This is a genomic window from Paraburkholderia lebeckiae (genome assembly GCF_050436225.1).
GTDB lineage: Bacteria > Pseudomonadota > Gammaproteobacteria > Burkholderiales > Burkholderiaceae > Paraburkholderia > Paraburkholderia tuberum.
On sequence record NZ_JBNDLU010000001.1, the window covers coordinates 2501 to 117843 of the forward strand.

A 115343-nucleotide genomic window follows, 5' to 3' on the forward strand; every position below is an offset into this window, starting at 1 on the left:
TCACAGGCGATGAAGGACGCGGTAGCCTGCGAAAAGCTCCGGGGAGCTGGCAAACGAGCATTGATCCGGAGATGTCCGAATGGGGAAACCCACTCCTAATGGAGTATCCGCAGCTGAATCCATAGGCTGCGTGAGGCGAACGCGGTGAACTGAAACATCTAAGTAACCGCAGGAAAAGAAATCAACCGAGATTCCCAGAGTAGTGGCGAGCGAAATGGGATCAGCCGGTACACGTTATCTGTATTGTTAGTCGAACGCTCTGGAAAGTGCGGCCATAGCAGGTGATAGCCCTGTAGACGAAAACAGCATGGAAGAACTGGGTGTACGAGAAGTAGGGCGGGACACGTGAAATCCTGTCTGAAGATGGGGGGACCATCCTCCAAGGCTAAATACTCGTGATCGACCGATAGTGAACCAGTACCGTGAGGGAAAGGCGAAAAGAACCCCGGGAGGGGAGTGAAACAGATCCTGAAACCGCATGCATACAAACAGTCGGAGCCTCTGCGAAGGGGTGACGGCGTACCTTTTGTATAATGGGTCAGCGACTTACATTCAGTGGCGAGCTTAACCGATTAGGGCAGGCGTAGCGAAAGCGAGTCCGAACAGGGCGTCCAGTCGCTGGGTGTAGACCCGAAACCAGGTGATCTATCCATGGCCAGGTTGAAGGCACGGTAACACGTGCTGGAGGACCGAACCCACTAACGTTGAAAAGTTAGGGGATGAGCTGTGGATAGGGGTGAAAGGCTAAACAAACCTGGAAATAGCTGGTTCTCTCCGAAAACTATTTAGGTAGTGCCTCGTGTATCACCTTCGGGGGTAGAGCACTGTCATGGTTGTGGGGTCCATTGCGGATTACTACGCCATAGCAAACTCCGAATACCGAAGAGTGCAATCACGGGAGACAGACATCGGGTGCTAACGTCCGGTGTCAAGAGGGAAACAACCCAGACCGCCAGCTAAGGTCCCCAAATATGGCTAAGTGGGAAACGAAGTGGGAAGGCTAAAACAGTCAGGAGGTTGGCTTAGAAGCAGCCATCCTTTAAAGAAAGCGTAATAGCTCACTGATCGAGTCGTCCTGCGCGGAAGATGTAACGGGGCTAAGCCATATACCGAAGCTGCGGATGCACAGTAATGTGCATGGTAGGAGAGCGTTCCGTAAGCCTGCGAAGGTGCACTGGAAAGTGTGCTGGAGGTATCGGAAGTGCGAATGCTGACATGAGTAGCGATAAAGGGGGTGAAAGGCCCCCTCGCCGTAAGCCCAAGGTTTCCTACGCAACGTTCATCGGCGTAGGGTGAGTCGGCCCCTAAGGCGAGGCAGAAATGCGTAGCTGATGGGAAGCAGATTAATATTTCTGCACCATTGTGAAATGCGATGGGGGGACGGATCGCGGAAGGTTGTCCGGGTGTTGGAAGTCCCGGTCCTTGCATTGGAGAAGGCGCTTTGGCAAATCCGGGCGCGTAATTCAAGGGTGCGAGGCGAGCCACTTCGGTGGCGAAGCAACTGGAAGGGGTTCCAGGAAAAGCCTCTAAGCTTCAGTTTCACAGTGACCGTACCGCAAACCGACACAGGTGGGCGAGATGAGTATTCTAAGGCGCTTGAGAGAACTCGGGAGAAGGAACTCGGCAAATTGGTACCGTAACTTCGGGATAAGGTACGCCCTGGTAGCCTGACTGGCCTGCGCCAGAAGGGTGAAGGGGTTGCAATAAACTGGTGGCTGCGACTGTTTAATAAAAACACAGCACTCTGCAAACACGAAAGTGGACGTATAGGGTGTGACGCCTGCCCGGTGCCGGAAGATTAAATGATGGGGTGCAAGCTCCTGATTGAAGTCCCGGTAAACGGCGGCCGTAACTATAACGGTCCTAAGGTAGCGAAATTCCTTGTCGGGTAAGTTCCGACCTGCACGAATGGCGTAACGATGGCCACACTGTCTCCTCCCGAGACTCAGCGAAGTTGAAGTGTTTGTGATGATGCAATCTCCCCGCGGCTAGACGGAAAGACCCCATGAACCTTTACTGTAGCTTTGCATTGGACTTTGAACCGGTCTGTGTAGGATAGGTGGGAGGCTATGAAGCGTGGACGCCAGTCTGCGTGGAGCCGTCCTTGAAATACCACCCTGATCTGTTTGAGGTTCTAACCTTGGCCCGTGATCCGGGTCGGGGACCGTGCATGGTAGGCAGTTTGACTGGGGCGGTCTCCTCCCAAAGTGTAACGGAGGAGTACGAAGGTACGCTAGGTACGGTCGGAAATCGTGCTGATAGTGCAATGGCATAAGCGTGCTTGACTGTGAGACTGACAAGTCGAACAGGTGCGAAAGCAGGTCATAGTGATCCGGTGGTTCTGTATGGAAGGGCCATCGCTCAACGGATAAAAGGTACTCTGGGGATAACAGGCTGATACCGCCCAAGAGTTCATATCGACGGCGGTGTTTGGCACCTCGATGTCGGCTCATCTCATCCTGGGGCTGTAGCCGGTCCCAAGGGTATGGCTGTTCGCCATTTAAAGAGGTACGTGAGCTGGGTTTAAAACGTCGTGAGACAGTTTGGTCCCTATCTGCCGTGGGCGCTGGATATTTGAAGGGGGCTGCTCCTAGTACGAGAGGACCGGAGTGGACGAACCTCTGGTGTACCGGTTGTCACGCCAGTGGCATCGCCGGGTAGCTATGTTCGGAAGAGATAACCGCTGAAAGCATCTAAGCGGGAAACTCGCCTTAAGATGAGATATCCCCGGGGCTTCGAGCCCCTTGAAGGGTCGTTCAAGACCAGGACGTTGATAGGTCAGGTGTGCACGTACAGTAATGTACTGAGCTAACTGATACTAATTGCCCGTAAGGCTTGATCCTATAACAGGTGTGTCTCGACCCGCGTTAGTGCTTCAGCACTTGCGCGGGTCCGATCCCCGAAGGGGATTGGTGTGAACTCCCGCGGGAGCTAACAGAAACGCACGGTTGGGATTCAGTGTTGTGCCAGAAACAACACAACCCCCACACGAATCCTTTACGCTTCTTCCCGATTGGCTGTGGCGCAACCGGTTGACTCCAACCCCTGCGACGCAGCAACCCGTCATGCCTGATGACCATAGCGAGTCGGTCCCACCCCTTCCCATCCCGAACAGGACCGTGAAACGACTCCACGCCGATGATAGTGCGGATTGCCCGTGTGAAAGTAGGTAATCGTCAGGCTCCCCCCCAGGTCAGAAACCCCACCCGCCGCGGTGGGGTTTTTGCGTTTACGCGGCCGTCTTTGCGCGCCTCACTACTTTCCGATCCGCAACGCATCCGCGTAACCCGTCGACTTCCGACACGGTCGTCTAAAATCCGTGTCCTTCTGGCTCAGCCGGTCAGCACCTCCTCCAAGCACACTAAGCCCGCTTACGCGCCGGCGCTCGATCGGATCCCCCTGCGATAAAGCGGTCGAGTCTTTCGCTGGCCTCCGTAATCGCCCAAAGCGGAGCGCGATGCAGCTGCCGATCGTAGCTCGTTGCGATCGATGCAAAGAGCGCGAATCCCGCTTCGTCCAGCTTCCATTCGTTGCGTTCCCGACCTGCGTCGAACACCATCGCCGAGGCGCGGTCCGCGGCGTGGAGCTCTTCGTGGCTCATCGAGCCAAAGCCGGCATCAGCGAGGTAGCTGGTCAACAGCATGATCTGCGTGACCGTCTGCGCATCGCTCTTCGTACCGAAGCCGCGGCGCAGTGCGTCGAGCGACAGATGAACTCGCAACGCGAGATCGTCGGCGATCTGGCGCGCGATGGGCAACAGCATGGCTTTGGCATGCCGCGCGCGGGCGGCGCCAGTGTTGCGGAAAGGAATTGGTTGTGCCATGAAGATCCGAGGGGTTTGCCTGAGCACCTGCAATAACGGCGCGCTTCGCAAAAGGTTGAGCCTTCATTGCGTTTTAGCCGCTTCCTTCGACGAAAACGTTTGCTGGCGGCCACTTGCGCGCAGATTGCCGGCACGTCGCGGCGTCCGTCGTCGAGCGAATTGGAACCTACATCGCCCGCGAAGCGCCGTGCACTCCCCACGAATCCAGCGGCTTTGCTTCCTATGCTTGCCCACGGAAAGGCGTCGCCGCATTGCCACCTCGCGCGCGTCCGGCCATCTGCCTCGGCGAAACCTCTCTATCATGACGATTGGAGCAACGCCGGCCAGCAAGCCGGAACGGAGCAAGTCCCGCCGGCAAGCGCCATCCAGCTGTCTTCGACCCGAGGATGCATCGATGCAGACTCATTCATCCAACGTTGTCTCGACGCCCGCCGATTTGCGGATCGACGGCGCGCGGCTGTGGGACAGTCACATGCAGCTCGCGCGGATCGGCGCGACCGACAAACGCGGTGTCTGCCGTCTAGCACTGACCGAACTCGTCCGTGAGGCACGCGATCAGTTCATCGCGTGGACGAAGGAGATCGGCCGCACGGTGCCGGTCGACGCGATCGGCAATATTTTCGCGGGGAGGACGGGGCTGCATGACGATCTGCCGCACAAAATGACGGGCAGCCATCTCGACACGCAGCCGACCGGCGGCAAATTCGACGGCAATTATGGTGTAGTGGCAGGGCTGGAGGTGCCGCGCCTGCTGGCCGAGGCCAACGTGCAGACCATCGCGCCGCTCGAGGTTGCCATGTGGACCAACGAGGAGGGCTCGCGATTCTTGCCGGTGATGATGGGCTCCGGCGTGTTCGCCGGCGCATTCACGCTCGAGCACGCGCTAGCGGCGATCGGCTATGCCGGCGAGCATCGCAAGTCGCACGCTGTCGGCGCATATTTCGAGGTGCATATCGAACAGGGGGCCATGCTCGAAGCGCACGACAAGGTCATCGGCGTCGTGCAGGGCGCGCTCGGGCTACGCTGGTACGACCTGACCGTGCACGGCATGGAAGCGCACACGGGGCCGATGGCGCTGCGCGGCGACGCGCTGCTCGTCGCCGCGGATCCGATCCATGCGTTGAACCGTATCGCGCTCGATCACGCGCCGCATGGCCGTAGCGCGGTCGGCTGGCTCGACGTGCATCCAGACTCGCGCAACGTCATTGCGGGCCGCGTGAAATTCAGCGTCGACCTGCGCGCAGCCGATGACGCATCGCTCACTGTCATGGACCTCGCATGGCGTGCAGCGTGCGCGCAGGCGGGTAACAATGGGGGCAACGCCGCCACCAACGCCACCGCCAACAGCGCGAGCAGCAGCTTGGACGCCCCCATCACCATCGACATCGAGCAGGTCGTCTACTTCCCGTCGCAGCCATTCGCCGCGCAATGGGTCGCCGAGGTCAGGCAGAGCGCGGAGCGGCTCGGTGTATCGTCGATGAACGCGATCAGCGGCGCGGGCCAGGACGCCGCCTATCTCGCGCGCGTCGCACCCAGCGCGATGATCTTCGTTCCCTGCAAGGACGGCATTAGCCACAACGAAATCGAGGACGCGCGCGCCGATCATCTGGAAGCCGGCTGCAATGTGCTGCTGCAGGTGATGCCGAGCGCGGCGTCGAGAACGGGGAGCATGCGCGCATGAAGATCCTGATCGCACGAATGAACCACGAGACCAACACGTTCTCGCCAGTAGAGACCCCGCTGGCCGCATTCGGCCGCAACGGTCCGAGCTACGGCCGCGCCGCATTCGACGAAAACAAGGGCATGCAAACCGCGATGGCCGCGTTCATCGACGCCGCCGAGCGCGTGCATGCCGAAATCGTGACGCCGATCTCCGCCATGGCGAATCCGAGCGGACCGGTCGACGCCGCCGCCTACGATGCGATCTGCGACGCGATCGTGGCAGCCGCGACGGGCTGCGACGCGGTGATGCTCGATCTGCACGGCGCGATGGTCGCCGAGAACTCGACCGACGGTGAAGGCGATCTGCTCGGGCGCGTGCGTGCGTCGCTGCCGCACGCGCCGATCGCGGTCGCGCTCGATCTGCATGGCAACGTCACGCAAAAAATGATCGACAACGCCGACGTCATCGTCAGCTTCAAGACCTATCCGCACGTCGATATGTACGAGACCGGCGCACATGCGGCGCGCTTGCTGTTCGACATGATCGAGGGCCACGCGAAGCCGGTGATCGCGTGGCGTCAGCCGCCGCTGCTCACGCACACGCTGCGCAGCGCGAGCGTTGACGGCGCGATGAAACGCGCGCTCGATGCCGCGCGCGCCGCCGAGGCCGACGGCATGCTCGCGGTGTCGGTGCTGGCGGGCTTCTCGCTCGCCGATATCGAAGCGCCATGCATTAGCGTCGTCGTCGTGGGCAATGGCGAGCGCGCGGATGCGGAGGCGGTCGCCGAGCGCATCGCGCGGCAGATCTGGGACGAGCGTGACGATTTCGTCTATCGCAGCGCGCCACTTGCCGAATCGGTCGCGCGGGCGGCATCGCTGGCACGCGCCGCCGATAAACCGGTGCTGATGCTCGATCACGGCGACAACTGCATGTCGGGCGGCACGTGCGACACGATGGATTTGCTCGAGGAAGCGTTGAGGCAGGGCCTCGAAGGCATCGTCAGCGGGCCGTTGTGCGATCCGCAGGCGGTCGCGGCCCTGGCGGCCTCGGGTGTCGGTAGCACGGTCACGCTCGCGATCGGCAACAAGCTCACAAACGATGCATTGCCCTCGCGTTCGCCGCTTGCCCTGACCGGCGTCGTGCGTGCGCTGACCGACGGCGAATACGTGATCAGCGGCCCAACCTACACCGGCCAGCGCGCGTACATGGGGCGCGCGGCAGTGCTCGACACCGGCACGGTGAAACTCGTCGTGACTGAACGAACGCATGAGCCGTGGGATCTCGGCGTGTTCGAGAGCGTCGGCATCGATCCGCGCCGCGCGCGTTTTCTGCTGCTCAAATCACGCATGTATTGCCGGCCGGTTTTCGTGCCGATCGCGGAGGCACTCGTCGAATGCGATAGCCGCGGCGTCACGAGTTCGGACTATGGTCTGTTCAGCTTCGAGCACGTGAAGCGGCCGGTTTATCCATTGGACCCTCACACCGAATGGACCGCGACGAACTGATCAACATGCATGCGTTTCGATAGATCGCGGCAAGGGCTTGTGCAGTCCGCATGGAGTCTCTATAATTCGCGCCTCTAAAGGCTCGTAGCTCAGTTGGTTAGAGCACCACCTTGACATGGTGGGGGTCGTTGGTTCGAATCCAATCGAGCCTACCAACGCATCTGTGACGTAGACGAAAGCGGTTCCGCTTTCGTCTACGGTCCTGTCAAATCGATCCAGTCGTTCCCTCAGTTTCGCCGTTCGGCATCACGTCCCCTTCGTTGTTGTTGTTGTCCGCTCGAGGCTCGTGCACGTTCACGCGCGCGCTCTCGCCGTTGCGTCGTCGTTCGACAATGCGCGGTACAGTTAGACCTTCCGCTTTCGCCGCCGACCCGACTGCCGTTCCCATCGCATCGTCGATCATGCGATGCCGGCAGCATCCAACGGAGCTGACGCAATGAAGAAGCTCATCAACGATGTGTCCACCGTGGTCCCCGATATGCTCGACGGGCTCATCGCGCTCAATCCCCAGCTCTCTCTGTTGCAAGGCGGCACAATCGTCTTGCGCGCCGATGCCCAGGCCGTGGCCGCGCGCGGCGAGGTCGCGCTGATCTCGGGCGGCGGCTCGGGCCACGAGCCCGCGCACGGCGGCTATGTGGGCCACGGCATGCTGAGCGCGGCGGTGGCCGGCGAGGTCTTCACCTCGCCCTCCACCGACGCCGTGCTCGACGCGATACGCGCGGTGGCCGGCCCCGCGGGCGCGTTGCTGATCGTCAAGAACTACACGGGCGATCGCTTCAACTTCGGCCTCGCGGCCGAAATCGCGCGCGCCGAGGGCATCCTCGTTGAGATGATGATCGTCGCCGACGACGTCGCGCTGAGCGCGAGCGGCGATCACGCGGGCCGTCGCGGACTCGCGGGCACAGTGTTGGTTCACAAGATCGCGGGTGCGGCGGCCGCGTGGGGTTTGCCGTTGGCCGAGGTCGCGCGGCTCGCTCGAGAAGCGGCCGCGTCGATCGGCACGATGGGCGTCGCGCTGACGCCGTGCACGGTGCCGGCCGCGGGCAAGCCGGGCTTCGCGCTGGGCGATGGCGAAATCGAATGGGGCCTCGGCATTCATGGCGAACCCGGCGTGGCCCGCGGCGCGCTGGAGCCGGCCGACGCGATCGTCGGCAAGCCGCTTGCAAAGATCGTCGACGATCTCGCGTTGCAGGCGGGCGAGCGCGTCGCGCTGCTCGTCAACAATCTGGGTGGCACGCCGCCGAGCGAACTCAACGTGGTGGCTGGTGCCGCGCTGCGCGAGCTTGCCGGGCGCGGCATCGAAGTCGCGCGCGCGTGGGCCGGCACGTTCCTGAGCGCGCTCGAAATGGCCGGCGTCTCGCTGACGCTGCTGCGTATCGATGACGAACGGCTGAGCCTGCTCGACGCCGCCTCACAGACGAGCGCATGGCCTGCGTTGAGCGGCCGCGTCGCGCAGGTCGCGGTGCGTGCGGCGCCACCCGCGCCGCAAAGCGCGAGCGGCGCGACGCTCGCGCGTGACGCGACGCTGCGGCGCGCGATCGAAGCGGTCTGCGAGTGCCTGCTGGCAGCCGAGCCGACATTGACCGAAATGGACCAGCGCGTCGGCGACGGCGACCTCGGCATCAGCCTCGCGCGCGGCGCACGCGCGGTGCAGCTCGAACTCGATTCCTACGCGTCCGCAACCACCCCGGGCGCGGTATTGCGCGGCATGTCGGCGACGCTGCGGCGCGTGGTGGGTGGCACGTCGGGTCCGCTATACGCGGTGATGCTGCTGCGCGCGGCGGCCGCGCTCGAACAGTCGGGCGGGACCACCGCACGGCAATGGGCGACGGCGTTCAGCGCCGGTGTCGATGGGTTGATGGAACTGGGGGGCGCGAGGCCGGGCGATCGGACGATGGTCGATGCGCTGAGGCCCGCAGCCGACGCGTTGCACGACGCACTCGCTCGGGGAGCGTCGACGGATGCCGCATTGCAAGCCGCCGTCGCTGCGGCAAGCGTTGGCACGTCTCGTACCGCGTCGATGCATCCGCGGCGCGGACGTTCGAGCTATGTCGGCGAGCGCGCACTCGGTCATGTGGACCCGGGCGCGCACGCGGTCGCGTTGTGGCTCGCGGCGATTCGCGACGCGCTTCCCGGTTAGGCGCAGGCGGACGCGAACGTTACGGCGAACGCAAGGGACGAGCGCACTTTCACAAGCAGGGAAAAACTACGCCGCCGTCACGGCCGCAGCAGATCGAGCCCCGCGAACACCACGACGCCGCTCAGCGCGATCAGCGCCACCGAGTGCTGTCCAACGTACAGCAGCCCGGCAGCGGACCAACACGTGACAGCGAATGCGGCAATACGTTTCATGCTTCCTTCTTCTACGACTCGAACTCAAAAACCGACTCAGAAGCCCAGCGTAACGGCCAGCAATCCACTGACGACACCGCACACCGCCACTGCACAGGCCACCACCGTCAGCACGCGCCGCGGAAACGACCGCGCGAGCATCGCGAGCGACGGCACGCTGACGAGCGGCAGCGTCATCAGCAGCGCGCCGGCGGGGCCGGCGGCCATGCCGAACGACAGCATAGCCTGAATGATCGGCACCTCACCCGCGGTCGGAATCACGAACAGCGTGCCGGCGATCGACAGCGCGATGATCCACAGCAGGCTGTTGTCGACGTCCGGGCCGATGTGCGGAAACAGCCACGCGCGCGCCGCGCCGAGAATCAGCACGAGCGCGATGTATTCCGGCACGAGCCGCAGCGTCATGCGCCCCAGAATCGTGATCCAGCGCGAGAACGCGGTGCCTGGATCGTCGGCGCTGACCAGTTGCGCGACGGCCTCTCGCGACGCTTGCGCTTCCTGCGGCGTGACCATGCGGTTCACGACGTAGCCAAGGCCGAACACCATCACGATGCCGAGCGCGAGGCGCAGGCCCATCCACTGCCAGCCGAGCACGAAGCCCATGAAGATCAGCGTAGCGGGATTCAGTGCGGTATTACCGAGCCAAAAAGCAATCGCCGCGCCCGGCGCCGCTTCACGCGCGCGCAGGCCCGCGACGACCGGCGCCGCGCAGCAGGTGCACATCATGCCCGGCAATGACATCAGGCCGCCTTTGACGACGCTGTTGAAGTCGGCACGGCCGAGCGCGCGCGCGACCCATTGCGGCGGAATCAGCGCCTGTACCGCGGAGCCGAGCAGCAGGCCGAGCACCATCGCCTGCCAGATTGCCTTGCCGTAAGCGAGCGCGAAGTCGATCGCGGCCTGCCATGAGGCCGCTGGCGCGCTCGCGGACGTGCCCATCAGGATCGACTTGCCGATCGAATGCTGGCTCGCGGCGACGAACGCGCGGTTGTAGTACGGAAACCACTTCACATAGAAGAGGCCGACGACGGCGATCAGCAGGAACACGATCCAGCCAAGCGTGACGCGGGGTTGCCGAAGGGTTGATTGCATGATGGTTGTTGAATGTCGTTGTGGATCAACCGACGACTAGCGTGCGGGTATCGAGCTGCGCGAGCAGCATTTTCGCCTGCTCGACGATGTCGGCGTCGTTCGGGCGGAAATCGAGTTGCAGCGCGTTGGGCAACTGCTCGAAATGCTGGCCGCTGCTGCGCGCGTATGCGGGATCGTAGTGCCGTTCGATCAGTTCGCGCGCGAGCTCGGCGCGCCGGTTCTCGTCGACGAGCCGCAGCCAGCCCGTGACCCGCTCGCGGCTGTGCAGACCGATCAACCGTTCCAACTGTCCCTTGAAGTAATCGGGATGCTCGAACAGATGCGCGTAATCCTGCAACAGGAACGCCGCGCGGTCCTCGCTGCTCGAGCGCACCTCGACGCACGCGCCGCGATGAAACGTTTCGAGCAGCGCAAGCGGCAGCGTGACGGAGCCGATGCGCCGGCTTTCCGCCTCGACGAACACCGGCCGGTTCACGTCGAAGTCGCGCAGCTCGGTGACGAGCAGCGTGTCGAAACGCCTTTGCGACGGCTGCGCCACGCCCGTGTACGCGCCGAGCAGCGAGCCGCGATGCGAGGCGAGCGCCTCGAGGTCGAGCGTCTGCGCGCCGGCCTCGTGCAGCGCCGACAGCAGCCGCGTCTTGCCGCTGCCGGTCGGGCCCACGAGTGTGATATAGCTGAAACGGCGCGGCAGGGTTTCGAGCCTCTCCAGCGTGGCGCGCCGGTAGCTCTTGTAGCCGCCGTCGAGTTGCCGCGCCGACCAGCCGATCATGTTGAACAGCGTCGTGACCGAGCCCGAACGCTTGCCGCCGCGCCAGCAGTAGATCAGCGGGCGCCAGTTGCGCGGCCGGTCGGCGAACGTGGTTTCCAGATGATGCGCGATGTTGCGCGCAACTAACGCCGCGCCGAGCCGCGTGCCCTCGAACGGCGACACCTGCTTGTAGGTCGTGCCGACCAGCACGCGTTCCTCGTTGCTCAGCACTGGCGCGTTGGTCGCGCCCGGAATATGGTCTTCCTCGAACTCGAGCGGAGTGCGAACGTCGACGATTTCATCGAAATCGCCGGCTTTGTCGAGGCTGACTAGAAGACTTTTCAAGGGAGTAGGGACAAAACGGACCGCGGGAAGACCGAAATTATCGCATGGGCGGCCCGTTCGGGTCGGTTATGCGTCCTTCCCGGGGGCTCCAGTGACGTCCTTCAGCCGCCTACCTCAGATGACTTCGACCCGCGCTTCCCCGCTCACCAGCTCGCCGATCACCCGTGCGTCGGCAAAGCCATCGGCGCGGAACAGCGCGAGCACTTCGTCGACCGCTTCGGGCGCGCACGACACCAGCAGCCCGCCCGACGTCTGCGGATCGGTCAACAACGCGCGGGCGGCGCACGGCAAGGTGGCGGGCAGCACCACGTCGTGACCGTAGGCATCCCAGTTGCGGCCCGATGCGCCGGTGAAAATGCCTGCTTGCGCGAGGCTCGCGACGTTCGGCAGCCACGGCAGGTCCGCGTAGCGCACGCGCGCGGTCAGCTTCGAGCCGCGCGCGAGTTCCAGCGTGTGGCCGAGCAGGCCGAAGCCGGTGATGTCGGTCAGCGCATGCACGCCGTCGAGCCGCGCCAGCTCGGCGCCCGGCCGGTTCAGCTTGGTGGTCGCGCCGATCATTGCCGCGTAGCCGGCCTCGTCGAGCCGGTCTTTCTTCAGTGCCGCGGACAGAATCCCGACGCCGAGTGGCTTGCCGAGGATCAGTACGTCTCCGGCCTGGCCGCCCGCGTTGCGCTTGACGCGCTTCGGATCGACGATGCCCAGCGCGACGAGGCCGTAAATCGGCTCGACCGAATCGATCGAATGGCCGCCCGCGACCGGGATGCCTGCTTCCGCGCAGACCGATTCGCCGCCTTTCAGCACGGCCGCGATCACGTCGTGCGGCAGCACGTTGATCGGCATGCCGACGATCGCGAGCGCCATGATCGGCTTGCCGCCCATCGCGTAGACGTCGGAGATCGCGTTGGTCGCGGCGATGCGGCCGAAGTCGAATGGATCGTCGACGATCGGCATGAAGAAATCGGTGGTCGCGACGATCGCCTGGTCTTCGTTGAGCTTGTAGACGGCGGCGTCGTCGGCGGTGTCGTTGCCGACCAGCAGGTCGGGGAAGAATGGCAGCGGCGCGCTGCGCTTGAGCAGATCGGCGAGCAGGCCGGGCGCGATCTTGCAGCCGCAGCCGCCGCCGTGCGACAGGCTCGTCAGGCGGGGCGACTGGCTTGCTTGGACTTGGGTCATGGGGGCGAGAGTGGGGTTCGTCGAATGACCGCATTATGAGGGTTGTTTTCACACTGTGCAGCGTCGGCACGGGCGCAAACCGGCTCTATGCCGAACCCGTTTCGAACCCGTTTAGCCCAGCGATAAACAGCCGCGTAAAAAATACTAATGTCGAAGGAAATGCAAACGGCATGTACGCGCGAGGAAATGAATTCTTTACGCTACAACGCAATTCCGCGGCGCCGCGCGAATTGATGCGCGTCGACAATTATCAGGCCCGTTATCGCGATTCCAGGACCTCATTTATTGCTGCCCGCGCCGGTCCCATACAGGCCATTGTCAAATCCGCCAGCCCCTTCGGGTTTTTGTCCTTGACCGGCGGTTTTGCCGCGCGCGTTACCTTGCCCGCTGTCTTTCGACTGAGGTTTTTGCGATTCATGAACCGCCGAAGCAGCCGGTTCGGGCGTCGAACCCATCGCGGACGAGCGGCTTTCCATTCGCGAAGAGCCGCGCGGCTGGGGAATCTGCGCGAAGCTGGGCAGGCTCGAGGCCAACAGCGCGGCGCCGACGAGCGCCAGCGAGGCCGCGCCGCGTGCCGCGCGACAGGAGAAAGTCGGGTAGTCCATAGGAGCGCAATAATCTGCCGATCAGGTCAATGGGAGCCACTATTCGCGGATACAGCATGAACGGTGCCCAGCGGCGGGAATAAATCGTGCAAGCAGGGTGCCACCCTTCATCCAAGTGAGTTTCGCATGTCCCCTTTAGCCCGGTGGCGAAGGCACTACGATCTCGCTGCATGTCGCGAAACGGCATCTATAATCAATTTTGTCCCCAAAAGAGCCGAGGCCATGCAATGACGCAAATGACTCGGCGACAATTCCTGAAGGTCTCTGCCACGACACTTGCCGGATCGAGCCTGGCCCTGATGGGCTTCTCGCCGACACCCGCGCTGGCCGAAGTCCGTCAGTACAAATTGTCGCGTGCGACTGAAACCCGCAACACCTGCCCGTACTGTTCGGTGGGCTGCGGCATCCTGATGTACGGTCTTGGCGACGAGGCCAAGAATGTGAAGACGAGCATCTTCCACATCGAGGGCGACCCCGACCATCCGGTCAATCGCGGCACGCTGTGCCCGAAGGGCGCGAGCCTGATCGACTTCATCCATAGCCCGAGCCGTCTGCGCTATCCCGAGTACCGCGCGGCCGGGTCGAACGAGTGGAAGCGCATCTCGTGGGAAGACGCGCTAGACCGCATCGCGAAGCTGATGAAGGAAGACCGCGACGCGAACTTCGTCGAGACGACCGCGGACGGCAAGAAGGTCAACCGCTGGCTGACTACCGGCATGCTCGCGGCATCGGCCGGCAGCAACGAGGTGGGTTATCTGACGCACAAGACTGTTCGCAGTCTTGGCATGCTCGGATTCGACAATCAGGCGCGTGTCTGACATGGCCCGACGGTGGCAGGTCTTGCCCCGACGTTTGGCCGTGGAGCGATGACGAACCATTGGGTCGACATCAGAAACGCGGACGTGATTCTCGTGATGGGCGGCAATGCGGCCGAGGCACACCCATGCGGTTTCAAATGGGTCACCGAAGCCAAGGCGCACCGCAAGGCGCGCCTGATCGTGATCGACCCGCGCTTTACGCGTACGGCGTCGGTCGCGGACTACTTCGTGCAGATCCGCACCGGTACGGACATTGCGTTCCTCGGCGGAGTGATCAATTACCTGCTGACGAACGACAAGATCCAGCACGAATACGTGAAGAACTACACGGACATGCCGTTCATCGTGCGTGAGGATTTCGCGTTCAAGGACGGCCTGTTTTCCGGCTACCACGCCGACACGCGCAGCTACGACAAGACCTCGTGGGACTACGAGCGCGGCGACGACGGCTTCGCCAAGGTCGACCCGACGCTGCAGGACCCGCGCTGCGTCTATCAGCTGATGAAGCAGCACTACTCGCGCTACACGCCCGAGCAGGTCGAGAAAATCTGCGGCGTGCCGAAGGAGAAGTTCCAGCACGTGTGTGAGATGCTCGCGTCGACGTCGGTGCCGAACCGCGCGGCCACGATCATGTACGCGCTCGGCTGGACGCATCACTCGATCGGCTCGCAGATGATCCGCACCGGCGCGATGGTGCAGCTGCTGCTCGGCAACATCGGCATCGCGGGCGGCGGCATGAACGCGCTGCGCGGCCATTCGAACATCCAGGGCCTGACGGATCTCGGCCTGATGTCGAACCTGCTGCCGGGCTACATGACGCTGCCCATGGAAGCGGAGCAGGACTTCGACGCCTACATCGCGAAGCGCGCCACGCAGCCGCTGCGGCCGAACCAGCTGAGCTACTGGCGCAACTATCGCGCGTTCCACGTGAGCTTCATGAAATCGTGGTGGGGTGACAAGGCGACCGCCGACAACAATTTCGCTTTCGACTATCTGCCGAAGCTCGATAAGTCCTACGACCTGCTGCAGGTCTTTGAGCTGATGAATCAGGGCAAAATGACCGGCTACCTCGCGCAGGGCTTCAACCCGCTTGCCGCCGCGCCGTTCAAGGCGAAGAACGGCGCGGCGCTGGCCAAGCTGAAGTGGCTCGTGATCATGGATCCGCTCGCGACCGAAACGTCGGAGTTCTGGAAGAACCACGGCCCGTTCAACGACGTCGACAGCGGCTCGATCCAGACCGAGGTGTTTCGTCTGCCGACCACCTGCTTCGCCGAGGAACGCGGCTCGCTCGTTAGTTCGAGCCGGGTGCTGCAGTGGCACTGGCAGGGCGCGGACGGCCCCGGCGAAGCGAAGAGCGACCTCGACATCATGGCGGGGCTGTGGCTGCGTATTCGCGACGCTTATCGCAAGGACGGCGGCAAGTATCCCGATCCGATCCTGAACATGAGCTGGCCGTATGCGAACCCGGAAAGCCCGACGCCCGAAGAACTCGCGATGGAATACAACGGCAAGGCGCTCGCGGACGTCACCGATCCGAAGGACACGACCAAGGTGCTCGCGAAGAAGGGCGAGCAGCTCGCGAGTTTCGCGCTGCTGCGCGACGACGGCTCGACCTCGAGCGGCTGCTGGATCTTCTGCGGCGCGTGGACCCAGGCGGGCAACCAGATGGGCCGCCGCGACAACTCGGACCCGACCGGCATCGGCAACACGCTGAACTGGGCCTGGGCATGGCCGGTGAACCGGCGAGTTCTGTACAACCGCGCATCGTGCGACCTCAGCGGCAAGCCGTTCGATCCGACGCGCAAGCTGATCGCGTGGAACGGCAGCAAGTGGTCGGGCGCCGACATTCCGGACTTCAAGGTCGACGAGCCGCCCGAAAACGGCATGAATCCGTTCATCATGAATCCGGAAGGGGTCGCTCGGTTCTTCGCGCGCGAGAATATGGTGGAAGGGCCATTCCCCGAGCACTACGAGCCGTTCGAAACGCCACTCGGCTACAACCCGCTGCATCCGGACAACAAGTTGGCCGTCAGCAATCCGGCGGCGCGCGTGTTCCCGGACGACAAGGCCACCTTCGGCTCACACGAGAACTTCCCGCACACGGCAACCACTTATCGTCTGACCGAGCATTTCCACTACTGGACCAAACACGCGCATCTGAACGCGATCATCCAGCCCGAGCAATTCGTCGAGATCGGCGACGACCTCGCGAAGGAGATCGGCGTGGTGGCCGGCGACCGGGTCAAGGTGAGCTCGAACCGTGGGCATATGGTTGCCGTTGCAGTCGTGACGAAGCGGATCAAACCGCTGATGATCGAAGGCAAGAAGGTGCAGACCGTCGGGCTGCCGCTGCATTGGGGCTTCATGGGAGTTGCAAGGCCGGGCTATCTAATCAATACGCTGACGCCCCCGGTGGGCGACGGGAATTCGCAGACACCGGAATTCAAGTCGTTCCTCGTCAAGGTCGAAAAGGCATAAGGAAAAGAGATGGCACTGCAATCACTGGACATCAGACGCGTTTCGGCCACCACCAGGCAGCCGCCGGTGATTCGCGAGCCGGCCACGGGCACGGTCGCGAAGCTCATCGACGTGTCGAAGTGCATCGGCTGCAAGGCGTGTCAGACGGCCTGCATGGAGTGGAACGATCTGCGCGATGAGATCGGCGTGAACGTGGGCGTCTACGACAACCCGCCCGACCTCACCGAGAATTCGTGGACCGTCATGCGGTTTGCCGAGTACGAGAATTCCGCCGGCGATATCGAATGGCTGATCCGCAAGGACGGCTGCATGCACTGCGAGGACCCGGGCTGCCTGAAGGCCTGTCCGGCGCCGGGCGCGATCGTGCAGTACACGAACGGCATCGTGGATTTCCACCAGGAGAACTGCATCGGCTGCGGCTTCTGCATCGCCGGCTGCCCGTTCGACATCCCGCGTATGTCGCAGAAGGATCGCCGCGTGTACAAGTGCACGCTGTGTTCGGATCGTGTGGCGGTCGGCCAGGAACCGGCCTGCGTGAAGACCTGCCCGACCGGCGCGATCATGTTCGGCACCAAGGAGGACATGAAGCAGCAGGCCGAGGACCGCATCGTCGATCTGAAGGAGCGCGGTTTTCAGAACGCTGGCCTGTATAACCCGGACAAGGTCGGCGGCACCCATGTGATGTACGTGTTGCACCACGCCGACCGGCCGTCGCTGTATCACGGCCTGCCCGACGATCCGCGCATCAGTCCGCTGGTGTCCTTATGGAAGGGCATAGCCAAGCCGATCGGCCTCGCCATTATGGGGATCGCCGCACTCGCGGGCTTCTTCCACTACACGCGCGTCGGTCCGAACGAGGTGTCTGAAGCCGACGAAGCCGCCGCCGTCAAGGAAGCCGAGGAAGCACGCCGTTCGCGGGAGGATACGCAATGAACCGCTCTGAGGACACCGACTTCACGGACGTGAAGGGCAATCGCCTGATCGTGCGCTATACGCCGAACGAGCGCACGAATCATTGGATCACCGCGATCTGTTTCATCCTGCTTGCGCTGTCCGGTCTCGCGATGTTCCATCCGTCGATGGCGTTTCTGTACGCGGTACTCGGCGGCGGGCAGTGGACGCGGATTCTGCACCCGTTCATTGGCTGCGTGATGTTCATCTCGTTCCTGATTCTTGCGTTGCGCTTCTGGCATCACAACTATCTGGACCAGGCGGATATCCAGTGGATGAAGCAGATCGGCGACGTGCTGAACAATCGCGAGGAACGCCTGCCCGCAATCGGCAGGTACAACGCCGGGCAGAAGCTGCTGTTCTTCGTGATGGTGATCTGTATGCTGCTGCTGTTGCTGAGCGGCATCGTGATCTGGCGGCGCTACTTTTCGTTCTATTTCCCGATTGGTGTGATCCGGCTCTCGGCGCTCGTACATGCATTTGTGGCGTTTTTGCTGATCGTCGGCATCATCGTGCATATCTATGCGGCGCTTTGGGTCAAGGGCTCCGTGGGTGCGATGACACGTGGCACCGTCACGTATGGCTGGGCGCGCAAGCACCATCCGAACTGGTTCAGGGAAATCATCGGCAAGTAAATACGCTCCATGGACTCTGCTCCGATGCGGACTCTAATGCACTGGACGCAGCGCCCCTCGCACCGGGCCGCCGCGCCTCGTCGATGACGGGCGGCGGCCCTTCAGTTTTCAGAGGTCGATATCTTGACTCAACGCATTCTCGAAGCCGCCGACATCGAGTCGCTCGATCCCTCGGCAATACCCCGCATCCGCATGCCCGAGCGGCTCGCGGTGTTCGCGCCGCGCGCCGCGCGCCTGCGTCAGCTCGCCTCGCGCGGCAATCCGATCGCCGGCTACCTGCGGCTGATGGCGGCGCTCGCCGATGCGCAGCAGGCGGTGCTCGCGCACTTCAAGGCCCAGCCACCGAGCCCGGAGCTGATCGCGAGCGCGCAGCAGTATTCGATGCCGCTGATTCCGGCGCTGTCCGGCGCGCGCGATCCGGCGTGGCGCGACGTGCTGCTACAACTGCTCGACAAGGTCGAAGCGGCGGGTCAGTTGACGCCGCCGCTCGTGGCGTTGTTCGCGCGCCTGCGCTCGCTCGACGTCGCCGCGCTCGAAGCGCAGGCCGACGCGATCTTCGCGCAGCGCTTCGCCGACGTCGAGCCGGCGAGCGCGCCGTTCATCATGGCCGCGCTGCAGGTCGTATGGACCGACCTCGCCGCCGACATCGACAAGCGCGCCGTACCGTACCTCGACACACCGGGCCTGTGCCCGGTCTGCGGCTCGCATCCGGTGGCGAGCACGCTGCGCATCGGCGGCGCGTACGACAACTATCGCTATCTGCAATGCGGATTGTGCGCGACCGAATGGCATATGGTCCGTAGCAAATGCTCGAACTGCGATTCGACGAAGGGCATCGCGTACCAGGTAGCCGGCTCGCCCGACGCCGACGCAGCCGCGCGCGAGGCCGAATCGAAAAACGCCGCGCTGAAGGCGGAGTCGTGCGACGAATGCCATACTTACCGCAAGATCGGCATCCAGGCGAAGGACTACGAGTTCGATCCATTCGCGGACGACCTCGCGAGCCTCACGCTCGATCTGCTGATGGGCGCGGAAGGTTACCGGCGCGCGTCGCCGCATCCATGGCTGTGGCCGGAGCAGACGGCCGGCGCGGCCGAAAAGGAGGGCGACGACTAGGCCTGACGGCGACCTGACCGGACCCAAGTTCAAAACGACAAAGGATTGCTCGTGAGCGATGTGAGCAGCTCGGCATTGCGCGCGCTGATGGCACGCGTGCCGTCGGTGGACAAGGTATTGGCGTCGGAAGAATTCGTGCCGCTCATCGGCGCATACGGCCGCACCCAGGTACTCAACGCACTGCGCGACGCGCTCGATGCGTGGCGCATCAGCGCGCAATCGGGCGATGCGGCGGCCACCCCGGCGGTGAGCGCGCTCGATACCGCGCAGCTGCATGCGACGGTCGCCGCGGCGCTGCTCGCGCGTAACGCGTCGCGGCTGCGCAGCGTGTTCAATCTGACCGGCACCGTATTGCACACGAACCTCGGCCGCGCGCTGCTGCCCAATGAGTCGGTGCGCGCGGTGATGAGCGCGCTCACGCAACCGGCCAACCTCGAGTTCGATCTCGCCACCGGCACGCGGGGCGACCGCGACGATCTGATCGACGATCTGATCTGCGAGCTGACCGGCGCCGAAGCGGCGACCATCGTCAACAACAACGCCGCCGCGGTGCTGCTCACGCTGTCCGCGCTCGCGGCGAAGAAGGAGGTGGTGGTGTCGCGCGGCGAACTCGTCGAAATCGGCGGCGCGTTTCGCATTCCCGACATCATGAGCCGCGCGGGCGCGAAGCTGCGCGAAGTCGGCACGACGAACCGCACCCATCTGAAGGACTATGAACAGGCGATCAACGCGCGTACCGCGCTGCTGATGAAAGTCCACGCGAGCAACTATGCGATCAGTGGCTTCACGAAGGAAGTCGGCATCGAAGAGATCGCGCCGCTCGCGCACGCGCGCGGGCTTGCAGTCGCCGTCGATCTCGGCAGCGGCACGCTCGTCGATCTCGCCGAATGGGGCTTGCCGCGCGAGCCGACGGTGCGCGAGACCGTCGCGGCCGGCGCCGATCTGGTCACGTTCAGCGGCGACAAGCTGCTCGGCGGCCCGCAGGCCGGCTTGATCGTCGGGCGGCGCGATCTGATCGCGAAGATCAAGAAGCATCCGCTGAAGCGCGCACTGCGGGTCGGCAAGCTGACACTCGCGGCGTTGGAGCCTGTGCTCCAGCTGTATCGCGCGCCGGAGAAGTTGACGGAGCGGCTGACCACGCTACGGCTCCTCACGCGGCCCGCCGAAGATATTCACGGCGCCGCGCAGCGCGTGTTACCGGCGCTACAGCAGGCGATCGACGCGCGCTACACCGTGGCCGCGGAGCCGATGTTCAGCCAGATCGGCAGCGGCGCCTTGCCCGTCGACGTGCTGCCGAGCTATGGCCTCGTCATCAGGATGACCGACGGCAAGCGCGGCGGCCGTCATCTGCTCGCGCTCGAAAAGCAGTTGCGCGAGATGGCGCGGCCGGTGCTCGGCCGGATCGCGGACGACGCGTTGCGGCTCGATCTGCGCTGCCTCGAAGCCGCCGACGAAGCACAATTGATCGCACAGCTGATCGCGCAACCGAAAAGCAACTGAAGGACGGGAACGCATGATCGTCGGTACTGCTGGGCATATCGACCACGGCAAAACGAGCCTCGTGAAGGCACTCACCGGCGTCGACACGGACCGGCTCAAGGAAGAAAAAGCGCGCGGCATTTCGATCGAGCTCGGCTACGCGTACGTACCGCTCGACAACGGCGACGTGCTCGGTCTGATCGACGTGCCGGGCCACGAAAAGCTCGTGCATACGATGACCGCGGGCGCGAGCGGCATCGACTTCGCGCTGCTCGTAATCGCCGCCGATGACGGCGTGATGCCGCAAACGCGCGAACATCTGGCGATCGTCGAACTGCTCGGCATCCGGCGCGGCGCAATCGCGTTGACGAAAGTGGATCGCGTCGACGACGAGCGGCTGCGCGAAGTGCGCGATGAAGTGAGCGCGTTCGTCGCTGGCAGCGTGCTGCGCGACGCGCCGATATTCGATACCTGCGCGACGCGCGCGGGCGATGCGGGCGTCGCCGCGCTGAACGCGCATCTGCGCGAGCAGGCCGCCGCATGGCGCATGAAGCGCGACGACGGCCTGTTCCGCCTCGCCGTCGATCGCGTGTTCACGCTCGCGGGGCAGGGCACGATCGTCACCGGGACCGTGGTGGCGGGCAGCGTGAGCGTCGGCGACACGATGCTGCTCGCGCCGAAAAACGAACCGGTGCGCGTGCGCAGCATCCACGCGCAGAATCGCGCCGCCGAAACCGGTCGCGCCGGCCAGCGTTGCGCGCTGAATCTGGCGGGCATCGAGAAGAGTGCGATCGAGCGCGGCGACTGGATCGTCGATCCGCGACTGTCGCAAGCGAGCGAGCGCATCGACGTCGCGTTGACGCTGCTCGCCGACGCGCCGCACGCGCTCGAACATTGGGAGCCGTTGCACGTGCATCTCGGCACGCAGCATCAGGTTGCGCATGTCGCGCTGCTCGAAGGCGACACGCTCGCGCCCGGTCAGCGCGCGCGCGTGCAACTCGTGTTCGAGCGGCCGCTGTGCGCGGTGCCGGGCGATCGCTTCGTCGTGCGTAACGCTCAGGCCAATCGCACGGTGGGCGGCGGGCACGTGCTCGATGCGTTCGCTCCGGCGCGCAAGCGGCGCTCGCCGGAGCGCTTCGGCTGGCTCGACGCGATGCAGTCGCTGCTCGACACCGGCTCACTCGACGCGCTGTTCGCGCGCGCACCTCACGGATTGTCGCGGGCGTTGCTGGAGCGCCTCACGGGGATGCCGGCGGCGGCGCTCGCGTTGCCCGCCCCGACACGCACGATCGAGTTACCGGGCCATGACGCGCTGCTGGTCGCGGACGCGACATGGCACACGCTCGAGGGGCGCCTGACGAGTGCGCTCGCGCAATACCACGAGCGCTCGCCCGACGAACTCGGCCCGGACGTGTCGCGCTTGCGGCGCATCGCGGCGCCACTGGTCGACGACGCGCTGTGGCGCGCGCTGGTCGACGATGCGGCGGCGCGTGGCGAGCTCGTCAGACGCGGACCGTGGCTGCATTTGCCCGGCCACGCCGCGACGCTCGACGCCGCCGATCAGGCGCTTGCCGCGACGCTGCTGCCCGAGATCGAGGCGGGGCGTTTCGATCCGCCGTGGGTGCGCGAGCTCGCGAACGCGCACGGTGTGCCGGAGGAGCGCGTGCGTCAGTTGCTGCGCAAGCTCGCGCGTCAGGGCGAGTTGTTCCAGGTGGTGCACGACCTGTTCTATCACCAGAAGGTGATTCGCGAACTTGCGTCGATCGCGGCGGCGGAGGCGCACAAGAACGGCGGCACCGTGGCGGCCGCGCCGTTTCGCGACGCGACCGGGCTCGGCCGAAAACGCGCGATCCAGCTTTTGGAGTTCTTCGACCGGGTTGGGTATACTCGCTTTCACCGTGGCCTGCACCTCGTGCGCACGGATAGCCGCTGGCTCGATCTGCCTTGACCTGGCTGGCGGTCTGTTTTTATCGGGCTCGCGTCATTCAATCACCGTAGGAAGGCATTCGTATCCGGTGGTGCGGCTGGGCTTCAAACCCAGTTGAGGGCGTCAGACGCTCTCAGGTCGGTTCGACTCCGGCTGCCTTCCGCCAGTCAAGGCTTCCCGGGCATTCAGCAGAGTGTGGAAGAAACCATATAACTTCCGTTTGGAAGCTTTATGGTGAATTTTGCGCCGCAAGTTGTAACACGCAACGTCGGCGGCAAAAAGGCGCCGGCGCGGTGCGCTTAACAGTACGAGTGTGGCTTGGTGCCTCTTCTGAGTGCACCGTTAAACTGCTTACGGACTGTTTTTTCTGACGCCGCAGCGACGGGAACTCCGTCCGACGAGTGGTTGTCGTCTGTCTTCAGGAGCGGGCAGGTTGCTCTCCGCGAAGGCTTCCCTGCTATGCCTCCGGCACTACGAGGATGCCTTGGAGAGCGCGAAGCTGTGCCTGCCGGATGCATGTACGGTCTGCGGGTTTGTCCACACCCAGACCGTGTGATTGTGCGAATCTGAGCAGCTTATCGATGGCGGGGCGCTCGCCACCCGAAATCATGCGTGTCGCTTCATGAAAAATGGCGTTATCAAGCCGGCTTCTCCGTTCTTCGCGAGCGCCTTCGATAGCCTCTTTACGTTTAGCTTTGGTGTTTTTCGTTACGTGGCGACATAGGTTCGGAAAGTGGGCGTACGCCTGGGTGGGCTGTAGATGTATTGCCTCCAAGGCGGACGTAAGGCTATTAAAGTCGACTATCGATCTCGCGGTGAAAAGGCGTTTCTTCGTCCATCTAGCCATCCGAAATTGATCTGCTGCTAACTTCGGCTAACTCACAAAGTGTGGTGTTCGCCGCTGCGGTTTCGAAGCGACACGGAGTGTGTGTCTTTCAAGTCGTCCGTAATCGGCTACGCGTCGAATGGACATCCACTAACTAGACGGTGTTAGGAACTTCCGGTCAAAACCTGGTAGGCAGTATGACTTCCTGCGGGACAGAGGCTGGCCTGCCGCAACGGAATCAAACGCGGGTTAGCATTGCTGTCAGAGCCGCACGGTGCGGACGTGCCGCACCCGGCGATTTCCGACGCGGAGGCCAGCATGGAGCACGATAGCACTCTTTACGTGGGTCTTGATGTTCATGAGGATTCGATCACGGTCGCCTATGCGATTGGTTCGGGCGAGGTTGAACTGCTCGGCAAGATCGGTACTACGCAGGCCGACGTGGAACGGTTGTGCAAGAGACTGCAATCTAAAGCGCGATGCGTCAGCATCGTCTACGAAGCCGGTCCGTGCGGATATGGGCTTTACCGGCAGCTTGTCCAGAAAGAATTCCAGTGCATGGTCTGCGCGCCCTCGCTGATTCCCCGCAAGCCAGGTGAGCACATCAAGACTGACAGACGTGATGCCGTCAAGCTCGTCCGATCGCTGCGTGCCGGCGACCTGTCGGCCGTATACGTCCCCAGCATCGACGATGAAGCATTCCGGGATCTGGCCCGCGCATGGGTGATTGCCAAGGACGACCTCAAGCGTGCACGGCAACGGGTAAAAGCCTTTCTGCTGTCGCACGGCGTGCGCTACACCGGCTCTGCCGGCTGGGGGCCGGCGCACCGACGCTGGCTGAGCGCATACAGCTTCGACAGTGCGTGGCAGCAGTTTGCGTTTGAAGAGCTACGTCGCGCGATCGAAGACCGGCTCGCCCAATGTGACCGGCTGGAGTCCGCGCTGCGTGAGGCAGTCGTCAACTGGCGCTTCTATCCCGCCGTCCTGGGCCTGCAGGCAATGCGCGGTGTCCAGTTCACCACGGCAGTGGGCATGCTCGCCGAGCTGGGCGATCTCTCACGCTTCGTGCACCCACGCCAGTTGATGGCGTGGCTCGGGGTGACGCCGTCCGAGCACTCATCGGGCGGCAAGCGTCGTCAGGGCAGCATCACTAAAAGCGGCAACAGTTATGCAAGAAAGCTGCTAGTTGAAGCCGCATGGAGCTATCGCCACCCTGCGCGTGTGAGCCCCGATATTCAGCGTCGTCACGAAGGTCTGCCTAAACCGATTGTAGATCGAGCCTGGGACGCACAGGTGCGCTTGTGCCGACGCTATCGCAAACTCGTCGCGCGCGGCAAGCAGAAGAATATCGCCGTAGTCGCAGTTGCCCGTGAACTCAGCGGATTCATCTGGGACATCTGCCGGCTCTCCTTGTCGCTGGCCATACCGCGCGAGACACAGATGCCGTGATGTACAGCAATGCCCTGCGTCTGCATCCACCGTAACGACACGTGCAGGAGTTTCCTGAAGGCGGCGTAGCCCGGCACACGAGTAACCCGCGACCAGGGTAGGCAACGGATCTCATCCGAATTGCGGTGGTAGGTAGCGGAAGGCTCATTGGGCGGACATCTGTAATGCGGTAGCCAATCCGCGGATATCAGCTTGATCCACCGTCGAGACTTACTGCTACGTCGCCCTCAGGAAATTCAAACATCGAAAACACAGAACCGATCATATTGACACGAGAAGTCATATCACTCTGGAGGGATGACAAGAGAGAAACGTAAAGCCTACCCGACAGACGTGTCAGACGAAGAATGGAGCTTCGTAGCAGCGTATCTGACGTTGATGGATGAGAGTGCACCACAGCGTAAATACGAGTTGCGCGAGATGTTCAATGCGTTGCACTGGATGGCTCGCGCTGGGCTGCGTGGCGAATGCTGCCGACCAACTTTCCGCCGCGGGAACTCGTGTACCAGCAGACGCAACGATGACTGGCGGCCGGCTGTTTCGAGTGCATGGTGAGTGATCTTCGTTCGATCATCCATGTCGCGCAGGGGCGGCAGGGGCAGCCCAGCGCGGTGATCCTTGACGGCCGTACGATGCAATCGACATGTGACAGCGGTCCAGGCGCAGGATATGACGGCTACAAGCGCAAGCGTGACAGCAAGGTGCATATGGCGGTCGACACGCTGGGTCAGTTGCTCGCCGTACACGTGACACCGGCCAACGAGCAGGAGCGCGCGCAGGTGGCAGACCTGGCGCGCCAGGTCCAGCAGGTAACGGGGCGCACGGTCAAGGTGGCCTTTGCCGATCAGGGATACACGGGTAAAGAGCCAGCGCAGGCAGCACTGGACGAAGACATTGAACTGCAGGTGATCAAACTCGAGGAGACGAAAAAGGGCTTTGTACTGCTGCCCCGGCGATGGGTGGTCGAGCGCAGCTTCGGACGGCTCAACCGCTTTCGACGCCTCGCTCGTGACTACGAACGCTTGCCCGAAACACTCGCAGGTCTGCATTTTGTCGTCTTCGCCATGCTTATGCTTGTCCATGCAATCCCAGTACTTCGAAGTTCCTAACACCGTCTAGGCGCGACTACCGTCGCACTTGACTGTAGTCGCGCTTTACAGCGCACGGCGTGTTCAGTGGTACGCCAGAGCCTCAGCCGGCCAATCTAGTAATCGCTGCTCGGCTGCCCGCTTGCTCACGCAGACGAAACTTCTGGATCTTCCCGGTAGCGGTCTTGGGCAATTCGCCGAAGATCACGCGACGCGGGCATTTGAAATGCGCCAGTCGCTCCCGACAGAACAAAATTACATCCTCCTCCGTTATGTCGGAGGCATCCGGCTTCAGCTCGATAAACGCACAAGGAGTCTCGCCCCATTTGTCATCGGGCTGCGCGACCACGGCCGCGTTGAGGACGCCCTGCATGCGGTAGATGACCTCCTCCACTTCGACAGACGAAATGTTCTCCCCACCGGAGATGATCACGTCCTTGGAGCGGTCTGTGATCTGGATATAGCCGTCAGGATGAACGACGGCCAGATCTCCAGTATGGAACCAGCCGCTGGCGAAAGCCTTTGCGGTTGCGTCGGGATTCTTAAGATATCCCATCATCACCGTATTCCCCCGAACCATGACCTCACCGCAGGACTTGCTGTCGGCCGACACCGTCTCGAGCGTCTCAGGATCGGCGACCGACATTTTTTCGAACGCTGCCGCACGTACGCCTTGCCGCGCTTTCAATTTCCCTTGCTGCTCCGGCGGCAACGCATCCCACTCGTCATGCCATGCACAGCTGATCGGAGTGCCGGAAATCTCAGTAATCCCAAAGACGTGGTCGACATCGAAACCCATCGCGCCAACGGCCTCGAGAACAGCGGCTGGCGCCGGCGAGCCGGCTGTCAGGACCCGCACCCGACGCGGCAGCGGCTGCCGTTCTGAATGAGGCATGCTTGCGAGGCCTGACAGGACGATCGGCGCCGCACAAAAGTGATCTACACCATGTCTGACGATGGCGGAAAGAACATTGGCAGCATTGACCTTGCGCAGGCATACATGTGTTCCGGCGGCGGCAGTAATCGCCCATGTGAAGCACCAGCCATTCGCATGGAACATGGGAAGCGTCCACAAATAAACCGGCGCGCGCGGGAGCGGCCAGTTTGTCATCTGCAACAGGCTCATCAGATAGGTGCCGCGGTGGCTGGGAACGACGCCCTTCGGATCCCCGGTGGTGCCCGACGTGTAATTCAGGGCAATGGGCGTCCACTCGTCGACCGGGTGGCGACCGGCAAATGCCGGATCGCCGCTCGCCAGCAGCGACTCATAATCAGTTTCCCCGATGGCGGGGTTGTCAGGCGCTTCGTGATCGTTGATGTCGATCACGCGCGGCGGATTGGAAACCGACTGCAACGCTTTCTCGACCAGCGGAGCAAATTCGCGATCTACCAGCAGGAGCTTGCATTCGCCGTGGCGCAGAATGAATGCGACACCGTCAGCATCGAGGCGGCAATTGACGGCGTTGAGCACGGCACCGGACAGCGGCACGCCAAAGTGAGCCTCAAGCATGGCCGGGGTGTTCGGCGCGATGATCGACACGGTGTCGCCCGATTCGATCCCCGACTGAACGAGCGCCGACGCGAGGCGATAGCAACGCTCGCGGGTTTCGGCCCACGTCTGGCGGAAGTCGCCATGAATGATCGCGGCCCGATCCGGATAGACATCGGCGGTTCGATCGAGGAAGGTCAATGGCGTCAATGGAACATGGTTTGCTGCGTTCTTCTCAAGTCCTTGAGAGTAGGCCGTTGCACTCATGACTTTGTCTCCGTTCATTCTTCGTAGAAAGTAGTGAAATCGCCGACTGGGCTGCGCTCCGTGACGAGCGAGTTCTCGATGCAACTGGGATCCGCATAACCCAGGCTCATCCCGCAGACCAACATGTGATTGTCGGGAATGGACAGTTCGTTGGCGATGACACGGTGGAACTTGTTGAAAGCCGCCTGCGGGCAGGTGTCGAGGCCTCGCGCCCGGGCAGCGATCATGACGCTTTGCAGGAACATGCCGGTGTCCAGCAGACTTCCTTCACGCATGATCCGGTCAACCGTGAAAAACAGGCCTACGGGCGCATCAAAGAAGCTGTAGTTGCGGCCGTGCTGGACGTGCATCCGCTCCTTGTCCCCCTTCTGGATGCCCAGCAGGCCGTACAGATTCCAACCGACCTTGCGCCGGCGGTCCACATACGGCGCGATCCATTCGCGCGGGTAGTAATCGTAGGGCCCTTCCAGGTCTGAACTTCGTGCAGGATCATCATTGATCTCGTTGATGGCGGCAGACAGGCGGGACTTCATCGTGCCTGTCACCACATGCACATGCCAGGGCTGGATGTTGACGCCGGTTGCGCTGAAGCGCGCAACGTTGAGGATGGACTCGACTTCCTCGGGGGGAACCGGTATGGGCAGGAAAGCACGGACGCTGCGCCGGGTGACGAGTGCCCAATCGACGGCTCGACTCACGTCGGCAAACGAGCTGAAAGGAGGAGGAGATAGACGGTCCATTTTTTTCGGCATGTTGAAAATTTGCTGCGACCTCGACTTGGTGTTTTTTCGGGTGGAGAGTCCGTAACACCCGCGCTCTTCACACGAACGAACCTCGACCATGAAGCCGCGTATGGTAGAGACCTCAGCGCCCTGCACTACCCTGAACTACGGCAACAGGGGCGATTGCCAGCCGTAGCTGCCGATAAGCTGCTTTGCAGTCAGCGCCACAAGAATTCCGCCAATGGAATATCCCGCGAACACCAGCGTCACCAATCGTGTGCGCAGGGCGTTCGGCGAAAATTCTCCCATCTGTGCGGTGACAATTGGCAAGACCCCGCCAATGCCCAGACCAGCGATGAATCGCGTCATGCTGAAAGCGATGGGATCGCTGGTCAATCCAGCCGCTGCGGTGAAAAGACTGAACAGCGCCACGCAAACACAGATCATCATTGGTCGGCCGAAACGGTCAGCCAGCGTGCCAAGAAAAATGGCCCCGAGCATCACGCCAAAAAGCGCCGATCCGGCCATGACGCCAGCCCTGGTAGCGTCGATGCCCATGTCCTTCATGATTGATGGCAACGCTGCGCCCACGACGGCAAGATCGTAGCCGTCGAGTATCAGCATCAACAGACACCAGAACAGGACCAGGGTGTGAAAGCCATTGAATCTTGCCTCACCCGCGAGCGAGTGCACATCTATCTGGTTCATCTTGTCTCCTTTGGTTTATCGTCGTGGGCGAGGTCCACGCCAGTTCCAACAGCGCCCTCAATGGGGCGGCCTTGTCGCGACTCGATTGGCCGTTGGTCTGTGCTGTAGCCAGTTTCAGCGGGACAAGGCCGGCAGTCCATGTCCATCAACTTCAACTTGCATGAGGTCGCCGAACACCCGCGTTTGCCGGCATTGCGGCACTGCCGGCAGCTACTGGCGCGCTACTGGACGAATCGCTTTCCGGTTTAGAGAAATGTAGTGTCGGACCGGCTGGAACCACGGTCAGGCGGTCGCGCCGGTGCGCGCCGAGCCTCGGTCGAGCAGCTGGGCTGACGGACGGCTGCTGTGCAGGGATGAGTTCTCCGGGTATGAAATTCGCCCGTCAGTTCGCCGATACCGGCACGGAGCGATTGCGTCATGACCCATTCGGTAGTATCGGATGCGAGACGTGGATGAAGGGGGCCTTTGTGCCCAGTATTGGAGCGGTTACCGGGTCTCTAGCCCTGGTCTCAGGACGGACTGGAAGATGACGGCGAGCGGATCGGATAATTTGCCCTTCAGCGCCCCGATCACGACAATACGCCATGGAGGGCTCTCAGGCATATCTTCGGCCGAGGCCATTGCGCCGAATCACAAAACAGACCTTCGCATGGCTGCCAGTGAGTCACCGCGCGATCGCCGAGGAAGCGAACGTGGAGGTAGAAAGCGGCGCATATGCGGCGCCTGAGTCAGATACTCATCAAATCGACCGAAAATTACTAACTCTTCCCGGCAAGGGTTGCTCAGTCGCCTGCCTTACGTCGAGCGAGCCTCTGACGGGCGCTTTAACTCACCATACTTCACGCATTCAGTCGTAGCCTGTGTCGCCCTGAACGACCTGAGGCCTTAATTGTGGTCTGCCACCCTTACCGCAGAGGGTCGGGCGGCTTCGACCAACACCTCGAGTTGAGTAGGGCCGCGTGGCGGGCGGCCCCGGTCACTGGGGCCGCGAGCGGGATGTCCTGCGCTTCGGTGACGACGTGGCGCATTGCACTGGGTCGGAGCTTATGCGCCCAATCGCGGTAGCGTTGGCAGAACTGGGCGTAACGGTACTCGCCAGACACTGCGGACGGGCGCGCGCTGCCACCGAACTAGTTCGAGCATATGAAGCTAGTTGCAACATTCTGATCGCCGCCGACATATTTTGGCCACTGTGGATATTCGCACAATGGTCGGGTACGTCCAGCGGCTGGCGGAGCGAGGTCGGTGATCGTCAGGTTGTGGGGCTCGACGCCTTTGGTGACCCAATTGTCCAACACCGTCAGACCATCGTATGAACCGTTGAACTGTCCGCCGCCACCGTGAGCCGCGCCCGGCACCAAGTAAAATTTCAGAAATTGATCAAGCGGCCCCTGCCCGAACCTGGATACCAGACGGTTATAGTAGTCAGTTGACAGTTGCGCTGGAATGAACTGGTCAGCTTGTCCGTGTTGGAGAATGATCTTGCCACCGCGACTTTGGAATTGAGTCAAGTCAGTGCTCGTGCTATCCATGAGCGCGCTCACCGCCTGGACGCGCGCGGCTAGCGGTCCCGGGCTGGTAGGGTCGAAATTGAGAATGCTCGAGCCAGGATCGCGAGCGACCGCAAATCGGAGCATGTCGTTTGAGAACGTGTAATAAAACGCGCTTTTTCCGAGAACCCCGGGTTCGATTGTCGCATCGGTGGCGGACGCGCCCCAAGCCAACGGGTTTGACCAAAAGTCCGCACCGGCGAATGCGTTGTATGCTGGAAAGGTTTGAATTCCGTTCGCCAGAGAAAAGCTAAAGTTAAGCGGTGTCCCAGCGGTGGCCATTGTATTGATTTGCGCGTCGGACAGGCACGTGTCACCGGTGTCGACTCCGCCGGGGCAGCGAATCAGCGTTGGATCGAACACGCACGCTGAAGGGTTGCTAATTATGCCGTCAGCCACGCCATCCAAAGCATCACATTTGATCATGACCGCTGCGAGAAGTGCGTTGCCTTTAGCAGGGGGGACGTATCCTCCGGGCGCTAGGAGAGATTTCGAAATTCTCCCCATTTGCAGCCATAGTCCTGTAATTCCCGAGGCGGGAAATGTCGAGATGATACCGTCGTAGTCTTGTGGGAATCGCTGCGCCGCCATCAGCGCTTGTCGTCCGCCGCTCGATCCACCAATAAAATAACTGTGCACGAGGGCCGAGCCATAACGTTTCTTTGCGATGTACGCTGCAAAATCATGCGTCTTCTTAATGTGGTCGCCTCCGTAATTAGCGAGCGCCTCATCGTTTTCTGCGAATGAGCCATCGAAGAGGGTTCCCTCATGCCCACTGTCGCTCCCTAGAGTCACGTAACCTCTGCGCAACGGCGTTGTGACGCCTGCTGGCTCTGCGCCGGCTGCGAAACCATCGAGCGGGGAGCCCTCAGTAGCGGGGATCGTGCCGTCAAAACCCCCGCCACCAAAGTGAACAGATTTACCATTGAAGTTAGTCGGAAGGTCAACCTCGGCATGAATATCGGGCGCGTTGAAATCCACCGGATGAATACTTCCGAGTACTTTGCAATACTCACCATTTGTATTACGAGGATCTGTATCGGCAACGAGCGTGGCGGATACGACAGTGGCACCGGTTGTCGGTAATCCGATAGAGGAGGCGGGAACCGTCATGCCAGCCAACGCACTACACATCGCAGCCGACGTCTGCGCCGCAGCGACGTTTGCCGGCGCGGAGTCATGGCCGCCGCAGCCGGATATGGCAATAGTTGATGCCGCTAACAAAGCACGCGCAATTGCCGAGCTTCGGCCGCTTGTTAACCGATTTCTCATTCTGGTCTCCGTATATTTATTGCCGCCATACTGACTTTCTGATTCCGAGCAGTCTTTGCTCTCCTGTGCTGCTATTCTCGTGAGGTGTTAATCCGGAACTGGCCACCATATGCCTGGGCGGCCTCAAATCTGAAGTGCAACACCTATCTCGTATAAGGTGTTGCGATGCACGAAAGAACTCAGTACCAGCAACTTCAACCTGAAGAGCGTCTGACCATTGCAAGCCTGCATCTGCAGGGTTCGAGTATCCGGGCCATGGCCCGGATACTCGGGCGCTCGCCGGCCACCGTTAGCCGGGAACTGACGCGAAACAGCTCTCCCGCTGGCTACGCGTCCGTGTCGGCTGAAGCACTCAGTGCCGCACGCCGCAGCGCGGGTCGCCATCCCACAAAGCTTTGCCTGCAAAGCGTCTGCTGGCGTATCGTTCTCACCCTGCTCGAGTGGAAATGGTCACCCCAGCAGATATCGGGCACACTCAAGCGTATGTATCCGACCGACCCGACCCAACAGGTTTCGCACGAAACCATCTACACGGCCATCTATGCCCAGCCGCGCGGCGAACTGCGCCGTCAGCTCATTGCGTGCTTGCGCCATGGCCACAGCACGCGCATGCCGCGTACACGGGGCACAGACCGGCGCGGACAGATTCCTGACATGGTCAGTATTCATGTGCGGCCGCCCGAAATCGAAGACCGACTGCTGCCTGGGCACTGGGAAGGCGACTTCATCAAGGGTGCCGGCAACCAGTCCTCGGTAGGCGTGCTGGTCGAACGGACCAGCCGGCTGGTGCTGCTTGCCAAGATGGAAGACGCCACCGCCGCTTCAGCGCTGGCGGGCTTCTCCGCCAAACTCAATTCGATTGTCGCGCCATTACGGCAGAGCTTCACCTACGACCAGGGCAAAGAAATGTCGCGCCATAAAGAGCTCACCGCCGCAACCGGCGTGAAGGTGTACTTCTGCGACCCCCACAGTCCCTGGCAACGCGGCACTTGCGAAAACACCAACGGGCTACTGCGCCAGTATCTGCCCAAAAGCGCAGACCTTTCGGTCTACAGTCAGGACGAACTTGACGCTATCGCCGACAGTCTGAACAGCCGACCTCGCGCGACTCATGCCTTCCATTCGCCATTCGAGGTCTTCGCCGCGACCCTTGCCTCGGCAAGTCAACCTCAAGGCTCTAAACATTAAACCCGCTGTTGCGCTTCACTCTTGAAACCGCCCTGGAATTTCGGGCACGCTTCGCTTCTCCTACAGCAGCGATCAAGTGCGTGGCCGTCACGGGATAAAGTCCGGGTACTGCCTGCAACCGGGCGCGACACTCCTCTTCCTTTGCCAAAGGCGATTGCAGTGTCAGCCTGGTTGGAGCCTCAATCCATGTCCGTCGACATCAGTTTGAATGAGGTCTGTGGACAGGCGGCTCTTTCCTCGCTTCGACGGTCTTTGCTCCCCCGGCTCAACCGATCGCGGTTGTGATAAAGCAGGCCCCTCGATCGCGTACCCGAACCGTACGACGTAGAGGAACGGCTGTCGGAGTAGCTTCAGGGTAGGGGCGGCTCAGACGATCTCAATTGCCAGGGCCGTGGCCTCGCCTCCGCCGATGCACACGGTTGCCACGCCGCGCCTGGCACCGCGCTGGCGAAGTGCGGCCAGCAGCGTCACGACAAGACGTGCGCCGGTAGCGCCGATCGGGTGACCCAGCGCGCAGGCCCCGCCATGCACATTCACTCGCTCGTGCGGCAGCGACAGCTCGCGCATCGCCGCCATGACCACCACGGCGAAGGCCTCATTGATCTCCCACAGGTCGACATCGTCAACCTGCCACCCCACCTTGGTGAGCAGCTTCTGGATCGCACCCACGGGCGCAGTAGTGAACCAGGCGGGCTCCTGTGAGTGGGTGGCATGCGCATGGATAACGGCCAGCGTTGATAAGCCACGCTCGCGTGCGGTGGACTGGCGCATCAGCACCAACGCCGCTGCACCATCGGAGATCGAACTGGAGTTCGCTGCCGTGACGGTGCCGTCCTTGCCGAAGGCGGGCTTGAGGGTGGGGATCTTGTCCAGTTGCGCCTTCGCTGGCGCCGCGTCCTCGTCGAAGAATTTCTCGCCGTTGCGGCCCGGCACGGCCACCGGCGTGATTTCCCACCGGAACAGGCCGTCGCGCTGCGCCTGCTGCGCGCGCAGCGTGGAGGTGGCAGCATAGGCGTCTTGCTCCTCACGGCTGAAACCGAAATGGCGCGCACAGTCCTCGGCGAACGTGCCCATCAGGCGGCCATCGGAGGCGGAGCCGTAGTGGTCCTCCAGCCCGTCGAAGAACATGTGGTCCAGCACCAGGCCGTGCCCCAGGCGCTGGCCCGAACGGGCCTTGGGCAACAGGTACGGCGCGTTGCTCATGGATTCCATGCCGCCGGCCACCATCACGCGTTGACTCCCGGTCAACAGCAGATCGTGCGCCAGCATCGTGGCTTTCATGCCCGAGCCGCACACCTTATTGATCGTGGTGCAGCCCGCCGAATGCGGCAACCCGGCCCCCAGCGCCGCTTGACGTGCGGGCGCCTGGCCCAGGCCGGCGGGCAGCACGCAGCCCATCAGCATCTCGTCTACGGCCTCAGGCTGCAGCCCGGCCCGATGCACTGCGGCACGGATCGCGTTGGCACCCAGCTGCGGCGCTGTCAGCGAGGCGAAGTCGCCCTGGAAGCCACCCAGCGGCGTGCGTGCGGCACCGACGATAACGACGGGGTCATTGGAAGTCGAAGAGGTAGGCATGCGAGTCTCCATTCGCCGCTCCATGGCGGCGTTGCAAGGGGTGAACAAAGGTTTCGTCGCGGAGGAATTCAGTTGACCACATTCGGGCCCGGCGACTCAGGCCGACCGCAGCAAGCGGCAGCAGGCATCATGATGAGTGCGCCGGACACTGGGTCACTTGGCTGCCATGCGGATGGCGCCATCAAGGCGAATCACCTCGCCGTTGAGGTAGGCGTTTTCGAGGATGTGCTGCACAAGGCCCGCGAACTCGTCAGGCCGTCCGAGCCGCGCGGGAAAGGGGACCATCTTCCCGAGCGCATCCTGTACCTCCGTGGGCATGCCTTTGAGCATGGGCGTCTCCATGATCCCAGGCGCGATGGCGACCACGCGAATGCCATGGCGTGCCAACTCACGCGCGATAGGCAACGTCATCGCGACCACCCCGCCTTTGGACGCTGCGTAGCCCGCTTGCCCGATCTGGCCATCGAAGGCAGCGACTGACGCGGTGTTAATGATGACCCCGCGCTCGCCATCGGAGTCGGGCATGTTCTCGGCCATGCAGGCCGCACCCAGCCGCACCATGTTGAAGGCGCCGATCAAGTTGATATTAACGGTGCGCGCGAAACTCTCCAGCCGGTGCGGGCCTTCGCGGCCAAGCACTTTCTCGGCGGGCGCCACGCCGGCGCAATTGATGAGACCATGCAGCGTGCCGTAGGTGTCGCGAAACGCGGCCAACGCACTCTCCGCGCTGGCCGCGTCGGATATATCAGCCTTGGCGAAGTGGGCATTGGGGCCCAGTTCCGCCGCTAGCGCGGTACCGGCGTCCTCATTCAGGTCTACGAGCAGCACGCGGGCACCACCCGCCACCAGGCGGCGCGCCGTCGCCGCGCCGAGCCCTGAGCCGCCGCCAGTGACGACGAAACCTTTATCTTGAATCTGCATTTCTGTCTCCTGAGTGATGGCCCCGACGCGCGAGGCACCGCAGCGGTCATCGTGGCCAGCACGAGTTTTGAACTTGTGGGTGTGCCCTGAAGCGTTATCTGACGTGACCGGCACGCTGCCGCGCAGGCTGCTGCCGACAAGCTAGGTTCTCGACCACCTACAGGCTGGTCATCGTAAGCGGCACGCTGAGATACTTCCATGCCCACAGACTTCTTCACGCATGAGCCTTTCGGACATATCGAACGGGTCGCCCATCTGCTTAACAGTGCTCGTCGGCTGATAACTACCGGTGGCCGGCGGTCTCACGTTTCAATTGGGCCTCGCAGCGATTAACATCGGTGCATCTTTGTAGGCCGGACCTGACTATGAATGACACTCGAGACAAGGGCACAACTTCCATCGGCCTGGTGCGTGAAGCGATTCTTGTCGCTACGCAACGTAATCTGGATGTGGCGGCCGCGCTGCAGCACGCCGGTATCGCGGCAGAATTGTTGAATGCTCCGAGAGCACGCGTGCCCGCATTAGCTTTTTCGCGCCTGTGGACGGCTCTGGCCGACTTGATGGACGACGAGTTTTTCGGTCTGGATAGCCACCCACTGCGCCGGGGCAGTTACGCTCTGATGTGCCACGCAGTTCTGCATGCTGCAGACCTGGGACACGCGCTGCGTCGCATGCTGAAGTTTCTGCGCGCGGTTCTCGACGACATCCATGGGGAGCTACGCTGTGAGGGCGAGCATGCACTGATCCTCCTGCATGATGATGGGCCGACGCGCCGCCTCTTTGCCTACGGGACGTGGTTCATCCTCGTGCACGGCTTAGCGTGTTGGCTGGCACGCAGACGGATTCCGTTGATCGAGATGAGATTTCGCGCTTCCGCGCCGATGGATGACAGCGACTACCGCATGCGCTTCTGCGAGGAGGTGACGTTCTCCGCAGACGAGACCCTGATCCGGTTCGATCGCAGTTTCCTCGACCTCAAACTGACGGAGACGGAAACGAGTCTGCGCGCATTCCTGGAGAATGCACCAGCGAACATCCTGGTGAAATACCGCAACGAATCCAGCACTACTGCCCTGATAAGGCGCCGCTTGCGAAACCAGATCCCCGACGACTGGCCTGACCTCGACACGCTATCGCAGTTACTGAATCAGTCCTCGGCCACGCTGCAGCGCCGCCTGCTGGCCGAGGGGACCAACTACCGGCAACTGAAGGACGAATTGCGCCGTGACATCGCTATCGACCTGTTTTCGACCAGTTCTCTCACGGTCGCGGAGGTCGCTGCACGGACTGGATTTCAGGAGACCAGCGCATTTCACAGGGCCTTCAGGAAGTGGACTGGGGCCAGCCCCGGAATGTACCGCCATGGCAGGGCGACCTCTTCAAGCTCAGGAGGAAGCGCTGCTTGACCGAATGTCCCAACAGTTGCGGCTCATGCTGCAGATGATGCGATGAGTGCGAGCACCGCTTCATATTCGGCGCTTGCGTACTGGCTTGCCCGGATGCCCTTCTAAGTGTCAAGCAGCACGCCGCGCACGGGCCGGCGGCGAAACCATGCCATCGTCAGCGCATCGGTCACGGAGCTCTGCCGTCATGTGCTTACCGCGGATGCGTACGCGAGAACCGAGCTACATCACGCCTGTTGTCGTGCGTCGCGAGCAATTGTCAGCCATGCCTTCGTCAGCGAGGCAATAGGCAATGAAATACATCGTGCTGTTCCACATGTGAATACCGGCCTGCGAGGGCTGGCCGGGGATAGGGTCGTGGCAGCCTGCAATGTTCTGTGCAGCTCCGACTGACCCAACTCCCCAACCATCGCCAACCGCCACAGGTATTGGGCTGGACCGGTCAGTGGCCGGCCAGCGCCACCGACGTCGTCACCGCGTTCGTATCACGCGATGACGCGCCGGCGATCAATTGATACGCTCCGCCGTTCAGTTTCCAGGCGTGCTTCGTCACGTCCCAAGTCGACAGCAGTTTTGCGGACACGGAGACGCTCACCTGTTGCGACTGTCCGGGCTGCAACGTAACTTTCTGCCAGCCCACGAGCCGTTTCGGCGGCTCGCCGAGCCCAACGGGCAGCGTTGCATAGACCTGGGCCGTTTCCGCGCCGGCGCGGGCGCCGGTGTTCTGGACCGTGAAGGTTACGGTCACGTCACCGGCGCCATCGGTGCTCGCGCTGATGCCCGAGTAGCGGAACGTCGTGTAGGACAGGCCGAAGCCAAATGGGAAGAGCGGCTGGATCTGCTTTGCGTCATACCAGCGATAGCCCATCATCAGCCCCTCGCTATAGTTGACGGTCAGGTTGGTGGCCGAGATCGCCGGTTGGGGCAGATCGGCATCCTGCTGTGGGAAGGTGATCGGCAGCTTGCCCGACGGGTTCACGGTACCGAACAGCAGGTCGGCGATTGCCTGGCCGCCCTGCACCCCCGGGTACCATGACTCAAGCACCGCGTTCACGTTGCCAAGCCACGGCATCAGCACCGGACTGCCGTTCTCCAGCACCACAACCACGCGCTTCGCTTTTGCCGCGACCGCAGTGATCAGCGCGTTCTGGTCATAGCTCTGGTTGTACGGATCCACCACGTTGTTGGGCAGGCTCAGGCTCTGTAGATCGAACCCTTCACCTTCCCACTGAGTGGCGAACACGATCGCGACGTCAGCCTGTGCAGCGGCGCTTGCCGCGGCGTTTGCGTCTGTGCCGTCAAGGTAGGTCACGCTTGCGTTCGCTGCCTGTGCCTTGATCGCCGCAAGCGGCGAAGACTTGTACCAGGTCGCACAGCCGCCGAAAATAAGGCTTGCAGGCTGCTGGCACCCAGACACCGCATTGCCGTTGATCGCGGGCGTCCCGCCCGAGCCAGCGCCCGATAGCACACCCGTATCCGCATGCCCACCGATCACGACAATCGACGACAGGCTCGCCCCACTCAGCGGCAGGACCGGCTGCTGCGCGCCGGACGGCGCGGCGTTCTTCAGCAGCACCGCCGACTGCTGCGCGACCTGCAGCGCGAAGGCGTTACCCGCCGCCTGATCGATCGTGCCGCCCGACGTGGGCGGGGAATCAAAGACTCCATACCGGATCATCGTGCGCAGCTTGCGCTGCACCATGTCGTTCAGGCGCGCCATCGGCACGCTGCCCGCCGTGACCGCGGCCTTTAGCGCTGAGCTGAAGTACGAGGTGAAAGTAATGCCAGGAAGACTGCCAGCCGCACTGCCGAGGTCGCCGGGTTCTTCCTCATCGAGCCCGGCCAGCGCAGCGGCCACCGTGCTGTGATTTGCGGCCCAGTCGGACTGCACGACTCCCTTGAAGTCCCACTCGTTCTTTAGCACCGTCGTGAGCAGATACGGGTTCTCGCATGCATAGATGCCGTTCACCTGGTTAAACGAACACATCACGTTACCCGGCTGCCCCTGCGTCACGCCGATCTCGAAAGCGAGCAACTCGGTTTCGCGCATCGTCCGCTCGTCGACCACCGAGTTGCTGGTGAAGCGGTTCGTCTCCTGATCGTTCATCGCGTAATGCTTGATGGTCGCAATGACTTTCTGCGACTGCGTGCCGGTTGTGCGTGCCGCGCTCATCGTGCCTGTCAGGACCGGATCTTCGCCCATGTATTCGAACGTCCGGCCATCACGCGGTTCGCGCGCCAGGTTGACCCCCCCGCCGAGGCCTTCGCCATAACCCAGTACGCGCAACTCGGTCGCGATTCGTGCACCATAGGCGTTGGCGAGCTGCGGATCCCAGCTCGCCGCGAGCGCAACGGGCGCCGGCAACGCCGTCGCACCAACGTTCGCAATGTTCACCCCACCGGCCGAGTCCGCCATCGCGAGCCCAGGAATCCCGAGTCTGGGAACGCCCGGAATGTATCCAGCACCATCCACCCCTGGCGGAAAAGGTCCTCCGAGGCCGAAAACCGGAAAGCCAGTGCCGTGCACCAATTGGACCTTTTCGTCGGTGGTCATCTGGGCGACGAGTGCGGCGGCCCGCTGGTCGGCGACCGTGTCAGGATCAGTTGGCGCGTTGATGTCGTCGCCGCTGCCGCATGCAGCGATCATAAGGGCGACAGCGCACGCGACTGCCGTCGCGACGCAGGGGAAAAGCAGCCTCTTCTTCATTGTCGTCTCACTCCAGTTTATGTCTGATACCGACTACGAAATATATGGCCTGCATCCGTCCGGTCTTTTTCTCAATCGACACGACAGTTCACCCGCTGGCCGGCCGGATCATCCGGTCACGGCAGGATCGATTCAAACCGCCAGAATTTGCACGAAAAGTACGACAACCCCTTGATAAGGATTGCAAGGCTAGGTGGCCCAGGGCGTCGCTCGCCGAGGTGCACCCGACGCGCGTGCAGCACTGCTTGTCGTCGCCCTGGCGCAGCAATAATGTGCATCCGCTTGCCAGTCTGTCCGACTAATGGCGATCGGCTTTTCAATCATTGTGTCATCGCGTTCGCTTGCTGATTCCGAGCCATTCGTCGCGCAGTCTGTTTTTCAGTATTTTTCCTACTCCAGATAGCGGCAGTGGCTCGGTGCGGATGTCATATCCGCGTGGCACCTTGTAGCCTGCAATGTGGGCTCTGCAGTGGGCGTCCAGTTCGGCGGGGGTTGCGACGGAGCCGGGTTTGATGACGATAACGGCATGCACTCGCTCACCCCAACGCTCATCCGGCACCCCGATCACTGCGCATTGGCTGACCGCCGGGTGCATGCTCAAGGTCTTCTCGACTTCGGCGCTATAGATGTTCTCGCCGCCGCTAATGATCATGTCCTTAATGCGATCTGCAACAAAGAGAAACCCTTCTTCGTCCATGTACCCCGCGTCACCCGAGCGCAACCAACCATCCTTGATCGTGTCCGACGTTCTCTCTGGGTCCCGCCAGTAGCCCCGCATGACGGCAGGGCCGCGGATCTGGATCTCGCCTACAGTCCCGGTCTCGCAGAGGCAGCCCTGCTCATCGACGATCCGTATCTCGAAGCTTGACGTCGGTTGTCCGACTGACGTCAATTTCCCTGCTTTCGGACCGCTCGTTGAATGCCACTCCGGTAACAGGCATGTGCATGCGCCGCTGCACTCTGTCATGCCGTAGAACTGTTGAATTCGCACGTTTCGAAAAGCATTGAGTACCCGATCTAGCAACTCCTGCGAAATGGGTGCTGTGCCATAAGAGATGGTTCGGACCCGCCTGAGCAAGCTATCGTCACGCTCCGGTGCGTCAAGAAGCATTGAAAGCATGGTCGGCACGAGCTGAAGGTGCGTTATGCCGTCGGTGCGCAAGCGCGAAAAGACCTCGGCAGCACTGAAATGCGACAGGAAACTGTGGGCCCCTGCAGCCAGGGTTACGCCAAGACCAATGCCAAAGTCGGCAAGGTGGAATAGCGGCGTCGTATGAAGGTAGACCGTCTCACTGTCATGGTGCAGGTCGCGCTGCATGTTTGATGCCGCGAATGCCAAGTTCGAATGAGTCAGTTCTACGCCTTTGGGAAGGCCCGTTGTGCCACCGGTATAGAAGATGCACGCGAGTTCATCTAAGGCCACCTGGGCGTCGTCAATCGGTGAGGCGGCAAGCATGTCGCTGCGGCGATCTTCGTCCACGACGATAACGCTGCGGAGCGGTCCCACAGCCTCGCGGGTGCGCTCAGCCGTCGCGCGAAAGCTATCGTCGGTAAGAAGAAAGCGAGCTTCGGAATGTTCGAGGATATAACGCAGTTCGTCGTAGGCGAGGCGGGTATTCAGCGGTACCAATACGCCGCCGCCCCACCACACCGCAAGCATCAATTCAAAGTAGAGCGGTGAATTCAACGCGAGCGTTGCTACGCGGTCGCCGGGCCGTAGTCCCGCAGCGTTAAGTGCGGAAGCGAGTGATGCGATTCTCCTGGGCATTTCGCGCCAGGTCGTTCTTTCGGTACCACTGATAATGGCCCATCCATCCGGTCGTACAGTTGCGGCACGGCGGATTGCGACAGTAAGCATGAGCGTGCCTCCGTTGTGTAGTGTGGTGGATGGGTTGGGCGAACCTCACGTCGACCATTCCGATCTCGAGTTTGCATTCGCAGATCGGACTCGCGCGCAAGGTGGTAGAAGCGATTGCGCGCACGATCAGGTTCGCCTCGTCCGCGGCTTAGCCGTGTTAAAGCTCGGCACGGGCGAACCCGATGATGTAAAGAAATTAAAGCACGGCGATGTGAAAAAGTGAACGGCTATTCATGCAGTGTTTACCCTGCCGGTGCCTGTCATGCAGGCTAGTCAGCCGGTCATCGCCGGATTGCAACGTTCGGGTAAACTAGAGATGAAGTGAAATTTACTTCTGTGCGAAGATCGGCTTTAATCTCATCAACGCCGACCTTTTGAGGTTCAACCATGAGTCATCCACAGCGGAGCATCGGCACAGGTCAGCAGGCAGAGTGGGATAGCCTCACCGGTGAGGCATTGTCTGCCAGTGAGTTCAGAAGGGCGATGGGGCGGTTCGCCAGTGGCGTGACAGTGCTCAGCGTTTCGCATGCTGGCGGTGTGCGCTCAATGACTGTAAATGCCTTCATGTCCGTTTCCCTCGACCCGCCGCTCGTGGTGGTCTCCATTGCGCGTACCGCCGGTTTCCTGGCGTTCTTGAATTCTACGGATGCGGGCTTCGGCATCTCATTTCTTTCTTCAAAACAGCTTGCGGAGTGCACGCATTTTGGAGGTAAGCCCTCTGACACGTTAGACCCGAGATACGACCGGTATCGCAATGTGCCGGTGCTCCAGAATTCTCTGGTTCAATTTGCAGTAAAAGTTCACTCCACCCTGGACGCTGGAGACCACCGGCTGATCGTGGCTCAACTGCAGTGGATGAAAAGCGCTGAAGGCAAACCGCTGCTTTTTTACGGCGGCAAGCTCGGTAGCCACCATTGGCAAGAACCCGTGGTCACTGAGATGATGCTCGACTTTGACAGTTGGGGCTGATGAATCGGCTTCTTAACTTGAGCCTACAACCCTATAGGAGTAAAAATGTACGTTTCGAACGCCAAGAGAAGACTTGGTCGGGCGGATTTGTCCTTTCAGGATCTCATCAAACAAGTAAAAGAACTGCGGCCACTGATTGAAGAGAGCGCGCCAAGCAATGAAGCTCGCGGAATGCTGGCACCTGCGGTGGTCGATGCCTTCGCCGAAATGGGTCTGTTCGGATACTTCGCGCCGAAGGAAGCGCATGGGTGGCAGTTGTCCCCAGTAGAGGCATTGGAGTTGATCGAAACGGTTGCCGAGATGGACGGCCCCACCGCCTGGGTTTTGTTTGCAACCGGGCTGTGCACATCTGCGGCCGGCGCTTTTCTGGGTGATTCTGCGGTGGAGGCGATGTTTGGTAGTGGACTGACCGTCGCGGCCGGGCAAGGGATCCCGAATGGGAAAGCAACCGCTGTCCCCGGGGGCTATCGGCTCACAGGTAAATGGAGTTACGGCAGCGGTATTAAGCATGCCCATTATGTGCACGCTGGTGCGATCGTCTATGAAGAAGGGCGTCCGCGAACGTTGCGCAATGGAACGACAGAGACGCTTATTCTGAACGTGCCAAGGGAAAATGTAAATTTTCACGATAACTGGGATGTTATAGGGCTCCGAGCGACCGGCAGCATTGACTACTCAATAGATGATGTCTTCGTCCCTGAAGATTTCTGCTACACGGCACGCGTGGTTGAACCCCTACGCGGCGGGTGGACGTACCGGACTGGAGCCATTGGCATCGGCACCGCCGGGCACACTGCATTTGCTCTCGGCCAGGCCAAGCGCATCCTTGATGAAACCGCCGCTTTAGCACGTGCAAAGGCTGCAATCCCGAATTCAATTGCTAGCTCGTCGAGTTTCCTCGAAGGATACGCATGGATGGAAGCGAGGGTCAAAGCGGCACGCGCGCTGGCGTTCGAGACCTGGGCGAGCGTCGAAAAGTCTCTTCGCGAGGGAGAGCCTTTCACAACCCGGCACGTCACGCTGATCAGGCTTGCATTGAATCATGCAACGTGGACGGCTGTGGAAGCATGCGACTTTGCCTTCAAGGCGGCGGGCGGTGTTTCGCTGAGAAATGGAATCATCCAGCGGATCTACAGGGACATGCACGCCGGTTCCCAACACATCACCTCGTCGCCCGTGATGCTCAGCGAGTGCGGCAAGGAATTGGCTGGATTGGCACCGGGCAAGCAATGGAGCTTCCTGGGACTTGTTGATGCCGTTGCTGAATGACATCCACCAAAATGTGGCTCGAAACTGAGGCCGCTGGAACGGAGCAACCGGTCCAGAGCGCTTAACGCGAGCCGCCATCGTTCGGTACAGCCGTGTTGCAGGTGGCTTTACCCCAAGGCCCGAATGACCGTGGCCTTGAGTGGGTGGCTTAGCCGTGAGTAGGCCATTCACATCGGATTTTTCAAACCGTCTCTTGGAGCGCAGCGCTGCGTAAAACGATGTCGAATTCGAGACCTGAGGCTGCGCCACCGCTCACACCTGAGTATCTCGCAGAGATCCGAGGAATTCCAAGGACACTGTCTCCGGAGAGCTTTCAAGCGTCGCTCAGGCTTTGCGCACCGCTCCACTCACACGACGTGGGAGCGCCGTACGGTCCGGTTGCTCTAGATTTGCGCTATGGACCCGATGACCGGCATTGTCTGGATCTTTATCGCACAGTCGATGCAATGGGACCGAGCCAGCCGCTCGTTCTTTTCGTCCACGGTGGTGGGTTTGTCGCTGGGAACCGCCGCATACCAGGAAGTTATCTTTATTCCAACGTTGCTGCGTGGACCAGTTCTCATGGCTTCGCGGCTGCATTAATGTCGTACCGTTTAGCCCCTTCAGCGCAGTGGCCAGCGGGTGCCGAAGATATCGAGCGAGCGATCGATTGGCTGGCCGAAAATTCCGGGCGACTCGGCATTTCAACCGAACAGTTGGTCGTCGTCGGTCATTCAGCAGGCGCAACGCATCTCGCTTCTTGGCTGTCCGGCCATCATGGTCAAACCCCTGATTCGTCAGCCGTCCGTGGGGCCGTGCTCATTTCAGGTATCTTTGCCCCCTCGTTGCTTCCTTTTCAAGGCGCGCTCGCTTATTACGGCGACGATTTAACGCCAAGCCGCTATTCAACAGTCAATGGCATCGGTGCGACTGAAGCTCCTCTGTTGCTGGTCGCGGCCGAATTGGATCCGCCGGAATTCATTAGCCAATGGAACATGGTGGTCAGCGCCAGAGCAGTGACACCAGGCGCTAAGACGGCGACGTTTCTTGTTCCAAACCAAAATCATTTCACGTCCGTCCAGCACCTCGGTGTCCAGTTGGATGACTTGGGCGCTGAGATGGCGAAGTTCGTGCAAAGTTGTGTAAAGCGGCTCGATTGAATTTTCCTACGCAGCACCCTCGTAAAAATGCCGACTGACGAGACAGGTCGCCTGCAAGCGTCGGAGCCGATATCGCGGACACGGCGCAGCTATGACTGAATAGGTTTGCCTTGGCCTCCGACCGCTGGCCACCGGCCAAGGTTGCCGTTCCGCGACAAAGTGTTCTCTGCGCAATCCCCGGGATCGACTGGATGCCGCTGCGCCGGACAGAGAGATCCGGAAAGTTCTGCAGGGTGTGGACGTCCGCAAGGAGTCCGCCGAGTGCGCTCGCCAGGCGCGCGGTCGTCCTGCTCGGGTTCAATTGATTGAACCCAGATTCACCATCAAAATTCCCGGTTTGGCGCCATGCGAGCAGTCCTTGATCGCCTGTCCGGCGAGTTCGATTTCGCCCAGGGCGGGTGGCTGCGCGCCCTAGCTGGGCACGCTTGACGGCACCGCGCTTTGAAGGGAAAACCCTACGTGAATCACCATTTACTTTAATTGGTGAATCATGGTTTACTTCTATCCAACGGACCTGCCAGCCTCATGGCCGTTAAGCGCAGAGCAATGCTCACGAGAGGCCCCGCTCAAGGGACATCACGTCATCGGATTGGCGTCAAAGGGATCGCTTTTATGCGCCATGCCGCTGTCCGAATTGGGTTTGTCCGCACCGGGACCTGCAACGGCAACGAACAAAGGGAACGAAGAAGTGATCGATTACGAGCTAGACAAGGATGGCATCGCATACATCATCTGGAACAACCCGGACGGTCCTGTGAACGTCAAGACCCCGGCGGCCATCGATGCGTTCGCACGCGCCGTCGACCGCGCCATCAACGATGACGCAGTGAAAGGGGCATTGATCCGGTCGGCAAAGCGCGACTACGTCGCGGGCGGCGACCTGACGGCGCTTTACGCAATCCAGACGCCGGAAGAAGCTCAGGCTATGGTGGCTCCGGTTGGCGCGTGCCTACGCGCGATCGAGCGCACGTCCAAGCCGTTCGTCGCAGTCATCACGGGCTCGGCGCTTGGAGGAGGGCTCGAAGTTGCGCTCGCCTGCCACCGAAGAGTGGCAAGCGACGACGCGCGAGTGCAGCTTGGCTGTCCGGAAGTCAAACTTGGGCTGATCCCGGGTGCGGGTGGCACGCAACGGTTGCCGCGACTCATAGGAATCGCGCCCGCGACAAAGATGTTGCTTGAAGGGAAGCCCGTAGGCGTGCAGGAGGCACTCGGCTGCGGCCTCGTGGATGAGATCGTTCCCGCGGACCAGGCATTGGATGCCGCACGCAGGTGGGTGCTTGATCACCCATCAGCACAGCAAGCGTGGGATCGCGAAGGGTTCCAGTACCCGGGATTCCAGCCGCACTCGGCCGAAGGCCAAGCATTCTTCGCCAAAGCGTGCGCGGAGCGACAGCGCAAATCGCCTCCGGAAGATGTCGCGCCCCACGCCGTCCTGGAGGTGCTGCGGGAGGGATTGGCTGTCGACATCGATGCAGGGCTCGCGATCGAAGCCCGCCGTTTCGGGACGGTGGCGATTTCTCCCTCCGCAAAGAATCGCATTCGTACACAGTTCATCGCAACGGGCGCAGTCAGGAAAGCAGGCCGGTCCGGAGCCGGTGTGGCGACGTTCACTCCAACGCGCATCGGGGTCGTGGGTGCCGGGACAATGGGAGGCGGTATCGCTCTGGTGTGTGCCAGGTCCGGCATAGAGACCGTGCTAGTCGATCGCACAGACGAAGAGGCGCGCAAGGGACTGGATCGCATCACCAAGACGCTGGACGCTGCAGTGGCGCGACAACTGATGGGGCAGGAGGAACGCGACGAGGCCCTCTCCCGCATCGAAGCCACGACGGACTTCGGGCGCCTCGAGGGATGCCAGGCCGTCGTCGAAGCAGTAGCGGAGATCGCGGAAGTGAAGAACGCGGTGTTCGGGAAGATTTTCGACGCGGCGGGTGCGGACGTCCTCGTGGCGAGCAACACCTCGACCCTATCGATCACGAAGATGGCCGAGACGGTTCAGACATCTCGAAACTTCATCGGCTTGCACTTCTTCGCCCCGGTGGACCGGATGGCACTCGTGGAAGTCGTGATGGGCAGTCAGACGAGCGCTGAGTCGCTCGCTCGCTCACAGTCCCTGCTGAAGTTGCTCGGTAAGACGCCTGTCGTGGTCAACGATGGGCCAGGCTTCTATACATCACGCGTGGTCGCGGCCTACTCGCGCGAAGCGCTGCAGATGCTGGGCGAAGGTATCTCGCCAGAGTTGATCGACAAAGCGGCGGCGATGGCCGGGTTCCCCATCGGACCTTTGGCCATGGGCGACCTCACTTCCTACGATCTGCTGAAGGACATCTTGACCAGCCTTGCGAAGGCCGGACGGGGCACGGCCGTGCAGTCGCAGCCGGCGCTCGATGTGATCGATCGGTTGCTGCGGGCTGGACGAGTTGGACGCAAGGGTGCCGGGGGCGTCTACAGCTATGGACCCACGGGCAAGACCGTGTGGGACGAACTCCCGTCGGTTTTCCCCCCGCAGCAGCAACAACCGAACGCGAGTGTGGTGATGGAGCGATTGCTGAACATGCAGTCTATCGAAACCTCGCACGTGGTCGCCGAAGGCATCGCGAGCGATCCACTCGCACTGGATCTGGGTGCGGTGCTTGGGTGGAGCTATCCCGCATTCCGAGGTGGCGTGCTGGCGCATATCGACCAGGTGGGGCTCCGCCAGTTCGTGAAACGCAGCGATGAGATGGCGACGGAGTTCGGCCCCCGCTACGTCGTTCCACCACTCCTGCGCGAGATGGCCGCATCGGGCGCTTCATTTCACTCTTCGCACTAGTCGGTTTTATCGGAAACAGGAGAAACAACTTGCCAGTCGTACAACTCAAAGCGGCCCGCGACTCCAGTACGAGCCAAGTCTATGTGCCGCCCCGCAGCCTCGTTGCCGACGGCTCCCTGCGGGAGCCGGACCTGATCGAAGTTCCCGCGCAGGGGCTGTTGTATAGCGCCACCACCTTCAATGGCCAGGCCTATGGGATCGTGGATCTCGACTGCGGCGCTCGTATCCAGGCCCTTCTTGCGGAAGGCACCGATCGTATCGGGGATCGCGTGATCGCGAAAACCGGTGACACCAACAATGAGACGAGATTCTCCCATGAATGACGTTTTTATCGCAGGCGTGGGCATGGTCCCGTTCGGCAATCACGGACCGGGCGTTGGCGTGAAGCTGGGGTGCGATGCTGCTCTCGCGGCATTGCAAGACGCCCATTTGACCTACGCCGATATTGACGCCGTGGTTGTCGGTACCGCGCATCCCCTGTCGCCGCGAGGAATCTTTGTCGCTAAAGAACTCGGGCTAACGGGCGTGCCAGTCCAGCACGTCACCAACGCATCCGCCACCGGGCTGTCGGCGATGCACTGCGCTCGGCAGGCAATTCTCTCGGGCGATGCACGACGCGTGCTCGTCGTGGGCATGGACTCGCCGCAAAAGGCAGTACCGGTAGAGGACATCATCGTGGCTGAAGGGAACTTGCCACCGGTCGTTTCGTTCGCACTCTGGGCCAAACGTCGCATGCATGAAGCGGGCACCACGCGCGAGCACCTTGCCGCCATCACGGCAAAGAATTGGAACTATGCGCGGGAGAACCCTTTCGCTGCCCGCCGCGCTCCCGAGCCGGTCACGATCGAGCGGGTGCTAGGCAGCCGCATGATTGCTGATCCGTTCACGTCGATGATGTGCACGCCTTGGGGAGAAGGTGCGGCCGCGGCCGTGCTGTGCAGCGACGACGGTTGGCCGGTGGGCGCGACGCAACCCCGGATACGTCTGGCCGGCAGCGCATTCGGAAGCGACGCGTACTCCCCTGAATTAATCCTCGAGGGCGCGATTGTGGGTCCGCCGGAACTTTCGCAGCGAACCGCGGCTCAGGCGTTGACCCAGGCATCAGTGAAACGCGCCGATGTGGACGTCGTGCAGGTGCACGATGCATTCGCCGTGGAGGAACTGATGTATTACGAACTCCTCGGGTTCTCCAAACCGGGCCAGACGGAAGCGTTAGTCGGCGAAGGGGCATTCGGACCCGCTTCGCGGGAGCGCTTTGGCCTGCCGGAGTTTTCAACCGACGGCGGACTGCTTGCGCGGGGTCATCCGGGTGGACCGACGGGCCTCGCACAGATTTGGGAAACAGTGCGGCGCCTGCGCGGCAAGGACCGTGTAGGCATGTGCCATCTGCTTGGAGCCGGCTCCGTCTGCGTGGTCCAGGTGCTGGTGCGCGACTAAGGATTTAAGCGCGATAAGTAGTGTCGGTTTAATTTCGCATATTCAGTTGGTTAGCGGATTGCGGCATTTCCGGGAGTGATGGATCGGGCCGCAAAGCGCGCGAGATCTCCGTTTTCTCGCACATCGGAGGCCGAAAGAATCTGTAGCAGGGCGCAGAGTAATTCGATTCCCTGTCCTACAAATTGCATCGCGGCTACGGTAATAGGATCGATCCCGATCAAGGGAAATGAAGGAAGAGACGATGGCTAGCACAGGAAAACCTCTGCGTTTGATGGTCGAAAATTGGCTCGCACCGAATCGGGCGATGGCGGTTCGAGTCATCGAGTTCGGGCACTTCCGCTCACATCGGGGGGGCTATGTACGCGTCGAGGCACTTTGGCCGACGGGCTCGGTTTCAATGTTTTTCTTTCGCCACCGTGACGGCACATGGAACGTATTCCCGCCTAACCCCGAACGGCCTGCGATGGGTGTTTACTTGCACGCAGCGTGATTGCGGTACATGCGGGGACTCCTGTTAAGGTCTACCGCCCCAGGTCGCCCAAACCGGAAAGGATCGCAAATGCTGAACTCGAAATTGAAATCGTGGACACCCATGAAACCCTCGAAACCCGCATCTCAGGTGCTCACCGGCCTGGGGATCTCAAATAAACCGGACACTACTGAAGTGCGACCCAAATGATGTGCAAGCTAAGTCGGAGAAATTCGGCGTCAGCTATTGCTCGTGCCCCTGAGAGGTCCTCGATAACTGTACGTCACTATCAAATAATGGAGACAAACGGTGCCAAACATAGATGGAAGATCTGCGGGGGGCGTAGTAAGCGGAATTGCAGTCCCGAGTTCGACAAGTCGCGTCGGTCGTTTTCAGGCCATTGTCGTTCTGATATGTGTCCTCGTAAATGCGGTCGACGGATACGACATATTGGTGATGTCCTTCGCCGCTCCGGCTATTGCGAAGGCGTGGTCATTGTCCGGCAGCCAGCTTGGGATGGCGTTTAGCGCGGGCTTGTTCGGCATCTTGATCGGCACTGTCGTACTTTCGCCCTGGTCGGACCGGTTCGGGCGCCGTCCACTGGTAATCGGCTCGCTGATCCTGGTTTCGGTCGGGATGGTCCTTTCCGCGCTCGCGCCGACGTTGATAATTTTTTTTATGACGCGTGCGCTCACTGGAGTCGGCGTTGGAGGGTTGCTTTCGAGCACCGCCGTGCTAGTGGCGGAGTATGCGCCGGATCGGCACAGGAGTAGTGCAATTAGCCTTCTCGGTGTCGGTTACTCAATCGGTGCGATGGCCGGCGGCCTTGTTGCGCGGTGGTTGCTGGAAACCTTCGGCTGGCGATCCAGTTTTCTTGCAGGAGCCTGCTTGTCAGCTTTCATGCTTGCACTGGCTGCCGCATTCCTGCCGGAATCGGTGGATTTCCTGCTGGCCAGAAGACCGAAAAGAGCGCTGCGGCTGCTTAACCGCATTCTGCGCCGCATGAAGTGCCATGAAATATCGGCGCTTCCTCCACGCGTCGCAACAGTGATGAAAAGTAGATCAGGCGTCGGGCGATTGCTTGATCGGAAGTACCGCACCAGGACTCTCCTTATCTGGAGCGCGTTTTTTCTGCATCTGATGGGTCTTTACTTTCTTCTCAGTTGGACACCGAAGCTTTTGGCCGTGTCGACCTCGACGCAATCCGTGGCAGTTCACGCAGGCGTTGCGTTGAACATTGGAGGAATTATGGGAAGCCTGGCATTCAGTGTCCTCTCTCCATTTTTCGATCTGAGGAAGCTAACAGTATTTCTGTTTGGGATAACCGCTATCGCAACGGTCTTATTCGGAAAGGGTATGACAAATCCTGCGCTGGTTCTGCCTCTTGCCGTTGCGGTGGGAATGCTTTCGTTTGGGGCGCTGGCAGGCATCTACTCGCTAGCACCGACTGCCTATGAGACTGAAAGTAGGGGGACAGGAGTGGGATGGGCGCTCGGCATGGGACGCGTCGGTGCCATGATCTCGCCGTTTGCCGCTGGAGTGCTGCTCGACACCGGCAGCGGCGGTCACGCGCTCTACACTGTTTTTGCCGTGCCCTTCGCGCTCGCCGCGGTGGCGGTTTTTATGCTCGGTAGATCCGGTCTTCAAATAGCAATGAAACAAGAAATCAGTCCCGGTTAAAGGCCTTCACCCGATTTCGGTGTCTTCGAGCATTGGCGGTCCCGAGATCGCGAGCGGCCGGTGCTCGAGGCGGTGGAACCGTGGGCCGCCTTCGCGGCAAAGGGTTGCATGGGCATGTGCCAGTCGCTCGGTCTCGGTCTCGGCTTCGGTTGCGCGACCTAGGTGCCTGTGCGCAAGTAGGCGATACGCCCTGCAATAGGTGAATGGCCGTTAAAGCGCTGTTGCGCGGCAGACGGTCGACCTCGTCATGTCATGAAAGCAAGATAGACATCGGGTAAATGCCGGGTAAATCGCGATTTACTTTTAGACATGGCCGTGGCTTACTTTAACCAGTCGCACATGGCCGGATCAAGGCGGCACCGACCGCCGGCGAAGCTTGCCGTCAACAAGGAGACAGACATGCATTTTCAAAACAGGGGTTGCTTAGGGGCTTTGACTGCCGCGTTGGTAGCGGCACTGCTCAGTTCGCATGCCATGGCAGAGAAACGCTATGACAGAGGTGCGAGCGACACCGAAATCAAGATCGGGCAGACATGGGCGCTCAGCGGTCCAGTCGCATCGGAGGCCTACGAAACGAAAGTGCAGGCCGCGTATTTCGAGCGCCTGAACGAGAAAGGCGGTATCAATGGCCGGAAAATCCGATTCATCACGTTGGACGATGGCTACAGCCCGCCGCGAACCATGGAGCAGACGAGAAAGCTGGTAGAGGAGGATGGCGTTTTGTTCATTGCCCTGCCTTTTGGGTCGCCGACCAATGCGGCAACTCAACGTTACCTCAACGCTGCCAAGGTGCCTCAGATCCTCGTGACGAGCGGAGGGTCTCGATTCGTTGACGCAAAGACGTGGCCCTGGACGACCGCCGCATTGCCCGCTTATCAACGGGAGGGCGCCATCTATGGGCGCTACGTTGCCCAGATGGCGGCAGACCCGGCTTCCTCCTTGCACGCTCCGAAGGTTGGAATCCTCTATCAAAACGATGATTTCGGCCGGGATTTCGTCAAAGGCGTGAAAGCGGGCATGGGCGCCAAAGCCGCCTCGCTGATCGTAAAAGAAGTGAGCTACGAGCCCACTGATCCAACGCTCGACTCGCAATTGATTTCGCTGAAGGCATCTGGCGCCAACGTCTTTATGAACTTCACCACGGGACGTGCAACGAGCCTGTCCATCCGCAGAGCATATGAAATCGGCTGGAGGCCGCTGCAGATCCTCGACTCGCCCTGGGCATCGATCGAAGCGGTGCTGAAACCCGTTGGCCTCGAAAAGTCCACAGGCATCATCACTGCGAGTTACTTCAAGGAGCCGAGCGATCCTGCCTACTCCAACGAACCCAGCATGGTGCAGTTCGTTGAGTTCATGAAGAAGTATGTGCCGGACGTAAATCCCCGGTCCAGGAATGCGGCCATCGCCTATTTTGATGCCTCGCTTCTGGCCAGAATCATCAAGCAATCCGGCGACGACCTCACTCGTGCCAACATCATCAAGCAGGCTACCAGTTTGAGCAAAGTAGCCAGTCCCTTCTTGCTGCCTGGGATCACCGTGAACGCCAGCGATTCGGATCGCGATCCCATCAAGCAATTCCAGATTGTTCGCTTTGATGGGACCAAATGGGTGCCGCAAGGCGCGCTTCTTTCGAATTGAAATACCGCGGCGTATGGATTCTGATGAATGATCACGACCACAGCACAGTCGAACGCGACGGAGCGATCCGCCAACGAGCGCCAAGCGTTCTTGGAGGGGCGGTGATGGACGCTGAAAACATGGCGATGATTGGCTCTTGCCTACCTCTTCTGCGCATCAGGGATGTCAGCGTCCGATTCGGAGGCGTCGTCGCCCTCGACAAGGTCTCCTTCGACGTCGAAGCCGGACAAATTTGCGGGCTCATCGGGCCGAACGGAGCAGGCAAGAGCACGTTATTCAACTGCTTGTCGAGACTGTACGACTGCAACGAGGGAAGCGTCGAAGTCGGCGGCATATCCACACTTTCGAAGCCCAAGCACGAGATCGCGCACATGGGTATAGGTCGCACGTTCCAGAACCTTGCGCTCTTTAAGACCATGTCTGTGCGTGAGAACGTGCTTCTCGGCGTGCATGGCCGGGTGCAACCGCGTTTCTTAGCAAGCGCTTGGCGATTTCGTTCTGAACGCGTTGTCGAAGCGGACCATCAGCGGCGCGCGCAGGAGGTTATCGATAGCCTGGGGCTGGCGGCCGTCGCGGAACGCACGGTGTCGGAGCTGCCCTTTGGCACACAGAAGAGAGTGGAGATGGCGAGGGCCCTCATATCGCGTCCTCGCTTACTTCTACTTGATGAGCCCGCGTGCGGTCTCAATCACGAGGAAGTCGAGGCGCTGGGGCGGCTCCTGCAAGATGTACGGCAGCGGTTCAAGCTCGCGGTGCTGCTCGTGGAACACCACATGGGTTTGGTGATGTCAATTTCCGACAAGGTGGTCGCGTTGAATTTCGGCCGCAAGATTGCCGAAGGCACGCCGGAAGCGGTACGCGGTGATGGTCGAGTTATCGAGGCCTACCTGGGCAAGTCAGCGGAGCATTCCTATGTTGCTTGACGTGAATCAGCTCGCGGCCAGGTACGGCTCAACAAGCGTGCTCCATGGTGTTGATCTTCAGGTGGATAACGGCGAGATCTGCGCTCTGCTCGGTGCCAATGGAGCGGGCAAAACAACCACCTTGCGTGCCTTGTGCCAGTTGATGGTGAAGACCGAAGGTACGGTGACTTTTGGCGGGCAAAGAATTGATGGCTTTACAACCGAGCGAATCGCAAGGGCAGGAGTGGCTCATGTTCCAGATGGACGAGGAACTTTCCTTGGATTGACCACCGAAGAAAACCTGTTACTTGGAGCAAGTTCCCGAGGCGGGGCGCGGGCCATCGCTTCCGATATCGAGAGAATGTACGGCTACTTTCCGCGCCTTCGCGAGCGCCGTAAGCAGCAGGCCGGCACGCTCTCCGGCGGCGAGCAGCAAATGCTGGCGATTGGGCGGGCGCTAATGGGGCGTCCAAAACTGCTGATGCTAGATGAACCCTCGTTCGGCCTGGCCCCCCTCGTCGTTCAGGACATCTTCAACATCATGCGGCGGATCAACAGGGAGGAGGGCATGGCGATCTTGTTGATCGAACAGAACGCCAACATCGCGCTGGATCTAGCGCACCGCGCTTACCTGATTGAACAAGGCCGCATCGTCATGAGCGGCAAAGCGGACGACCTGCGTAAGAACGAGCGCATTCGTCAAGCCTATCTAGGGGACTGAGAATGGAAGCATTTGACCAACAGCTTCTTGCTGGGGTAGGCACAGGCAGCATCTATGCGATCGTGGCGCTCGCGCTCGCAGTGATCTATCAGGCGACCCATCACGTGAACTTCGCTCAGGGGGAAATGGCGATGTTCTCGACGTATCTCGCATGGGTATTGATCCAAGCTGGCGTTCCGTACTGGGCCGCGTTCTTCGTGACTGTCGCAGCTTCCTTCGTCATGGGGGCAGTGTTGGAGTTGGCCGTGATTCGACCTCTTCGTGACGCCCCGGATCTGTCCATGGTGGTGGTATTCATCGGCCTGCTGGTGACCTTCCACGGCATGGCCGGCTGGCTCTTCGGCTATGACAGCCACGACTTCCCCAGTCCGTTTGCCAATCTGCCGTGGGGATTTCCGCAGCTGTTGTCGGCTCATCAGGCCGGCTCGATTGCCTTGACATTCTTCTTAGTCGCCTTGTTATTCGTGTTTTTTTACAGAACGAGCCTCGGATTGAAAATGCGTGCGGTTGCGCAAAATCGCGTTTCCTCTCAGTTGGTCGGCATTTCTGTCGGCAAGATGCTGATGCTAGGGTGGGGCCTCGCCGGAGCGATCGGCGCTGTATCGGGCTTATTGGTCGCGCCGATGGTTTTCCTGGACCCGTCCATGATGATGGGGGCGGTTCTCTATGCATTCGCCGGCGCCTTGTTGGGCGGGATCGGCAATCCCGCTGGCGCCGTTGTCGGAGGATTCCTGGTCGGAATTGCTGAAAACCTGTTGGGGACCTATGTCGTTGGCACCGATCTAAAGCTATCGATAGCCCTGTTGCTAATTGTGGTCATTCTGATTTTTGCGCCGGACGGCCTGTTTGGCCGCCGTGTCGTCACGAGGGTTTAATCATGAGCAATTTCCTCGATCGTGCATATACCGCACAGCGCGCCGTTGGCGTTCCGTTCCGGCTTTGCTGGGCGGGATTGTTCGTGGTCGCAGCGGGCGTGCTCTTTGTCGGAAACGGGTATCAGCTTTTTCAAGCGACGATGTTGCTGGCGTATGCGGTCTCTCTACTCGGCCTAAACCTGCTTACCGGCTACAACGGGCAAATCTCCCTCGGACATGGCGCATTCTTTGGCATTGGTGCTTACACAGTTGCGATTCTCATGGATCGATTGGGTCTGCCCTACTGGCTAGTGGTACCGCTGGCCGGAATCGTCTCGCTGGTCATTGGTTACGCATTTGCCTGGCCAGCACTCAAGCTCGATGGAATCTACCTGGCGTTAGCCACTTTTGGCCTTGGCGTTGCTACTCCACAGCTTTTGAAGTGCCGCCTACTCGAACAATGGACAGGCGGTGTTCAAGGCATTGCAGTGATCAAGCCAGAGGTGCCACTGGGGTTGCCTTTGTCGCAGGATCAGTGGCTGTTTCTGTATGCGGTTTTAATCTGCGCGATCGTGTTCTGGATGGCCAACAACCTTCTTCGGGGGGCTGCCGGTCGCTCCATGCGTGCGATCCGTGACCATGCACTGGCGGCCGAGGCAACAGGTCTTAACATAGCGAGCCTCAAAACGAAGACCTTTGCCTTGTCCGCTGCTTATACGGGCGTGGGTGGCGCCCTTTCAGCACTGGCCGTGCAGTTCGTGGCGCCCGATTCGTTCTCCATGTTTCTGTCAATCACTCTCCTGGTCGGGATTGTCGTGGGAGGTGTCGGAACGCTGTGGGGCGCCGCTTTCGGCGCGGTCTTCATTATGGTGATACCTGCTTTTTCGGAGAGCGTTTCCAAGTCAGCCCCTTGGGTCGTGTATGGGGTGCTTCTGATTGTTTCAGTCTATGTTCTTCCTGGTGGCATCGCGGCCTTGGGCAATCGCTATCGTCTGATGAGGTCGCACCGCTAATGTCCGTGCGCCGAGCCCAAAGAAGACAAAGAGAAAGTGACATGAAGAAGATAAATGCAGCCGGTTTGGCAGCGCCGGCAATCCGCGTCGGATTCGTTCGATCCAATACGTCGCGATGCGGATTGATTCGTTGTGACTGTAAGGGCGGTGCGCGATGATGTCGACGGATAGCACACCACAGAGCGGTCTGCCCGGCGCTCTCTTTGACCTGGCCGGCAGGAAAGTTGTCGTGACCGGTGCTGCATCCGGCTTGGGCCGTATTTTTGCCGAAGCGCTTTCCCAATCTGGCGCAGCGGTGGCTTGGGTCGATCGCGAGGCGGAGGCGCTCGCGGCCTGCGAGGCCGTAGGCGTCTGCGATTGCCGCGTTGTCGCTGATCTTGGCGACGAAGCGGGCGTTTCACAGATGGCAGAAAAAGTCCTTGCCTGGTGTGGCGGAAAGCTAGACGTGCTGATCAACAACGCTGGCATCGCAACTCGGCCCGGGCGTTTGCTGGACGTCCAGGCGAAGGACTGGGATCGTGTCTTCGCGATCAACTTGCGCGGCGCCTTCCTGGTTACGCAGGCACTGCTGCCGGCATTGATTCAGAGCGGGCGCGGTTCAGTGGTGAACATCAGTTCTTATCTCGGCACCGTCGGTGTCTACCCAGGCTTCCCAGTCACCGCGATTCCCTATGCGGCATCTAAAGCCGGACTGGTTGGCTTCACGCGGCAGCTCGCAATCGAGTATGCGGCCGAGCACGTGCGGGCGAACGCGATCGCGCCGGGCTGGCATAGTGGCACGCGCCTTGGACGTGAGCGCGACACGACGGGTGGCGCCGCGGCCGTCGCGCAGATGGACGCCTTTGTCGAGAGGGAGGTGCCGCTCGGCTATAGAGGTAGGCCGGCTGATCTGGTGGGCCTTGTCATCTACCTTGCGAGCGATGCCTCGAGCTATGTCACGGGTCAAGTGTTTGTTCATGATGGCGGCATAACCGCCCGCTAACTCAGTGAGGTGAGCCTAACCCGTTCGGCGGTGGTGTCCCGGTCGCCCTCACAGGCCCTGGTCGACAGGGCCTGCAGGTCGCGCATCAAGCAAACTGCCGATGTTCTGATCCTTCCGCCAACGCGCTTCCGCCCGCCGCCGCGTCGAATGCCTGGCGCGCGGCCTCGACCTCGGAAAACTTGGTGAGCGTCCACTCATGCAGTGCCCGCAATGGCGGCTGCAACGTGCGCCCAAGTGGCGTGATCTGATATTGCACCGCCACCGGAGACAGCGAAACGACTGTCCTCGAGACCAGGCCGTTGCGCTCGAGCCGGCGAAGACTCTGGGTGAGCGCCTTCTGCGTGACGCCTTCTAGGCGCCGCCGGATGGCGTTGAAACGCTGCGGCCCGTCGTCCAGCACGGCCAGCACCATCATCGACCACTTGTCCGCGATCTGGTCGAAGAGTGCGCGGCTGGGACAGTCAGACGAAAAGCATTTCAGTTCGGGAACGGGCATGGTGGTTTCCTTCGATACACCTGGGCGACTTCAGGTGCCTGATTGACGGCAGGTATCAAACATATACCATGATGCCTTTGTTTGCAACGGAGCCTGTTCAATGTCTCACCCCGATACCAGCACCCTGTTTCGTCCCTTCTCAATCCGCTCGCTCAACCTGAAGAACCGGATCGTCATGGCCCCGATGACGCGGCTCTTTGCCCCCGAGGGCGTGCCTGGCGACGCGAATGTCGCCTATTACCGGCGCCGCGCGGAAGGGCGCGTGGGGCTTATTCTGTCCGAAGGGACGGTCGTTGACCGTCCTGCATCACGCAACGACGGCGGCATTCCGTTGTTTCATGGCGAGGCCGCGCTAGCCGGTTGGAAAGATGTGATCGATGCCGTCCACGACGCAGGCGGACGTATGGCGCCTCAGATCTGGCACACCGGTTCCACCCGTTACATCAACAACTGGGAGCCTGATGCGCCGGTCGAGAGCCCATCCGGGCTAGTCGCGCCCGGCGATCCTCGCGGCGTGGCTATGACCGAAGAGGACATCGCGGATACGGTTGCCGCCTTCGCCAACGCGGCAAGAGATGCCAAAGCGCTCGGCTTCGACGCGGCAGAGATCCATGGCGCCCATGGCTATCTGATCGACCAGTTTTTTTGGCCGGGGACCAACCAGCGACCGATCGCTATGGCGGGCCGACGGTCAAGGAGCGGTCCCGCTTCGCAAGTGAGATTGTCGCTGCCGTGCGCGACGCCGTCGGTCCGGATTTCCCGATCATCATGCGGTTCAGTCAGTGGAAGCAGCAGGATTTGAGCGTGCGGGTCGCCGAGACCCCGGCGATCATGGAGGACTGGCTACTGCCGCTGGTTGAAGCCGGGGTCGATGTCCTGCACTGCTCGCAGCGACGCTTCTGGGAACCCGAGTTTCCTGAGATCGATGGCGAAAACGGGCTAAATTTTGCCGGCTGGGCCAAGAAGGTGACGGGTGCCGCGACGATCAGCGTCGGATCGGTCGGGCTTGAAAAGGATTTCGCCACCGCCTTTTCCGGCGAGGGATCGACCCCTGCGAGCCTGGACCGTCTCGTCGAGCGAATGGAACGCGACGAGTTCGATCTGATCGCCGTTGGCAGGGCCATTCTCCACGACCCAAGCTGGGTCAAAAAGGTTGAACACGGCCAATACGGCGCGCTGAAAGGGTTCGACGCGGCAGCGCTCGCCGAATTGGTCTGACGGTGAGTTCGAGGACGGGAACATTCTTCGAACCCGTCCTCTTCGTTATTCGGACTTCATACTTTCCTATGGATGAAGGAAATGCCCAACCTTTTGGACTACACGGATAAAGTTGTGCTGATCACCGGCGGCGCTACCGGGATCGGACAAGCGACCGCGAAAGCGTTCGCCGGCCAAGGCGCGAAGGTCGTGATCGGAGACGTCAACGAGGGCGCGACGGAAACCGTTGCGCAGATCAAGCGGGCTGGCGGCGAGGCCTTGTTCGTGCGGACCGACGTAAGCGATCCTGCTTCGGTCGAAGCCCTCGTCAAGGCCACGGTCGATACCTACGGCCGCCTCGACTGCGCGTTCAACAACGCCGGCATCCTGCCGACAGCCACCCCCCTCGCCGAAATGTCGGTCGCGGACTTCGACAAGGTCATCTCGATCGACTTGCGCGGCGTGTTTCTCTGCCTGAAGTATCAGATCTCGCACATGCTGACGGCGGGGGGCGGCTCGATCGTCAACACGGCCTCAGTGGCCGGGCTGATCGCAGGCCGGAACACGTCTTCCTACGTCGCCGCCAAGCATGGCGTGATCGGTCTTACAAAGGCAGCCGCGCTCGACTATGCCACTCAGGGCATCCGCGTGAATGCCATCGCTCCTGGCCTGGTCGCCACTGCCATGACCAAGGGTTGGTTGGAAGACGCTGATTTCAGTCGAAGATTGTTGCAGACCATCCCGCTCGCCCGCCCAGCGGAGCCTGAGGAAATGTCTGGCATGGTGCTTTTCCTCAGCTCGTCCCAAGCGTCGTTCATCACGGGGCAGACCTTCACCGTCGATGGCGGGCAAGTCCCCCGCTGATCGCGGTGCCGCCCGTTATCCAGAATCATGGAGCGAGACAACGTGCTTGGAGAGCGGGGAGGCCAGTTGACTTGGGAGCACTGTTCGATCGGCTAGACGTGAATGGGAGTGTGCCCGGTGCGGCCCCGGGCGCTCCTCATCGTCGGCGGCGCAGGTGGCGTCGGCTCAATCGCCGTCCAACTTGCACGCGTCCTGACCGATATCACCGTCATCGCCACCGCCTCGCGGCCCGAGACGATCGAGTGGGTTCGGTCGCTCGGCGCACATCTTGTCGTCGATCATTCGGCATCACCGGCCAGGGGTCGAGGCGCTGTCGCTCAATGCGCCACCGGCTCTCGTGTTCTGCACGACGAACACCTATGCGCACCTCGCCGACATCGTGGAATGGATCGCGCCGCAGCGCCGCTTTGCGTTGTTCGACGCCCCAGCGGTGCTGGACGTCAATCCCCTCATGCCCAAAAGCGTCTCGACGCATCGGAGTTCGTGTTCATGCGGTCGCTGTTCGGAACGGCCGATATCGGCGCGCAGGGGCAGCTTCTCGCTTTCTCCGGCGTCAATCGATCCAGGTCACCACTTCGTCGAGCGGAGCACGTCCCGTCCTGAAATTGTTCGCTGCGTGAGCGGTGTCTTCGTACCCGAAAGAGATGCCTGCCACCACATTTCGATCGTCGGAAATACCCAGATGGGAACGTATGAACTGTGGATACGAGGCCAAGGCTGCTTGCGGCGCAGAGGCTACTCCAAGATCCTGTGCCGCAAGGATGAAGTTCGCCAGGTAGGCGCCGGCGTCGACGGCACCGTACGTGCCGAGACAACGGTGGGTCGTGATGATCGCCACGTGTGGAGCGCCAAAAAAACGGAAGTTCTCCAGCGTTTGACGCGCCGAACCTTCGCGATCGCCCTTTTTGACGCCCACGCTTTCATAGAGCCGCCAGCCGCATTCCCGACGGCGATCTTTCAAGACACCTTCATAGGACTGCGGAAATTCAAAGTCGGGCGCAATCGGTTCGTTTTTCTGAGCGAAGCGGGTGTACGCCTCTCGGAATGTATCGGCGGCGTCACCCGAAACGATGGTCACCTGCCAGGGCTGCACGTTGCCCCACGAAGGTGTTCGCTGCGCGGCCTCCAGAATGGACTCGATGGTGCTGCGCGCGACGGGAATCGGCAGAAAGGCTCTGCAGGTGTGTCGACGAGAAATCAAATCGTTTAGTGTGTTCGGCGGGCGGGTCATGACGCTGAAGAATGGTTGTTTAAAGTAAATCAGAATTTACACGCAAATCTTGGCCGGTGCAACGAAGAAACGGCATCAATGTGATAGGGTTTTCCACGGTAATTCACGATTTACTTTTAAGGATGGATGGTGAGACAATTCGCTGTGGAAGCGGACAAGCTTGCGGCAAACCACCTTTTCGGCTTCGGATGTGCGGCGGGGCTTCGGCCATGAAACCCGAGTTCGCCTGTTCGACTGAATCTTCAGTTTTTACGACCATGGAGCGCCATTTATGATGTCGACGGCAGCGCTGCGCAGAGCGGCGAGCATTTGTCCAAAAGGGCTGGCCATTTCCAGTGGTGACGAACGGCGCACCTGGCCCGAGCTGTTGGGACGAGTCTCAGCGCTGGCTGGCGCCCTGCAATCTGCGGGGCTCGAGCGTGGTGACCGGGTAGCCACGCTGGCGAGGAATTCGCCTCGCTATTTTGAACTCCTGATGGCGATCTGGTGGGCGGGTGGAGTGATTGTTCCCCTCAACACGCGTTTGGCCTTCGGGGAGCTTCGTCACATCGTGGAGCACTCCGATTCCGTGCTGCTGTTCAGTGACGAGTCGTTCGAGGAGTTCGGAGCGCGGATGGCTGAGGTTCTGCCGTCTCTAAAGGAATTCATCCGCTTCGACGACGCGCGGTATGCGGCGATGATCGAGCACCCGCGTGTTGAGGATGCTTGCGGTGACCTCAATTCGCTAGCCGGGATCTGCTACACAGGGGGGACGACCGGACTACCCAAGGGAGTGGAGTTGACGCACCTGAACTTCAGCTTCGCCGCGATGAGCCTGCATCGCGAACTCGAGTACAACCAGGACACGGTCTATCTCCATTCGACGCCGATGTTCCATTTGGGAGACCTTGCAAATGGGCTGGCTGTGACGCTTGGCGGCGGCACGCACAGCTTCATAGCGCAATTCAAGCCGGAGGTTTTCTATCGGCGCCTGCGCGACGATGGTGTCACGCACGTTCAGCTCGTCCCAACGATGGTTGCGATGGTCCTGGACGGGCCCGAGCGCGATGACGAGCTTCTATCGCGAATTCGCTCGATCCAGTACGGTGCTGCTCCGATATCGCAGGCGTTGCTTGCTCGAATGCTGCAGGCCTTTCCCAATGCGCGGATCAACCAGTTCTATGGAATGACCGAGGCATGCGGAGGCATTTGTAGCTTGCCCCCCGACCGGCATGTCTTGAGCGGCCCCAAGGCGGGAAAGCTGAAATCGGCAGGGCAGGCGTTGCCCGGCTTTGAGATCCGTATTGGGAGCGATCAATCTCGCCCATGCAAACCGGGTGAAGCGGCGGAGATCCTGCTGCGCGGCCCGGCTATCATGCGCGGTTATTGGAAGGCGCCCGAGAAGACCGCCCAGACGCTCGTTGACGGTTGGCTCTATTCCGGTGATGCGGGCTATCTAGACGAGGACGGTTTTCTGTACATCGTCGATCGGATAAAGGACATGATCATCAGTGGTGGCGAGAACATCTATTGCGCCGAAGTCGAGAACGCGTTGGCTTCGCACCCTTCGGTAGACGCCTGCGCAGTCTTGGGTCTGCCCGATGAGCGCTGGGGAGATCGGGTGCATGCCGCGGTTGTTCCGAAACCTGGCGCGAGTTTGAGCATCTCAGAACTGGACGCACATTGCCGGGCGCAGATTGCCGGCTACAAGGTTCCACGCAGCTACGACATCCGCAGCGAGCCGTTACCACTCTCAAGTATCGGCAAAGTTCAAAAGAACCAACTGCGGGAAGCATGGCTTGCCGCTGAAAAGAGCAGAGCCGGTTAGCCGAAAACCGCATCGGACGGAATCTCTCCCACCGAAGTTACTTGTCCTCAGACCTTAGTTGGCTGCGGCGTATGACGCATTGCTGATCGACTCCTTCATCTTGAAATAGTAGGACCACCGGGAGTTGAATCCGCCTGCGCCATGACGTCCGCGGCCTTCGCGGCGGCAAAGCCATCGATGTCGCGCGCATGGCGCGCTGCTTGATCGCCTCTCGCTTTGGTCTGCACGCATGGCCGCGACTCTCCCGCGGTGAAGGGGCGGCAGGGTCGGCTAACCAAGCGCCTGTTCAACGAAGCTACCATCACTTCAAATAAGGGTTTCCGATAAATGAATCTAGATTTACTTTTTGTGCGCCATGCATTGTAATACGTTTCATGGGCCACGCTGGACCCATCACCGTGCACGGAAATCGGAGGATTTCAGGGCAGGTGTTTAGGCACCGCGTGGGGAGGGCTGCTCGAAGATATCACCGCGCGCGCGGGCTGCATCGAACGCCCGATGCTCCTGCGGTGCGATCGCAGCGCGCTACTGCTTTGTCAACCTGAATCGGAAGACCCCGGAATGAATGCATCAAATCAACAAAAGTCGCTTGATGTCGTCATCGTCGGGGCCGGCTTCGCCGGCCTCTACCAGTTGCACCGCGCCCGCAAGGCGGGCCTGACTGCCCGCGTGATCGAGGCCGGCGAGGACGTCGGCGGCACCTGGTACTGGAACCGCTACCCCGGCGCGCGGTGCGACGTAGAAAGCCTCGACTACTCATTTTCCTTCGACAAGGAGCTCGAACAGGAATGGACCTGGAGCGAGCGCTACGCGACACAGCCGGAAATTTTGCGTTACATCCGCCACGTCGCCGAGCGATTCGACCTGCGGCGGGACATCCAGTTTCGCACGCGTGTGACGCGGGCAGTATTTGACGAACGGGCAAAGCGATGGACCCTGGAGACAGACGCGGGCGAGTCATTCGACGCGCAGTTCTGTGTTATGGCCACTGGATGCCTTTCGATCGCGCAAGCCCCGAATTTCAAGGGCCTGCACAGCTTCGCCGGCACCTGGTATCACAGCGCCGATTGGCCGAAACAGGGCGTGGATTTCGCTGGCAAGCGGGTAGGGGTGATAGGCACCGGTTCTAGCGGTGTGCAGATGATTCCGTTGATCGCGGAGCAGGCCGACCATTTGACAGTCTTCCAGCGCACCGCCAACTTCAGCGTGCCGGCGCAGAACGAGCCGCTCGACGATGAGGCCGTCCGCCATGCCAAGGCCCACTACCGTGAGCGGCGGGCCCGCGCGAGAGACGCCAACAACGGCCTGTATCTGGAGGCAGTCGACAAATCGGCCCTCGAGGTTTCAGAAGAGGAGCGGCTGCGCGAGTTCGAGTTCCGCTGGCGCGGTGCCGGTGGTGGATTCCGGATGCTCCGCGCATTCAATGACCTGCTGGTCAATGAAAAAGCCAACGAGTATGTCTCCGACTTCGTACGCTCCAAGATCCGTGCGATCGTGCGCGATCCGAAGGTGGCCGAGCTGCTTTGCCCCAAGAAGGAGCTGCGCTTCGGCACGAAGCGCCTTTGTGTGGACTCCGGCTACTACGAAACATTCAACCGCCCCAACGTGACGCTGGTCGACGTGAAGGCTGCGCCGATCGAGGAAGTGACCCCGCGTGGGCTGCGCACGAGCGCCCAAGTGTATGAGCTGGACATCCTCGTGTTCGCGACCGGTTTCGACGCCATGACGGGTGCGCTGCGTGCCATCGACATCCGCGGAGTCGGAGGCGTGACGCTGGGGGAAAGGTGGCAGCACGGTCCACGCACCTACCTGGGCGTATCGTGCGCGGGCTTTCCGAACATGTTCATCATCGCGGGGCCCGGCAGCCCATCGGTGCTCAGCAACGTCGTGCACTCCATCGAAGAGCACGTCGATTGGGTCACTCGGCTCATTCAGCACGCGCGTGAGACCAAAAGGGCCTACGTCGCTTGCGACCTCGAGGCGGAGAACGAGTGGGTTCACCATGTCAACGAGGTGGCCGATCGCACCCTCTACCCACGCGGCAATTCGTGGTACGTCGGCGCCAATATCCCCGGCAAGCCTCGAATCTTCATGCCCTACGTGGGCGGGGTACCGGCTTACCGCAAGATTCTGAACGAGGTGGCCGATGCCGGATACCGCGGGTTCGTGCTCTCCTGAAAAACGGATAAAAGGAAGTCCTGAATGAAAACGCTTGTCTTGGGCGGTACTGGCTTCATAGGGATGCATGTCGCGCGCGAGCTTGCCGCGAGGGGCGAAGAGATTGTGATTGCAGGTGCCAGAGCTGAACGCTCGCCTGCGGAACTCGGGGAGTTTTTCGGAGAAGCCCCGCAGCAGGAACGAATTGATTTGACGGTCAGCTATGACGTCTTCGATGCGATTGCCCGTATCAAGCCGGATAAGGTATTCGATGCGTCGGGGTATGCCCCAAAATCGATGTCGCCGGCGCGTGAAGTGCATTTACGAACGGCTTGTGCGCTCAATGTGATCGAAGCCTGTCGAATCATGAATGTCGGACAACTTACGATCACCAGTTCCAGCGACATCTACTGGGGCCTGGACTCAAAATACTATCCGTATAGCGAGGCAGGCCCGATCGCCATCACTGAGCAGAAGGACCATCACTACATTCAGGCCGGCCCCAAGAAGTTGCTCGAGGCGATCGCCGCCATCTTTCAGCGCCAGACGGAACTCGACATCCGAATCGTGAGAATCGACGGCACATACGGGCCGCTCTATAACAAGATGATCAATGTCGTCGCGCGGATGGTTCATGCCGCCGTGCGCGGCGTCGCCATGGATCTGACCTCAGACAAAGGGCGCTTGCCATGCGCGGACATGGCTTGGGACTTCAACTATGTCAAGGACCACGCATACGGCATGGCGCTGGTCCACCAGGCGATTGCCCCGGAGCACAAGGTCTACAACGTGGGCAGTGGCAAAACCACGCGGCTGGATGAATTCGCTGACGCAGTCAACGCGCTGTTCCCAGGCGCGATACCGCCGTTGCCGCTGCACCCTCATGGGCCTTCGAGCGACCAACGCTATTTGGACATAACGCGCGTGCGTGCGCTCGGCTATGAACCACGATGGTCGGTTGCGACCGGGGTTGCTGATTACGTGCAATGGCTGCAATCCCACGACGTCTGATTTTGGTGCTCGAGGGCAGCGCAAGGCAATGAGGTCAGTGGGCCGCTGGCCCACGCGGTGGGGGTCATGGGCGTTGCGGCCGCCGGGAAGTCGGCCCCGCGCATGACGACCTCGCGCGCGCGGGCGGCCGAATTTCTGGACGCCGCCACTTTCGATGGCCTGCGCATCCGGCTTTCCCGACCTAACGACTCCAAGCACCCCACCTGCAAAAGTGAACAATAAATTCTGCGGTGCTCATCCCCCCGTTGCCCCGCCAGTGGTGGCTGGACGCTCTCGGCATGGCCGAAAGGGTCTGTAGGATTTCGATGCCGGAAAAAGTGAATCTGAATTACAATTACGCCTCCCGGGGACCTCAGCGGAAATTCCGGTCCATGCGGCTCAGGCGGTGTTTTGACACCCACTCGGGGGTTGAATCTGGAGGGGGCGGGCGCCTAGGCGTGAACTGGATTCCTTGAGACTGAGTGATGTCGAAAAGCCGTTGGGCAGCGGGAAGCCGCAATTGATGAATGTTCCGGCCAAGTGCCGGCCAGACTAATGGACGATTGTTCTCGTTATGGACGAACTCATCGAGCCGGCGACCCGGCGCACACCGAAAGGCAATACGACGCGAGAAGCGATCAAGCTTGCGGCGAAACGCGCGTTGGCAGCAGATGGGTTTTCGAATGCGAAAATTGCCGACATCATGGCGAGTGCCAACCGCTCGCCGGGTGCATTCTACAAATACTATCCAAGCAAGGAAGCACTGCTACACGAGCTGCTTGACGAATTTCGCACGCGCCTCAAGGCGGAAGTAAACCGCCCCTTGAGCACGCGTGGGGACCCGCTCGAACACCTGAAAGAGCGGTTAGGAGCGTTCTGGAAGATCTATCGCGATGATTGGCCTGTGGCAACTGCAGCATTTCAGATGTCGATGGCGGATCGTGAGTTCGCTCGTGCATGGCATGGTGTGAGGCAACAGGGCATACGAGGCATGTCAAGCGTGATCAAGCTCCTCCAAAAGGAAGGCTATTGCCCCGGGCTCGATAGCGAACTGATTGCTTCGGCACTGTGTTCGATGCTCGAATACACCGGCTACAACTGGACTGCGCGCGCCGGTGACTTTCCAGATCGGCTGATCGATGACGGGGCCGCTATTGAGGTACTGACTCGACTGGTCCTGAACGGTGTGAGAGGAGGCCCCGCTGAGACAACAGCCGCGTCTCCCGCAGACAAGGAACCCGGCCGCGATCCGGTACGGCGTCGTGCAAAATCGGAGCGCAGCTGAGCCGGCGAATCTTGTGCAGTGGTTGAGGCCTCGAGAAGCATGGGGGCCAGGGGCGACGCGCGAAGTCGCGTTCAGCGCATGGATGTTTCGGGGTCCGGCTGCGCCACCCAGTTGGTGATCCTCTGTGCCGTCGGCTCGAGAACTCGCGCATCAAATGTCCGGGCGTGCGCCCAGTCTTCGCGAACTCCACATCTCCGCGTGGAGATCCGTCGCATGAGGCTTTCGATGCTTGCCCGTGCCGACATTTCCCTCATCCAAGAGCAGAGTCCGTCTTTCGTGGCTCAACTCAACCTCGACTGACCCCTATCGTTGCGCTTCGTGTATTGGGACGGGCAGCGGTGTCTAACGGTTCACCCCCGATTCTTCGCGTCTGCGCAGCACAAACTCGCAGTCGTTACTGGAAGCACAGTTCGGGTAAACCAAAAGTGAATTGCAATTTACTTATGGCCACTGATAGGCTCTAATAGCTACCAAAGGGCCGAACTTCCAAACGGCCACTGTGATGACACTGTAGGGTCTCGCTCTTGACCCTTAGCGGCTTGCCGAAGGATGCATGACGTTCTTGCCAAGGAGGGCTAGGAAGTGCGCCGCAAGGGGGGCGGTAACGCCCACGCCAAACAATTGAGGCAATGACGAATTGCGCGGAAGCCGGCACGCGCGAACCGCACTGAACGATAGATGTCGCGCCGGATGGCCATAGACCGCAGGGGGCGTCATCGGCTCGTTCAGAACGAGGCGGAATGTGAATGCGTCGGCATAAAGACAGTGGTTAGTAATACTAAATAAATTGAACGGAGACAGACACGTGAAATCTAAATTGGCTAATCTTCTTGTTGCGTCGTACCTGCTGAGCTTCGCCGGACTGGCGAGTGCCCAGAGCAGCGTGACCCTCTACGGCTTGATCTCGACGGCTATCGCCTATGCGAATAATCAGAAAGGTGGCTCTTCATGGTTCGTGGCGAACGGCCCGATGCAGCCGCCACGCTTCGGACTGAAGGGAACCGAGGACCTCGGCGGTGGGCTGCATGCCATCTTCACGCTGGAGAGCGGCTTCAGCATCACCAATGGATCGCTTTCGCAGGGCGGGCGCATGTTCGGCCGGCAGGCGTTCGTCGGCTTGTCGTCCGATCGTATCGGCACGATCACCGTCGGGCGGCAATACGACCTCGGCGCCGCAACGCTCTGTGCCTATGAGTCGGCGTGCCAGTTCGCCGCCTACGGCACGCATATCGGCGACAACGACAACGTGTTCAACACGTTTCGCGTCAACAACGCTGTCCAGTTCAAGAGCCTCGATTATCGCGGGTTGCAAGTCGCCGCGCTTTACGGCTTTTCGAACAAAGCCGACGGGTTCTCCGACAACAGCAGCTACAGCGCTGGCGTGACATACCGCAACGGCGGTCTGTCGCTTGGCGCGGCCTATAACCAGGTCACAATGCCGAACGATCCGAATAACACCGGCGGGGCTGTTTCGGGCGACTACGGCTTCAGTTCGCCATTCATCACTAATCCTGCGACCGGCGCAGGCGTCGCCAAACAGTGGATGTTCGGCGCAGGCGGGGCCTATAAGTTCGGCGCGGCAAGCGCGTCCGTGCTCTATACGAAGTCGCGCTTCGACTACCTCGATACGTCCAGGGTCGACCTGAACAACTTCGAGGTCTCGCTGGTGGATTATGTGCTACCCGATTTGCTCGCTGGCGCAGCCTACATCTACACATCAGGCAGCTATCACCCGCAACTTGTCGACCCGAAATGGCACCAGGTCAATGTCGGACTCGACTATTTCCTGAGCAAGCGGACCGACCTCTTTCTCGTCGGCATCTACCAGCACGCGGCCGGTGATGCAAAGTTCGCACAGATCTATTCGCTGTCGCCTTCCAGCACGAGAACGCAAGTGTACGGACTGGCGGGAATGCGGACGAAATTCTGAGACGAGGGCCCCCGGCTTGCACCGTGGCGATTGCGCGAGACAGATCGTAGCTCTTCGAGCAGCGCCTTCGCCTCTCGCAAGTCGGTGGAATCGAAGCCTTCCGCGAAAGCGCCACAGAATCTGGCCAGCCGCTGGCGTGCCGCCTCACTCTTGCCTTGTGCTTGCCACAGGCGCGCGAGGCTCAACGTAGCGCGCAGCTCGAGCGACTTCGCGCCCCAACCGATACGCTTCGTTCCGCCATCCCGGGTGTGGATGAGCGTCTGAAAGCCTTCTGCGCGGTTCGCGGAGGCGCGGCAGCCGGACAGGCTCAGGCACGTGGTCCTGACGGCAGCGCCTGGGCACTAACACGGGAGGGCTTCCAAACTGGTCGATCGCTTGACCGCAGCCGTATGACACTCCGGCCCTCCGATCCTGCGGAGTTACTAAGCCGAAACAAAGTAACCGGACATGGGTCAAGCCGCGTAGCGGACTGACGGATGTTGAAACATGGATCGGACCAGGGCTGGAATCTTCTGCAACGAGCGCAGAACCGATCGAACACGCTGCTTGAGATGCCCGGGACCTTTGATGGCAAGCTTGCCGATCTTGTGATGTTTGAGATAACCCCATACCAACTCGTCCGGGTTCAGGTCTGGCGAGTAAGCAGGAAGGAAGAACAGACAAAGGCGCCCATTCGATTCCGCGGCAAGCTGCCGGATCGCTTTGCAACGATGTACCGGATGACCATCGGCAATCAGGAAGACAGGCGCATCGGCGGTGAGCATCAGTCGTTTGACGAAGTCGACGTACACGGAGATCTTGAAGCTGCCTTCGAAACACATGAATCGAAGTTGGCCACGCGGGCTGATCGCTGAGATCAGGTTCACCTTGAAGCGCGCGCCAGTGACTTCGACTACTGGTGTTTGACCGACCGGTGCCCAGGTCGTGCCGCTGTGACAGTCCGATCGCACCGTCGATTCGTCGACGAAGAAGATCTGTGCCCCGCAGCGTTCGTCCTGCGGTGACGGCTCGTGCACCACGTGCATGCGGTCGCGCTCGCCACGCAGCCACGCGCGCAGGCTGATCACCAGCCTCATTGCATCAAGCCGGTCAGTCTTGGCACGCCGCTTGTGGCGCTCGACCGGAATGCTCGCTGGATCGACCACATGACACTCGATACCGCGTGCCCGTAGCGCCCGATAGATCCAGAACGCGTCCTGGCCGGCTTCATAACTCACGACAAGGTGCACGCCCGCGGGCAGCGACCACTTCAGCTTCTGTTGTTCGATCACTTCCAGCACGGCCTGTAGGCGCGCGGGGGCTTGCGTTTGCGCTACGGCGTACACTGCCGGCTGCTCCCGCTGCCCGTCGTGCAACGCTACCTTCCGCTTCGCCGCGGCGAGTTCGAGTGACACCGCCAGCGCCGGTTCCTCAGTACGCGTGCATCCCTGATCTGTACGCATGATGCTCTCCCGTGAGCAAATCTCGGTACGCCGATTTTAGGCGTTAGCCAGTCGACGACTTGGACGCTTCATAGGATCTGTTTTCAGCGCGGTTGTTCACGCGCGCGCAGGCCTTGACGAAAACGTGCTTCACATTCGCTAGCCCAGGGATCTCTGCTTTCGCGGCCGGGTAGCTTCGCAACTGGTCAGTGACGATTTTCTTCGGCGCCGCAGGACAGGCCGCCAACACCCGTTTGAAGAAGCGTTTGGCCGCGGCCTTGTCGCGGCGCTTGTGAAGCAGGATGTCGAGTTCAATGCCGTGCTCATCGACTGCACGCCACAGCAGCCAGGGCTCGCCGCGCAGCGTCACGAACATTTCGTCGAGATGCCATGTGCTGCCCGGCTTGCGACGGGCAGTCCTGACCTGATGCGCAAAACTGGCGCCGAACTTGTCCGTCGACCGCCGGATCGATTCATGGCTGACAACCACGCCGCGCTCGAACAGTAGCTCCTCGATGTCGCGAAGGCTGAGTTGAAAGCGGAAATACCACCGAAACGCGTAGCTGATGACTGATGCCGGGAACCGGTGACCGTGGTAGAGCGATTTCGTCTTCTTCATCACGTCATCTTAGCTGACCAGCGCGCTAACGTGACAACGCCCATTGTACCGGCGTCTTCCGCATCAACCTGACAGAGCCCCCATCGCCACTTCGATCGACTGCTTTCGGACCAGTCGTCACACCTGCCGTCGTGCGGTCTAACCCTCGTCAAGTTGACAATTGCGGCTCGAATCAGCTTTTCCAAGCCGGGTGACGCGACAGGCCGCCTTCGACTGACCGTCACCGCCGGTCTCGCGGAAATTTTTTTATCGCGCTCAGCGCCGGATTTACGCATCGCTTACCTACGCCATGGCGCGGGTAAGCGCCCGCCGTTTTGCAACGGTCTCGTAAAGAGCGCGTACGCCGAATCGCCAGGGCGCGATTTCGGTTGACGACTGCACGGTGTTGACAAGTGCGCCGAGCTCCGGTGTTGCAATCGTAACCTTGTCCCCGAGGTGATGCGTGAAGCCGCTGCCCGGAGCATGCCGGTCTTCAATTGGAGAGAACATCGTGCCGAGGAACAGCATGAAGCCGTCTGGATACTGGTGATGCGGCCCGGCAGTCTGGGCGACAAGTTCCTCTGGGTCACGGCTGATCTCGCGCATGTGGCTCACGCCTTCGAGAATAAATCCGTCGTCCGCGCCTTCTATCCTGAGCGACACGCTGGCCGCCCGCACCGAGTCCATGGTGAAGCGTTCATCGAACAACCGAATAAAAGGACCGATCGCGCATGAGCCGTTGTTGTCTTTCGCTTTGCCGAGCAGCAACGCACTGCGGCCTTCGATGTCGCGGAGGTTGACGTCGTTGCCGAGGGTTGCGCCGACGATCGTTCCGCGGCTGTTTACCGCCAGCACAATTTCTGGCTCGGGATTGTTCCAGCGGGAGGCCGGGTGCAGCCCAACGTCCGCGCCGTAGCCGACCGCCGACATCGGTTGAGACTTGGTGAACACCTCTGCGTCCGGCCCAATGCCGACCTCCATATATTGCGACCATGCGCCGCGCCGTTCCAGTTCCCGCTTCAGACAGTCGGCAGCTGCCGTGCCGGGGCGAATCCTGGAGAGGTCAGTGCCGATCAGTTGCGCGATCGTCGCCCGGACCGTGTCGGCTTGAGTCGCGTCGCCGTTAGCCTGTTCTTCAATGACCCGTTCGAGCAGGCTCACGGCAAAGGTCACGCCGCATGCCTTGATGGCCTGAAGATCGCACGGCGCCAGCAATGCGCGGCCAATGTTCTCGACGGGACCGAGCGCCTCGCCCTCGACGTGATGCGCAAACTCGACGAGGTCCACGCGCTCGAACAGATCGGAGGTCGTCGGCGCCGACGCCGTGATGTCGAAGGCCTGACCGGCACGAACAACGACGACCGACGGCCCGTCTATCGGCGCGTTTCGCCAGATGCGTCCGACAAGCAGGGCATCGGGTAGGTCAGTAGGTACAAAATGCGGAAGATCGTTCGATATCATGTACGGCCTGGCGAGCGAGAGTTGGGAACCGCGAGGGAGATACGCTTCAAGCGAGCGATACGCGTTGCGGGTCGGCCGGCCGAAGCCTGCCTGGCAGCATCACGCGACTCAGTGCTTCCGCGAAGAAGAAATCGCCGAACATCGTCGCGCCATCGACGCCTTCATTGTGCGGCTTCGAATAGCAGGAATTCCTCAAAAGTCCCCGCTGCGCAGCTTCGTAGGCAAACTCGTTACGACATAGAGCTTCGAGCATCGCGAGTCCGTGTTCGCGCCAGCGAACCGCATCAGCAGGGTCGGGATGCAGACGGCCCATCTCGATCAGCGCTGACGCCATCACCGCTGCTGCGGCAGTGTCCTTGATTTCCGCGTCCGCGCCAGTGGCGTCGAAATCCCACGGTGGCACAGGACGTCCATCGAGCCGGCGCAGATAGTACGCCGCTAGCCGCCCGGCAAGGTCTAGCCAGTTGCGCTTGCCGGTTTCACGCGCCGTGTTCACGTAGCCATAGACGGCCCACGCCTGGCCCCGGCTCCACGCCGATTCGTCGAATGCGCCTTGAAACGTGTAGCCGCGCTGGCGCGCACCGGTTGTCACGTCATACTCCACCGCGTGATAAGTCGAATCGTCGGGGCGGATAAACGCCTTGGCGGTCATGACAGAGTGCGCTTCGGCGGCGAGGCGATAACTGCCGTCCCCGGAATGGTTCGCCGCCCAGTAAAGCAACGATAGATTAGCCATCGTGTCGATAGCCGAGGCGCTGCGTCCGCGCGGATCGTCAAGCGGGCCCCAGGAAGCGAGATAGGCGCCGCTGCGCGTGGTGACAAGACGCGCGCGCAGTTTGTCCGCGGCTTCCATCGCAATTTGCGCGTACCACGAGTCGCGGGTGATTTCGTAGCCGGGGACGGCGCTGCTGTCGAAGATAAAGCCGATGTCGTGCGTGTTAGGATCCTGCGCGCGCTGTGCGACGAGACGCATGCGCTCGCGGGCCCACGAGAGGTATTTGTCGTTGCCGGTGTGCAAATACGACGTCAGCAAAAGTCCGACCCAGAACCCGCAAAACCAATTGCCGTGGCTCCACGCCGAACCGCGGTAGCCTGCGGACAGCGACGCCGGAAGCAGGACCCACTTTCCATTGGGCGCTGTGATCTGGGGGAATTCGACGCCGAGCGTCGGCTCGTCGTCTGCAACTTTGGTCGCAATGCGATCGAGGATATCGGTGAAGAGGGCGGACCGGTCAGAGGACAGTCCCTGGTCTTGGCACGAAGCATTCACGGCTTTGTCTCCTGATGACTTTCGCGTTTCCCGAGTGACGGGGGCACGCAAATTCTAGGAGTGCGGCGGTTCCAGCGGTTAGGACGAAGCGCGGCTTATATTGGACTTTCCTACGTCGCACCCGAACGTCTATCGTCCCACTGCTTCAAATGCTCAGTTTCTCCAGGCTGCGGCGGAAGTCGATTGGCGAGCGGCCCGTGTGCTTGCGGAAACATCGGCTGAAGTAGGCCGGGTCGTCGAAGGCAAGCTGTGTTGCGATCTCCGCCACATTGACCTCCGAATGCAGCAACAGACGCTTCGCTTCCAGCATCACGCGTTCGCGAATCAGCTTGGCCGCCGTGCTGCCGAGCGCCTGGCGCGTTGCATCGTTCAGCGCGCGTTCTGTGACGTTCAGCAGGCGTGCGTAGCGAACGACGTCGTGGACCGTGGTGAAATGTTTTTCCAGCAGGCTTTTGAAGCGTCGCGACAACAGCACGCTACGCGACGAATTGACGTCGGTCACGGCGTCGCCGCCCAGGCGCACGGACTTGATTAGCAGAACGCGAAGATATGACCAGATGACGTCCTCGTAGCCTGCCTCTTCACCCTGATATTCCGCATCGATTCCATCCAGCACACGATGAAGGTCCTGAGCTTGTGCGTCGCTCATATAAACCGTGTTCGGAATTCGCTCGAAATCGTAGACCGGAATTTCCGTCTGCGAATGGCGGTTCTGCACCTTGAATGCGAAAAATTCGGACGAGAAACTGATCGCGTGGCCGACTGTATCTTCGGACAACGCGAAGTCGTGGATCTGGCCTGGCGCCATGAAGAACAGCGTATTGGGCCGCACCTCGTAGCGAATCGAGTCGATGATGTGGTGACCGCTGCCCGACACGACCCAGACGATGTGATAGAACTCGTGCCGATGAGGATACGGCAACGTCGATTTCATATCTTCGAGGGGTGCGAAATGAAAGTCGATCGACTTGATTCGCGACCCATACTCATAGTTGGCGATCTTGAAGACCGGCAACTGACAACCACAACCGCTAAGCATTTAATTTGTCTCCTGCATCCAGCTCACTTGTTTGGCTCGCTTAGCCAGCTCACTCCTTGGCTAAATCAAGCGTGCTGTTTCTCCTTCGCCGGTCGGCATCGAACGTAGTGTAATTGTAATTAGCAAAGCGGCGTGACGGCTGTTGTCGAAAACCCGCAAAGGTTTGGCCTCGCCTGCCGATTGTCAGATCATTGGAAACGCAATTCCTTCAGCGCCGACAGTCCGGTCAGCACCGGCTTGCCGTCCTGATTGCGAACCATGGTGTCCATCACGAGGATGCGCTTGGCGGGTTTCTTCTCGACTACGGTCACATGGATCCTGATCGTATCGTCGATGAAGACGGGTCCGAGAAAGCGCAACTCCTGCCCGACGTAGACGAAGCCGGGACCGGTCAAGCCGGTATGGGTCGTCGACACCAATGCCGCGGTCAGCAGGCCGTGCGCCACGCGGTGGCCGAATGGCGTGCGTGCCGCGAAGTGCTGATCCATGTGTAAGGGGTTGAGGTCGCCCGACAGATGGCCGAAAGCGTTCACGTCACTTTCCGCGATGGTACGCACGAGTACCTGGCAGCGGCCAATCTGGATATCGTCAAAGCGCAGCATCTCGTGGCACTGATTCAGATGAGTGTTCATGCAGTTCTCCGCCCGGTCAGCGCCGCGCCCGCTTCGACCAGCGTATCGATTTCGTCCGGCTCGTAGCCCAGTTCGGCGAGCACCTCGCGGGTGTGTTCGCCTTGCCGCGGCGGCTGACGGGTGAGCGGTGGTGCTGCGCCGTCGTATCGAACCGGATGCGCGAGCAAACGAATCGGCCCGGCCTGCGGATGCTCGACCTCCATGATGATGCGGTTGTGCGCCACTTGCGGGTCGGCCTCGACCTGATGGTAGTCGTTCACGGGCGCGTACCAGATGTCGTGCTCATCGAAGGTCGTCATCCAGTCGGCCGTCGTGCGCGCGGTCAGCGCGTCATAAACGATGCGGTTCAATTCGTCGCGGCGGCGCACGTTGTCCTTTGGGTGCGAAAACCCGGCCAGCACGGGCTGAGACAAGGCCGCCGCCAGCTTCTCAGTGGGCGTGAGCGAAACGGCGATCCAGCCGTCGAGAGTCCGGTAAACTCCGTAGGGTGACGGATGGAACCGGCTGCCGGTCGGCGGGTCCGTGCGCGGCCAGAGTGGTCCGTTGTTCAGGTAGTAGGTGAACGGCTCGATCTGAAGATCGAGCGCCGCGTTGAGCAGGTTGCTTTCGACCAGCGTGCCTTTGCCGGTGCGTTCACGCGCCTGCAAGGCCGCGACCACGCCGAAGGCTGCCAACGCCGCCGCGTGCTGGTCGACGATCGCGGATCCGACTGGCGTGGGCGGGGAATCGGCCTGGCCGGAGAGCATCGTCATGCCACTGACGGCCTGCAGCAGCAGGTCCTGCCCTGGCCGCTTGAGATACGGTCCCGATGACCCGTAGCCGGTGCACGAACAGTACACGAGCCGCGGGTTGATCTCGCGGACATCGTCGTAACCGAAGCCCATGCGCTGCAGGACGCCTGGCCGGTAGTTTTCGATCAGGACATCGGCTTCCTTGATCAGCCGCCAGACGATCTCTCGCGCGCGCTCGTCGCGCAGATCCAGCGAGATGCTGCGCTGATTGCGGTTGCCGAGCAGAAAAAACATGCTCACACCTTCGACATACGCATCGAAGCCGGTCCAACTGCGCTCGAACGCGCCGCCCGGCGGTTCGATCTTGATCACGTCCGCGCCGACGTCGGCCAACATCTGCACGGCGGCGGGGCCCTGCAAGAAGTGAGTAAAACTTAACACCTTGATGCCTTCCAGCATGACTTGTCTCCTGACCGCGTGTCCGTATCTGTTTGACTGAGGGTTCAGGCAAGCAGGTTTCGCGAGATGATCATTCTCTGAATCTCCGAGGTGCCCTCGACGATCTCCAGCACCTTGGCGTCGCCGAATGCGCGCGACACTGGGTACTCGCTCATCACGCCGTAACCGCCATGTACCTGCAACGCCTGATGAGCAGCCTCCATCGCGCGTTCGGTGGCGAAGAGCTTGGCCATCGACGCCTGCTGATCGAAGCGAACGCCTGCATCTTTGAGCGCGGCGGCATCGTAGAGCATCAGTCGCGCGGCGTGCGCGTGGGCCGCCATGTCAGCGATCTTGAACTGCAGCGACTGGAACTCGGCGATCGGCTTGCCGAATGCGCGCCGCTCCTTCATGTACGCGATCGACCGATCCAGTGAACCCTGCAGGATGCCTAGAGCGAGCGCGCCGATCAGGATTCGGCCCGTGCTGATCTGGGCGAGCGTCTGTCGCAAGCCCGCTCCGCGTTCGCCGAGCAGGTTGGCGGTCGGGATCGTGCAGCGCTCGAAGAACAACTCGTAGGTGCTCGATGCGCGCCAGCCGATCTTGCGCAGTTTGCGTCCGTAGCTGAAACCGGGGGTGCCGTTGGGCACAATGAAGTTAGAAATTTCCTTGCGGCCGTCGGGGCGCGTTCCCGTTACCGCGGCGATGACGACCGGCCCGGTCACTTCCGTGCCGGAATTGCTAATGAAGGTCTTCGATCCATCGATGATGTATTGGTCGCCTTCCAGCGTCGCACGCGTCGCGATGTTGGCCGCGTCGGAGCCTGCGTTGGGCTCCGATAATCCGATCGCGCCGACCTTGCGGCCGTCGAGGATAGGGCGCAAATAACGATCCTTTTGCTCATCGGTGCCATAGTTGGAAAGCAGGCTTGCGACCGTTGAATTGGCCATTAGAGAGTTGGCGATTGCGCAATCTACCCGTGCGAGTTCCTCTAGCACGATTACATAGGAAAGCCATTCGCCACCGCCGCCACCCCAACTCTCCGGATAAGGGAGGCCGGCGAAGCCGAGCTCGCCGGCACGCTTCCAGATGTCGTAAGGAAAGGCTTCCGCTTCCCAAAGCTCTTCCGAGACAGGAGCGATTTCGTTTTCCGCGAAACGGCGCACGGCGTCGCGTATCGCGGTGTGTTGTTCGTTTAACCAATGCGGCATGTTCGACTCTGTGAAAAAGCGGGAGATGGGTTGAAGCCGGGGGCTGCGTTACAGCACCTTCAGATAGGTATCGCCAGATGCGACTACCGTGCCGTCCTGGCGCGTGACGTCTGCCCTGAAAACGCACATGTTGCGATCGTCGTCCTTCTCGCGCAGCGTGAGGCGGGCGGTGACCGTGTCGCCGATAAATACCGGCGCATTGAACGTGATGTCGTATCGGTAAGAAACCGCACCGGGGCTCGGCGCCTTTTGCGCCATATAGCCCATCACGGTCGATAAGAAGCCGACCGACAGGCATCCTTGCGCAATGCGCTTCTCGAAGCGCGTGGTTTTGGCGAATTCCTCGTTCAAATGCACCGCATAGAAATCGCCGACGATCCCGGCGAAGCCGTAGATATCGAATTCAGTTACGGTCTTGGCGCAATCGGCAGTGTCGCCGACCGCGTAACAATCCATGTGCGGGCGTTTGGCCATGGTGGTTCTGGAAGTGAGAGTCGGTTGCGGAGCCGGCCTGTTCTTTGTTGATTGGGGCCGGCGGGTGTGACTCAAATTTAATGAGTGCGGGTTGCTGACCGTTAGGACGGTTTGGGCGAATGCTTGGACTTTTTTGACTGTATGCACGCAGTGATTGCAGTCTTCGGCCGATCCGCAAGCGGCCGCGGATTGCCCCGGTCAGCTATTAGTCAATACCACCAAGGGTTTTCGCCCCGTGTGCGCCGGATAAATCGCCAAGCAGTCTGGGAAACGCGTGCCATCGAAGACGACGTAAAAAAGTACAAGAAATCGGGCGGCGGGTCCTAACGCCCGTTGCGTGCACTCACGAATACTTGGAGCGCCTGCAGACGGATCGGCCTGACGCGGCGCGAAAATTACATTCCAGTACGGAAGGAGACGAAATGAAATCATTCTTCAGCGCGCGCCGCGCATGCCGCGCCATGATAGTGGGTACGCTGCTCGCAGCGGGCGTCGTTGTCGCAAGCGTTGCCCGCGCGGACGAGCCGATCGTCATGAAGCTGGGCCACACCCTCGCCCCGGACAACCACTATCAGCTAACTGCCCAAGTGTTCGCGAAGGAGGTCGCGCAGCGAACCCACGGCAAGGTCAAGATCGAGATCTTCCCGCAGTCACAGCTCGGCGGCGAAGTGCAGATGGCACAAGCGCTGCGCACCGGCACCCAGGAGCTCATGATTTCCGCGCAGGCGCCGATCGGAAACACGATCAAGCAGTGGCAGATCTTCGATACGCCTTATCTCTTTAGCAGCATCGACGACGCCAACCGGGTTCTGCAAGGACCGGTCGGCCGCAAGTTCCTCGACATGATGCCGACGGTCAACATGATCGGCTTGACCTGGCTGTCGGTGGGCGAACGCAATCTGTTCACGGCTAGAAAGCCCGTCGGCTCGCTCGATGACATGAAGGATATGAAAGTTCGAGTGATGCAGAGTCGCGGCTATATCGCGGGCTATAAGGCACTGGGCGCAAATCCGACGCCACTGCCTTATAACCAGTTATTTCTGGCGCTTTCGCAAGGCCTGGTCGACGGCGGCGATACGTCACCGGAGCAGTTCATCCAGGACAAATTTTCCGATGTCGCGAAGCATTACTACCTGACCCACGTGAACTACCTGCCCGTGGTGCTGGCAATGAGCAAGAGCGCCTGGACGCGTCTTTCGCCTGACGAGCAGCAGGCGTTTCAGGCCGCTGCCGCCGTCGCCGCGGACTATGACATGAAAGAATACAAGCACGAGTACGACGACGCGCTCGCAATGATGAAGAAGAATGGCACCCAGGTGACCGAGATAAACACGGTGCCGTGGGCCGCCGCGACCGAAAGGGCGCGCGAGGGCCTGCTCAGCGACATTCCCGATGGCCAGGCGCTTTATCAGGAAATCAAGGCGGCCGACAAGTCCGCTGTCGCTTCGAAATGAAGGGAGAGTGCCATGGAAAAGCTTGCCCGTAATCTCCTGTTTATCGATGACCTGGTCCTGAAGATCACGCTGTTCCTATGCGGTGGACTACTTCTCATGATGGTGTTCGTCGCTGGCCTCGGGGTGGTCTTCCGCTTCATCCTGCACAACTCGCTGTCGTGGTCCGACGAGCTCGCGGCTTATCTGTTCGTGTGGCTCACGTGCCTCGGTGCGGCGGCAGGAGCCAAGCTGCGGGTTCATCCGGAGGTGCGGGTACTGGCCGACCGTTGTCCGCCCGCTTTCGCGCAGACACTGTCGGACCTTACCGACTGCGTAGTCCTCGCGCTCGGCGTGGTCTTCCTTATGTACGGTGGCGACATGCTGGAGCTGATGGGCACCGAAACTGCGACCTCTCTGCCGATCTCAATGGCGTACCCATATCTCTCGATTCCCGTCTGCGGCGCATTGCTGGTCTTTCATTCCGCGGTGCGAATCGCGGTTTCTCATCTCGCGCCCTGCGCGCAAACGAGGCAGTCTCTGTTGCAGGGCGTCTCCGAACATATCTGAGGTGAATCAACATGTGGGCACTCGCTCTAGGCGCCGGGTTCCTCGGCTTGGGTGTACCGGTGGCCATTTGCATCGGCATTGCGGCGACGATTGCATTGACGCTGAATGGAACCCCGCTGCTGGTGATTCCGCAGCAGCTGTTTTCGAACCTGAATAACGTCGGCCTGCTGGCCATCCCGTTCTTCATGTTGACAGGCGCAATCATGGATGCGGGCGGCGTCTCGCGCCGGATCATCGACTTTTCGCAGGCGCTTGTCGGCTTCATGCGCGGCGGCATCGGACAGGTGACGATCGTTGCGAGTATGTTCTTCGCCGACCTCTCCGGTTCGGCGACTGCGGATACCGCAGCGATCGGCTCGGTCATGATCCCCGGGATGGTCAAGCAGGGATATTCACGCGCGTTCGCAGTCGCGCTGCAGTCGGCAGCGGGCTCACTCGGATTGCTGTCGCCCGTGTCGATGAGCATGCTGGTGTACGCCTACACCGCCAACGTTTCGGTCGGAACGATGTTCGTCGCGGGGATAGTGCCGATGCTGCTGGTGGTCGTTTCCTTCATGCTCGTGAACTACCTGACTGCCGTGCGCCAGAACTATACGGCGGTCGAAGCGTTTTCCGCCAGGCGGCTGTGGACGACTTTCAGACAGGCGAGCTGGGCATTGCTGACGCCCGTGATCATTCTGGGCGGGATCCTTGGCGGCGTCTTCACGCCGGTAGAAGCAGGCGTCGTCGCGGCGTTCTATGTGACGCTGGTGAGCGCCTTCATCTTCAAGTCGCTCAAGCTGTCGCAGTTCGGGGAAATACTCACGCGCACGGCCATCAATACCACGCGGGTATCGTTTCTTCTCGGGCTCGCGTTCGTGCTCGGCCGCTATCTGATTGAGGCGCAAATTCCGTTACACGTCGCCAACAGCTTCCTGGCCGTGACGACCAGCGCGTTCGTGTTGCTGATCCTGATCAATCTCTTCCTTCTGGTAGCCCATACCGTACTCGAAACGATCTCGAGTATTGCGGTGGTGATCCCTGTGTTCCTCCCGCTCGTCGTGCAAATGCATATCGATCCGGTGGTGTTCGGCGTCATCGTACTGGTCAACTCAGCCATCGGTATCAACCTGCCACCGATTGGTTTTTGCCTCTTTACGGCTGCGTCCATCGGCGGCGTGTCCGTCGAAAAAGCGACTCGGGCGATCCTGCCGTTCATCTTCGCGCTGGCGGTCGACCTGCTGCTGATCATCGTCTTCCCGCATATCCCACGCTTCCTGCCGAACTTGCTGGCAATCAAATAACACGAGAACGGAGGCTCATCATGAACACGACTCACGTCGAGCGAAGCGGCGCGGCGCCGGTCCCGCTGGCCGCATTCGAGGACCTGAAGTACCTGAAGCTGGAACAACCACTTCGCTTCGTCTGGTTGATCACGTTGAATCATCACGACAAGCGCAATGCGCTGTGTGTGCCGCTGCTGGTGGAATTGGCGCGCGTGCTCGCGGCAGCCGAAGTCAGCGACGAAGTCAGGGCTGTCGTGCTCACCGGCGGCGAGCGTTTCTTCAGCGCCGGTGCGGATATTGCCGACATGGCGGGACGCGGGGTCGCAGGGTATGCGGACCCGGTGCGCCTCGCGAGCTGGAAGGCGATTGAAACCTTTCCGAAGCCGCTGATCGCCGCGGTCAACGGCTTCGCCATCGGTGGTGGCCACGAACTGGTGATGCTGGCCGATATCGTCGTCGCGGCGGACGACGCGACCTTCTCGCAGCGAGAGATCGTCATCGGCGCCCTTCCGGGCGATGGCGCGACCCAGCGCCTGCCGCGGGTGCTCGGCAAGACACTGGCGATGAAACTCGTGCTTACCGGCGAGCCGCTGACGGCAGCCGAGGCCGAGCGCCACGGACTTGTGACCGAGGTCGTCGCGCCGGCACGCAGCATCGCACGCGCCGTCGAGATCGCGTCGCTGATTGCCGCCCGCGCGCCGCTCGCGGTCCGACTGGCCAAGCGCGCCGTGCTCGATTCGTTCGAGACCAACCTTCAACAAGGCCTGCAGTGCGAGCATGAGGCGAATCTCGACGTGTTCAAGACCGAGGATCGCGCCGAAGGCCACCGCGCATTCGTCGAAAAGCGGCCGCCGCGCTTCAAGGGTCGCTGACCATTGGGGCCTCGCGCATGCGCCTCTCGACGCGATCGGCAACGCTTTCCTTTAGTTCTGACCGGCATCGATGCAGATACCCACGCCGCGGTCTTCCGAATGTTCAGGGCGAACGCGGAGTTCAGTAGAACCCTGGTCCACCTCACCCGACAGCCGGACTCACGACGCAACGGAGATTATATGAACGGGCTGAATGGTATCCGCATTCTCAGCTTCAATCATTTTCTGATGGGGCCTTTGGGCGTGCAGCACCTCGCCGATTGCGGGGCCGACGTCATATCGGTCGAACCCGTCGACGGCGCATTTCAGCGCAAGTGGGGCGGCGCGAACCGCGCCATCGATGGGCAGACGATGCTGCTTTTGATGGGTAATCGCAATAAGCGCAGTCTGGCTTTGAATCTCAAGGACCCGCGGGCGATCGATATCGTCATGAGCTTGCTGCCTCAAGTCGACGTGGTCGCCGAGAATTACCGTCCCGGTGTGATGGAACAGCTGGGATTGGGTTACGAGGCACTCAAGGCAGTCAAGCCGGACATCATCTATGCGTCCGGCTCGGGATTCGGTCCAGATGGACCCTATGCCAGTCGGCCGGGGCAGGACCTGATCATTCAGGCCATGTCGGGTATCGCGACAATCACCGGAAGCCGGGAGGACGGTCCACGCGCGGTGGGCGTGTCTGTCGTGGATCATCACGGCGCTGCGCTGTATGCGAACGGTATCCTGACGGCACTGCTCAACCGCGAGCGTACGGGCGAGGGCTGCCGGGTCGACGTAAGCTTGCTGGCGGCTGCGCTCGATCTGCAACAGGAGTCTCTCACGTGTTTCCTGAACGGCGACGGCCATGACGACGTGCGACAGGCGGGGCGTGTATCAGGTTGGTACTTCCCCGCACCGTACGGCATATATGCAACTGCGGACGGTTTCATCGCACTGTCGCTGAGTCCTTTCGACATCATCTATCAGATCCTCGGGATCCCGGAAAAGGAACGGATTCCCGTGAAGCGCGCATTCGACGAGCAGCAGGAAATCTCCGACCGGCTTGCGCGCCGGCTTGCGCAGGACACGACGGCGCACTGGTTGCCACTATTCGAACGGCATCATGTCTGGCACACGCGCGTCAACGACTATGCGCAGGTGGTCGCCGATCCGCAGGTGCGCCACCTGAAGAGCTTCGAGACAGTCGAAGGTGCAACCGGCAGCCCCGTGACGCTCGTCAATCACCCGGTGCGCTACGACGGCAGCGCGCCAGCTATCCGTATGCCGCCGCCACGGTTGGGCGCGCACACGATCGACATCTTGTCAGGGGTGGGAATGAACCGGCCGATGATCGACTCGCTGCTGGCGGACGGCGTAATCAGCGTTGCCGAGGACGCCGAGGCCGTTGCGGCGGTCGCGGCAAAAGGCGGAGTCGCGTGAAGCGGGGTTGAAGCCATCCATGCGGCGAGCGTGCCGTACGCGTCGATGAAAACAGGGGAAGCAGGCATGAGTGACAGGTGCAGGGATGTCAGTACGGATGTGCTGGTCGTTGGCAGCGGCGGCGCTGCGCTGCGGGCCGCGCTCGAGGCGGATTCCAGCGGCGCTGACGTGCTGGTTGTGATCAAAGGGGAATTTCGCAAAAGCGGCGCGACGTTTCATAGCGTAGCTGAAGTAGGCGCCTTCAATGTGCCGGACGGAGCAGGGGATCACAGCGATAATCCTGATGTTTTTCTCGCCGATATCCTGCATGCCGCTCAAGGCATGGCGGACCCGCGCTTGAGCGCGATTCTCGCGAACGAAGCGCATGAGTCTCTGCGCTACCTCGAACAATACGGCGTAAAGTTTGAGCGCGAGGACGACCACTACCTGGTTTTTCGCGCATGCTTTTCTTCCAAGCCGCGCTCGCATGTGATTCATGAGCACTTCAAACCAATCGTGAAATCGCTGGGGACCGAAGCGTCCCGGCGCGGCATCAAGGTCATGGACCGGTTGATGATCGTCGACCTGCTGTCGCAGGACGGCGAATGTCTCGGCGCATACGCGATCGATTCGGATGGAAACCCGATGCTGATCCGTGCCAAGTCGACGATTCTTACCACCGGGGGTGCAAGTCAGCTGTTCGCCCAAAACCTGTATCCATCGGACATTACCGGCGACGGCTATGCAATGGCTTATCGCGCGGGCGCGCGACTGGTCAACATGGAGTTCATGCAGGCCGGTGTGAGCGTGCTGACGCCTTTCGTCAACCTGTTCGGCAACTACCTGTGGGACGCGCACCCGAATCTCACCGACCGCGATGGTAGGGCGTTCGTCCCTGACTATTTGCCGACGGGGCTGGCTCAGGAAGATGTCATTCGGCAAAAAGAGCGGCACTTTCCGTTCAGCTCGAGCGACATCTCACGCTACGTCGAAATTTCGATTCAGAAGGCACTCAACGATGGCCGCGGCACGGCTGAAGGAGGCGTATTTCTCGACTTCGCCGGGTGCGATCTCGAATCGATACTGGCCGACAAGAGCCGAAGCATCGCAAGGATGTGGCCGCTAACCTGCCAATGGTATAAGGAGCACGGCGTCGACCTTTATCGGGACAGAGTGCAGATCGCCTGTTCCGCGCATGCGATCAACGGCGGGTTATATATAGACGAAAACGCACAGTCCAATCTGAAGGGTCTGTTCGCTGCGGGTGAGGTGGCAGCGGGTCCACATGGCGCAGACCGTCTCGGCGGCAATATGGCCCTGACGTGCCAGGTCTTCGGCCGCCGGGCGGGCCTCGCCGCGGCCGAACGCGCGAAAAAGACGACGCACCGCGCGACGACCGGGGCCTTGGACGACAACCGCACGGTCGCCACGCAATTCCGCCGAAATGGCAGGCACACGCTGGACGAACTGAAAGCACGGATTCAGCAGTGTGCAAACCGTTATTTGCTGATCGTGCGCGAGGAAGCCGGGCTCCAGACCTTCAGGCGTGTCTGCAGGGAGACGCGAAACCACTTGTTTCAGGACACGGTAATCGGCACGCCGGCTGAGCTCATGCGGGGCATCGAATTGGCGAACTTGATCCAGGTCGGTGAATTGATGGCTTCGGCATCGCTTGTCAGGCGCGAGAGCCGCGGTGGTCATTACCGCGAAGACTTTCCCGAGCGCAACGCGGACTTCGCCTGCAACATATTCCTCGAGCGGAACGTGCCTGAAGGTCTGTGGTTAGGGCGGCTGGCGGATCTGTCGTCGTGAGTCGGTAGCGAGCTAATCACCTTGCGCCGTTCGATCAGGGGTTCTGTCGCGGTAAGGCAGTTGAGTCGTACAAAGGCGACATGATGAGGATAGCTTACGTCATCAACGAGTAGAACTGGCAGGCTGCAGATGGCTTGAACAAGTCGCGCGTACTGTTTCTGGCAGCAGGCGAGCGGCAACCGCCAGCCTAATGTATTCCATAATGGTATAGATCGAGCGTTATTCTTCATTATAAAGGCATGTCGATCGCCGCTAGTATGCAGACTCCTGGCTGCGCCCCGACGCGTGAACCCCGACAAGCGCAAGGCGTCCAGACGCCGCCTCGCCGCCGTGGGCCAATACGGAAGGGCCGAACCGACCATTCATTGATGCGCTGCCTGCGTCGAAGGCGAGGCGAGCGTACGAGGAGGAGACTCGATCGTGAAAATGACCTTCCGCTGGTATGGCGACGCAGACCCTGTGCCGCTCGCTTATATTCGCCAGATCCCCGGCATGGTCGGGGTCGTCTCGGCGATCTATGACGTGCCTGTGGGCGAGGTGTGGCCGATCGACAGGATCCTGTCGCTGAAGCAGAAGATAGAGGCTCACGGGCTGACACTGGAAGTGATCGAAAGCGTGCCGGTGCACGAGGACATCAAGCTGGGCCGACCGACGCGCGACGGGCTCATCGCCAACTATGGCGAGACATTGCGTAACCTCGGCGCCTGCGGCGTGAAGGTGGTCTGCTACAACTTCATGCCGGTTTTCGACTGGACCCGCACCTCGCTGGAAATGCACCTGCCCGATGGCTCGACGACGCTCGCGTTCGACACGCAAGCGATCCGCGAGCTCGACGTCAGCCAGGGTATCCAGCTGCCCGGCTGGGACGCGAGCTATCGGCCCGAACAGTTGAAAATCCTGCTGCGCGACTACGAAGCGCTAGACGAAGCCGATCTCTGGGCCAATCTCGACTACTTCCTGCGCGCGATCATTCCGGTGGCCAAAGAAGCCGGCCTCAAGATGGCGATCCACCCCGACGATCCGCCGCGGCCGATTTTCGGCCTGCCGCGCATCGTGAAGAATCGCGCTGACCTGCAGCGCGTGCTGGCGATCGTCGACGATTCCGCCAACGGCCTGACACTGTGTTCCGGTTCGCTAGGCGCGGACCAGCAGAACGATATTCCGGCACTGGTGCGCGAGTTCGGCGCGCGTGGCCGGATTCATTTCGCGCACCTGCGTAACGTGCGAACCAATGCCGCAGGCGACTTTCATGAGACCTCGCATCGTTCGGCCGACGGCTCGCTCGACATGGCGGAAATCGTCAAGGCCTATTTCGAAACCGGCTTTGAAGGCTATGCAAGGCCGGACCATGGGCGAATGATCTGGGGCGAAACGGGCCGCGCCGGCTATGGGCTGTTCGATCGCGCGCTGGGTGCGGTCTACCTGAACGGCATCTGGGAAGGCCTCGCCAAACATCCGGCCTATCATGCAGCTGAGTAATGCCGTTGTGGCTTCGCTCGCGCCGCGCGCCGCTGGCGAAGTCGTCGTTCCCGCCTACGATCGCACGAGCCTTGCTCCGGGCATCGTCCATCTGGGCCTCGGGGCGTTTCATCGCGCGCACCAGGCCGTGTACACCGAGCACACATTGCGCGCTGGCGATCACCGCTGGGGCATCGTCGGCGTTTCGTTGCGGCGTGCGGACACGTCGGAGGCGCTGACTGCGCAGGACCATCTGTATACCGTGAATGTGCGAAACGGCGATGCGGATTCGTTCCAGGTGGTCGGTGCGCTGATCACTTCGCTGGTCGCGCCGCAGTCGCCCGGCGCCGTGCTCGATGCGATGAGCGATCCGCGCTGCCATATCGTCAGCCTGACGATCACCGAGAAAGGCTATTGCCGCAATCCGGCCAGCGGCGCGTTGCAGTTCGATCATCCCGAGATTGTTCATGATCTGCGCGAGGCCGCCGCGCCGCGTAGCGCGATCGGCTTCGTCGTGCGCGCGCTGGCGCTGCGCCGCGCGGCCGGTTTGGGCCCGTTTACCGTGCTGTCGTGCGACAACCTGCCGTCCAACGGCGGCACGATGCGCGCGTTGACGCTGGCGTTCGCGCGCGAAGCGGATCCTGTGCTGGCCGACTGGATCGAGCGAGAGGGCGCGTTTCCCAACACGATGGTAGATCGGATCGTGCCGCTCACCACCGACGCCGATCGCATGCGCGTGGCGAAGCAACTTGGTGCCGACGATGCGTGGCCGGTGATGACCGAGCCGTTTTCGCAATGGGTGATCGAGGACCGCTTCGCGGGGCCGCGGCCGGCGTGGGAGCGCGCAGGCGCGACGCTCGTGGGTGACGCGCGTCCCTATGAGCAAGCGAAATTGCGGATGCTGAACGGCGCGCATTCGGCGCTCGCGTACCTCGGGTCGCTGATCGGCTACGACACCGTCGATCAGGCGATCGCGGCGCCGGCCGTGTCGAATTTTGTCGAAAGCATGTTGCGCGACGAGGTGGAGCCGACGCTGTCGCGCCCCGCTTTGGCCAGCTATCGCGCTGAACTGTTCACGCGTTTTCGCAACACTGCGCTCGATCACCGCTTGCAACAGATCGCGACCGACGGCTCGCAGAAACTGCCGCAGCGCTGGCTGGAAAGCGTGCGCGCCAACCTGAAAAGCGGCGCGCCGACCGAACGTCTCGCCTTTGCGTTGGCCGGCTGGATCGCGTACCTGAGCGGTCAGGACGAGACAGGCCGCACCTACGCCATCGCGGACCCGCTCGCCGGCACACTGGCCGAGGCGGTCCGCTCGACCTTGCACGCGGATGCCATCGATGCGGTACAAACACTGTTCGAAATCGAGTCGATTTTCGGATGCGATCTGCGCGCACAGCCGCGCTTCGTCACGCAGGTCGCACGCCATCTGGCGGCGATTCGCGCACAAGGCGTCGTCAAAGCCATGGACGCCTGTACCGCTTCACGGCCATGCACGCAGCCGCAGCGACCGCCGCGTTCTGGCGAGTAGCAGCCCTAAATAACCGGAGGAACACATGAGCGAACTGCTCGTCAAACCGTCAAAGCACGCCGAAGATGGCCAGATCATCCATATCACGCCGACGAGCGCCGGCTGGAAATACGTCGGCTTCGATGTTTTCGACCTGAAGGTTGGCGCCACGGTCACACAGGAGACGGGCGATCGCGAAGTCGTGGTCGTGCTCGTCAGGGGGCACGCAACAGCCGGTTGCGAAGGGCTCGCGAGCCGCGCGATCGGCGCTCGGATGTCGCCGTTCGATGGCGCGCCGTGGTCCATGTACGTGCCCCCGCATACGCGCTACACGATCGTGGCCGCGGACGACGTCGAACTCGGCGTCTGCTCCGCGCCCGCGAAGGGCGGTCTGCCGCCGCGCTTCATTGCACCTGACGAGGTCAGGCAGGAAACCCGTGGCGCTGGCGCCAATCTGCGTCACGTGCGCCACATCCTTCCGGAAACCGAGCCGGCGGAGAGCTTGCTGGTGGTGGAATCGGTGACGCCCGCAGGCAACTGGTCGAGCTACCCGCCGCATCGGCACGATACCGACAATGGCGAGCAGCAGACCTATCTCGAGGAAACCTATTACCACCGCGTCTCGCCGCCGCAGGGCTTCGCGATTCAGCGCGTCTATACCGACGATCGCAGTCTCGACGAAACGCTCGCGGCGTACGACAAGCATGTCGTGCTGGTGCCGCGCGGCTATCACCCGGTTGCCGCCGCGCACGGCTATGACCTCTACTACCTGAATGTGATGGCCGGTCCGCGCCGCGCCTGGCACGTACATAACGAGCCGGCTCACGAATGGTTAGTACAACCCGGCGCAAGGGTCGCGGTGGACGGCGCGCGCTGAGTCCCGTTGCGGTAAGTCAATCGCTGTCGGCGTCGGGGCCTTGGGTGTCGAATCCGGCGGCCTCGCGCAGCGCTTGCAGCATCGCCCGCGCGCCCGGCGAGAGCCTGTCGCCGCGCCGTGTGACGATGCCCGCCGGTCCGAGCTTCAGATCGAGTTCGAACGGTAGCGGTTCGAGCGCACCGGCAATGCAATAAGGCCGCACCGGCTCGCGCGCAAGCGGCGCGATCATATCGCTCATCTGCAGCAGACTCGTGATGACAGGCAGCGACGAGCTCTCGACCACATCCGTCGGCAACGCGAGCTTCCGTTCGAGAAACAGTTGCGTGAACTGATTGCGCATGACGTTGCCTTTTGGCGGCAAGATCCACGTTTGCGGCGCCAGTTCGTCCCAGCTCAGAGCCTTGCGCTTGACGAGCGGATGGCCAACGCGTGCAAACAGCGCGTGCTGTGCTTCTGCGAGCGGCGCATAGTGCAGCTCCGCAAGGTCGTCCGGATTGCGGATTCGCGCGACGATCATATCCAGCTTGCCTTCCTGCAGACGCTGCACCAGCACCTCGCTGAACTCCATCTCGATGTTGACGCGAATCTGCGGGAAGCGCTTCTTGAGCAGCGCCACCGCTTGTGGCACGAGGTTGGTGGCCGCCGTGACTTCGGTGCCGATCATCGCCTGCCCGGTCAGGCCGGCTTTGAGCGCTGACACTTCGTCGTACGCGTGCCGCAACTCCGCCAGCACGCTGCGTGCATGGCGGATCAGCACCTCGCCGTACCAGGTGGGCTCGACACCGCGCGGATGCCGTTCGAACAGCTCCACACCCATCGTCTCTTCCAGTTCACGCAGCAACTTGGTCGCGCCGGGCTGCGTCATGTGCGCGGCGTTCGCCGCCCGCAATACCGAGCGATGGGTATCGAGCTGAACGATCAGGGCCAATTGACGTGTCTTCAGACGCGTGGGGTCGAAGCGGCTCGTCGCGATGGCCCCTGCGCCGGTGTCCGGATGAATGGCTGCGGTCACGATATTATCTCCAGGTATTCCTTCTCGATATAGATTCTGAGTTATTTTTCATTATAAAAGCATATCGATCGATTCTACTATGGAGAGGACGGCCTGCATTCCAAGGCGGGGCGAATTCCCTTCAGGGGCATCGAGGCGGGCTGCATCCTGCAGCCACACAGGAGACGAAGAAGTAATGAACACTCGTACCACAGACATCCCGCCGGAAGGCATCACCACCGACGAGTTCCTCGGCCGCGTCGCCAAGGTCCGCAGCGCACTCGACAAGGCGGGGCTGGTCGGCCTGCTTGCCTTTGGCGATTGCTGGCGTGGCGCGAACATCGGCTACTTTACCGAATTCCGTCCGCTCGACGGCGTATCGGACATCGCCAACGCGATCCTGCTGCTGCCCGTGGACGGCGACCCCGTGCTGTTTGTGTCGGATCAATGCTTCGACTACGCGACGAGCGTGACCGCCTTCGAAGTGCGCAGCCTGCGTGAAGTCACGCAACAGGTGCAGGCATTTTCGGCGCGGCATCGCAGCGGCACGGTCGGCCTCGCCGGCGCCGCCTATATCCCTGCGGATCTGTTGAAGCGCCTGAACGCCGGTCTCAACGAATTGAAGCTCGAACCGACGATGGTGCTAGCCGAAATCAAGGCGATCAAGAGCGACGCCGAAGTCGCACTGATGCGCAAAGCCGCCGCCTTGACCGATTCGGCGATGGCCGCGATTCGCGATGCGCTCGTCGACCGCCGTCCCTACACCGAGCGTGAACTCGCTCTAATTGCTGACCGCGCGATGCTCGCGGGAGGAGCAGACCGGACCGCGTTCGATTCGATGGTGCAATCCGGTCCGCGCTCGGCGTATAACCTGGCGCGCCCCACCGACCGCATCCTGCAACCGGGCGACCTGATCATGACCGACATCGGTGCGCGTTATCGTGGGTACGTGGCCGATGGCGGACGCGGTTTCACCTACGGTCCGGCGAATCCCGAGAAGATGGCGATCGTCGCGGCAGCGGCGCGCGCGGTCGAAGCGGGGCTTGCCGCCGCGCGTCCCGGTATGGCGGCCATGGAACTGAATGCGGTGATCCAGCAGGCGCTGGTGAAATCGAACTACGAGCAATACTCGAGCGAAGCGCGCGGCCATGGCACCGGTCACGGCACCGGCATGGACCCGGAAGAAGAAGCGCCGTGGATCGGGCCGGGCAACAGGACCGTGCTGCAGGAAAACATGGTCTTTACCCTGAAGGCGACCATCACGGTGCCGAACGTCGGCGGTTTGCGCACGGAACGTATCGTGCGGTTGACCTCGGGCGGCGTCGAAACGCTCGACCAGTTCCCGATGGAACTGCACTGGTGAGCACAGCGAATTTATCGTAACGTGCCGGCGGACCCGCGCCGCCGACACGCGGCAGCTTGAAAACATAGATTCCCAGAGAAGGGAGGAGACATGAACACATCGCCCGTTTCATCCGGCAACGCGCCGGTTATCAGCCGTTCGGCCGTCAACCGTGTGCTGGTCGCTTCGGTGGTCGGGACCGCCATCGAGTGGTACGACTTTTTTCTCTATGCCACCGCTTCGGCGCTGGTGTTCGCCAAGCTGTTCTTCCCCTCGTTCGATCCGGTGGTCGGCACCATTGCGGCGTTCGGGAGTTTTGCGGTCGGCTATCTCGCACGGCCCTTCGGCGCGGTGTTTTTCGGGCACTTTGGCGACCGCATCGGACGCAAGGCGACGCTCGTCGCGACGCTGACGATCATGGGCGTCGGCACCTTCGTGATCGGGCTGCTGCCGACTTACGGCTCGATCGGCGTCTGGGCGCCGATCCTGCTGGTGGCGATGCGCTTTCTGCAAGGACTTGGCGTCGGCGGCGAATGGGGCGGCGCGGTGCTGATGGTGGTAGAAACGGCGCCGGCCAGCAAGCGTGGCTTCTTCGGCGCGTTCCCGCAATTGGGCGTGCCGCTCGGGCTAATGCTCTCGACCGCGGTGTTCAAAGCCGTGTCGAGTCTGCCGTCGGACGCGTTCTATACCTGGGGATGGCGCCTGCCGTTCCTGCTGAGCGTCGCACTGATCGCGATCGGCCTGTTTATCCGGTTGCGCGTCATGGAATCGCCGGTATTCGAACAGATCAAGGCGAGCAAGCGGGTCGTCAAGGCGCCGCTGATCGAATTGCTGCGCCGGCATCCGAAAGACCTCGTGCTGACGATCGGCACGCGCTTCGCGGTCGATATCACCTTCAACGTGATCAACGTGTTCGTGCTGGTCTATGGCACGACGCGGCTCGGCCTGCCGCGCGGACTCCTGCTGAACGCCATCATTCTCGGCTGCGCCTTCGCGCTAATCACGCTGCCATTGTTCGGCAAACTGTCGGATCTGATCGGACGCCGGACCGTCTTCATGTTCGGGGCGGTGTTCGTGGCGATCTACGGATTCGCGTTCTTTCCGTTGCTCGAGACACGCAATCCGACCTTGATTCTGGTGGCGTACGTCTGCGGTATCGCGTTAAGCCAGGCGTCCGTGTACGGCGTGCAATCGACGTGGTTTGCGGAGCTGTTCGGTACGCGGGTGCGCTATACGGGTGCGTCGCTGCCGTATCAGATCGCCGGCATCATCACGTCAGGGCCGACGCCATTGATCGCCACTTATCTGTTCGCCACGTATGGCCAGACGCTGCCCATTTCGATTTATATCGCGGCGACGGGGTTGCTGAGCCTGGTGTGCGCGTTTTTCCTCGCCGAGACCTTCAAGCGGGATCTGTCCGCGGAGCCGGAAGATGAAGCGACCACCGCGCTGGGTGCGCATGCGTGCGCGCACTCGCCGCGTCCTTTGTCGCGCTGAGCGCTGGTGTTCTCCATCGCATTGCTCTGTCGTTACGATGGCTACACGTTCGCACCGCGCGTACGTGCGTTCAAGACGGGATGCGCTGACGGATACGAACTGTACGACGATGGCTCGGATGACCGCAATGAGACCGGGCGGATCAGCTGCAACCCGCGCTGATAAAGGGTTGGCGGGCTAACCGTATCAAACGGTTTTGTCGCGTTAAGACGGGAGAGGTAGTATTCGAGCCTGACAAATATGCTTTGGCTGGCCGATGAAGAAGACCCAAACACCGCGAAAGACGCTTGCTGCGGGCATCACCCGAGTGCTAAAGCGCCTTCACTATCCGCTCGATGTGTTGTTGCTATGCGTGCGGTGGTACGTCGCCTACTCACTGAGTTTGCGTAATCTCGAAGAAATGATGGCCGAGCGCGGTATTGAGGTTGATCATTCCACGGTGCATCGTTGGGTGATCAAGTTGGTGCCGCTGTTCGAGAAGACGCTCCGCAAGCACAAGCAGCCGGTAGGCAAGAGCTGGCGGATGGGCGAAAGTGTGTCACGAACACAAGCGGAAGCTTGTGGTGCTGTACTGAAGATGGGAGTAGGCCTCCCGAAGCCGGCTTGCAGGAGCAGGCTTCAAACCGCCCGGTGCTGCTGCGTTCAAAAGGCGTGGTGGTGAGCGACCGTGGAAAAGTCATCCATAAGGATGGCAGGTATGTGTTGAGAAGATGAGCGAAAGCAAACCGTTCGATGATGCGTCGTTAATTCGTTAAGGTGCTGTCAAAACTGGGGTCATTTCGTCGCGACTTTCGATCAAATCGATCATGGCCTCTTGCTAAAGGCGGTACGCAAGCACATCAAAGAGGACTGGATCCTGATGTACATCGAGCGGTGGCTGACTGCACCATTCGAAACTGCACAGGGTACCCGCTTGCAGCGGGATCGCGGTACCCCGCAAGGGGGAGTGGTCAGTCCGATCCTGATGAATCTGTTCATGCACTATGCGTTTGACGCCTGGATGCAGCGTCACTTCCCGAAATGTCCCTTTGCACGCTATGCGAGCTCGCTGAGCAATGTAATCCCACGATATGTGGCTGGTGGAACTACTACGGGGCTTTCTATCGGACAGCCATGCATGAGTTGAGTCGGTATCTCGACCGAAAGCTCGTGCGCTGGGTTCAGCGCAAGTACAAAACACTGCGACGGCACAAACGGTGCAGTGAAGAGTGGTTGCGCAAGATGAAGAAGGCGTACCCGCGAGAGTTCGCGCACTGGCAGTATCAGGGGGGAAAGGTTGGATAACGGGAGCCGTGTAAATCGAGAGGTTTACGCACGGTTCTGCGAGAGACTCGGGGCGCAATTCCCTGGGCCTACTCACCCGTATATCAAAGTCAAAGGCCAGGGGAAGAACCTCTACCGGGCGGTGGACAAGGCGGGCCAAACCATCGATTTCCTGTTCAGAGCCAAGCGCGACAAGGTGGCAGCGCGGCGCTTCTTTGAAAAGTCGATCGCTCATAACGGTGTACCCGAGACGGTAACCATCGATAAAAGCGGCTCTAATCTGCCTGCGTTGCACGCGGTGAACGCCGAGCGAGAGACGCCCATTACGATTCGTCAAGTCAAGTACCTGAATAACGTGGTCGAGCAGGACCATCGGGCCATCAAACGCATCACCCGACCGATGCTGGGCTTCAAGGATTTCCACTGCGCGCGCGTCATTCTGGGTGGCGTCGAATTAATGCACATGATCAAGAAAGGGCAGATGAAATGTCGGGGCGAGACTCCGCTGTCTCCCGCACAGCAGTTCTACTCTCTCGTTTCATAAGTAATCCTCCATATCACTGCTGCTTGACCCGTTGACCTTACCGCGACAGAGGCGTCAACTAGCTGTCTTTTTTTTGGAAGAAGCGTCACCGTCTGTCGTAAGATTATTTCCGCAGCCGATGTTAGGGCTAAGCTGAACAAGCCACTAAATCGGCGACGTGTCAGCGACTTGAACGTCGCCAGGTCATGAGGCCGAGCTTAAGCCATTGCTTTTCGGCCCTCGCAGGCCTGTTGGGCGGGCACTTTGCCCGCCTTTCGCCCACTATGGGCGTACCGGTGCCATCAGTTTCTTTCGCGACAGGTAGACGTTCGCCAGTGCGAGCGCGACGAACGCCCGGTTGGCGTTCTTTGCCAGCCCGCGATAGCGCACCTTGGTAAATCCCCACAGTCGCTTCACGACCGCGAAGACATGTTCCACCCGGGCGCGAATCTTCGACTTGTTGCGGTTCTTGCCACGCTGCACCTCGTCGACTTCGCCGCCCGCACGGCGCGTGCGCTGATTGGTAAAGTCGCGCGCCCTGGGCGCCTTGCTGTGGATCAGTTCCTTCTGGCTCGCATAGGCGCTGTCGCCGTAGACGCGCCGCTCCTGCCCGTGCAGCAATTGCGGCAGTGGATGCTTGTCATGCACATTGGCCGGCGTGAGCACCGCGCTGTGCGCCAGGCCACTCTGGCTGTCCACACCGATGTGCAGCTTGGCGCCGAAATACCATTGCTTGCCCTTGCGGGTCTGATGCATCTCGGGGTCGCGCGCCTTCTGCTCATTCTTCGTCGAACTCGGCGCGCCGATGATCGTCGCGTCCACGATGGTGCCGCTTTTGAGCTTCATGCCGCTGGCCTGCAGCACCCGGCCGACTTCGGCAAACAATTGCCCGCCCAGTTTGTGCGTCTCCAGCAGGCGCCAGAATTTGAGCAGCGTCGTCGCGTCCGGTACGGCTTCACAACCCAGGTCAATTCCGGCAAAGCGACGCAGGCTGGCGCTGTCGTAGAGGGGCCGATCAAGGAGCGGGTTTCGAGACGCACCGCAAACGCACGCGGCGCGACGAGTTTCTCGACACGATGAATGCGATCGTGCCATGGCCGCAGTTGTGCGCGGTGATCGAGCCGCATTATCCGAAGCGCGGCAATGGCCGCCCGCCAATTGGTCTGGAGCGCATGCTGCGGATCCACTTCGTGCAACACTGGTTCAATCTGGCCGACTTCGCTTGCGAAGAGGCACAAACAACGCCGCCGTTACCCTGAACTGTGAATATCTCGTTGAGCAATTCTCTTACGAGACCGGCCTGACCACTGCGCAGATGGCGATGCCGGCGAGCTTCGGTCCAACCTATGACTTCAGCCCGAACGGACCGTGGATCATGTTCCCCGGCGACACCCCGCCCCTGCTTGCGTTGGCAACAGTTCGGGCCGTGAGTGCGGATGTGTGGACGCCAGGCACGAGAGCACTCAAGCAATGACGCTATGGAGGATGGCGCGCTGGCGCGCGTCTCGAAACAGGGTCGAGGTTATTTCAAGCCGCATGCCCTTTGACGACGTGCGCTCCGCGGAGGCCTCGAGAAAGTATCGGACATTACGCCTGATCGCTTCCATATCGATTCCATAGATGTTGTAGCAGCATCTTCTGCCAGGCGGGAGTGACGCGCGCGATTTACAGGTTCCACATGGTCTCATGTATGGAGTGGGCGCTGTCTCTCGCAGTGAAAAACCTCTCCCTTTAATATTTTCATTTGATGGGGCATTGTCTGGCTTGATGAACGTATAAACACGATCTGGAAGCGATTCCGGGTAGAAGAGAACACCGAAGCAAAAACGTGCCGAAGTGAATATATCCTGAAGATCGAAGCCTCTGAACGGGCGCGTCACGATCGTGCCGCCATATTCGAAGTACAGTTCTTCCCTGAAATTTATTGCGAACGCGCCTGAAGCGGCCACGATCTGATTATGCTCCAAAAACAGAAAGATGGCGCCAAGATCGACGGCATTGGCAACTTCACGCGCGCTGCGCCGAAGGATATTAGGATCGCTTTCCCGTTCGTAAAACGCAACAATGCCTGGAATGTCGCTGTGTTCTGCGCGTCGCAATGTGATGTCCATCATATGCGCTTTGTTGCGCCCTCCGCAATGTAATATTGGATCAGCCTTGGAACAGCGCACACACGTCTTCAGTTGACTAAAGGCGACGTCTCGCGAGCGGGTTCGAAATATAGCGAACCGCGAAATCGGAAAGCGGTGAGCAAGGCAACAGGCAAAGACTGGACAGCGCGAGCGTGCCTATCTTCTTCTTATAGCTCCAGAACGGATTGGCGACTATCGAGCGCAAATAACCATGCGACTGCCGGCTAACCCATCCCCAGCGCTTCGCGAACGAAGCCTGATAAACAGCAGAGCAAAAATACGCTTTCTCGAGTGAGAAGTCGTGAAACGATGGCGGAAGCTCTATGCCGAGCCGCGAGCGCGCCATCTGCCGAAGGATCGACCAACGCTTGGTCAACGCCCTGGGCGCCTTGTCGGTGCTGTCCGAATTGGCGAAATCAATTCCTGTGTTTTTGGTCCGATGCACGCGGTATGCGCCTAACGATTTCGGGATCGTCGCGATTGCGCCCAACAATGCGACCCCGTAGATCGCGTAGAAGTCTGCGCCGTAGCGATTACTGCTTGCTTCCGGCACGGGAAAGATTTTCTTTAATGCGCTGGTCCGGTAGGCGTTGCCTGACGCTGGCGGCGACGGATAGAGCCAACCCCGGCGCAGCAGGCTACCGCAGTCGACTGGCGCGGCGGAGTGAGGTACGTATGTACCCGTGGGCTTCCCGGCTGAATCCACAACGTCGAGACGGAACTGAACCTTGACGGAGTCGCCGGCCTCGAATGCTTGCATGACCTCGGACACCGCACCCTTGTACAGTAGATCGTCGGAATCGAGCAGGATCACGAATTCCGTGTCGATCATATTGACTGCATCGTTATATGCGGAGACCTGGCCGCCGTTCTCCCTATAGAGCGCCTGGATGCGGCCGGCATAACATTCTGCGATTTCGCGTGAGCCGTCCGTCGATCCGTCGTCGATCACCAGAACACGCGTTTCCGGGTAGTCCTGAGAAAGAGATGAGTCAATTGCGTCGGCCAGAAAGCGACCGTGGTTGTAATTGCAGATCACGATTGTGATTTTTTGCATGGCGCTTCACCACTGTCGTTACCGCTAATGGAGAGTTCGCGAAAAACATCGGCAGGAAACTACCGTGCCCCGGGCGAAGTTGCTCGCAAGGAAGGCCTTATCGACAGGTAAGCGTCTGGTATCAGGCTGCCCCACTCGTAGTCGATCCTGTCCGGCATGAATGGCAGAACGCCCGCACCCGGCGTGAAAGTAAGTTCACCAAAATAAACCTGGTTATTGGGCGAATACAGGTCCACGCGGACATAGTCGAAGTCCGCCGAGAGCTTGATCCCAGCGTCCACGATCGCGTCGAGATTGTCCGGGCGAGGCGGCGGGTTTTCACTGGGTTTGTACTCGCCAATGACTACGTCCAGATGGTTCCAGTTGACGTCGTACAGATCGCCGCGCGTATCAGCGCCGAATCGGTCCGAGATGACGAGAATGTAGATGACCAGCCGGCCTGATTTGGCACCAAAGCACTGCAGCTTATAGTCGGGGGGAACGTTGTCGCTCTCATCGAGCAGCAGTTGCTCGAAGAAGATACGCGGCTTGATGGGGCGATAGTGCTTTTCCCGACCCATCTTGTAGAAGTCGAGGGACAACCAATGGTTCGCGAGATCCCGCAATTCCTCGAATGAGGTTGCCGATTTGTTTCTGACCACCTTGACATAAGTGCTGCCGTGATTCGCCTTCATCACGAACGAGTCCGGCAACGCATCGAATACCTCTTTCGTGAAGGTCTCGGGGGCGGCAAGCAACGGTATAAGATGGCTCTCGCCAAGCTTTCTCGCAACATAGTCCCTGACCGTAAGCTTGTCGGTCAACTCGGTGAGCCACGGATCCGGCCGCAGGCTTTTCTGCAGAATTTTCTCGTTGAATGTTGTCGGACGAAGCAGGTTCGGATAACGGCCAATGTACTTGTGATGCAACAGGCTCAAGAACAATGGCGCAGGCAGCATCGACTTGGCCGCGTCTTTCAGCTTGCGCAGAGTTGGGTTGGTCGTCGTCATGGTTCCCATCCCGTCAGATAGTCTTGCCGTATGTGAGGCCAGGCCAGCCTTCCAGGTACGTCACTGCGGAGGTTAGCGCACAGAGTCCGTCGTGATTGACGGCGTCGCTAAAGGAAGGTACTTTGGCCCATTTTCGCGAAAACGACCGCTTTTGCAGGGCACTTTCGGGATGAAAAGGGTCTGAGCCTTCTCAACGGCCAGAGATGGAAACTGCATTAGGGAAAACACCACACTTGCCCATAGGCTGCTGGCTGAGCCCTACGTCGCTCTTCATAAGAAACTGCATATATCCTTTACATGCGGCGAGCATGCAAGGCGGCCGATCGTCTGCGGCCCGGGGACGCAGTGCGGCCCATGACCGGTCATTCGCCATCGCTGGCTAGGTCGTTGACATTCGTAGTTGGGCGTGGAATACCCCAACTTTGGAAAATCCATCAACTCGCCGAAGAAGTTAGGGCGACAGGCGGACCTGGGCCTAGGTGGGCATTTGGTCCTGAACTTTGTGAACACATGCGGCGGCGCTGGTAAAGAGCGTGACGCCGATCGTTGGGTCGATTGGCGTACAGCTCTCAACTGGGCTGGCGCGAACGGGCTCCTCAGCCCTTCCGAGAGCCGCCTAGTCGAGAAGGCGCGGTTGCACGCCGGGCTCAGCGAATCCGACGTCCTGAAAGAATTGACCGAACTGCGGGAGGCTGTACACGCGGTGTTCTCTGCGATCGCAACCGGCGCGTCGTGTTCGGAGCCCGATCGTATGCTGCTGGAAAATCACATTCGCGAGGCGCTGAACCACGCGAACCTGTGCGTTGCCGGAAGAGAGCCAGCCCACTGGACGGTGCTGCCGGAGAAGGCCGGTAGCGCGCTCATAAAGGATCGGCTCGCAGTAGCTGCGACTGAACTGTTTATGCAGCCGATGCTATCAAATGTCCGAGAATGCGGCGCATGCTCGTGGTTGTTCCTCGATCTCTCGCGAAGCAAATCTCGCCGATGGTGCTCAATGGCCACGTGCGGGAACCGCGTCAAAGCGCAACGCCACTATCGTGCAGTCAGAGCGACAGGTTGAACGGTTCCATCGAACTATTGCATCGACCGGTTGAATCTGCCGGCTGGAGCGGACGTTCGGCGCCGTGCCTGCGCGAGCAGTGGCAACGCCTATACTCAAAGTCATGCCACCCTGCGATCGGCTCCGGAGCACCGACGCTGCACGATGACGGCCGGCCCAAGCGCACGGGGGTGGCAACATAGGCGCCAGGGTGGTAAACCGCAATCGCGCCAGCCTCGTTTTAGAGTTTCGGACACGCTTTCAGAAAGGAGTGTCACCATGATGCAAGCCAGCGAAATCCAGAAGCGTTTCACGCATCTACAGCAATCCATCGAACAGGCTTCGCAAACCTGTCATGCCGACTCCACACTCCCCAAGGACCTCATCGAGTGCGTTGATGAGCTAGATCAACAATCCGCGTCGGCAAAGAAAGTGATGGCTTCGAACGATCAGGATCGCATGCGCCAATGGGTGGACGATCTTGAGCGGATCGGCGACAGCGCAGAAAAAGCGTGCGAACGCGCTGCGAATGTCAATGCCAGGATCAAGAAAGCAGTCAGTTCGGTTCACGCCGAACTGAGCGATCTAAAGAAACAGCTACATTAATCTCATTCACGTCATGTGAGCGGTCGCCGCGTGCGTGAGCGACCTGCGGCGGGACATTCACGCTGATCGGCCCCGCCGCCAATATTTCACGCAGTTCTTCCCCGCGTCGAACACGATGCCGATCGCGACGTTTGGCTGGTGCGAGTGGAATGCGTTACTTGCGTATAGGCTTTCGAAGCCTGATGCCCTCCGGTGGCGCCACAAGGAATGAACGTCCGGTGCTCCAATGGCCGTGCCGCGGTCTCAGCTTCCACACTATCGCCGTCGACGGGCGCTGAACGACCCGCATTAGCCGGTCATGGGGTTGCGATACTGCGATACCATCGGCCGCTTCCTGGGGCTTCGGACATCCGCCGCGCTTCACGAACAAGGTATCGTCGGCAACGCGCGAACACCGTTCTAGCGATGCAGGGCTATGCCAGCCAACGGTCGCGAAGCTTGCGCAAAATCCGTGCCGCGTCGAGCGTGCATCGTCCCGAGGCGATACCTGTCACAAATAATCAATGCGGTGGAATAATGCCGCGCCGTGGGCGTTTTAGATTAGGCGTCGCGTGCAAGACCGCGAAGCCGCGAAACGGAATCGTCGGCCGCGCACAGCGGTTGCGTCCCCGTTTTGCAGGGGGTTTGTCTGTCCTTTTTGTAAACGTTCACCGGCGTCGCGGCACTTGCCGCGAGCGATCCGCGGCTCGCCGGCTCAATGCGTGGCCGCGCGACAACTCAGTCGCGTTGGCCGTGCAGGAGAGTTCTACATGAAAGTATCAAGACTGCTATCGGCCGTATTCGTGATCATCGCGCTAGGAGTCGCATCGTTGTCGTTGGCCGCGTGCCAGTCCACGGGCGACACGAGCTCGTCGGGCAGCAGCAGCGGCACCAGCAGCAGCAGCGGCTATTGATGCGCGCTCGCGCGGCCGTCAGCGCCGCGTGAACTTCGAAGCGGAAGTGATATCGCGGCTCCCGCAGCCGCGGCGCTATGCGCGTGCGCTGACGGGCGACTCAGTCTGGGCTGACCATCTGGTTCACGATACGGCCGAGCGGGCGCTCGCGCGTTGGAAAGGCTTTTGGCCCGACTGCAATCTGCGTGCGTGGCTGCTGACGATCCCTGCGACACATTGTCTGACAGGCTCGTGAGGAAAATGCCGACATCTTCTTCTGGGACGAATCTGGCTTTCGGGCCGCTTCTTGAGTAGAGCAGCCGGTTGAATGAACATCTAAGCGCAAGGGCGAACGACCGTAGGTGGCCGACCAGCGCCCGACGAACGAGCGCGACGATCGTCTCAGGCGTGCGAGCAATGCAAAAGGCATGAGCCGACCCACAGCGGACTGACGGCATTACCTAAAGCAGCCAGTCAAAGAGCTAGCGTCAAGACGGGTGTATAGGCAACTTGATGAGCAGGGACTTCAGGCGGCGAGTTTCTGCTGAACCGGTTGATCGTCTTTCACCGGTTCGCCATCCCTGAAGGCAATGCCTTCCAGCAACAGCTTGATCTTTTCGGGCCCGTTGACGCGGCGCCAGGTTTTCTCGGCTTCCTCGATCAGCTTGAATGCCAGACCAAGGAAGGTTGGTCGCGACACACAGTTGCGCGTGCGCGTCGTACGGTGTCGCACCGTCGCGAACGTCGACTCAATCGCATTCGTGGTCCGCAAATGCTGCCAGTGCTCGGCCGGGAAGTCGTAAAACGCCAGCAGGCTTTCCCGGTCCTTCTTCAACGTTTCCGTTGCCTTCGGATATTTCGCCGCGTAGACCGTCACGAAACGATCAAACGCGGCATACGCGTCGGCGCGCGTGGCGGCCATCCAGATCGCCTGCAGATCTGCTTTAGCCCTGCCTTGCTGCGACTTCGGCAGCACGTTCAGGACGTTGCCCATCTTGTGGAACCAGCAGCGCTGGCCGCGCGTTGCAGGAAACACTTCCTCCAGTGCGGCCCAGAAGCCCATCGCGCCATCGCCGACGGTAAGCAGCGGCCCAGCCTGCAGGCCTCTCGATTTCAGGTCGAGCGCAACTCCTGCCATGACGCCTTCGACTCGCGATACCCGTCACCGATCGCCACACGCTCCTTGCGTCCATCCGGCCTCACGCCGATGATCACCAGCAGACATTGACCGTCCGAGTTCTCGCTGCGCAGCCCCGTGTGAATGCCGTCGACCCACCAATATACGTAGCGCGATTTCGACAGATCGCGTCGGCTCCAACTCGCATGCTCGTCGGCCCACTGCGCCTTCAGACGGCTCACCACATTGGCCGACAGGCCTTTGGCGTCGTCACCGAGCAACACGCTCAGCGCTTCGCTCATGTCGCCCGTGGAGATGCCTTTCAGATAAAGGCATGGCAGCGCGGCACTCACGCGCGGCGACTTCCTCACTACGGCGGCACAATCGACGAATTGAACTTCACGCCTGATCCTGAGCGATCGCGAACCTTCGGCCAAGGGAACAATTCCAAAAGGCGAGTACGGGTACGTTGGGAGGAGTGAGGGTTATTTCGGGGAAGAAATCAACGGACACATCATAGATAACCAAATCTTCCCGTCCTTTGGGTACGTTTTCGTACACGGTATCGGCGATATCAAGACAGACGGGTATCTGCTTTCGCCTGTCGCTTTGAATAAGTTAGGGTACAAAAGCGCGTCGGAAGTGTTTCGATCACTCACGAAGCAAGATGCTTAGGAAGGTCTGCAAAAGTCCTGGCATTGCGTTGCTGCTGAGCTATCCTGGAAACAGAGCGAATTAGGCGAGGAGCAGTGTGATGGCGCAACTTGGTCTTGGTCTGGATCTGTCAACGAAGCGCACGCGCAAACGGGAATTTCTCGATGAGATGCGGCGTGTTGTGCCCTGGTTGAAGCTGATTGCGCTGATCGAGCCGCACTATCCCACGGGCAAAACCGGTCGGCCGCCGTTCCCGATTGCGACGATGTTGCAGATTCATTTCATGCAGCAATGGTTCGGTCTGTCAGACCCTGCAATGGAAGAGGCACTCTATGACGTGCCGCTTTATCGCGAGTTCGCGGGTCTCGACGGCGGGATGGTTCGCTTGCCGGATGAAAGCACGATTCTCCGGTTCCGCCATCTGCTGGAAACGCACGGACTGGCAGTGCAAATGCTGGCGCTGGTCAATGAAATCCTGACGGAGAAAGGCCTGATGCTCAAGACTGGATCGGCAGTCGACGCCACTCTGATTGCCGCACCCAGTTCGACAAAAAATGGCTCCGGCACACGTGATCCGGAAATGCAATCAACGCAGAAAGGTGGCAACTGGTACTTCGGGATGAAGATGCATATCGGCGTGGACGCCGAGTCGGGCCTGGTCCATACGGTCATTGGAACGGCGGCCAACGTTCACGACATCAACGTAGCCCAGGCGTTGCTACATGGTAAAGAAACGGACGTGTACGCGGACGCCGGATATCAGGGTATCGAAAAGCGCTGTGAGGCAGGCGCGGTTCGTTGGCATGTTGCAATGCGACCGGCAAAGCGCAGGAAACTGGATATGAGTGATTCGTTGGACGCGATATACGATCACATCGAACGCCTGAAGGCGAGTATTCGAGCCAAGGTCGAACACCCGTTTCGCATCCTTAAGCGGCAGTTCGGTTACATGAAGACCCGCTATCGTGGTTTGATGAAGAACACCGCCCAGATCACCACGCTGTTTGCTTTGGGCAATCTATGGATGGCGCGTAGAGCTTTGCGCAAAGCTTGAAACACCGGGTCGATAAGGGTCGTATGTCTGGTTGAAGAGCTCCGGCGCGCGAAAAAAACGGCGACCAACTCACCAAAAAATATCTGAACGCAGAGGCTGCGCTGGGTGTGAAAAATAACGCGTGAAAAGCGGGTTGTGCAGACCTTCCCTTACAATTTCTCAGGTATGTACAAGGTCGGGGCGGACCTTCCCGCAGGAAACTACGTCATAGAAAGCGCGGGGGCAGCCTACGTCTTCGTCAATACCGGCCCCGCGGGAAATGGTGAAATCGTCTGGAATGACAACTTCCATGGTACAAAGTCTGCCAATCTGACCAACGGCCAGTACCTCGAGCTTAACAATGCTTCGATTTCGCCGGTTCGCGCTACTGGGAGCAACGGAGCGCAAGCACCCGCCCAAGCGGCTCAGACTGCCGTTGAGTCAGCGCCGCCCGGTATTGAGACGGCTCCCCCACAGCAAGCATCGCAGCAATTCGCAAGGTCCCAAGCGATCGCCGATGTTATGCAGATCGGCGACTTCGATATCAATCTCCGGAGTTGCCCAGGGACGACCTGTTCAGCATTGGTCGTAATCCCGAAGCATGGGCAGGTCAGCGCCGATGCGACATCGATTCGCAACGTTACTGAAGCGTCAGGTGCACAGACGCCGTGGGCACGGATCACTTATTCTGGCCCGTATTGCGAACCGGCGACGCTGGATCAGCAGCGAGGGTGCGTCACCTTGCATGAGCCAGGCGACCCCGTCGTAGGCTGGGTGAACTTCCAGCGATTGTCGGCTGCTCCGACTAGCCAGTAGCCAGCAACGTGTTCGCCCACTGAGCGTTGGACTGAGAAGATGATGCGCATATCCGTGGAGTCAGGAAATAGGGCAACGCCGAAGGGCGACGTAAATCTGGCGAAAGGTGTCGAACGATGCGATGGCCGCCGAACTTCCGGGTTCGGCCAATTTCTGCCGCTCGCCCCGACACAAGTGCGGTCACTCGAACGGCTGGTTCGCCTCCGCAACCTGCCGGATGCTCAAGGCTAACATCTCTTGAGGTTTGTTCGATGCCTGCCCACGTCTGCGGGCGTGGAAACGCGGGATAGCGCGTGCGGGCAGGCGTTGAATAAACCTGAAGATGACTCGACGTCTGGCAGCACATCGACAGAGGCCGGATTTACCCTGATGCAGGATTGATCAAATGGTCAAGCGGGCGGTTTGCGGTATCGGATTTGGTGAAGTGCTGTTTGCGTCACCAGCGGCGGTTTGCGACATTTCATTTAAAGGCTGCGCGTGCGCCGTTATCAATTGGTGAAGCGCGGCCGCAGCATTCGCAGGCTGACCCAGTTTGCATTTATCGTCGGCACGTCCGCCGGGCGCGGTGCGGCACCGCTCGCCTAGAGTATCGGCACGTCCTATGCCTAGGTCACCGCAGGACCCAGCAGAACGCGGTGATCGACATGTCGGAATCAGCAAACGAAATAGGCCAGCATGGAAATGCCTCCTTGGTCATAGGGGGGCATCTTGTCACGCACCGCGTCGGCTACACGCATCACGGCATCTACGTCGGCGATGGGAAGGTGTTGCATTACGCCGGATGGTCCTGTTCGCTGCGTCGCGCCCCGGTGCAGGAGACTTCCTTGAGTGAGTTTGCCGACGGCCACGAGATCCGCGTCGAGCGGACGCCCGGCAGAAGGTACTCGCGTGAGGAAGTGGTCCGGCGTGCGTACTCGCGTCTCGGCGAAGACTGCTACCGGGTGACCACGAACAACTGCGAGCATTTCTGCGCGTGGTGTCTGTGCGGCGAAAGCCGAAGCGATCAGATCGATGCCCTGGTCGCCTTGCCGCAGCGCTGCCTGCACGCGCTGGTCAACATGCTCACGCAATTCGTGCGCGCAAAACCAATTCATGTCTCCACAGATAGGCTCGCGTGCTGACGAAGCCATCCGCTGTGCGTTTACACCAAATGAACAAGCACGCGCATGCGTGGCGATTTCGCTGGCGCAGTTGCGAGCGCTAGCAGGCATAAGACGCTTCACCAAATGGACAGTCCATTCCGGGTCGTTTTGATGATTTGATCAATCGGTCGCTGGGGTAAGTACTGACCTCGTCATGACGATTCGCCCGCGCAAGCGGTGGCGCCCAAACAGCCAACTCCCAAAGCCGACGGCAGATCAGCTCCTCATAATCGCGGCCCTGGGCCGTGACGATGAGCCCACCTCCCGGCATGGACTTTGCCTAGAATAGAGACGGAGACACCTCATGCACATAAAAGGAGGCGCTGTGACAGACAGCACCGCGCGGTTTTCGGCGAGCATGCGGGAGGGGATCGAGAACCTTTCGCGCCGCCTGAAATTTGTCAGACAGGAGGGACACATCTGGCTCGGCGAGAATCGCATGATTCTCCTTCACACAGCCACGCTGGGCGCGCTGCGCAAGGAACTCGTCGACACGCTCGGCCTGGAGCGCACGCGGGGCCTGTTCACGCGAATGGGCTTTCAATCCGGCACGCGCGACGCAGAACTCGCCCGCACTTTACGCCCCACCGCGAGCGATTTCGGCCTGCTCGAACTCGGGCCGTGCCTGCACGTGCTCGAAGGCAACGTGCGAGTGACGCCGATCGAAGTGGACATCGATATCGCCAACGGCAAGTACTACGGCGACCACCTGTGGGAAGACTCGTTCGAAGCCGAAGTGCATCAGAAAATTTTCGGGCTGAGCAATGACCCGGTCTGCTGGATGCAGGTCGGTTACGCGAGTGGTTATACGTCGGCGTTGATGGGCCGCACCATCCTCTACAAGGAGACGCTGTGTTCGGGCTGTGGCGATCCGCATTGCCGCATCGTCGGCAAGCCGGTCGAAGAGTGGCTCGACGGCGACGAGATGCTGAAGCTGTACACGCCCGATCCGGTCATCGAAACGCTGTTGCAATTGCAGAGCGAAGTGGAAAACCTGCGCTCGCTGCAGCAGGAAGTGGCGCAGCCGGAAGAACTGGTCGGCGCGTCCACGGGTTTTCTCGCGGCGTGGGGGCTCGCGCAGCGCGCGGCGTCGAGCGACGTGACCGTGCTGTTGCTCGGCGAAACGGGTGTCGGCAAGGAGCGCTTCGCGCGCGCGTTGCACGGCGTGAGCCGGAGGCGCGACAAGCCCTTTGTCGCCATCAACTGTGCCGCCATGCCTGAGGAGTTGCTCGAGGCCGAGCTTTTCGGCGTTGAGCGAGGCGCGTTTACCGGCGCGCATCAGACGCGGATCGGCCGTTTCGAGCGGGCGGATACCGGCACGCTCTTCCTCGACGAAGTGGGCGAGCTCTCGGCGTCGGCGCAGGCCAAGCTGCTGCGCGTGCTCCAGGAAGGCGAGTTCGAGCGCGTCGGCGACGACCGCGTGCGCAAGGTCGACGTGCGGGTTGTCGCCGCGACCAACGTGGAGTTGACGGAAGCGGTGCGGCGCGGCGCGTTTCGCAAGGATCTGCTGTACCGTCTCAATGTCTATCCGGTCACGATCCCGCCGCTGCGCGAGCGGGCCGACGATATCCCGCGTCTTGTCGAGCGATTCATCGCGAAGTACAGCGTGCGGCACAGCAAGCGCGTGCTGGGGCTCACCGATCGCGCGATCGCGACACTGCGCGCCCACGCGTGGCCCGGCAACGTGCGTGAACTCGAAAACGCGGTGGAGCGCGGCGTGATCCTCGCGCGACCAGGCGGTCAGATCACGGAGCGCGATCTGTTCACGGCCCTGCCGGAGTCCGGGGACGACAGCGCCGCATCACTCGACGAGCGTGGCCATCCGCTGCGCGAAAACGCGGACGTCGCCGACGCGTTGTTCGATCACATGATGCGCGAAGGCGTGCCGCTCGACCGCGTCGAGAACATGCTCATCGAAGCCGCGGTCGAACGTGCGGGCGGCAATCTGAGCCAGGCGGCGAGAATGCTCGGCATCACGCGGCCGCAGCTTGCTTATCGCTGGCGCAATCGCGAGAAGACCGCTCCGCCGGCGGACAAATAATCACGCTGCTCCGCTTGACGATTCGGGCCGCCCTTTGGGCGGCTTTTTTTTCTGCTGCGCGATGCGTGGCTCGCGAGACGTTTGATCAATTGATCAAACGTCTTGGCAGAGCATCGGCGCGGCTGGTGCCACGCGTGACCCATGTACCGCATTGCCACGCCTGTTTCGCCACTCCAGACAACGCACAGGCGCGCTGCCGCAGTCTCATCGCATGCAAGAAATCGCCGTCGACACGGCGTGTCGGCGTGCTCTTCATCAAATCATCAAACAGGCCGCCATCGCTTGATGATTTGATCATCGCCTCGCACCGCCATTTCGCGAGATTTGCGGTTTTTCTTCGGGCAAACCCTCGTTTTTTGTACAAACCGCACATGGCACAGGTCGTGCAATAGACAAGAAAAACGAGGAGGCAACGATGCAAGATCCGAGACCGCTGTTCGACAGGACTCGACGATTCATTCGGATAACTGCGCAACGCGAAGATGGTTATGTCGAATTCGATTTCTCGGTCGGTGACCCCGATCTAGCTGTCGAACTGATCATGAACCAGACGATGTTCGATCGCTTCTGCCAGGTGAACTCGGTTCGCACGATTACGCAAACCGACGAACAGATCGGCCTTACGCGCGAACGCTGGCGATACGAGGGCTAGCGCGAGGCGAAACAGCTCATTCAGAAGAGTAGTGGACAAACACGGAGACAGTCTCATGCAAGTCGAAATCAAGACGCTCAAGGCCCAGCCGCTGCGTCAAACCTATGGGCACGTCGGGCGCCGTTTCGGCGACAAGCCGGCCTCGCGATATCAGGAGGCGACCTACGACATTCAGCCCACCACCAACTTTCACTATCGGCCGACATGGGCGCCGGAGTTTGAGTTGTTCGACGCGAGCCGCACGCAAATCCGCATGAAGGACTGGTACGCGCTGAAGGATCCGCGCCAGTACTACTACGGCGCTTATGTGACGACACGCGCGCGGCAACAGGAGGCGGCCGAAGGCGCGTTCGATCTGGTGGAGCGTCGCGGACTGCTGGCGGGGCTGTCGTACGAATGGCAGGAGCGCTTGATCGCCGGGCTGTTGCCGCTGCGTCACATCGAATGGGGCGCCAATATGAACAACACGCTGTGCGCCGATTACGGCTACGGCACCGCGATTACGCAGGCCTGCACGTTCTGCGCGATGGACCGGCTCGGCATTGCCCAGTATCTGTCGCGTATCGGTCTCGCGCTCGACGGCAACACGGGCGTCGCGCTGGAACGCGCGAAGACCGCGTGGCTGGAAGCCGAGGCCTGGCAGCCGATGCGCCGCCTCGTCGAGGACCTCTTCGTGATCGAAGACTGGTTCGAGACCTTCGTCGCGCAGAACCTTGTGCTCGACGGCTTGCTGTATCCGCTCGTCTATCAGCACTTCGACGGGTTCGTTGCGCAGCACCTCGGCGCAAGTCTCGCGATGCTCACCGAGTTCACGCAGCAATGGCAGTCCGATCACACCAAGTGGGTCGACGCGCTGATCCGCACGGTGAGCGCTGAATCGCCCGAGAACCAGCAACGAATTGCCGGCTGGGTCGAGTACTACCGCGCTCGCACGCTCGACGCGCTTCTCCCCGTTGCAGGCACGCTGCTCGACGGCGCGGGCGCTGCCGCACTCGATGAAAGCGGCGCGCAGTTCGCCGCTCGTCTTACGAAGCTCGGCGCATTGCCGGTGGCAGTAGTCCAACCCTGAGGCCGTCATGCAAAACGTCTACATCGCATTGCAGAACACCGACGAAACGCGCGCGATCGTTGCCGCGATTACCGCCGTGAATCCGGAGGCTACGGTCAACGAGTATCCGGCGATGGTGAAGATCGACGCGCCCGGCAAGCTCGTGATTTCGCGCCCCCACGTATCGGAAGAGTTGGGCCGCGACTGGAACATCCAGGAGCTGCAACTGAATCTGGTGTCGCTGTCGGGAAACATCGATGAAACCGACGATGCCTTCACGCTGCAATGGCACGCCTGATATAAACGGAGACGAATGATGGACGCACGCAAGAAGCTGAACCTGAAAGACAAGTACGCGCTGATGACGCGCGATCTCGGCTGGGAAACCAGTTATCAGCCGATGGACAAGGTGTTCCCGTTCGATCAATACGAGGGCATCAAGATTCACGACTGGGACAAGTGGGAAGACCCGTTCCGCATGACGATGGACGCGTACTGGAAGTATCAGGCGGAGAAGGAACGCAAACTCTACGCGATCATCGATTCGTTCGCGCAGAACAACGGGCACATGAATGTCTCCGACGCACGCTATATCAACACGCTCAAGCTGTTCCTGACCGGCGTGACGCCGCTCGAATACGCGGCGCATCGCGGTTATGCGCATCTGGGTCGCCATTTTCGCGGGGTTGGTGCGCGCGTCGCTTGCCAGATGCAGTCGATCGATGAATTGCGTCACTGTCAGACTCAGGTCCACACGCTGTCGCTCTACAACAAGTATTTCAACGGCTTCGCGGAATGGCCGCATATGTACGACCGCGTCTGGTATCTGTCGGTGCCGAAGTCGTACTTCGAAGATGCGATGAGCGCCGGTCCGTTCGAATTCATCACGGCGATTTCGTTTTCGTTCGAATACGTGCTGACGAACCTGCTGTTCATGCCGTTCATGTCAGGCGCAGCGTACAACGGCGATATGGCGACGGTCACCTTCGGCTTCTCCGCGCAGTCCGATGAGTCGCGTCACATGACGCTCGGTCTCGAAGTCGTGAAGTTTCTCTGCGAGCAGGACCCCGACAATGTGCCGATCGTGCAGAAGTGGCTCGACAAATGGTTCTGGCGCGGTTTCCGGCTGCTGACGCTGGTCGGCATGATGATGGACTACATGCTGCCCAAGCGCGTGATGTCGTGGTCCGAGGCGTGGAAGATCTATTTCGAAGACGCGGGCGGCGCGCTCTTCAAAGACCTCGAACGCTATGGCCTGCGCATGCCGAAGTATCACGAGATCGCGACGCAGACCAAAGACCGCGTCACGCATGAGGCTTGGGCAACGTTCTACAACTATGGCGCCGCTGCTGACTTCCACACCTGGGTGCCCTCCGACGAAGAACTCGACTGGCTTTCCGCCAAGTACCCGGAGACCTTCGACAGCGTCTACCGGCCGCGTTTCGAATACTGGCGCGAACAGCAGCAGGCGGGCAAGCGTTTCTACAACGCCAGTCTGCCGATGCTCTGCCAGACCTGCCAGGTACCGATGTTCTTCAGCGAGCCGGACGACCCGACCAAAATCGCCTACCGCGAATCGACGTATCACGGCATGAAGTTCCACTTTTGCTCGGACGGCTGCAAGGACATCTTCGAAGGCGAGCCCGAGAAATATGTGCAGGCGTGGCTGCCGGTGCACCAGATCTATCAGGGCAACTGTGGTGGCGCGTCGCTCGACGATGTTCTCAAGTACTACCACCTCAACCACGGTCACGACAACCTCGACTTCGCGGGCTCGCCCGACGAGCGCAACTGGAATGCATGGAAAAACGAGTCCGGCGCTCACGCTCCGAACGAATGAGCGCGACGCGACACAAGCACAGAGAGACGAAGGAGACAGGCATGAGCATCACCGCGATCAAACCCTACGCGTTCGAACCGGCCGACCGCGAGTCGCGGTTTCATGGCAACCGGCTGCTCTACATCGGCTGGGAGGACCACCTGATGTTCGCCGCGCCGCTGTGCGTTCCGGTGCCGCCTGACATGACGTTCGGCGCGCTGGTGTCGGACCTGCTGCCGGGTCTGTATGGCGCGCATCCCGATTTCGTCGCGATCGACTGGCACACGGCGCAGTGGTTCCGGTCTGGCGAGCCGTGGCAGCCGGATAGCGGGCGCTCGCTCGCCGACAACGGTCTCGTCCACAAGGACGTGATCCGTCTGCGGACGCCGGGCCTGACTGGCATCGGCGGTTCGTGCAGCTAACGCGGGAGACAGTGATGGACTACACCATACGTATTGAACCGCTCGGCCAGACCATCGGCATCGAAGCGGGGCAGACGCTGCTCGATGCCTGTTTGCGTCAGGGCGTGTGGCTTCCGCATGCTTGCTGTCACGGGCTGTGTGCGACCTGCAAGGTGCAGGTCGTCGACGGCGAGATCGATCAGGGCGACGCGTCGGACTTCGCGCTGATGGACTTCGAGCGCGAAGAAGGCAAGTGCCTGGCGTGCTGCGCGACGCCGATGTCCGATCTCGTGATCGAAGCCGACATCGACGAAGACCCCGACGCGCAAAATCTGCCGCTGCAGGATTACACGGGCACGGTCGTCGCGATCGAAGACGCCACGCCGACTATCCGCGTGATCCGGCTCGCGGTGGAGGGTGCCGGGCGTGTCGCGTTTCAGGCAGGCCAGTACCTGAATCTGCATGTGCCGGGCTGCGGGCAGCCGCGCGCATTCTCGCTTGCCAATGCGCCACATGACGGCGAGATCGAGATGCACATTCGCCGTGTGCCGGACGGGGTCGCGACCGGCTGGCTGCACGACGAACTGCGACCGGGCGCGCAACTGGCGTTCGCCGCGCCGTTCGGCCGCTTCTTCGTGCGCAAACAGGCGCAGATGCCGACGATCTTCCTCGCCGGCGGCTCGGGCCTGTCGAGCCCGAAGTCGATGATCCTCGATCTGCTGAACGAAGGCTCGACGTTGCCGATCACGCTGATCCACGGCGCCCGCACACGCGACGAACTCTATTTCGAAGCCTTTTTCAACGACCTGGCCGAACGCCACCCGAATTTCCGCTACCTGACCGCGCTGTCGAGCGAGCCGGACGACAGCGGCTGGCCGGGCCCGCGCGGTTTCGTGCACGAGGTCCTGAAAGCGCAGTACTCCGACGCCGCGGGCATCACCGATTTTCGCGGCCACAAGGCGTATCTGTGCGGGCCGCCGCCGATGGTCGAGGCGTGCATCAAAACCTTGATGCAGGGCCGGCTGTTCGAGCGCGACATCTACACGGAGCAGTTCCTGTCGGCGGCGGATGCGAGCGAGGCGGCCAAAAGCCCGCTGTTCCGCATCTGACGCGCTCCGTCGGCTCACTCTAGGAGAGCGGTGATGACCTGGCGGATCGAAGTTGAAAACAGCGGCGACACGTTCGGCTGCGCGGAGAACGCCACCGTGCTTCATGCGATGGCGGCGACAGGCGGGCGAGGCATTCCGCTCGGCTGTCGCGGCGGCGGCTGCGGTGTGTGCAAGGTGCAGGTGCTGAGCGGCCGCTATCACGCCTGCAAGATGAGCCGCGCTTGCGTGAGCGCCGACGAGGAAGCGTGCGGCACGGTGCTCGCATGCCGCATCAGTCCGCTCACGGATCTGTCGGTGCGCGTGATCGGCAGGATGGCGCGCTGCATCGACAAGGCGCGCGCCGGAACGGTGGCGGAAGAACACCACGAGTCCATCCAGCAGCAACAGGCGCCGGGCGGCGTCTGAACCAGAACCATCAAGGAGACACATCATGGCATTGCAAGGCGTACTGCGACCCGGCCATATTGCGCTGCGAGTCCTCGAAATCGGTCCGGCGTTGAAGCACTACATCGACGTGCTCGGCCTGCATGAAACCGGCCGCGACGCGCAAGGGCGCGTGTATCTGAAGGCATGGGACGAACATGACCATCACAGCGTCGTGCTGCGCGAAGCGGACGAGCCGGGCATGGATTACCTCGGCTTTCGCGTCGACAGCGAAGCGACGCTCGACCGGCTCGCGAACGCGGTGAAGGAATCGGGCTACGCGAAAGACTTCCTCTGGATGGAAGCCGGCGAGCATCTGCATACAGGGCGGCGTTTCCGCTTCACCGTACCGACCGGCCACTCGATCGAACTCTTCGCGACGAAGGACAAGGTCGGCAGCGCGACCGGCGACCTGAACCCCGACCCCTGGCCCGACGACCTGCGCGGCATGTCGCCGAGCCGCTTCGATCATTGCCTGCTGTACGGCGACGAACTCGACGATACCGTGAAGCTCTTTCGCGACGTGCTCGGCTTTTCGCTGGCCGAGCAGGTCGTTACACCGGAAGGCATGCAGATCGCCGCGTTCCTGACGTGCTCGAACAAGGCACATGACGTCGCGTTTATCCGCCACGCGGCGAAGAACAAATTTCACCACGTGTCGTTCCAGCTCGACAGTTGGGGCGACGTGCTCAAGGCTGCTGATCTGATTTCCAAGCACGACGTTGCGCTCGACATCGG

87 protein-coding genes, 2 tRNA genes, 2 rRNA genes and 11 pseudogenes (2 of these 102 running past the window's edge) are annotated in these 115343 nt (G+C 60.9%); 69 read left to right on the forward strand and 33 right to left on the reverse strand.

The window, feature by feature from the left end:
* A 23S ribosomal RNA gene (locus OKW45_RS00020) occupies positions 1-2843 on the forward strand (it extends 39 nt beyond the left edge of the window).
* 225 nt (positions 2844-3068) lie between these two features.
* Positions 3069-3182 (forward strand): 5S ribosomal RNA (rrf, locus tag OKW45_RS00025).
* Positions 3183-3361: 179 nt separating this feature from the next.
* Here rrf and OKW45_RS00030 read toward each other — a convergent pair.
* Positions 3362-3823: a hypothetical protein gene (locus tag OKW45_RS00030; RefSeq protein WP_018424235.1), complete on the reverse strand. Its 462-nt coding sequence runs from the start codon at positions 3821-3823 to the stop codon at positions 3362-3364.
* A 394-nt stretch (positions 3824-4217) separates the two neighbouring features.
* Here OKW45_RS00030 and OKW45_RS00035 point away from each other — a divergent pair, with 394 nt between their 5' ends.
* The 3 genes from OKW45_RS00035 (at position 4218) to OKW45_RS00045 (ending at position 7146) form a co-directional block, all read left to right on the forward strand.
* Positions 4218-5504 carry an allantoate amidohydrolase gene (locus tag OKW45_RS00035; protein WP_018424236.1) on the forward strand — a complete coding sequence of 429 codons (1287 nt, stop codon included), beginning with the start codon at positions 4218-4220 and terminating at the stop codon, positions 5502-5504.
* Complete coding sequence (locus OKW45_RS00040; protein WP_429465087.1) at positions 5501-6991, forward strand: M81 family metallopeptidase; 1491 nt, start codon at positions 5501-5503, stop codon at positions 6989-6991. The genes OKW45_RS00035 and OKW45_RS00040 overlap by 4 nt, the downstream gene beginning before the upstream one ends.
* A 78-nt stretch (positions 6992-7069) precedes the next feature.
* Positions 7070-7146: transfer RNA gene (locus OKW45_RS00045), tRNA-Val, on the forward strand.
* 50 nt (positions 7147-7196) lie between these two features.
* On the opposite strand, the gene OKW45_RS00050 is transcribed toward OKW45_RS00045, so the two are convergent.
* Entirely contained in the window at positions 7197-7394 is a 198-nt protein-coding gene (locus OKW45_RS00050; RefSeq protein ID WP_429465089.1) for a hypothetical protein, read from the reverse strand.
* A gap of 33 nt (positions 7395-7427) precedes the next feature.
* Here OKW45_RS00050 and dhaL point away from each other — a divergent pair, with 33 nt between their 5' ends.
* A complete protein-coding gene (dhaL, locus tag OKW45_RS00055; protein ID WP_429465090.1) occupies positions 7428-9131 on the forward strand; it encodes a dihydroxyacetone kinase subunit DhaL in 1704 nt (567 codons plus the stop codon).
* A gap of 77 nt (positions 9132-9208) precedes the next feature.
* Here dhaL and OKW45_RS00060 read toward each other — a convergent pair whose 3' ends face one another.
* From OKW45_RS00060 to OKW45_RS00080, 5 genes are all read right to left on the reverse strand, one after another.
* Entirely contained in the window at positions 9209-9343 is a 135-nt protein-coding gene (locus OKW45_RS00060) for a hypothetical protein (protein WP_260327971.1), read from the reverse strand.
* A gap of 36 nt (positions 9344-9379) precedes the next feature.
* Positions 9380-10435 carry a permease gene (locus OKW45_RS00065; RefSeq protein WP_018424240.1) on the reverse strand — a complete coding sequence of 352 codons (1056 nt, stop codon included), beginning with the start codon at positions 10433-10435 and terminating at the stop codon, positions 9380-9382.
* Between the two features lie 25 nt (positions 10436-10460).
* Positions 10461-11528, reverse strand: coding sequence for a tRNA 2-selenouridine(34) synthase MnmH (gene mnmH, locus OKW45_RS00070; protein ID WP_429465092.1), 1068 nt, complete (start codon positions 11526-11528; stop codon positions 10461-10463).
* Positions 11529-11642: 114 nt separating this feature from the next.
* The gene (gene selD / locus OKW45_RS00075; protein ID WP_429465094.1) at positions 11643-12701 is read right to left on the reverse strand and encodes a selenide, water dikinase SelD; all 1059 of its coding nucleotides are present in this window, start codon (positions 12699-12701) and stop codon (positions 11643-11645) included.
* Positions 12702-12979: 278 nt separating this feature from the next.
* On the reverse strand, positions 12980-13234 hold the full coding sequence (locus OKW45_RS00080) for a beta-xylosidase (RefSeq protein WP_429465096.1): 255 nt from the start codon (positions 13232-13234) through the stop codon (positions 12980-12982).
* A gap of 299 nt (positions 13235-13533) precedes the next feature.
* On the opposite strand from OKW45_RS00080, the gene fdnG reads away from it, so the two are divergent.
* The 9 genes and pseudogenes from fdnG (at position 13534) to OKW45_RS00125 (ending at position 26094) form a co-directional block, all read left to right on the forward strand.
* A complete protein-coding gene (gene fdnG / locus OKW45_RS00085; protein ID WP_429465098.1) occupies positions 13534-16602 on the forward strand; it encodes a formate dehydrogenase-N subunit alpha in 3069 nt (1022 codons plus the stop codon).
* A gap of 9 nt (positions 16603-16611) precedes the next feature.
* Positions 16612-17535: a formate dehydrogenase subunit beta gene (gene fdxH, locus OKW45_RS00090; RefSeq protein ID WP_018424246.1), complete on the forward strand. Its 924-nt coding sequence runs from the start codon at positions 16612-16614 to the stop codon at positions 17533-17535.
* Complete coding sequence (locus OKW45_RS00095) at positions 17532-18188, forward strand: formate dehydrogenase subunit gamma (protein ID WP_018424247.1); 657 nt, start codon at positions 17532-17534, stop codon at positions 18186-18188. Before fdxH ends, OKW45_RS00095 begins: the two co-directional genes overlap by 4 nt.
* A 123-nt stretch (positions 18189-18311) precedes the next feature.
* Positions 18312-19304 (forward strand): formate dehydrogenase accessory protein FdhE, encoded by a 993-nt coding sequence (fdhE, locus tag OKW45_RS00100; protein WP_429465100.1) that lies wholly within the window; start codon positions 18312-18314, stop codon positions 19302-19304.
* 51 nt (positions 19305-19355) lie between these two features.
* Positions 19356-20804 carry an L-seryl-tRNA(Sec) selenium transferase gene (gene selA / locus OKW45_RS00105; protein ID WP_429465102.1) on the forward strand — a complete coding sequence of 483 codons (1449 nt, stop codon included), beginning with the start codon at positions 19356-19358 and terminating at the stop codon, positions 20802-20804.
* A gap of 13 nt (positions 20805-20817) precedes the next feature.
* Positions 20818-22731, forward strand: a complete 1914-nt coding sequence (selB, locus tag OKW45_RS00110; protein ID WP_429465104.1) for a selenocysteine-specific translation elongation factor — start codon at positions 20818-20820, stop codon at positions 22729-22731.
* A 49-nt stretch (positions 22732-22780) separates the two neighbouring features.
* Positions 22781-22876, forward strand: a tRNA-Sec gene (locus OKW45_RS00115).
* Positions 22877-23854: 978 nt separating this feature from the next.
* A complete protein-coding gene (locus OKW45_RS00120; protein WP_429465105.1) occupies positions 23855-24985 on the forward strand; it encodes an IS110 family RNA-guided transposase in 1131 nt (376 codons plus the stop codon).
* Between the two features lie 297 nt (positions 24986-25282).
* Positions 25283-26094 (forward strand): annotated as a pseudogene (locus OKW45_RS00125) (IS5 family transposase).
* 82 nt (positions 26095-26176) lie between these two features.
* On the opposite strand, the gene OKW45_RS00130 reads toward OKW45_RS00125, so the two are convergent.
* The 4 genes and pseudogenes from OKW45_RS00130 to OKW45_RS00145 all read right to left on the reverse strand — a co-directional run bounded on the left by OKW45_RS00130 (position 26177) and on the right by OKW45_RS00145 (position 32081).
* Positions 26177-27829: an acyl-CoA synthetase gene (locus tag OKW45_RS00130; RefSeq protein ID WP_429465107.1), complete on the reverse strand. Its 1653-nt coding sequence runs from the start codon at positions 27827-27829 to the stop codon at positions 26177-26179.
* A gap of 14 nt (positions 27830-27843) precedes the next feature.
* Entirely contained in the window at positions 27844-28569 is a 726-nt protein-coding gene (locus tag OKW45_RS00135) for a nitroreductase (RefSeq protein WP_429469166.1), read from the reverse strand.
* Positions 28570-28731: 162 nt separating this feature from the next.
* A pseudogene (locus OKW45_RS00140) lies at positions 28732-29259 on the reverse strand (MFS transporter); the annotation flags it as partial.
* A 1130-nt stretch (positions 29260-30389) separates the two neighbouring features.
* A complete protein-coding gene (locus OKW45_RS00145; protein ID WP_429465109.1) occupies positions 30390-32081 on the reverse strand; it encodes a tannase/feruloyl esterase family alpha/beta hydrolase in 1692 nt (563 codons plus the stop codon).
* 165 nt (positions 32082-32246) lie between these two features.
* Between OKW45_RS00145 and OKW45_RS00150 the strand changes: the two genes are divergently transcribed.
* Positions 32247-33269: an IS30 family transposase gene (locus OKW45_RS00150; protein ID WP_429409801.1), complete on the forward strand. Its 1023-nt coding sequence runs from the start codon at positions 32247-32249 to the stop codon at positions 33267-33269.
* 366 nt (positions 33270-33635) lie between these two features.
* On the opposite strand, the gene OKW45_RS00155 is transcribed toward OKW45_RS00150, so the two are convergent.
* Together OKW45_RS00155 and OKW45_RS00160 are read right to left on the reverse strand one after the other, a co-directional pair.
* The gene (locus tag OKW45_RS00155) at positions 33636-34844 is read right to left on the reverse strand and encodes an acetyl-CoA C-acyltransferase (protein WP_429465111.1); all 1209 of its coding nucleotides are present in this window, start codon (positions 34842-34844) and stop codon (positions 33636-33638) included.
* Between the two features lie 153 nt (positions 34845-34997).
* Positions 34998-35765 carry a 3-hydroxyacyl-CoA dehydrogenase gene (locus OKW45_RS00160; RefSeq protein WP_429465113.1) on the reverse strand — a complete coding sequence of 256 codons (768 nt, stop codon included), beginning with the start codon at positions 35763-35765 and terminating at the stop codon, positions 34998-35000.
* 365 nt (positions 35766-36130) lie between these two features.
* On the opposite strand from OKW45_RS00160, the gene OKW45_RS00165 reads away from it, so the two are divergent.
* Positions 36131-37171 carry an AraC family transcriptional regulator gene (locus OKW45_RS00165; protein WP_018424261.1) on the forward strand — a complete coding sequence of 347 codons (1041 nt, stop codon included), beginning with the start codon at positions 36131-36133 and terminating at the stop codon, positions 37169-37171.
* A 439-nt stretch (positions 37172-37610) separates the two neighbouring features.
* On the opposite strand, the gene OKW45_RS00170 is transcribed toward OKW45_RS00165, so the two are convergent.
* Together OKW45_RS00170 and OKW45_RS00175 are read right to left on the reverse strand one after the other, a co-directional pair.
* The gene (locus OKW45_RS00170) at positions 37611-39875 is read right to left on the reverse strand and encodes a beta-glucosidase family protein (protein WP_429465115.1); all 2265 of its coding nucleotides are present in this window, start codon (positions 39873-39875) and stop codon (positions 37611-37613) included.
* Positions 39876-40203: 328 nt separating this feature from the next.
* Positions 40204-41733 (reverse strand): class I adenylate-forming enzyme family protein, encoded by a 1530-nt coding sequence (locus OKW45_RS00175; RefSeq protein WP_429465117.1) that lies wholly within the window; start codon positions 41731-41733, stop codon positions 40204-40206.
* 387 nt (positions 41734-42120) lie between these two features.
* Between OKW45_RS00175 and OKW45_RS00180 the strand changes: the two genes are divergently transcribed.
* The 13 genes from OKW45_RS00180 to OKW45_RS00240 all read left to right on the forward strand — a co-directional run bounded on the left by OKW45_RS00180 (position 42121) and on the right by OKW45_RS00240 (position 57618).
* On the forward strand, positions 42121-42702 hold the full coding sequence (locus OKW45_RS00180; protein WP_429465119.1) for a flavin reductase family protein: 582 nt from the start codon (positions 42121-42123) through the stop codon (positions 42700-42702).
* Positions 42703-42747: 45 nt separating this feature from the next.
* Positions 42748-43971, forward strand: a complete 1224-nt coding sequence (locus OKW45_RS00185) for an acyl-CoA dehydrogenase family protein (protein WP_018424267.1) — start codon at positions 42748-42750, stop codon at positions 43969-43971.
* 446 nt (positions 43972-44417) lie between these two features.
* Positions 44418-45110, forward strand: coding sequence for an alpha/beta hydrolase (locus tag OKW45_RS00190; protein ID WP_429465121.1), 693 nt, complete (start codon positions 44418-44420; stop codon positions 45108-45110).
* Positions 45111-45729: 619 nt separating this feature from the next.
* On the forward strand, positions 45730-47922 hold the full coding sequence (locus OKW45_RS00195; protein WP_429465123.1) for a 3-hydroxyacyl-CoA dehydrogenase NAD-binding domain-containing protein: 2193 nt from the start codon (positions 45730-45732) through the stop codon (positions 47920-47922).
* 29 nt (positions 47923-47951) lie between these two features.
* Positions 47952-48245, forward strand: coding sequence for a PhlB family protein (locus OKW45_RS00200; protein WP_018424270.1), 294 nt, complete (start codon positions 47952-47954; stop codon positions 48243-48245).
* Positions 48238-49359: a thiolase family protein gene (locus OKW45_RS00205; protein ID WP_429465125.1), complete on the forward strand. Its 1122-nt coding sequence runs from the start codon at positions 48238-48240 to the stop codon at positions 49357-49359. Before OKW45_RS00200 ends, OKW45_RS00205 begins: the two co-directional genes overlap by 8 nt.
* A gap of 778 nt (positions 49360-50137) precedes the next feature.
* Entirely contained in the window at positions 50138-51508 is a 1371-nt protein-coding gene (locus OKW45_RS00210; protein WP_429465127.1) for an MFS transporter, read from the forward strand.
* 399 nt (positions 51509-51907) lie between these two features.
* On the forward strand, positions 51908-53146 hold the full coding sequence (locus OKW45_RS00215) for an ABC transporter substrate-binding protein (RefSeq protein ID WP_429465129.1): 1239 nt from the start codon (positions 51908-51910) through the stop codon (positions 53144-53146).
* 104 nt (positions 53147-53250) lie between these two features.
* Positions 53251-54069 (forward strand): ABC transporter ATP-binding protein, encoded by an 819-nt coding sequence (locus OKW45_RS00220; RefSeq protein ID WP_429469169.1) that lies wholly within the window; start codon positions 53251-53253, stop codon positions 54067-54069.
* Positions 54053-54769, forward strand: coding sequence for an ABC transporter ATP-binding protein (locus tag OKW45_RS00225; RefSeq protein ID WP_026226494.1), 717 nt, complete (start codon positions 54053-54055; stop codon positions 54767-54769). Before OKW45_RS00220 ends, OKW45_RS00225 begins: the two co-directional genes overlap by 17 nt.
* 2 nt (positions 54770-54771) lie before the next feature.
* Positions 54772-55644 (forward strand): branched-chain amino acid ABC transporter permease, encoded by an 873-nt coding sequence (locus tag OKW45_RS00230; RefSeq protein ID WP_429465132.1) that lies wholly within the window; start codon positions 54772-54774, stop codon positions 55642-55644.
* Positions 55645-55646: 2 nt separating this feature from the next.
* A complete protein-coding gene (locus tag OKW45_RS00235) occupies positions 55647-56636 on the forward strand; it encodes a branched-chain amino acid ABC transporter permease (RefSeq protein WP_429465134.1) in 990 nt (329 codons plus the stop codon).
* Positions 56637-56790: 154 nt separating this feature from the next.
* On the forward strand, positions 56791-57618 hold the full coding sequence (locus OKW45_RS00240; RefSeq protein WP_429465136.1) for an SDR family NAD(P)-dependent oxidoreductase: 828 nt from the start codon (positions 56791-56793) through the stop codon (positions 57616-57618).
* 85 nt (positions 57619-57703) lie between these two features.
* On the opposite strand, the gene OKW45_RS00245 is transcribed toward OKW45_RS00240, so the two are convergent.
* Positions 57704-58114: a winged helix-turn-helix transcriptional regulator gene (locus tag OKW45_RS00245; RefSeq protein ID WP_429465138.1), complete on the reverse strand. Its 411-nt coding sequence runs from the start codon at positions 58112-58114 to the stop codon at positions 57704-57706.
* A 184-nt stretch (positions 58115-58298) separates the two neighbouring features.
* Here OKW45_RS00245 and OKW45_RS00250 point away from each other — a divergent pair.
* Positions 58299-59332: pseudogene (locus tag OKW45_RS00250) on the forward strand (NADH:flavin oxidoreductase).
* Between the two features lie 81 nt (positions 59333-59413).
* Positions 59414-60175 (forward strand): SDR family NAD(P)-dependent oxidoreductase, encoded by a 762-nt coding sequence (locus tag OKW45_RS00255; RefSeq protein WP_018424282.1) that lies wholly within the window; start codon positions 59414-59416, stop codon positions 60173-60175.
* Positions 60176-60728: 553 nt separating this feature from the next.
* Here OKW45_RS00255 and OKW45_RS00260 read toward each other — a convergent pair.
* Positions 60729-61406, reverse strand: coding sequence for a nitroreductase (locus tag OKW45_RS00260; RefSeq protein ID WP_026226497.1), 678 nt, complete (start codon positions 61404-61406; stop codon positions 60729-60731).
* Between the two features lie 271 nt (positions 61407-61677).
* Between OKW45_RS00260 and OKW45_RS00265 the strand changes: the two genes are divergently transcribed.
* The 5 genes from OKW45_RS00265 (at position 61678) to OKW45_RS00285 (ending at position 69575) form a co-directional block, all read left to right on the forward strand.
* Positions 61678-63213, forward strand: coding sequence for a class I adenylate-forming enzyme family protein (locus OKW45_RS00265; protein ID WP_429465140.1), 1536 nt, complete (start codon positions 61678-61680; stop codon positions 63211-63213).
* A gap of 561 nt (positions 63214-63774) precedes the next feature.
* Positions 63775-65391 (forward strand): flavin-containing monooxygenase, encoded by a 1617-nt coding sequence (locus OKW45_RS00270; RefSeq protein WP_429465142.1) that lies wholly within the window; start codon positions 63775-63777, stop codon positions 65389-65391.
* A gap of 24 nt (positions 65392-65415) precedes the next feature.
* Entirely contained in the window at positions 65416-66381 is a 966-nt protein-coding gene (locus OKW45_RS00275) for an NAD-dependent epimerase/dehydratase family protein (protein ID WP_018424287.1), read from the forward strand.
* A 553-nt stretch (positions 66382-66934) separates the two neighbouring features.
* Positions 66935-67645, forward strand: a complete 711-nt coding sequence (locus tag OKW45_RS00280) for a TetR/AcrR family transcriptional regulator (RefSeq protein ID WP_018424289.1) — start codon at positions 66935-66937, stop codon at positions 67643-67645.
* Positions 67646-68450: 805 nt separating this feature from the next.
* The gene (locus OKW45_RS00285; RefSeq protein WP_026226498.1) at positions 68451-69575 is read left to right on the forward strand and encodes a porin; all 1125 of its coding nucleotides are present in this window, start codon (positions 68451-68453) and stop codon (positions 69573-69575) included.
* Between the two features lie 527 nt (positions 69576-70102).
* On the opposite strand, the pseudogene OKW45_RS00290 reads toward OKW45_RS00285, so the two are convergent.
* From OKW45_RS00290 to OKW45_RS00330, 9 genes and pseudogenes are all read right to left on the reverse strand, one after another.
* Positions 70103-71017: pseudogene (locus OKW45_RS00290) on the reverse strand (IS630 family transposase); the annotation flags it as partial.
* 79 nt (positions 71018-71096) lie between these two features.
* Positions 71097-71615, reverse strand: a pseudogene (locus OKW45_RS00295) (IS6 family transposase); the annotation flags it as partial.
* A gap of 282 nt (positions 71616-71897) precedes the next feature.
* Entirely contained in the window at positions 71898-73055 is a 1158-nt protein-coding gene (locus tag OKW45_RS00300; protein ID WP_429465144.1) for a fumarylacetoacetate hydrolase family protein, read from the reverse strand.
* A gap of 46 nt (positions 73056-73101) precedes the next feature.
* Positions 73102-74325 carry a glycoside hydrolase family protein gene (locus OKW45_RS00305; protein ID WP_018424293.1) on the reverse strand — a complete coding sequence of 408 codons (1224 nt, stop codon included), beginning with the start codon at positions 74323-74325 and terminating at the stop codon, positions 73102-73104.
* A 145-nt stretch (positions 74326-74470) separates the two neighbouring features.
* Complete coding sequence (locus OKW45_RS00310) at positions 74471-75364, reverse strand: helix-turn-helix domain-containing protein (protein WP_429465146.1); 894 nt, start codon at positions 75362-75364, stop codon at positions 74471-74473.
* Between the two features lie 188 nt (positions 75365-75552).
* Positions 75553-75996, reverse strand: a complete 444-nt coding sequence (locus OKW45_RS00315; protein WP_018424295.1) for a MaoC family dehydratase — start codon at positions 75994-75996, stop codon at positions 75553-75555.
* Positions 75993-77186 carry a CaiB/BaiF CoA transferase family protein gene (locus OKW45_RS00320; RefSeq protein ID WP_429465148.1) on the reverse strand — a complete coding sequence of 398 codons (1194 nt, stop codon included), beginning with the start codon at positions 77184-77186 and terminating at the stop codon, positions 75993-75995. Before OKW45_RS00320 ends, OKW45_RS00315 begins: the two co-directional genes overlap by 4 nt.
* A gap of 44 nt (positions 77187-77230) precedes the next feature.
* Complete coding sequence (locus OKW45_RS00325) at positions 77231-78376, reverse strand: acyl-CoA dehydrogenase family protein (protein ID WP_018424297.1); 1146 nt, start codon at positions 78374-78376, stop codon at positions 77231-77233.
* 48 nt (positions 78377-78424) lie between these two features.
* Positions 78425-78997, reverse strand: coding sequence for a MaoC family dehydratase (locus OKW45_RS00330; protein ID WP_429465150.1), 573 nt, complete (start codon positions 78995-78997; stop codon positions 78425-78427).
* Positions 78998-79203: 206 nt separating this feature from the next.
* Between OKW45_RS00330 and OKW45_RS00335 the strand changes: the two genes are divergently transcribed.
* The 9 genes from OKW45_RS00335 (at position 79204) to iolB (ending at position 90039) form a co-directional block, all read left to right on the forward strand.
* Positions 79204-80304: a TRAP transporter substrate-binding protein gene (locus tag OKW45_RS00335; RefSeq protein ID WP_429465152.1), complete on the forward strand. Its 1101-nt coding sequence runs from the start codon at positions 79204-79206 to the stop codon at positions 80302-80304.
* Positions 80305-80316: 12 nt separating this feature from the next.
* On the forward strand, positions 80317-80850 hold the full coding sequence (locus tag OKW45_RS00340) for a TRAP transporter small permease (protein ID WP_018424300.1): 534 nt from the start codon (positions 80317-80319) through the stop codon (positions 80848-80850).
* Between the two features lie 11 nt (positions 80851-80861).
* Positions 80862-82133 carry a TRAP transporter large permease gene (locus OKW45_RS00345; protein WP_429465154.1) on the forward strand — a complete coding sequence of 424 codons (1272 nt, stop codon included), beginning with the start codon at positions 80862-80864 and terminating at the stop codon, positions 82131-82133.
* Positions 82134-82153: 20 nt separating this feature from the next.
* Entirely contained in the window at positions 82154-82987 is an 834-nt protein-coding gene (locus OKW45_RS00350; RefSeq protein ID WP_429465156.1) for an enoyl-CoA hydratase-related protein, read from the forward strand.
* A 99-nt stretch (positions 82988-83086) separates the two neighbouring features.
* Entirely contained in the window at positions 83087-84403 is a 1317-nt protein-coding gene (locus tag OKW45_RS00355; protein ID WP_429465157.1) for a CaiB/BaiF CoA transferase family protein, read from the forward strand.
* 66 nt (positions 84404-84469) lie between these two features.
* Complete coding sequence (locus tag OKW45_RS00360; protein ID WP_429465159.1) at positions 84470-86194, forward strand: FAD-binding protein; 1725 nt, start codon at positions 84470-84472, stop codon at positions 86192-86194.
* 420 nt (positions 86195-86614) lie between these two features.
* Positions 86615-87673, forward strand: a complete 1059-nt coding sequence (gene uxuA, locus OKW45_RS00365; protein WP_429465161.1) for a mannonate dehydratase — start codon at positions 86615-86617, stop codon at positions 87671-87673.
* Complete coding sequence (locus OKW45_RS00370; protein ID WP_429465163.1) at positions 87660-89183, forward strand: mannitol dehydrogenase family protein; 1524 nt, start codon at positions 87660-87662, stop codon at positions 89181-89183. Before uxuA ends, OKW45_RS00370 begins: the two co-directional genes overlap by 14 nt.
* A gap of 25 nt (positions 89184-89208) precedes the next feature.
* Positions 89209-90039 carry a 5-deoxy-glucuronate isomerase gene (iolB, locus tag OKW45_RS00375; protein ID WP_429465165.1) on the forward strand — a complete coding sequence of 277 codons (831 nt, stop codon included), beginning with the start codon at positions 89209-89211 and terminating at the stop codon, positions 90037-90039.
* Between the two features lie 16 nt (positions 90040-90055).
* On the opposite strand, the gene OKW45_RS00380 is transcribed toward iolB, so the two are convergent.
* Positions 90056-91051 (reverse strand): LysR substrate-binding domain-containing protein, encoded by a 996-nt coding sequence (locus OKW45_RS00380; protein WP_018424308.1) that lies wholly within the window; start codon positions 91049-91051, stop codon positions 90056-90058.
* Between the two features lie 175 nt (positions 91052-91226).
* Between OKW45_RS00380 and OKW45_RS00385 the strand changes: the two genes are divergently transcribed.
* The 6 genes and pseudogenes from OKW45_RS00385 to OKW45_RS00410 all read left to right on the forward strand — a co-directional run.
* Complete coding sequence (locus OKW45_RS00385; protein WP_018424309.1) at positions 91227-92393, forward strand: M24 family metallopeptidase; 1167 nt, start codon at positions 91227-91229, stop codon at positions 92391-92393.
* A 90-nt stretch (positions 92394-92483) separates the two neighbouring features.
* The gene (locus OKW45_RS00390; protein ID WP_018424310.1) at positions 92484-93869 is read left to right on the forward strand and encodes an MFS transporter; all 1386 of its coding nucleotides are present in this window, start codon (positions 92484-92486) and stop codon (positions 93867-93869) included.
* Between the two features lie 256 nt (positions 93870-94125).
* Positions 94126-94404, forward strand: a pseudogene (locus tag OKW45_RS00395) (IS6 family transposase); the annotation flags it as partial.
* 264 nt (positions 94405-94668) lie between these two features.
* Positions 94669-94995 (forward strand): reverse transcriptase domain-containing protein, encoded by a 327-nt coding sequence (locus tag OKW45_RS00400; protein ID WP_429469171.1) that lies wholly within the window; start codon positions 94669-94671, stop codon positions 94993-94995.
* The gene (locus OKW45_RS00405) at positions 94890-95153 is read left to right on the forward strand and encodes a group II intron maturase-specific domain-containing protein (RefSeq protein WP_429465167.1); all 264 of its coding nucleotides are present in this window, start codon (positions 94890-94892) and stop codon (positions 95151-95153) included. Before OKW45_RS00400 ends, OKW45_RS00405 begins: the two co-directional genes overlap by 106 nt.
* Positions 95154-95232: 79 nt before the next feature.
* Positions 95233-95676 (forward strand): annotated as a pseudogene (locus OKW45_RS00410) (IS6 family transposase); the annotation flags it as partial.
* A 261-nt stretch (positions 95677-95937) separates the two neighbouring features.
* On the opposite strand, the pseudogene OKW45_RS00415 reads toward OKW45_RS00410, so the two are convergent.
* Positions 95938-96672, reverse strand: a pseudogene (locus OKW45_RS00415) (IS5 family transposase); the annotation flags it as partial.
* On the opposite strand from OKW45_RS00415, the pseudogene OKW45_RS00420 reads away from it, so the two are divergent.
* Positions 96666-96890, forward strand: a pseudogene (locus OKW45_RS00420) (transposase); the annotation flags it as partial. The pseudogenes OKW45_RS00415 and OKW45_RS00420 sit on opposite strands and share 7 nt — an antisense overlap.
* A 228-nt stretch (positions 96891-97118) precedes the next feature.
* Here OKW45_RS00420 and OKW45_RS00425 read toward each other — a convergent pair.
* From OKW45_RS00425 to OKW45_RS00435, 3 genes are all read right to left on the reverse strand, one after another.
* The gene (locus OKW45_RS00425; protein WP_429465169.1) at positions 97119-97769 is read right to left on the reverse strand and encodes a hypothetical protein; all 651 of its coding nucleotides are present in this window, start codon (positions 97767-97769) and stop codon (positions 97119-97121) included.
* A 73-nt stretch (positions 97770-97842) separates the two neighbouring features.
* On the reverse strand, positions 97843-98844 hold the full coding sequence (locus tag OKW45_RS00430) for a glycosyltransferase family 2 protein (protein WP_018424316.1): 1002 nt from the start codon (positions 98842-98844) through the stop codon (positions 97843-97845).
* A gap of 59 nt (positions 98845-98903) precedes the next feature.
* On the reverse strand, positions 98904-99842 hold the full coding sequence (locus tag OKW45_RS00435; protein WP_018424317.1) for an ATP-grasp fold amidoligase family protein: 939 nt from the start codon (positions 99840-99842) through the stop codon (positions 98904-98906).
* 397 nt (positions 99843-100239) lie between these two features.
* On the opposite strand from OKW45_RS00435, the gene OKW45_RS00440 reads away from it, so the two are divergent.
* The 4 genes and pseudogenes from OKW45_RS00440 to OKW45_RS00455 form a co-directional block, all read left to right on the forward strand.
* A complete protein-coding gene (locus OKW45_RS00440; RefSeq protein WP_429465171.1) occupies positions 100240-100893 on the forward strand; it encodes a CGNR zinc finger domain-containing protein in 654 nt (217 codons plus the stop codon).
* A gap of 258 nt (positions 100894-101151) precedes the next feature.
* Complete coding sequence (locus OKW45_RS00445) at positions 101152-101478, forward strand: hypothetical protein (protein ID WP_018424319.1); 327 nt, start codon at positions 101152-101154, stop codon at positions 101476-101478.
* Between the two features lie 749 nt (positions 101479-102227).
* Positions 102228-102371: a hypothetical protein gene (locus tag OKW45_RS00450; RefSeq protein WP_184052630.1), complete on the forward strand. Its 144-nt coding sequence runs from the start codon at positions 102228-102230 to the stop codon at positions 102369-102371.
* Positions 102372-102399: 28 nt separating this feature from the next.
* A pseudogene (locus tag OKW45_RS00455) lies at positions 102400-102576 on the forward strand (sigma factor); the annotation flags it as partial.
* A gap of 300 nt (positions 102577-102876) precedes the next feature.
* Here OKW45_RS00455 and OKW45_RS00460 read toward each other — a convergent pair.
* A pseudogene (locus OKW45_RS00460) lies at positions 102877-103900 on the reverse strand (IS256 family transposase); the annotation flags it as partial.
* Positions 103901-104221: 321 nt separating this feature from the next.
* Here OKW45_RS00460 and OKW45_RS00465 point away from each other — a divergent pair.
* From OKW45_RS00465 to OKW45_RS00480, 4 genes are all read left to right on the forward strand, one after another.
* Positions 104222-105175 (forward strand): IS5 family transposase, encoded by a 954-nt coding sequence (locus OKW45_RS00465; RefSeq protein ID WP_429465173.1) that lies wholly within the window; start codon positions 104222-104224, stop codon positions 105173-105175.
* A gap of 135 nt (positions 105176-105310) precedes the next feature.
* Positions 105311-105970 (forward strand): hypothetical protein, encoded by a 660-nt coding sequence (locus OKW45_RS00470; protein ID WP_429465175.1) that lies wholly within the window; start codon positions 105311-105313, stop codon positions 105968-105970.
* 644 nt (positions 105971-106614) lie between these two features.
* A complete protein-coding gene (locus OKW45_RS00475) occupies positions 106615-107091 on the forward strand; it encodes a lecithin retinol acyltransferase family protein (RefSeq protein WP_035471793.1) in 477 nt (158 codons plus the stop codon).
* Between the two features lie 346 nt (positions 107092-107437).
* Positions 107438-109153 (forward strand): sigma-54-dependent Fis family transcriptional regulator, encoded by a 1716-nt coding sequence (locus OKW45_RS00480; RefSeq protein WP_018424326.1) that lies wholly within the window; start codon positions 107438-107440, stop codon positions 109151-109153.
* An 85-nt stretch (positions 109154-109238) separates the two neighbouring features.
* Here the strand turns inward: OKW45_RS00480 and OKW45_RS00485 are convergent, their stop codons facing one another.
* Positions 109239-109526 (reverse strand): hypothetical protein, encoded by a 288-nt coding sequence (locus OKW45_RS00485; protein WP_429465176.1) that lies wholly within the window; start codon positions 109524-109526, stop codon positions 109239-109241.
* Positions 109527-109568: 42 nt separating this feature from the next.
* Here OKW45_RS00485 and OKW45_RS00490 point away from each other — a divergent pair, with 42 nt between their 5' ends.
* The 8 genes in view from OKW45_RS00490 to OKW45_RS00525 are tightly spaced (at most 55 nt apart) and all read left to right on the forward strand, a layout consistent with a single transcriptional unit that may run on beyond the window.
* Positions 109569-109805, forward strand: coding sequence for a phenol hydroxylase subunit (locus tag OKW45_RS00490; RefSeq protein ID WP_018424328.1), 237 nt, complete (start codon positions 109569-109571; stop codon positions 109803-109805).
* 55 nt (positions 109806-109860) lie between these two features.
* On the forward strand, positions 109861-110874 hold the full coding sequence (locus OKW45_RS00495) for an aromatic/alkene monooxygenase hydroxylase subunit beta (protein WP_429465178.1): 1014 nt from the start codon (positions 109861-109863) through the stop codon (positions 110872-110874).
* 7 nt (positions 110875-110881) lie between these two features.
* Positions 110882-111151, forward strand: coding sequence for an MmoB/DmpM family protein (locus tag OKW45_RS00500; RefSeq protein ID WP_018424330.1), 270 nt, complete (start codon positions 110882-110884; stop codon positions 111149-111151).
* An 18-nt stretch (positions 111152-111169) separates the two neighbouring features.
* Complete coding sequence (locus tag OKW45_RS00505) at positions 111170-112693, forward strand: aromatic/alkene/methane monooxygenase hydroxylase/oxygenase subunit alpha (RefSeq protein ID WP_018424331.1); 1524 nt, start codon at positions 111170-111172, stop codon at positions 112691-112693.
* 41 nt (positions 112694-112734) lie between these two features.
* Entirely contained in the window at positions 112735-113094 is a 360-nt protein-coding gene (locus OKW45_RS00510) for a phenol hydroxylase subunit P4 (protein WP_429465180.1), read from the forward strand.
* Between the two features lie 14 nt (positions 113095-113108).
* On the forward strand, positions 113109-114182 hold the full coding sequence (locus OKW45_RS00515) for an NADH:ubiquinone reductase (Na(+)-transporting) subunit F (RefSeq protein ID WP_429465182.1): 1074 nt from the start codon (positions 113109-113111) through the stop codon (positions 114180-114182).
* A 33-nt stretch (positions 114183-114215) separates the two neighbouring features.
* Positions 114216-114587, forward strand: coding sequence for a 2Fe-2S iron-sulfur cluster-binding protein (locus OKW45_RS00520; protein WP_429465184.1), 372 nt, complete (start codon positions 114216-114218; stop codon positions 114585-114587).
* 25 nt (positions 114588-114612) lie between these two features.
* On the forward strand, positions 114613-115343 hold the 5' portion of the coding sequence (locus OKW45_RS00525) for a catechol 2,3-dioxygenase (protein WP_018424335.1). Its footprint extends 199 nt past the window's final position; the window shows 731 of its 930 coding nt (coding positions 1-731); the start codon lies at positions 114613-114615; the stop codon falls past the right edge of the window.

Excerpts from the sequence above, each read along its gene's own strand:
- OKW45_RS00030 (WP_018424235.1), bottom strand. The coding sequence starts at position 3,823 with ATGGCACAACCAATTCCTTTCCGCAACACTGGCGCCGCCCGCGCGCGG.
- OKW45_RS00035 (WP_018424236.1), top strand. The coding sequence starts at position 4,218 with ATGCAGACTCATTCATCCAACGTTGTCTCGACGCCCGCCGATTTGCGG.
- OKW45_RS00040 (WP_429465087.1), top strand. The coding sequence starts at position 5,501 with ATGAAGATCCTGATCGCACGAATGAACCACGAGACCAACACGTTCTCG.
- OKW45_RS00050 (WP_429465089.1), bottom strand. The coding sequence starts at position 7,394 with ATGATCGACGATGCGATGGGAACGGCAGTCGGGTCGGCGGCGAAAGCG.
- dhaL (WP_429465090.1), top strand. The coding sequence starts at position 7,428 with ATGAAGAAGCTCATCAACGATGTGTCCACCGTGGTCCCCGATATGCTC.
- OKW45_RS00060 (WP_260327971.1), bottom strand. The coding sequence starts at position 9,343 with ATGAAACGTATTGCCGCATTCGCTGTCACGTGTTGGTCCGCTGCCGGG.
- OKW45_RS00065 (WP_018424240.1), bottom strand. The coding sequence starts at position 10,435 with ATGCAATCAACCCTTCGGCAACCCCGCGTCACGCTTGGCTGGATCGTG.
- selD (WP_429465094.1), bottom strand. The coding sequence starts at position 12,701 with ATGACCCAAGTCCAAGCAAGCCAGTCGCCCCGCCTGACGAGCCTGTCG.
- fdxH (WP_018424246.1), top strand. The coding sequence starts at position 16,612 with ATGGCACTGCAATCACTGGACATCAGACGCGTTTCGGCCACCACCAGG.
- OKW45_RS00095 (WP_018424247.1), top strand. The coding sequence starts at position 17,532 with ATGAACCGCTCTGAGGACACCGACTTCACGGACGTGAAGGGCAATCGC.
- selB (WP_429465104.1), top strand. The coding sequence starts at position 20,818 with ATGATCGTCGGTACTGCTGGGCATATCGACCACGGCAAAACGAGCCTC.
- OKW45_RS00120 (WP_429465105.1), top strand. The coding sequence starts at position 23,855 with ATGGAGCACGATAGCACTCTTTACGTGGGTCTTGATGTTCATGAGGAT.
- OKW45_RS00130 (WP_429465107.1), bottom strand. The coding sequence starts at position 27,829 with ATGAGTGCAACGGCCTACTCTCAAGGACTTGAGAAGAACGCAGCAAAC.
- OKW45_RS00135 (WP_429469166.1), bottom strand. The coding sequence starts at position 28,569 with ATGGACCGTCTATCTCCTCCTCCTTTCAGCTCGTTTGCCGACGTGAGT.
- OKW45_RS00145 (WP_429465109.1), bottom strand. The coding sequence starts at position 32,081 with ATGAGAAATCGGTTAACAAGCGGCCGAAGCTCGGCAATTGCGCGTGCT.
- OKW45_RS00150 (WP_429409801.1), top strand. The coding sequence starts at position 32,247 with ATGCACGAAAGAACTCAGTACCAGCAACTTCAACCTGAAGAGCGTCTG.
- OKW45_RS00155 (WP_429465111.1), bottom strand. The coding sequence starts at position 34,844 with ATGCCTACCTCTTCGACTTCCAATGACCCCGTCGTTATCGTCGGTGCC.
- OKW45_RS00160 (WP_429465113.1), bottom strand. The coding sequence starts at position 35,765 with ATGCAGATTCAAGATAAAGGTTTCGTCGTCACTGGCGGCGGCTCAGGG.
- OKW45_RS00165 (WP_018424261.1), top strand. The coding sequence starts at position 36,131 with ATGAATGACACTCGAGACAAGGGCACAACTTCCATCGGCCTGGTGCGT.
- OKW45_RS00170 (WP_429465115.1), bottom strand. The coding sequence starts at position 39,875 with ATGAAGAAGAGGCTGCTTTTCCCCTGCGTCGCGACGGCAGTCGCGTGC.
- OKW45_RS00175 (WP_429465117.1), bottom strand. The coding sequence starts at position 41,733 with ATGCTTACTGTCGCAATCCGCCGTGCCGCAACTGTACGACCGGATGGA.
- OKW45_RS00180 (WP_429465119.1), top strand. The coding sequence starts at position 42,121 with ATGAGTCATCCACAGCGGAGCATCGGCACAGGTCAGCAGGCAGAGTGG.
- OKW45_RS00185 (WP_018424267.1), top strand. The coding sequence starts at position 42,748 with ATGTACGTTTCGAACGCCAAGAGAAGACTTGGTCGGGCGGATTTGTCC.
- OKW45_RS00190 (WP_429465121.1), top strand. The coding sequence starts at position 44,418 with ATGGGACCGAGCCAGCCGCTCGTTCTTTTCGTCCACGGTGGTGGGTTT.
- OKW45_RS00195 (WP_429465123.1), top strand. The coding sequence starts at position 45,730 with ATGCCGCTGTCCGAATTGGGTTTGTCCGCACCGGGACCTGCAACGGCA.
- OKW45_RS00205 (WP_429465125.1), top strand. The coding sequence starts at position 48,238 with ATGAATGACGTTTTTATCGCAGGCGTGGGCATGGTCCCGTTCGGCAAT.
- OKW45_RS00215 (WP_429465129.1), top strand. The coding sequence starts at position 51,908 with ATGCATTTTCAAAACAGGGGTTGCTTAGGGGCTTTGACTGCCGCGTTG.
- OKW45_RS00220 (WP_429469169.1), top strand. The coding sequence starts at position 53,251 with ATGGACGCTGAAAACATGGCGATGATTGGCTCTTGCCTACCTCTTCTG.
- OKW45_RS00230 (WP_429465132.1), top strand. The coding sequence starts at position 54,772 with ATGGAAGCATTTGACCAACAGCTTCTTGCTGGGGTAGGCACAGGCAGC.
- OKW45_RS00235 (WP_429465134.1), top strand. The coding sequence starts at position 55,647 with ATGAGCAATTTCCTCGATCGTGCATATACCGCACAGCGCGCCGTTGGC.
- OKW45_RS00240 (WP_429465136.1), top strand. The coding sequence starts at position 56,791 with ATGATGTCGACGGATAGCACACCACAGAGCGGTCTGCCCGGCGCTCTC.
- OKW45_RS00245 (WP_429465138.1), bottom strand. The coding sequence starts at position 58,114 with ATGCCCGTTCCCGAACTGAAATGCTTTTCGTCTGACTGTCCCAGCCGC.
- OKW45_RS00255 (WP_018424282.1), top strand. The coding sequence starts at position 59,414 with ATGCCCAACCTTTTGGACTACACGGATAAAGTTGTGCTGATCACCGGC.
- OKW45_RS00260 (WP_026226497.1), bottom strand. The coding sequence starts at position 61,406 with ATGACCCGCCCGCCGAACACACTAAACGATTTGATTTCTCGTCGACAC.
- OKW45_RS00265 (WP_429465140.1), top strand. The coding sequence starts at position 61,678 with ATGATGTCGACGGCAGCGCTGCGCAGAGCGGCGAGCATTTGTCCAAAA.
- OKW45_RS00270 (WP_429465142.1), top strand. The coding sequence starts at position 63,775 with ATGAATGCATCAAATCAACAAAAGTCGCTTGATGTCGTCATCGTCGGG.
- OKW45_RS00275 (WP_018424287.1), top strand. The coding sequence starts at position 65,416 with ATGAAAACGCTTGTCTTGGGCGGTACTGGCTTCATAGGGATGCATGTC.
- OKW45_RS00280 (WP_018424289.1), top strand. The coding sequence starts at position 66,935 with ATGGACGAACTCATCGAGCCGGCGACCCGGCGCACACCGAAAGGCAAT.
- OKW45_RS00300 (WP_429465144.1), bottom strand. The coding sequence starts at position 73,055 with ATGATATCGAACGATCTTCCGCATTTTGTACCTACTGACCTACCCGAT.
- OKW45_RS00310 (WP_429465146.1), bottom strand. The coding sequence starts at position 75,364 with ATGCTTAGCGGTTGTGGTTGTCAGTTGCCGGTCTTCAAGATCGCCAAC.
- OKW45_RS00315 (WP_018424295.1), bottom strand. The coding sequence starts at position 75,996 with ATGAACACTCATCTGAATCAGTGCCACGAGATGCTGCGCTTTGACGAT.
- OKW45_RS00320 (WP_429465148.1), bottom strand. The coding sequence starts at position 77,186 with ATGCTGGAAGGCATCAAGGTGTTAAGTTTTACTCACTTCTTGCAGGGC.
- OKW45_RS00325 (WP_018424297.1), bottom strand. The coding sequence starts at position 78,376 with ATGCCGCATTGGTTAAACGAACAACACACCGCGATACGCGACGCCGTG.
- OKW45_RS00340 (WP_018424300.1), top strand. The coding sequence starts at position 80,317 with ATGGAAAAGCTTGCCCGTAATCTCCTGTTTATCGATGACCTGGTCCTG.
- OKW45_RS00345 (WP_429465154.1), top strand. The coding sequence starts at position 80,862 with ATGTGGGCACTCGCTCTAGGCGCCGGGTTCCTCGGCTTGGGTGTACCG.
- OKW45_RS00350 (WP_429465156.1), top strand. The coding sequence starts at position 82,154 with ATGAACACGACTCACGTCGAGCGAAGCGGCGCGGCGCCGGTCCCGCTG.
- OKW45_RS00355 (WP_429465157.1), top strand. The coding sequence starts at position 83,087 with ATGTTCAGGGCGAACGCGGAGTTCAGTAGAACCCTGGTCCACCTCACC.
- OKW45_RS00360 (WP_429465159.1), top strand. The coding sequence starts at position 84,470 with ATGAGTGACAGGTGCAGGGATGTCAGTACGGATGTGCTGGTCGTTGGC.
- OKW45_RS00370 (WP_429465163.1), top strand. The coding sequence starts at position 87,660 with ATGCAGCTGAGTAATGCCGTTGTGGCTTCGCTCGCGCCGCGCGCCGCT.
- iolB (WP_429465165.1), top strand. The coding sequence starts at position 89,209 with ATGAGCGAACTGCTCGTCAAACCGTCAAAGCACGCCGAAGATGGCCAG.
- OKW45_RS00385 (WP_018424309.1), top strand. The coding sequence starts at position 91,227 with ATGAACACTCGTACCACAGACATCCCGCCGGAAGGCATCACCACCGAC.
- OKW45_RS00390 (WP_018424310.1), top strand. The coding sequence starts at position 92,484 with ATGAACACATCGCCCGTTTCATCCGGCAACGCGCCGGTTATCAGCCGT.
- OKW45_RS00405 (WP_429465167.1), top strand. The coding sequence starts at position 94,890 with ATGTCCCTTTGCACGCTATGCGAGCTCGCTGAGCAATGTAATCCCACG.
- OKW45_RS00425 (WP_429465169.1), bottom strand. The coding sequence starts at position 97,769 with ATGATGGACATCACATTGCGACGCGCAGAACACAGCGACATTCCAGGC.
- OKW45_RS00430 (WP_018424316.1), bottom strand. The coding sequence starts at position 98,844 with ATGCAAAAAATCACAATCGTGATCTGCAATTACAACCACGGTCGCTTT.
- OKW45_RS00435 (WP_018424317.1), bottom strand. The coding sequence starts at position 99,842 with ATGGGAACCATGACGACGACCAACCCAACTCTGCGCAAGCTGAAAGAC.
- OKW45_RS00445 (WP_018424319.1), top strand. The coding sequence starts at position 101,152 with ATGATGCAAGCCAGCGAAATCCAGAAGCGTTTCACGCATCTACAGCAA.
- OKW45_RS00450 (WP_184052630.1), top strand. The coding sequence starts at position 102,228 with ATGAAAGTATCAAGACTGCTATCGGCCGTATTCGTGATCATCGCGCTA.
- OKW45_RS00465 (WP_429465173.1), top strand. The coding sequence starts at position 104,222 with ATGGCGCAACTTGGTCTTGGTCTGGATCTGTCAACGAAGCGCACGCGC.
- OKW45_RS00475 (WP_035471793.1), top strand. The coding sequence starts at position 106,615 with ATGTCGGAATCAGCAAACGAAATAGGCCAGCATGGAAATGCCTCCTTG.
- OKW45_RS00485 (WP_429465176.1), bottom strand. The coding sequence starts at position 109,526 with ATGTGCGGTTTGTACAAAAAACGAGGGTTTGCCCGAAGAAAAACCGCA.
- OKW45_RS00490 (WP_018424328.1), top strand. The coding sequence starts at position 109,569 with ATGCAAGATCCGAGACCGCTGTTCGACAGGACTCGACGATTCATTCGG.
- OKW45_RS00495 (WP_429465178.1), top strand. The coding sequence starts at position 109,861 with ATGCAAGTCGAAATCAAGACGCTCAAGGCCCAGCCGCTGCGTCAAACC.
- OKW45_RS00500 (WP_018424330.1), top strand. The coding sequence starts at position 110,882 with ATGCAAAACGTCTACATCGCATTGCAGAACACCGACGAAACGCGCGCG.
- OKW45_RS00505 (WP_018424331.1), top strand. The coding sequence starts at position 111,170 with ATGGACGCACGCAAGAAGCTGAACCTGAAAGACAAGTACGCGCTGATG.
- OKW45_RS00510 (WP_429465180.1), top strand. The coding sequence starts at position 112,735 with ATGAGCATCACCGCGATCAAACCCTACGCGTTCGAACCGGCCGACCGC.
- OKW45_RS00515 (WP_429465182.1), top strand. The coding sequence starts at position 113,109 with ATGGACTACACCATACGTATTGAACCGCTCGGCCAGACCATCGGCATC.
- OKW45_RS00520 (WP_429465184.1), top strand. The coding sequence starts at position 114,216 with ATGACCTGGCGGATCGAAGTTGAAAACAGCGGCGACACGTTCGGCTGC.